The organism is Kribbella sandramycini (genome assembly GCF_013131805.1).
Classification (GTDB): Bacteria; Actinomycetota; Actinomycetes; order Propionibacteriales; family Kribbellaceae; genus Kribbella; species Kribbella sandramycini.
Window position 1 is genome coordinate 1 of sequence record NZ_JABJRC010000008.1, and the last position, 109,971, is coordinate 109,971.

Below are 109,971 nucleotides of genomic sequence, written 5' to 3' on the forward strand. Positions count from 1 at the left end.
TCGGTGCGGTAGCTCGGTGCGCTGGGGCGGAGGGGTCGATGCGGAGCATCGTCACCTTCGTACCAGTGCGGCGAGATGCTGTGCCGAGCACCTCCTCGCTACGGCGTGGAGTTCACCGACAGGCTCTTATCCTTGCCGATGATGTATCCGCCCGAACCAGCTGAGAGCAAGCAGCGTCTCCACTCTGTGACCCAAGCGCTCGAAGTTGCCTCGTTTCGCTCACGCTTCGTGTTCGGCTGCCTGCAGTTCCTGCGGTTCGGCCTGCTGGAACTGGTCTCCTGCCTGTTTCCGGCGTTCCTGTTCGCGGGCCTCGCGATCTCGAAGTACGTCGATCTCCCGATCGCCCGGTACGACGCCCTGCTGGTCTACTGCCTGGCGCTGACGCTGCTCTTCTGGGTGGTCCGCCTGGAGACCTGGCGCGAGGTCGCGGTGATCTTCGGATTCCACCTGGTCGGGCTCGCGCTGGAGCTGTTCAAGGTCCGGATCGGATCCTGGCAGTACCCCGGTGACGCGGTGACCAAGATCGGCGGGGTGCCGCTGTTCGCCGGTTTCATGTACGCCGCGGTCGGCAGCTACATCTGTCAGGCCTGGCGCCGATTCGACCTGCGGGTCAGCGGCTACCGGCCGATCGCGACGACGATCCTCGCCGCGCTGATCTACGCGAACTTCTTCACCCATCACTGGATCGCCGACCTGCGGATCCCGATCGCGATCGCGCTGCTCGTCGTGCTCCGCGGCACCTGGGTCTTCTACACCGTCGGCGTCCGCCGGTACCGGATGCCGCTCGCGTTGTCGTTCGTCCTGATCGGCTTCTTCCTCTGGGTCGCCGAGAACTTCGGCACCTTCCTGGACGCCTGGAACTACCCCGATCAGGTCGACGTGTGGCGGCTCGTGCACCCGGCCAAGTTCGGCGCGTGGGCGTTGCTGGTCAGCATGAGCTTCGTGCTGGTCGCGAGTGTGAAGGCCCTCGAAGGCAGGCTCTACCACCGCGGCACGCCGGCCACCGTGGCCACGCCGCGAGCGACGGAACCCACGATGCCTGACGCGGCAACATTGCCGCTGGACAACGACGCTGAGATCTCACCGCAACACGGGAATGCCAACCCCCACAGGGACTGAGGCGTCTTCAGTGGTGTGAGGCTCCTGAGGGGGAGCTGGGGAAAATCCGCCGCTAGTGAGGAGTTTTCGCATGTCCCGAAAGTTCGCCGCATTCATCGCGACCGGGGTGGCACTGGTCGTCGTCGCCGGCGCTCTGATCGCCTTGGCGCTGGGGCACGAGCGGCAACCACACCCGGCCGCGGCCAGCACCCAGACCTCCAGTACGCCGACGCCCACACCCACCGCGCCGACCGCGACGCCGACCAACAACGCACCGCCGTCGACCCCGCAGACCCCGGCCGGCGACCCGACCGCAAACCTTGTCAAAGGCAACAAAAAGGTGCTCTTCTTCAGCTTCGACGACGGGCCCGACCCGGTCTGGACGCCGAAGGTGCTGCAGACGCTGGCCAAGTACGACGCGAAGGCGACGTTCTTCCAAATGGGGAACCACCAGGCCGAGCACCCGGCGCTGAAGGACCAGATCCTGGCCGCGGGGCACACGATCGGCAACCACTCGATCTCGCACCCGCAGCTGACCGCGATCTCGAACGCCGAGCGCCGGCACCAGATCTACGACGGCCCGAAGTCGAAGTGCTTCCGGCCGCCGTACGGCGCGACGAACCCGAAGGTCCGCGCGGATATCAAGAACGCCGGCATGGTGCAGGTGCTCTGGGACGTCGACCCGCGCGACTGGGCCCGCCCGGGCGTGAACGCGATCGTGAACAACATCCTGCACAACGCGCACAACCACAACATCATCCTGATGCACGACGGCGGCGGCGACCGCACGCAGACCGTCGCGGCGCTGGACAAGGCGCTGCGGATCCTCAAGGGCCAGGGCTACACCTTCCTCGCGATGGACTGCTGACGCCGGCGAAAGACCCGCTCGGGGCCGGTTGATTCCTGGGGGATCAACCGGCCCCGGCGTACATCACACCGCTCTGCTGTCACCCGAAGGCCACCCCTCCCCCGTCGGCCAGTGCCGAACCGGCTCCGGCTCCTCGATCGCCAGGAACTCCGGCGCGGTGAGCGGCCGGACCGACGCCTCGATCGACTCCATCGCCGTCAGCTCGGCCTCGGTGACATGGAGGTCACGCAGCTTGCGGGCGGTGATGAAGACCCGTCTCTCGAACGATCCGACCGTCCCGTTGTAGGCCTCGACGGCGGATGTCAGCGACCGGCCGACCCGCCCGAGATGGTCGCCCATCACACTCAACCGGTCGTACAGCTCGCGCCCCAGCTCGAAAACCTGCTGGGCCGACTCGGTCAGCGCCGACTGGTTCCAGGCGTACGCCGCCGCCCGGAGCGTCGCGATCAGGGTCGTCGGCGTGGCCAGGATGACCCGGCGCTCGGCGGCGTACTCGAGCAGGGCCGGCTCGATGTCGAGCGCCGCCGACAGGAACGACTCCCCCGGCACGAACAGGATGACGAACTCCGGCGTCGGGGACAGGCGCGTCCAGTACGCCTTGGCGGCGAGCTGATCGACGTGCGTCCGCAGATGCCGCGCATGCGCCCGCAGGCGCTCCTCGCGAAAGTCGGCGTCGTCGGACTCGGCCGCCTCCAGGAACGCGGCCAGCGGCACCTTCGAGTCGACGACGAGGTTCTTTCCCTCGGCGAGCCTGACCACCAGGTCGGGCCGGAGCAGCCCGTCCTCACCGCTGGTCGTCGTCTGCTCGGTGAAATCGCAGTGCGCGACCATACCGGCCAGCTCGACCGTCCGCCGCAGGTGCAGCTCACCCCACCGGCCGCGGACCTGAGGTTTTCGGAGCGCGGTCGACAGCGAGGCCGTCTCGCGGCGTAACGCCTCGCCGCTCATCCGCACCTCGTTGACCTGTTGGTGCAGCTGGCTCTGCCAGGCCGCGCGGCCCTGCTCGAGCTGGTTCAGCTGGGCGTGGAGGCGATCCAGCGCCTCTTTCACGACCGCCTGACCGCCCATCTGCTGGCCGACCGTCGCGCGCTCCTGCGTCAGCTCGACCACGCGATCCTCGGCCGCATCCCGCTCGGCGGTGACCCGCGCGAGGGCCGCGCCGTCACGCCCACGGGACCAGAGCACGCCGAACACCGCGCCCAGCAGCAACCCCACCACCAGGAACAACAGCACCAGTAATACCGTCGCGCCACTCATGTCACAGATAGTGCCCGAGCCCGCCGACAGTTTCCGAAAGCCGCGCCCCCACCCCCCTGGTCAGGGGTGGGAGCGCCGACGATCAGCCGTTCTTGCGGGCGGCCCGTTCCAGGTCGTCGGCGATCGGCTGCAGGACGCGCGCGGCGGCCGCCAGGGCCTCCTTGAGCGACTTTCCGGCGTCGATGGCATCGTCGAAGGCCCGGTTGGCCTGAGCCCGCTCGTCCTCGGTCTGGACGCCGTACCGCAGCGCCCAGATCGCCTGCCGGCGAACCTCCTGACGCGTGGCCGCGCCCTCGTTCTTGATCTGCTGCATCAGGTTCTCGTACTGCCCCACGGTGAACAGCTCCTTCGGTGGTGCGCCGCTGGCGGCGAACAAGGCGGTGACGCTGATGGCGCCGGGATCCCCGTGATCGTTCCCGGGAATATGGCTGTGGCCGTAATGACCGCCGCGATTCAGCCAGATCGTCCGGCTGCGCGGGGACTCCGGCACGTTGTGCGGCGGGCTGGCGACGAACCGCGGCGGCGGCCCGGCCGGCCAGCTGTCCTTGATACCCCAGGACCGGATCGCGGTCATCATCGCCCGGAAGTTCTTACCGGGCTTCCAGTAGCCGGTGAACGGTTTGGCCGCGCGGCCGATCACCTCGACCTGGATACAGACCTTGCCGACCCGGTTCGTCATCGTCGAACCGTCGTTGCGCAAGGCGCGGCCGCCGACGTTCAGCGGCAGGAACTGACCCAGCCGATCGGTCAGCGGGTCGTAGAGGATCTGCGGTTCGGCGGATTTGTTGGTGAGTACCCGGATCATTGCGGCCCAGACCGAAGAAGTCCCGGGATCGGCTTCCGTGGTGTGCCAGACGACGCGCGGTGGTGCATTGGAGGTGATGGTGCCACCGGGGGCGGACGGTTTCAGCCGTTCGGCGCCCGGGATCCAGATCGTGCCTGCCATTGGTTCCTTCCTCACTTCGAGATCTGGTTCTCCCAAGTGCCCGATGATGCCCCGGACGGTGCGAGTTCGCATCAGTTGGGGCGCGTTCGGCGGGGGCCTGAGGAGAACGCAGTGTGTTCGGCGGATCACACACTGCTATTGGATCAAGTTGGCGGGAATCCGACAACAGTGAACCGTTGACAGCCTGGGGTGAGTCCACGGGAGGATGAGAGCGCTCTCAAGCCCCCACGGACGGCGCCCTCCCGTCCCCGCCGCCCGTGTGCCCTGCCTTCTCGCCTTGGGACGACTTGAGGAGGAACTGTGCGCATCAGACGTCTTCTGACCGCGACCGCCGTGGCTCTGGTGACCGCGGCCGGTCTGCTCACGGCCACCGGCGGAGGCGCCGCCGAAGCCGCCGTGCCGGCGACGATCCCGCTCACGATCACGAACAACTCCGGCCGCGGCGACGCGGTCTGGATCTACAACCTCGGCACCAACCTGGCCACTGGGCAACAGGGCTGGGCCGATGCCGCGGGCAACTTCCACGCCTGGCCGGCCGGCGGCAACCCGCCGACCCCGGCGCCGGACGCGTCGATCGCCGGGCCCGGTAACGGCGGCTCGATCACGATCCGGATGCCCAAGTTCTCGGGCCGGGTCTACTTCTCGTACGGGCAGAAACTCGTGTTCAAACTGACGACCGGCGGCTTGGTCCAGCCGGCCGTCCAGAACCCGTCGGACCCGAACCGGAACATCCTGTTCGCCTCGTCGGAGTACACGCTCAACGACTCCGGCCTGTGGATCAACAGCACCCAGGTCGACATGTTCGCGGTCCCGTACGCCGTCGGCGTCCGGCCGGCCAGCGGCGCGACCAAGACCACCGGTCACCTGAAGCCGGGTGGCTACAACGCCTTCTTCAACTCGCTGCGCAACCAGGGCGGCGGCTGGGGCAACCTGATCCACACCGCCCCGAACGGCACCATTCTGCGCGCGCTGTCGCCCTTGTACGGCGTCGAGACCGGCGCGATCCCGGCCAACATCATGGACGACTACATCAACCGCGTCTGGTCGAAGTACAGCTCGCAGACGCTCACCGTGACGCCGTTCACCGACCAGCCGGGGATCAAGTACTTCGGCCGCGTCTCGGGGAACACGATGAACTTCACCAACAGCTCGGGTCAGGTCGTCACGTCGTTCCAGAAGCCCGACTCGGCCAGCGTCTTCGGCTGTTTCAAGCTGCTCGACGCGCCGAACGACCTGGTCCGCGGCCCGATCTCGCGCACCCTCTGCGCCGGGTACAACCGCTCGACGCTGCTCACCAACCCCAACCAGCCCGACCCGAACAACTCCAACTTCTACAAGGACGCCGTCACCAACCAGTACTCGAAGAAGATCCACGAGCAGATGGCCGACGGCAAGGCCTACGGCTTCGCCTTCGACGACGTCGGCGCCCACGAGGCCCTCGTCCACGACGGGAACCCTCAGCAGGCGTACGTCACGCTCGACCCGTTCAACTGATCACCCCGCCCGCGGCACCCGGAGCTCAGACCCGGGTGCCGCGCAGGCGGTTCAGTAGCCGAGCGTGAAGCGCTTGCGGTTGTGCGCCGGCTTCTCGAACTCGTCGAGGGTGGCGACGGCGAAGTCCTCGGCGGAGATGTTCGTGCCGACCGGCTCGTCGAGGCCGAGGCGGAAGGTGCCGGTGCGCTCCCCCGGGGCGATCACGTACGCCGGGTGCTGCATGGTCCAGTTCACGCTCTCATCCGTCACCTGCAGCGCGTCGAGCGCCTGAGCGACGGTCAGGGACTCCTGCTTGTACTCCGCCGGGAAGTCCGGCCCGTCGACGACGCGCTGTCCGCCGATGCTGAGCCCGCCCGCGCCACCGACGACGAGCAGCCGGGTCGGAGTGCCCTGGACGGCGGCGATCAGGTTGTCGACGGCGTCCAGGTAGTCCTGGTGGTCGCCGCCGGTGCGGCTCGGGCCGAGCGCGACCGCGACGACGTCCGCGGCGCCGACGACCTCCTTGACCGAGGCGACGTCGTTCGCACTGCCCTGAACCGCCCGCACGCCGGCCGGGAGCTCGCCGCCGGAGCGGGTCACGCCGGTGACCTCATGACCGCGCCGGACCGCCTCGGCGGCGATTCGGCTGCCGACCATGCCACTTGCGCCGTAGACCGCGATCTTCATGGTGCCGTTCCCTTCAGAAAGATGAAAGCTCAACTTGTTCATCAATAGTATCCATTGGTAACCAGCTACTTCAACGTGCTATAAGTACCTTGTGGTTACTAATGGGACGTACGAGCGCGGCGACCTCTTCGACCCGAACTGCGGCACCCGCCTGATCCTCGACCGGATCGGCGACAAGTGGACGGCGCTCGCCGTGCTCCGGCTGCAACACGGGCCGCTCCGCTTCACCGAGCTCCGCGACGGTATCGGCAGCGTCGCGCCCAAGGTGCTCACCCAGACCCTGCGCCGCCTCGAGCGGGACGGCCTCCTCACCCGCGAGGTCTTCGCCGAGGTCCCACCCCGCGTCGTCTACGACCTGACCCCGATGGGCCGCTCCCTGATCGGCCCACTCACCGCCGTCAGCGACTGGGCCGAGGAGCACATCAACGCCATCACCACCGCCCAGGGCCAGTACGACGCCGGCTCCTGATCAGCCGTTGCCGCGCCGCGCCTACAGTCGAGCCATGAGCTTCGATTGGGGAGTCGGCGAGTATGAATGGGTCGCCGCGGACCTCGCACCGGCCGCACAGCTGCTGGTGACGAGCGCAGCGATCGCACCGGGCGAGCACGTGGTCGACGTCGGCGCCGGGACCGGCAGTGCGGCGCTGCTGGCGGCTGAGCTGGGCGCACGCGTCACAGCGGTCGAGCCGGCCGCCCGACTCCGAGAGGTCGCCGCCCAGGCGGCCGCTGCGCGCAGCCTGGCCGAGCTGAGCGTGCTGGACGGGACCGCCGCGGACATCCCGCTGCCGGATGGTTCTGCGGACGTAGTGCTCTCGAATTTCGGCGTGATCATGGCGCCGGCCCCGGTGGCCGCTGCCGACGAGTTTGCCCGCGTCACTGCGCCGTCCGGTCGGGTCCTGGTCACCGCTTGGATCCCTGGCGGCCCGATGGACCAGCTGGTCAGCATTCCGGCCGGTGCGGTCGCGAAGGTGACCGGTAGGTCGGCAGTCATGCCTAAGCCGGTCTGGCACGATGCGGACGCGGTCTCCCGGCTGCTCGAGCCACATGGGTTCGAGGTGACCACGACTGTGCATCAGCTGACCTTTGAGGTCGGCTCGCCGGCGGAGTACTGGGACACCCGCCTGTTGCGACACCCCATCGGCGCACAGACCACACCGAGGCTCGTACAGGCCGGCGTGTTCGACGAGGTGCAGGCGGCGGCGCTCGCACACCTTGAGCAGCTGATGCCCGAGTTCACCGTCGACTACGTGCTGGTCGAGGCCAGACGCTGAATTCCGCGTCTCAACCTTTCTGCGCCTCTGCGTCATCTCTAGCTCGGACGAGGGCTGAGAGGGGCTGGGGATGGACCCGGGACGGGACCAGGAGTTCGCCGAATTCGTGGATGGACGGTTCACGGCGTTGCAGCGGTTCGGCTATCTGCTGACCGGTGAGTGGCATCTGGCGGAGGATTTGGTGCAGACCTCGCTCACGAAGGTGTGGTTCCACCGGAACTCGCTGCGGAGCGGCAATGCCTTGGAGAGCTACACCCGGACCGTCATGGTCAACACGAGCACGCAGTGGTGGCGGCGGAAGTGGAAGGGTGAGACGCCGACCGAGGTGATGCCGGAGCCGGCGGTGGAGTCACAGTACGGCGTTGTCGACGACCGGGACCTGCTGCTGCGGGCGCTGGCGACGCTGCCGCGACGGGTGCGGGCGACGCTCGTCCTGCGGTACTTCGAAGACCTGCCCGAGGCGGAGATTGCCGAGACGATGGGGTGCTCGGTCGGTACCGTGAAGTCGAATATCTCCCGTGGCTTGGCCAAACTCCGCGAGCACCAGCTGGTCGTCGCCATCACCGCACCGGCCGGCAAGGAGGCCAGGTCATGACAGATGAGCTGAAGGAGCGCCTCGAGGCGCTGGTCGCCGATCCGCCGCCACCGAGCGGCGTACCGAGTCAGCTCGTGTTCACGCGCGTCCGGAAGGCTCGGCGTCGCCGGGCGGCCGGTGCGGGCGGGCTGCTCGCTGCGGCCGCGGTCGCGGTTGTTGCCGTGGCGGGCAATCTGAACGACTCGAAGAGCCAGCCACCGGTTCTGGGGCCGCCGCCGACCACGCAGGTCGCACCGGTCGAACCGCCGCTCGGCGTCCAGCTGAAACTGACGCCAACGATCAAGGGCCGGACGATGACGATGGCGGTCGAGGCCTCCGGCACTGTGCTGGTTCCGATCCTGGACGGCGCCTACGTGACGCCGAACAGCCAGGGCATCTGGTCGCTGTCGCCCGGCGCGGACTACTCCTTCGGGCATGGAGCCGCGAGCGGTGCGGACGGCGGTCCGCTCACCTGCGACGGCTCGAAGCGGCGGTTCACCGGGCGGTCCACCTTCCCGGCCGACCCGCATACCTATCCGAAGGCCGGAACGTACATGTTCACCTTCACCGTGCGGTTCTGCGGGCTGAACAAGCCCGTGACCGCCACTCAGCAGATCGTGATCAAGTAGATGGCCGGGATGGATCAGGAGTTCGCCGACTTCGTGGACGGACGGTTCACGGCCCTTCAGCGGTTCGGCTATCTGCTGACCGGTGAGTGGCATCTGGCCGAGGATCTGGTGCAGACGGCGCTGACCAAGGTGTGGTTCCACCGGAACTCGCTGCGCAGCCCGAACGCGCTGGAGAGCTACACGCGGACTGCGATGGTCAACACGAGTACCCAGTGGTGGCGGCGGAAATGGAAGGGTGAGACGCCGACCGAGGTGATGCCCGAGCCGGCGTCCGAGTCGCAGTACGGCGTTGTCGACGACCGTGACCTCTTGCTGCGCGCGCTGGCTACGCTGCCCAAGCGCGTCCGGGCGACGCTCGTCCTGCGGTACTTCGAAGACCTGCCCGAGGCCGAGATCGCGCAGATCATGGGCTGCTCGGTCGGCACGGTGAAATCCAATATTTCGCGCGGTCTGGCCAAACTGCGCGAGCACCGGCTGGTATCTGCCATCTCCGCACCTGCCGACAAGGAGGTCCGTCCGTGAGCGACTACTTGCGGGAGCGCCTCGGAGAGCTGGTCGCTGACCCGCCGCCTCCGACTACAGTGCCCAGCATGGCTGTCTTCGCCCGTGTCCGGACCGCACGCCGTCGCCGTGCGGCAGGTGCGGCCGTTGTAGCCGCGGCCGCTGCAGTCGCGGTTTTCGCCGTGTCCGGCAATCTGAACGACAGCAAGAGTGAGCCGCCCGTACTGGCGCCGCCGCCGACCCCAGTGCAGACGACACCGCCGCCGTACGACGTCACCGTCACGCTCAAGCCGGTGGTCAAGGGCCGGACGGTAACCATGAACATCTCAGCGACCGGCACCGTCCTGCTGCCGATTGCGGCGGGCGGGCTGGAGTTGCCTGCCCAGAACCTGATGGCGCTCGGTCAGGGCTCGGCGTACTCGTGGGGCGATGACAGCGAGCCGTTCAGTGCCTTCAGCAACGGAACTGAGTGCGTGAAGGCGAAAACGCCGTACAAGGGCACGGGGACGGTTCCGGCGGACACGCACACGTATGCGCGGCCCGGCATCTACATCTACACCTATCGGGCCAAGTTCTGCGGGATGAAGGAGTCAGCGACCGCTACCACGCAGATCCAGATCAAGTAGGTCAGAGCGTCCAGGCGTGGTCGGAGGTGCCGGTGGTCGGCCGGCCGGCCGCCTTCAGGTCGGCCCGCAGATCACGCGGGAGCGCGAACGTGAGGCTCTCCTCGGCGGTGGTGACCTCGTGGACGTCGGCGTACCCGCGCTCGGCCAGCCAGCGCAGGACGTCGCGGACCAGGATCTCCGGGACGCTCGCGCCACTGCTCAGACCGACCGACTCGACGCCGTCCAGCCAGGACTCGTCGATCTCGGCCGCGTAGTCGACCAGGTGACCGGTCTTGGCGCCGTACTCCAGGGCGACCTCGACCAGGCGGACCGAGTTCGACGAGTTGCGGGAGCCGACCACGAGCATCAGGTCGACCTCGGGGGCCATCTTCTTCACCGCGACCTGGCGGTTCTGGGTGGCGTAGCAGATGTCGTCGCTGGGCGGGTCCTGCAGCAGGGGGAACTTCTCGCGCAGCCGGCGGACCGTCTCCATCGTCTCGTCGACCGACAGCGTCGTCTGCGACAGCCAGACGACCTTCTCCGGGTCGCGGACGGTGACGTTGGGGACGTCGTCCGGACCGTCGACGATCGTGGTGTGCTCGGGGGCCTCACCGCTCGTCCCGACGACCTCTTCGTGGCCCTCGTGACCGATCAGCAGGATGTCGTAGTCCGTCGCGGCGAAGCGCTTGGCCTCGTGGTGCACCTTCGTGACCAGCGGGCAGGTCGCGTCGATCGTCTTCAGCTGCCGCGCGGCCGCCTCGGCGTGCACCACCGGCGACACCCCGTGCGCCGAGAAGATCACCGTCTCGCCCTCGGGCACTTCGTCGGTCTCGTCGACGAAGATCGCACCCCGGTTCGTCAGCGTCTCCACGACGTACTTGTTGTGCACGATCTCCTTGCGCACGTAGACCGGCGCGCCGTACAGGTCCAGCGCCTTCTCCACGGCCACCACCGCCCGGTCCACGCCGGCGCAGTACCCCCGCGGAGCCGCGAGCAGCACCCGCTTCGTCGCAACGGCGGTCGTCGTACCAGTGTCATCAGCGTGGGCAGTCACGCCACCCATGGTACGGGCCCCATTCCTGTGACCGGCATCACGCGTCGGGAGCCGTCCGCCCTGTCCGGACGGCTCCCAGGGAGGTGTTACCTGCCATTCAGCCTGCGCTCATCTCCCTTTCACCGCAACAGATTTTCCCGCTGCCACGCGCGGACGACAGCGAAATCACCCGGGGTCAGACCGGTCTGTGAATCGACTCTGTGGACGAGCTGACAGGGCCGCGCGAAGTAGGCGATGTCACGCTCGTCGACGCCGTCGTCCAGCCAGACGAACGGGCGTTCACCGACCCAGGCCGCGACATACGGCGTCTTCCAGGAGCTGGTCGGGATCGGCGTTCGATCCGGCCATTCGATCGTCGGCAGCTGCGGGAGTCCGAGGAGCGGGGCGAGGAGGCGGTTGGCTCCTTGCTCCCAACTGCTGGCCCAGACCAGGTCGAAGGTCGTCACCAGGTCGCGGAGCTCCGCGCCGTGGCTCGGATTGAGGTGCACCGTCCAACTGCGGTCGCCTTCGACGATCTCGTGGCGGACGAACTCCGCCGACGGTTCGCGAGGGTTGAGGGGGCCGTCGACGTCGAGGAGGAGAAAAGGGCGCACGGGGGAACGGTAGGTGGTGCGGGGAATTGTCGGTGGGGGGTCGTAGGGTCTGGGGGTGGCTTTGGAGACCTCGCCGGATGCGCCTGCGGCCGTTCGCACGATTGCGAACGGGATTGCGAGCTGGATCAACCAGCTGGGCGCGGTGTGGGTCGAGGGGCAGTTGACGGATGTGTCGATCGGGCGCGGGACGACGACCGTGTTCGGCACGTTGCGGGACACGGATGCCGATATCTCGTTGCGGTTCACATGTAATCGGCGGGTGTTCGAGGCGGTGGATCCGCCGGTGACGGACGGGTCGCGGGTGGTGGTGAACGCCAAGCCGAACTTCTTCGCCCGGCGCGGGACGCTGGCGCTGGCGGTCAGCGAGATCCGGCATGTGGGCATCGGCGAGCTGCTGGCGCGGATCGAGCGGTTGAAGCAGTTGCTGGCCGCGGAGGGGTTGTTCGCGGCGTACCGCAAGCAGAAGCTGCCGTTCCTGCCGCACACGATCGGGCTGATCTGCGGGCGGGATTCGGCGGCCGAGCGCGACGTGCTGGAGAACGCGAAGCGGCGGTGGCCGGCGGTCGCGTTCCGGGTCGAGTACGCGTCGGTGCAGGGGCCGGCGGCCGCGGGTGAAGTGATGCAGGCGTTGCGGAGGCTGGACGGCGACGACTCGGTCGAGGTGATCGTGATCGCGCGCGGCGGCGGCTCGCTGGAGGATCTGCTGCCGTTCTCGGACGAAGGGCTGATCCGGGCGGTCTCGCAGGCGAAGACGCCGATCGTCAGCGCGATCGGCCACGAGCCGGATTCGCCGTTGCTCGATCTGGTTGCCGATCTGCGCGCGTCGACGCCGACGGACGCCGCCAAGCGGATCGTGCCCGATGTGCGCGAGGAGCTGGACGGCGTCCGGCTGTTGCGGGAGCGCGGGGCCCGGGCGATCAACGGATGGCTCGAGCGCGAGCTGCATGCGTTGGCCGCGATTCGCAGCCGGCCCGCGCTCGCCGCGCCGGTCGCCGATCTGCAGCGTCGCTCCGATGAGATCAACGCGCTCGTCGATCGGAGCCGGCGGACGCTGACCCACCGGCTGGACCGGGCCGCTGACGACATCGCGCACCGATTGGCGTCCGTACGGGCGCTCTCCCCCAAGGCGACTCTGGAGCGCGGTTACTCCGTCCTCCAGCTCGCCGACGGGACCGCCGTCCGCGAAACCGCGCAGGTCGCGCCCGGCGAGCTTTTGCAGGCGCGCGTCAGCGACGGCCGCTTCACAGTCGAGGTCAAGACCGAGGAGAACCCCACATGACCGACACCCGGCCCGAGATCTCCTACGAACAGGCCCGCGAAGAACTCGTCGACGTCGTCCGCAAACTCGAAGCCGGCGGCACCACCCTCGAAGAATCCCTCGCCCTCTGGGAGCGCGGCGAAGAACTCGCCACCACCTGCCAGCGCTGGCTCGAAGGCGCCCGCGAACGCCTCACCAAAGCCCAGGAATCCCCCGAAAAACCCAACTGACCCCACCTCCCCCACAACCGGCGGACACCCCCGGCGGTACTCACCTCTGCCTGCGCCGGGATGGAGTGGCACGAGGTCTTCCCCGCTGGTGCAGGTGGCCGGGGTGTCACCCGTCCGGCAACTCACCGGGTGGAGGTTCGACTAGGTGGGGGTGGGGTTAGGAGGGTGGTGACTAGGGCGGTTAGGGCGGATTTCAGGTGGGGGAGGGAGTGGGTGGTTCGGAGGAAGGTGTGGAGGTCGGCGGCCAGGGGGGCCAGGAGGGTGTGGGCGGTGTAGTTGGGGTCGAGGGTGGGGTTGGCCTGTTCGGTGAGGTGGGCCAGGTGGCGGTGCCAGAGGTGGTAGGAGCCGATGCGGTAGCGGGCTCCGGGGGAGGCGTTCTCGCTGTCCAGGAAGAGTTCGGTGTGGCGGTCCAGGAGGTCTAGGTAGGCCTCGAGGAAGGCTGTGGCGCGCGTGGCGGGTGGGGCCCCGGGGCCGAGGGGTGGGGGGCCGGTGAGGATTTGGGCCTGGAGTTGTTGTTCACGTTCGTCGAGGAGGGCTACGGCGAGGCCGGCCCGGTCTCCGAAGCGGCGGAAGACGGTGCCTTTGCCGACGCCGGCTTCGGCGGCGATGGCGTCGAGGGAGACGTTGCGGACGCCGTGCGCGGTGAAGAGCCGGTCGGCGGCTTCGAGGACACGCAGACGGTTGCGGCGCGCGTCCGCCCGCTCCGGGCGCGGGGAGCCGACGACGGGCAGCTCCCGCCCACTGGGCGACGCCGCGGGCGCACCGGACGGCTGCGGAGTGGGCTCGCCTTGTGAAGCGGACTGTGGTCCGGTACGGTCTTTCATAAGAGGACTGTAGTCCGGTCATTAGGTGGGAGGAATAGCGATGACGGCTGTGCGGGTGGCGGTTGCGTTTCATTCGGGGTTCGGGCACACGGCGAGGCAAGCGGAGGCGGTGGCCGCCGGGGTGGGGTCGGTCGACGGCGCGACGGCGGAGTTGGTGCCGCTGGACGAGCTGACCGACGCAACGTGGGCCGCGCTGGCGGCGGCGGATGCGATCGTGTTCGGGGCGCCGACGTACATGGGGAGTCCGAGTGCGGTGTTCAAGGCGTTCGCGGAGGCGAGTTCGAAGGTGTGGGGGGCGGATCTGGGCTGGCGGGACAAGATCGCGGCCGGGTTCACGAATTCGAAGGCGATGTCGGGTGACAAGCTGAACAGCCTGGTCGACTTCGCGGTGTTCGCGGCCCAGCACGGGATGATCTGGGTCGGCCTGGACATCTACCCCGGCTGGTCGGAGAGCACCGCCAGTATCGAAGACCTGAATCGCCTCGGCAGCTGGCTCGGCGCGATGGCCCAGTCGGACGCCGATCTGTCGGCCGAGAAGGCGCCCCCGGCGACGGATCTGCGGACGGCGCACGCGCTCGGCGCCCGGGTCGCGACCATCACCCAGCGGCACCTGCGCGGAACGCTGGCGGCCTGATGGCGTGGGTGGTCCTGCTGGTCGCCGCCGTCTTCGAGGTCGCCTTCGCGATCAGCATGAAGCCGAGCGAGGGGTTCACCCGGCTCTGGCCGACGATCGCCGTCCTCGTGTTCGGCGTGACGTCGGTCGTCCTGCTCGGCAAGACGCTCGACCGGCTCCCCGTCGGTACGGCGTACGCGGTCTGGACCGGCCTCGGCTCGGTGGGCGTGGTGACGCTCGGCATCATCTGGTTCGACGAGGCGGTCACTCCGGCGCGACTGGCCTGTATCGGCTTGATCGTCGCCGGTGTGATCGGTCTTCGCCTGGCCGGCGCCGAGTAGGCCCGAACCGCCAGCGCTACACAATTGGCGCGGCCGGCCCGTCCCCCGCGGGCGCGCGGCGTCGACGGCGCATTGTGCCGACGTGGCGGTTCGCATCCGCGGCGCCGCGACCGAGCCGGGGCGGAATGTTGCCGATGGCATCGACTTGGGTGACCGGGTGCCGGCCGGCGAGTTGCCACAGGTCGTCGTCGGTGCGCAGGGTGCGGAGCTCGCCGAAGAGCTCGCGGGCGAACCAGACCGGATGGCCCGGGCCGTCGTCGTAGCGGCTGATCCCGAGCGGGGTGGCGACCTCGGCGACCAGCGACCAGACGGCCGCCGGGGTGACCCCGGGCTGGTCGCCGAGCAGGATGATGAGCCCATCGGTACGCCGATCCACCGCGTCCAGCGCGGGCACGATCGACGAGCTGCCGATATCGGCGTGCGGCGACTCGACGACGCGGACGCCGTCGAAGTCCACCCGGTCCCGGACCTGCGCCGCCGCGCTCCCCAGCGTGACGATCAGCTGATCGAACCCACATCCCCGCGCGGCCCCGACCGCCGACCCGAGCAGCGGCTCACCCTCGTGCGGCAGCAACTGCCACGGGACGCCGGCCTGCGGCGAACTCTCGGCGGCCAGCACCAACCCGGTGACGAACATCGGCGGATCAACTCCGCGACCGGGGAACGGCGGACACGACGGGGCTCCTTAGGGCTGTCCCCGAGTGGCTGGCCGAAGTATCGATCGAACCTCGCGCCCGGCGGCCCTGTCAACGAGCGTCCGAAAACTGGTCAGTACGGTGTCAGCGCAACACTCAGCGCAGGGATGCGGCGAAGGTCTCGAGGGCCGGGTAGCCGGCGTTCCCGGTGACGATCGTGGTCACCCCGGAGCCGATCAGCACCAGCGCCTGCTCGTCCTTGCGGTCCAGCAGGACCTTGCGCTGCCAGGTCACGCCGGCGACCGACGACGTCCCGTCGTCCGAAGTCCGGCCGAGCTCGTCGGACTGGAACTTCGCCCCGGTGACGTTGGACTGCTCGAGCCCGACGTACTTCTTCTCGTTCGTGACGACGCCCAGGTGCCAGGTGATCGGCGACTGCTCCGGTGTGCGGAACTGCACACTCGTCGCCGCCCAGCCGGCCGGCAGCGGCTCCGGGCCGCGCACCCAGGAGGCGGCCTTGCGGGCATCCTCGAGCTGCGCGCTGTACTCGATCGCGCGGACCTTCTCCTCCTTGGGCCGCCACGTCACGATCATCAGGAACGCGACCACGATGAAGCAGGCCAGCAACGCCCAGACCATGTTGGTCAGCGTCCGCGCCTTGGCGCGATCCTTGCTGTTCTGCTCCCGGTAGGCGATCGCCTCCGCGCGCGCCCGGGCCTTCTCCCGCGCCGCCGCCTCGTCCTGACCAGTCGTACCCATGACACGAGTGTCGCATCCTGGCTAAGACGTCCGATCACCGTGTTGGCTACGATCCGTTGACATGACCGACTCGACGATGCCGCCGGCCCATCTGGAAGTCGAGGCCGATGCGCCCGACCGCAACCTCGCTCTGGAGCTCGTGCGGGTCACCGAGGCCGCCGCGATGGCGGCCGGGCGGTGGGTCGGCCGGGGTGACAAGAACGGCGCGGACGGCGCCGCGGTGAACGCGATGCGGACGCTGATCGGCACCGTCGGGATGAACGGCGTGGTGGTGATCGGCGAGGGCGAGAAGGACAACGCCCCGATGCTCTACAACGGCGAGCGGGTCGGCGGCGGCGACGGGCCGGAGTGCGATGTCGCGGTCGATCCGGTCGACGGGACGACGCTGGTCGCGAAGGGGATGAACAACGGGATCGCCGTGATGGCGGTCGCGCCGCGCAACTCGATGTACGACCCGTCCGCGGTGTTCTACATGGAGAAACTCGTCGTCGGCCCGGAGGCGGCCGACGTGGTCGACATCCGGCTGCCGGTCGCGGAGAACATCCGCCGGGTCGCGAAGGCCAAGGGCTCCTCGGTGGACGACGTCACCGTCGTCCTGCTCGACCGGCCGCGGCACGACGATCTCGCGCAGCAGATCCGGGCCACCGGCGCGCGGATCAAGTTCATCAGCGACGGCGATGTGGCCGGCGCGCTCGAGGCCGCCCGCCCGGACACCGGTCTGGACCTGCTGCTCGGGATCGGCGGGACGCCCGAGGGCATCATCGCCGCCTGCGCGATGAAGTGCCTGGGCGGCAAGATCCAGGGCCGCCTGTGGCCGACGGACGACGAGGAGCGGCAGAAGGCGGTCGACGCCGGGCACGACCTCGATCGCGTCCTCGACACCGACGACCTGGTCAGCGGTGACGACTGCTTCTTCGTCGCGACCGGGATCACCGACGGCGAGCTGCTCCGCGGCGTCCGCTACGGCCGCTCGACCGCCCGCACGCACTCGCTCGTGATGCGCTCGCGCAGCGGCACCATCCGCAGTATCGAGAGCGTCCACCAGCTCGAGAAATTGCGCGCCTACTCCGCCATCGACTTCGAGCACGCCAGATGAGCGCACCTGTCCTGGTGATCGGCGAGGCGCTCGTCGACATCGTCAGCGCGGGCTCGAAGAAGAACGGCAACGGCAACGGCAAACCGAAGGCGACTCCCGGCGGCTCCCCCGCGAACGTCGCGGTCGGGCTGGCACGGCTCGGCGTACCGACGTCGCTCGTGACGCGGTTCGGCACCGACCCGTACGGCGATCAGCTCGGCGCGCACCTGTTCGGGAACGGCGTCCAGCTGGCGCCCGGCTCGGTCGACCCGGGCTTCCGGACCAGTACGGCGACGGCGAAGCTGGACGCGGCCGGGGTGGCGTCGTACCAGTTCGACATCACCTGGGAGCCGCCGGCGCTCTCGCTCAGCCGGGGCTGCCCGGCCGTGCACACCGGTTCGATCGCGACCCTGCTGGAGCCGGGCGCGACCGCCATCCGCGAGTTCCTCGGATCGCTCGCCGATCAGCCGGTCACCGTCACGCTCGACCCGAATGCCCGCCCGACCATCACGCCGGACCCGGTGTCCACCTGGGCTGCCGTCCGCGAGCTGGCCGCGCTGTCCGATCTGGTGAAGCTGAGCGACGAGGACTGTGAGTTCCTGCAGCCCGGGCAGTCGCCGGAGAGCATCGCGGTCGAGCTGCTGAGCGCGCCGCGGACGCAGTGCGTAGTGATCACCCGCGGTGGCGAGGGCGCGCTCGCGATCAGCCGCGAGGGCCGGATCGATGTCACCGCGCCGAAGATCGACGTCGTCGACACGGTCGGCGCGGGCGACTCGTTCATGGCGGCGCTGATCGCCGGGCTGAACAGCCACAGCCTGCTCAGCGCGGCCCGGCTGGCCGGGCTCACCTCCGACAGCCTGCGGGACGTCGTCGACTACGCGGTCAAGGCCGCGGCCATCACCTGCACGCGGCACGGCGCCGACCCGCCGACCGCCGCCGAGCACACTGCCACTTGGGGAGCCTGATGCCGGCAGCCGAGGTCTGGAACACCGAACTGGACAACGCGGGGAAGGTCACGTTCCTGCCCCGCACCAGCCGGCTCGTCACCCGCTTGATCGGCTTCGGCGTGTTCACCGTCGCGTCGATCTTCTCGAACGTCAGCCATCTGCGCAGCGAGAACATCACCGGTCTGGTCGACGTCCTGCGGCTGACCGCACTGGCCGCGTTCATCTACGGGACCGGCCTGACGACCTGGCAGCTGGTCACAAGGCGTCCGGTCATCACGGTCGACACAGAGGGCATCACGCGCGGCCGGACGCTCAAGTGGTCGGCGATCGACCGGATCGAGGACCCGATCGGGATCCCGGGCGCCCGTACGGTCTCGGTCCAGCCGACGGATCGGAAGATCCGGCCGCTGGGTGTCACCTTCGACAACGTCGAGGACCTGGACGCGTTCGCGGCCTGGCTCCGAACCGTACAGGCCCGCAACAGCTAACGAACGACGGCGAGAATCGCCGCGAGGTGCTCGCGACTGCGGGCGGCGGCGAGCTCGGCGTCGCTGTCGCGCACGGCGTCGGCGATCGCGACGTGCGCGGCCTGGTCCTGGCGGTGCAGGCGGTCGGTGTCGAGGCGCAGCAGGTCGATCATCGTCGTTCGGATCCGCGGGACGAAGGTGTCGAACAACTCCAGCAGGACGGCGTTGTGCGCGGCCGTCACCAATGCGCGGTGGAAGGCCAGGTCAGCCTCGACGTACCAGTCGTCGGGTGACTTCTCGGCGGCGTCCAGCCGGTCCTTGAGGGTGTGCCGGAAGCTCTTCAGATCGGCCTGCGTACGCCGGGACGCGGCCAGCCGGGCCGCCTCGGTCTCGATCGCCAGCCGCCCCTCCAGGACGTCGGTGATATCGGCGCGGCGGAGCACCTGGTCCCAGTCCTCGACGGCTTGGTGCGCGATCACGAACACCCCGGCGCCCTGCCGGCTCTCCAGCACCCGGCGACCGGCCAGCTCCCGGACGGCCTCGCGGATCGTGGACCGGCCGACGCCGAGCTGCGCGGCCAGCGTCGTCTCGCCGGGCAGCTTCTGGCCGAGGGCCCACTCGCCGCCGCCGATCCGGCGCAGCAGCTCCTCGGCGGCCTGCTCGGCCAGCGGGTGTCGGCGAATCATGCGGATCAGTGTAGGGGTCGGCCAGGTGCTTCTCAGGTTATCAGCTTGTCTGAGGAGTTGATTCGGATTACCGTCGATACCCATGGACTGGAACCGTCAGCAGCACTCCCCGATGCCGAGCCACCGCTACCGCGACGTCTTCGCCCGGGTGCCGGTCGAGCCGCTCGCGCGAACCTGGCCGGACCGGCGGCTGACCCGCGCCCCGCTCTGGGTGCCGGTCGACCTCCGGGACGGCAACCAGGCGCTGGCCGAGCCGATGGACCCCGAACGCAAACGCCGCTTCTTCGAGCTGATGGTTGCCATCGGCTACAAAGAGATCGAGGTCGGCTACCCGTCGGCGTCGCAGACCGACTTCGATTTCGTCCGGCTGCTGGCGACGTCCGAGCTGGTGCCGGACGAAGTCACGATCGTGGTCTTCACGCCGGCCCGGCCGGAGCTGATCGCGCGGACGCTGGAGTCGATCCAGGGCATCCGCGGGCAGGTCGTCGTCCACATGTACGCCGCCACGGCGCCGGTCTGGCGGGACGTCGTACTGCGGCGGACGCGGGACGAACTGGCCGAGCTGGTGCGGGCCGGGGCCGAGCAGGTGCTGCGGTCGGCCGGTGAGTCGGTGCGATTCCAGTTCTCGCCGGAGGTGTTCAACCTGACCGAGCCGGACTACATCCTGGAGCTGGCCGACCAGGTCACCAAGGTCTGGGACGCGCGACCGGAGCGGCCGGTGATCCTGAACCTGCCGGCCACCGTCGAGGTCGCGACGCCCAATGTGTACGCCGACCAGATCGAGTACATGGATCAGAACCTGCCACGGCGGGACGGCGTGATCCTGTCTGTGCACCCGCACAACGACCGCGGGACCGGGATCGCCTGCGCAGAGCTCGCCGTCCTGGCCGGGGCACAACGCGTCGAGGGCTGCATCTTCGGCAACGGCGAGCGGACCGGGAACGTCGACCTCGCCACCCTGGCGCTGAACCTGCACACCCAGGGCGTCGACCCGATGATCGACTTCTCCGATCTCGACCGGATTCGGGAGACCGTCGAGTACTGCACGCGGATGCCGATCCACCCGCGGCACCCGTACGTCGGGGAGCTCGTCCACACCGCGTTCTCGGGAACGCATCAGGACGCGATCCGGAAGGGGCTCGCCGCGCGCACCGGCGAGCGCTGGGAGGTGCCGTACCTGCCGATCGATCCGGCGGACGTCGGGCGTGGCTACGAGGCCGTCGTCCGGGTGAACAGCCAGTCGGGGAAGGGCGGGATCGCGCATGTGCTGGAGACGGCATACGGCGTCCAGATGTCGGCTGCCGAGCAGGTGAGCTTCGCCCGGCATGTACAACGGCATACGGACGCTACTGGGCGCGAGGCATCGGCGGCGGAGCTGAAGACGCTGTACGAGGAGGTCTACGGGTGCTCGAACTGAAGGACGTCGACTTCGTCCGGGACGGGAAGCTGTTGCTCGGCGGGGTGTCGCTGACGGTCGCCGGAGGTGAGCGCTGGGCGTTGCTCGGGCCGAACGGCGCGGGGAAGAGCACGCTGCTGAACCTGTGCGGTGCGATCACGCACCCGACGCGCGGGACGGTCGAGATCCTCGGCCGACGGCTCGGCACCGTCGACATCCGGACGCTGCGGGAGTCAATCGGGCATGTGAACCCGCGGCATCCGCTGCGCTCGCCGCTGTCGCTGACGGACGTCGTTCTGACCGGTCTGACCGGGACGATCGAGCGGATGCCGCGGTGGGAGCCTTCTGCTGAGCAGACTGCGCGGGCGGCTGAGCTGATCGCCCTGCTCGGGGTAGCCGACTTGGCCAGGGCCTCCTGGACGACGCTCTCCCAGGGCGAGCGCGGTCGCGCACTGATCGCTCGGGCGCTGATCCCCGGGCCGCAGCTGCTTCTGCTCGACGAGCCGACCACTGGTCTCGATCTGGCCGCTCGTGAGCAGCTGCTCGAAACGCTCGACCACATCCACAGCACGCATCCGAATCTCGCATCTGTGCTGGTGACTCATCACCTGGAGGAGCTCCCGAGGTCGACCACACATGCGGTCCTGCTGCACAACGGCCGGGTGCTGGCGGCAGGGCGGGCGGACGACGTCCTCACCACTCCCCTGGTCACCGAAACGTTCGCTCATCCCATCCAGATCCACCGGGCCGCGGGCCGCTGGTTGGCCACCACCCACCGGTAGACTCAGCCCTCCTGGGAGGGGGTGGGCATGGCGGTCATGGGTGAGTCGTCTCGGGCGGTCTGGGCGGGTACGTACGACCAGGTCAGCCGGGTGGAGTTCGGCGTCCGGGCGGCGCCGTACCGGCGGCAGACCACTGTGCTCAGCCTGGTGATGATCGCCCTGCTGGTGTGGATCTGGGTGCTGCCGGATAGCAGTGAGCTGTGGCTGCCGTTGATGGTGGCGGTGCTCGCGCTCGGCGGGTTGAGCTTCTGGTTCACCGCGCAGACGGTCAGCAAGCGGATCGTGCTGCTCGTGGACGCCGATGGGATCCGGGCCGGACGGAATCGCCTGTCCTGGCAGCAGATCGGTACGATCGGCGTCCCGCGGCGGAACCGGCTGACGGTCACCCCGAAGGACCCACAGCTTCGGCAGCTGACGATCACGCCGTCCGCCGTCGCCGACCTGACCGCCCTCGCCGGGTGGCTCGAAGACGTTCTCGCACAGCACCGGAGCAGGAGTGAGTCGGATGCCGAAACCCGATAAGGCCAAGCCGGAGACCAAACTCGTCGTCCGCCCGAACGCGGCCCGCCGCCTGGCTCCCCTCCTGCTCGCGCCGCTCCTCCTGCTGGCCGCCCTCTGCATCCCACAGATCCAGTCCTCCGAAGGCGCCCAGCGAACCTACTTCGCGATCGCCCTCGGCTTCGCCGTCGTCGCGGCCGCCTGCCTCGTCATCGCGCTCTGGCGCGGCCGCACCCAGGACTGACCCCCATGCCGACCATGGGCGACCAGTCCCCCGAGGCCTGGACCGCGGAACTCGAAGGCACCGGCCGCGTCGAGTTCCCCTTACGCCGCAAACCCTTCGGCCTCCGCGGCCTGGTCTTCCTCCTGATCCTGTCCCCGACCTTCATCTCGTCGAGCACCAGAATCAGCACCGAGACCGGCTTCGGTTTCGCCATCAATCTGGTCGCCTTCATCGCCTACCTGAGCGGCCTCTGCTTTGTCGCCGGATGCCTGATCCTCCGGCGTCCGCTCGTCGCAGTCGACACCGAAGGACTGCAGATCGGCCGCCAACGCCTCCCCTGGTCCGACTTCGGCACCACCGGCTTCCCCACCGGCCCCCTTCCCGTGCGCACCCTCCCCATCATCCCGGCCGACGCCTGGGCCAACCACCTCCACGTCGCCCAGGACAACGTCCGCGACCTGGCCGCCTTCGCCGGCTGGCTCGGCGTCCAGCACAAAACGCACACCGCTGCCCCTCCCGCCCACTAGCCTCGGACCCCAGCGCAGCACGAGGGGGACGAATGAGCACACCGCAGCGACTCGGCGAGGCCGGACCTGAGGTCTGGGACGCCGAATTCCGCCGTACCGGCCGCGTCGAGTTCCCGATCGGCAAGTGGGCCGCAGCCACCGGTGGCACCCTCATCGCCTGGACCACAGCCCTGGGGTTCTTCACCTGGCGCCTCACCCAGGTCTGGTCCGACGGCGGCTTCACCGTCGTCTACCGCAGCGCGCTCGTCCTCTTCGTCCTCACGATGGCCACCCGCGCCGCCCTCCGCGTCTTCCGCGGCGCCAACCGCCTGCTGGTCGACACCACCGGCATCACCCTTCAAGGCGACTCGGTCCCCTGGCACGACATCACCACCATCGAGCCACCCCGCCGCCCGTTCCTCGACGCCCAACGAGTCCGCGTCAAGTCCCCCGACACCGACCTCGACATCACCCGGGCCGCCGTCCGCAACCTCCCCGCCCTCACCCCCTGGCTCCAACAACTCCACGCCGAGCTGGGCCGGCAGCCCGAGGCCGAACCCGGCCTGGAAGGCCTGCGCGGCCCGCTCGAGTAGCGCGGGTCAGCTGAGGCCGAGGCGTTTGGAGAGGCGGGGGCCGCGTTTGATCTTGATGTCGCCGAGGATGGCGGTGCCGCGGATGTGGAAGGTTTTGGGGTGGGCGTTGGGGGCGGGGGCGGCGGCGAGGGGGGCGGATTGCTCGGAGACGTTGCCGAGGATGGGGTTGGAGTCGATCAGGACGACGGCGTCGGCGGGGACGCGGATCTTGACGTCGGCGAGGATCGACTTGACGTCGACGTAGATGTCGTCGAACGGGAGGGTCGCCTCGGTGTAGTCGAGGGTGATGTCGCCGAGGACGGCGTTCACCTCCTGGCGCTGCGGGGCCTGCCAGTTGCCCTGGCGTTTGGCGTCGCCGAGGAAGGCGTTGATGACGGGGCCGGTGAGCAGGACGACGTCCGCGCCGGGCTGCGGGGCCGGGTCGGGGGCGGCGAGGCCGTTGGGCAGGTCGGCGGTGAGGGTGATCAGCTCGCCGTAGGTCTTGGAGGCGTAGAGGGTCTCCAGCCGTTCGTCGAGCTCGTCGTAGGACAGGCGGCCTTCGCCCGCGGCCTCGCGCAGGACGTCGGCGACCTGCTCACGCTCGAGATCGGAGACCCGGCGGCGCAGCGCTGGATCCACCGGCTCGGGGGTCGCGTCCTGCGGGCGGTTCTCCTGGGGTACGTCGTCCTGGGCCACGTCCACGACCTTACGCGCGCCGCGGTCCGGCCGCTCTCCGATACCTCCCCTACCCACCCCTGATCGGACCCCTGAGATTGGTGCCCCGCGGGCGGGGTGGCTCGAGCGATAGCGGTGGTCAGGTGCGTGCCTGGGCGCCGGTAGCGCCGAGGCAGCCCGCCCGCGGGGCACTAAGCTGGATCAGTCCAGTCCACTGTCCATGGAGGTCTGCCGGTGTCCGCCGACTTCACGTACTCCGATCTGCTCCCGTTAGGTTCTGACGACACGGAGTACCGGCTGCTCACGACCGAGGGCGTCAGCACGGTCACGGCCGGCGGCCGCACGTTTCTGCAGGTCGAGCCCGACGTGCTGCGGATGCTGACCGCCGAGGCGATGCACGACATCTCGCACTATCTGCGGACGGCGCACCTCGCGCAGCTGCGCCGGATCATCGACGACCCCGAGGCGTCCGGGAACGACCGGTTCGTCGCGCTCGACCTGCTGAAGAACGCGAACATCTCGGCCGGCGGCGTGCTGCCGATGTGCCAGGACACCGGTACGGCGATCGTGATGGGCAAGAAGTCCGAGGGCGTGCTGACCGGCGCGGTCGACGAGGAGTGGATCAGCCGGGGCGTGTACGACGCCTACACCAAGCTGAACCTGCGCTACTCGCAGATGGCCCCGCTGACCATGTGGGACGAGAAGAACACCGGCTCCAACCTGCCCGCGCAGATCGAGCTGTACTCGACGCCGGGCGGCGGCGATCCGGCGTACAAGTTCTTGTTCATGGCCAAGGGCGGCGGCTCGGCGAACAAATCGTTCCTGTTCCAGGAGACCAAGGCCGTGCTGAACCCGGCCGGGATGATGAAGTTCCTGGACGAGAAGATCCGCTCGCTGGGGACGGCGGCCTGCCCGCCGTACCACCTGGCGATCGTGGTCGGCGGGACGTCGGCGGAGTTCGCGCTGAAGACCGCGAAGTACGCCTCGGCGCACTACCTGGACGCGCTGCCGACGACCGGATCGCCGGTCGGGCACGGGTTCCGGGACGTGGAGCTGGAGGAGGAGGTCTTCAAACTCACCCAGGACTTCGGGATCGGGGCGCAGTTCGGCGGGAAGTACTTCTGCCACGACGTCCGGGTGATCCGGCTGCCGCGGCACGGCGCGTCCTGCCCGGTCGCGATCGCGGTGTCCTGTTCGGCCGACCGGCAGGCACGCGCGAAGATCACCGCCGAGGGCGTGTTCCTCGAGCAGCTCGAACGCGACCCGGCGCGCTTCCTGCCCGACACGACCGACGAGCACCTGTCCGGCGAGAGCGACGTCGTCCGGATCGACCTGAACCGGCCGATGAGCGAGATCCGCGCGGAGCTGTCGAAGCTGCCGGTGAAGACGCGGCTGTCGCTGACCGGGCCGCTGGTGGTCGCCCGGGACATCGCGCACGCGAAGATCAAGGAGCGCCTGGACGCGGGTGAGCCGATGCCGCAGTACCTGCGCGACCACGCCGTGTACTACGCGGGCCCGGCCAAGACCCCCGAGGGGTACGCCTCCGGCTCCTTCGGCCCCACCACCGCGGGCCGGATGGACGCCTACGTCGACCAGTTCCAGGCGGCCGGCGGCTCCTTCATCATGCTTGCCAAGGGCAACCGTTCGGCCAAGGTCACCCAGGCCTGTCAGCAGCACGGCGGTTTCTACCTCGGCTCGATCGGCGGCCCGGCCGCCCGCCTCGCCCAGGACTGCATCAAATCCGTCGACGTGATCGAGTACGCCGAGCTCGGGATGGAAGCGGTCTGGAAGATCCAGGTCGAGGACTTCCCCGCGTTCGTGGTCGTCGACGACAAGGGCAACGACTTCTTCACCGACACCCGCAAACCCGTCCCGCTCACCACCCGCCCGCGCGGCTAGTCGCCGAGATTTTCCAGTAGCGGTCAGGAGTTGACCGCTACTGGCGGCAGACTGGGGGACATGACGACGACGCAGCAGTTTCCCGGTGGCAAGGCGGCAGTGACTCCGTACGTGGTGGTGAAGGGCGCGGCGCGGTTCCTGGAGTTCGTCGAGCAGACGTTCGAGGTCAAGCGCTCCTTCGACGTTCCGAACCAGGACGGCACCCTCGGGCACGCCGAGATCACCGTCGGCGGATCGGTCCTGATGGCCTTCGACGCCCAGCCGGACTGGCCCGACACCCCGGCCTTCCTCAGCGTCTTCGTCGCGGACGTCGACGCCGTCCTCGCCCGCGCGCTCGACGCCGGCGCCACCCTGCTCACCCCGATGGCGGAGTCGCGGGTCAGCGGCGACCGCGGCTGCCGGGTCACCGACCCTCTGGGCAACATCTGGTGGCTGCAGACCCACCTGTACGACGTCAACCCGGCCGACCTCCAGGAAGTCTTCAGCGACCCCGCAGAGCTCGCCAAGATGAAGGTCGCCATCGACACCTTCGCCGACGAAATGCGCAGCCGCGCCTGACCCCCAAAGGTCAGCTGGCGAACAGCTCCGGCTGGGGGTCGGCCGGGGCTGGGGGCAGCGGCCAGTCGGGCGGTGCCGTCCAGGTTTCCCAGTGGTCGCAGAACGGATGCGTCCAGGCTTGGATGTCGAGGACGGCGCGGTGGGCGGTGGCGGTGATCTGGTCGGCCTCGGCTTGGGTGAAGCGGCCGGCCAGGACGGCGCCTTCCAGTTCGTCCTCGTCCTTCCAGTGGATCTGCCGGTCGGGCGTGATCCAGAGGTCGAGAACGTGGTCCTGAGTGGTGGTACGACGGGCGGCCTGGTCCCGGACGTGTGGCGACTCGAGGTTCACGTACCAGCCGCGGAAGGCGCCGTCCTCGGACCAGAAATACCAGACGGACCAGGGTTTACCGGGCGGAACGACCTTGAGAATGCCGGTACCGCGCCAGGTGTCGAGTTTGAGCACGCGCTCCTGGCTGAACATCCCCGTCGGGCCGGCGTGGCGGAGCTCCCGGCCGTCGGTCAGGACGGGTTTGAGCAGCGGCGTACCGGGCGCGAGCCAGGCGACCAGGCCGTCCGCGTCATCGCGGACGACCGTCATCGGGCGGACGTTCGGCTTGTCGGCGAATCGCCCGCTCCCGGCGTACACCCACTCGATCGTGGTCCCGGGCTCCCAGTAGGTCACGAAACCGCCGGCCGCGTCATCGACAGGACGTCGAGGGCGGCGTCCAGCTGCTCCTCGGTCAGGTCGCCCTTCGCGACATGCCCGTTCTCGATCACGACCTCGCGGATCGTCTTCCCCTGTTTCAGCGCGCTCTTCGCGACGGCGGCCGCGTTCTCGTAGCCGATGTAGCGGTTCAGCGGGGTGACGATCGACGGCGACGACTCGGCCAGCGCCCGCGCGTGCTCGACATTCGCGGTGATGCCGTCGACGCAGCGGGTCGCGAGCACCCGCGAAGCGTTGCCGAGCAGGGTGATCGACTCGAGCAGGTTCCGCGCTATCACCGGCAGCATCACGTTCAGCTCGAAGTTGCCCCCGGCACCGGCCACGGTGATCGTGGTGTCGTTGCCGATCACCTGCGCGGCGACCATCAGCGTCGCCTCGCAGATCACCGGGTTCACCTTGCCGGGCATGATGCTCGACCCGGGCTGCAGATCCGGCAGAGCGATCTCGCCGAGCCCGGCGCGCGGCCCGGAGCCCATCCAGCGCAGGTCGTTGCAGATCTTGGTCAGGCTGACCGCGATCGTCTTCAGCGCACCCGAGAGCTCGACCAGCCCGTCCCGCGCGCCCTGCGCCTCGAAGTGGTCCTCAGCTTCGGTCAGCGACAGCCCGGTCCGCCGGTTCAGCTCCTCGATCACGGCCGCCGCGAACCCGGGCGGCGTGTTGATCCCGGTGCCGACCGCCGTCCCGCCCAAGGGCAGCTCGGAGACCCGCGGCAGCGCCGCCTGGACCCGCTCGGCCCCGCGCCGGATCTGCTGCGCGTACCCGTTGAACTCCTGCCCGAGCGTCACCGGCGTCGCGTCCATCAGGTGCGTCCGCCCCGACTTCACGACCTCCGCGAACTCCGAGCCCTTGGCCGCCAGCGAAGCCGCCAGTACGTCGAGGGCCGGCAACAGCTCCTGGACGACGCCGGCCGTCGCCGCGACATGGATCGCCGACGGGAAGGTGTCGTTACTGGACTGCGAAGCGTTCACATGGTCGTTCGGGTGGACGTCGGCCCCCAGCGAGCGGGTCGCCAGCGTCGCGAGCACCTCGTTGACGTTCATGTTGGTCGACGTCCCGGAGCCGGTCTGGAAGACGTCGATCGGGAACTCCGCGTCGTACGAGCCGGCGGCGACGATATCCGCGGCCGCGGCGATCGCGTCCGCACGCTCGCCGTCCAGGACGCCGAGGGAGGCGTTCACCACGGCGGCCGAGGCCTTGATGTGCGCCAGCGCGTGGATCAGCGCGGGCTCCAGCGGCCGGCCGGAGATCGGGAAGTTCTCCACCGCGCGCTGCGTCTGCGCCCGCCACAACGCGTCCCGAGGCACCTTGACCTCGCCCATCGTGTCGTGCTCGATCCGGTACTCGACGTCGTCTCCCATACCTGCCAGCCTACGTCGCGCCCTGGTAGACGTAGTAGCACTCGTCCCGGCCCTGCAAGCGCACCGGCACCGGCGTCACCACGCACTCCCCGAACGTCGCCCGCAGCGCCGACTCCAGCTCCGGCGAGGCCGACGCGGACCACACTGTCAGCACGCCGCCGGCCCGCAGCCGGGCCCGGCAGACCTCGAGGAAGTCCGGCCGGTAGATCGACGAATTCTCGTTGTAGACAAGGAAATCCGGCCCGTTGTCCACATCCAGCAGGATCGCGTCGTACGCCGCTTCCGCAGCCGCCGCGATCACCTCCCGGACGTCGCCGATCGCCACCGAGACCCGCGGATCGCCGAGCACCGACGGCACCAGGCCGGCCCGCATCCAGGCCACCAGCTCCGGCTCGATCTCCGCGACGACGACCGCGCCGAGACGAACATCACGCAGCAGCGCCCGCACGGTGTACCCGAGCCCCAGCCCGCCGACCAGCACCCGATCCGGCCGCCGCACGGTCGCCAGCGCGGCCGCCGCGAGCAGCTCCTCACTCGACGTCTCGACGTCGTCCATCACGAAGACGCCGTTCACCCGCAGCTCCAGCGCGCCGTCCGCGCGCTGCCGCAGCAACAGGTCGCCGCGCTCACTCTGCGCCCGCGCGATCTCCATCTCAGACCAGCCCCGCGTCGTGGGCCAGGATCGCGAGCTGGACCCGGTTGGTGACCTGCAGCTTCCCGAGCGCGTTGGTCAGATGCGTCTTCACGGTCGCGACGCCGAGATCGAGCGCCGTGGCGACCTCCGCGTTGCTCTTGCCTTCAGCCACCGCGAGGACGACGTCCAGCTCACGCTCGGTCAGCCCGTCGAGGGCGGCCCGGGCGGCGGTCCGCCGGAGCGTCGCATCGGACTCGCCGACGTAGTCCATCAGCTGGCGCGTCGATTGCGGTGACAGCACCGACTCCCCCGCCGCGACCTTCAGCACCGCGGCGACGATCTCGGCCGGCGCCGCGTCCTTGAGCAGATACCCGGCCGCGCCCGCCCGGAGCGCACGCAACAGATGCTCGTCCGAGCCGAAGGTGGTCAGGATCAGCACCTCGGCCTGCCCGCGCAGCTCGGCCGTCGCGGCGACGCCGTCCAGCACCGGCATCCCGATATCCATCAGGACGACGTCCGGCCGCAGCTCGCGGACGGCGTCGATCGCCTGCCGACCGTCGGCCGCCTGCCCGACCAGCTGGAGCTCGGGCGCACCGGCCAGCATGCTCGCCAGCCCGGCCCGGACGAGTGGGTCGTCGTCGACCAGAAGCAGCCGGACCGGATCACTCACGGCCTCATCGTAGGACACGCCAAGGCAACCAGGCCGCCAGCCGGAACTCGCCGTCCGCCGTCCCGTACTCGATCCGCCCACCGGCCGGCGACACCCGCTCGGCCAGCCCGACCAGCCCCACCCGCGACCCCGGGCCGCCCGACCCCGACTCGACCCGGTTGACCAGCTCGATCGCGAGCTCGGCGCCCGGCGTACCGCTCAACGTCAGCCGGACGGGCTGCCGTGGCGCGTGCTTGCGCGCGTTGGTCAGCCCCTCCTGCACGATCCGGTACGCCGTCAGGTCGGTCACCGCGGCCGGCTCGACCGAGGTCACCAGCTCGATCACCATCCCGGCCGCGCGCGACTCCGCGATCAGCTTGGCGATCCCCCGCCGCGGGCCGTCGTCGCCGGACCGCAGTACGCCGACGATCTCGCGCAGATCCTCGACGGACTCACGCGCGCTCACCCGGATCACCCCGGCCGCGCGGGCCAGCTCTTCGGGTGGCATGTCCGGCCGGAACTCGAGCGCGCCGGCATGCACGCTCAACAACGACAGCCGATGCCCGAGCGCGTCGTGCATGTCCCGCGCGATCCGCTCCCGCTCGGCCCGGACCGCTCGCTCGGACAGCGACACCATCAGCTGCCGCCGGGTCCGGACGACGATGCCCCAGGCAACCAATGCCAGACAGGCCAGCGCGGTCAGCGCGACCGCGATCGGGTAGGCGTTCGGCGCGTCGGCGATCGGATAGATCCAGAACTGGATCATGCACGAGGCCATCGCGACGGCCCCGATCGACAGACTGACCGCGGGCCGCCGGTGCACCGAGACACTGAACAACGCCAGCCCGCCCGCACCGCCGAGCGACGGCACCGCCGTCGACCCGACGATCATCACCAGCGCCAGCCCGGCCGGCCAGCGCCGCCGGAGCAACAGCGCGAGCGCGCCCGCGACACACAGCGGGAGGCTGAGCCAGAGCGGCAGCTGCCCGAACCGCGGCTCCGGCTGGCGATCCCCGACCACCGGCAGCCCGATCAGCAGCGCGAGCACGACGCAGGCCACGTCGACCACGCGATCGCGCGGCGTCCGGCGGCCGTACCCGGGCGCGGCGCTCGATCCCGGCTCGATCAGCGCGGCGAGAATCCCCGGCTTGCTCTCCACGGCTGTGACGGTACAAGACTTTGGGTTGAGGCCGGCGTCCACCGGACGGCGTGCGGAAGGATGCCCCGGGCGGATCCGCCGGCGGCGGTCCGGGCGGCAAGGTGGAGACATGATGCTTGCCGACAGCAAGAAGCCCAAGCGGCGCCGGGTGGCGCGATTCTTCCTCGGTCTGACCGCGTTCGCCGTCACGCTGGTCCTGGTCTTCGTGGGCGGGTCGAAGATCTGGATGTGGCAGGACGATCGCAAGGCCGAGCTGACGACGTCCGGCCCGTACACGGCCGATCTGGCGTCGCTGCAGCAGCATCAGCTGCCGAAGTGGTTCCAGGACGCCAAGTTCGGCGTGATGCTGCACTGGGGGCTGTACTCCGTGCCCGGGTTCGCGCGCAAGGGCGTGCCGTTCGCCGAGCTGCTGCAGAAGGAGTACGAGCACGCGATGACGCACAACCCGTACGCCGAGGACTACGCGAACGCGATGAAGGACCCGAAGTCGCCGACCGCGGCGTACCACCGCGAGCACTACGGGAACGCGCCGTACAGCGATTTCACCAAGCAGTTCGAGGCCGGGCTGGCGAAGTGGGATCCCGAGCGCTGGGCGGCGCAGTTCAAGGCCGCGGGCGCGTCGTACATCGTGGTGACGGCGAAGTACGCGGACGGGTACTCGCTCTGGCCGACCCAGGTCCGCAACCCGCACGCGCCCGGCTTCCACTCCAAGCGCGACCTGATGGGCGAGCTGGCGGCCGCCGTCCGCAAGCAGGGGCTGAAGTTCGGCGTGTACTACTCCGGCGGCGTCGACTGGACCTTCCAGAAGAAGACCGTGAAGACCTTCGGCGACTACATCTACCTGCACTACGGCGAGGACTACCGCGAGTACGCCGTCGCCCAGGTGCGCGAGCTGATCAAGCGGTACCAGCCGGACATCCTGTGGAACGACATCGCCTGGCCGACCGGCCCCAAGCGCCTGTACGCCCTGATGGCGGACTACTACAACACCGTCCCGGAGGGGGTCGTCGACGACCGCTGGAGTACGGCGACGTTCGGACGGCAGGTGATGGGGCTCAAGCCGCTGCGCTGGGGGTACGACCAACTGCTGAAGCAGGTGTTCAAGGACCCGTCCGTCTCCGAGCAACCGCCGAAGGACTCCGCGCACAGCGACTTCCGGACGCCGGAGTACGCCGACTTCGACACCATCCAGGACAAGTTCTGGCAGCAGGACCGCGGGATCGGCGGCTCGTTCGGCTACAACCGCACCGAGACCGAGGCGGATCACACCAAGTCGCCTGAGCTGATCGCCGAGCTCGCCCGGGCCGGCGCCAACAACGGCGCGCTACTGCTCAACGTCGGCCCCAGCGGCGGCGAGGGCGAGATCGTCCCCGAGCAGCTCAGCCGGCTCACCGACATCGGCGCCTGGCTCCGCATCAACCGCGAGGCCTACGACGGCACCCGCCCCTGGAGCCAGTCGTCGGCCAAAACCACCGCCGGCGACACCGTCACCTTCACCACCCGCGGCAACGACCTCTACGTCACCGTCCTCGGCCGCCCCACAGGCGACATCGTCATCAAGGACCTGGAACTGAGGGGTAAAGCCACCCGCCTCGGCGGCGGTTCCGTACCCCTCACTGCGACAGCTGGCGAGACCACCCTGAAGGCAGCCGCCGACGGGACCTACGCCCCGGTCTTCAAGATCAGCCAACCGTGAAGGTCAGTACCAGCCCTTGGCCTGGGAGTGGCCCCAGGCGGCGCAGGGGGAGCCGTAGCGGTCTTCGATGTAGTCGAGGCCCCACTTGATCTGGGTGACCGGGTTGGTGCGCCAGTCGGCGCCGTAGGAGGCCATGCGGTTGCCGGGGAGGGCTTGGGCGATGCCGTAGGCCGAGGAGGTGGGGTTGTCGGCGCGGGGGTTCCAGCGGGATTCCTTGTTCCAGAGCTTCTCGAGGCAGCTGAACTGGCCGTCGCCCCAGCCGTGGTCGGGGAGGAGGTTGCGGGCGATCTGCTTCGGCGTGCCCTCGTACTTCTTCCGCTCGGCGTCGCGGCTCTCTCGCTCGGCGCGCGAGCTGCGGTCGGTCTTGCGCAGCGCCTCGTAGCGCTTGCCGGCGGCGTTCTTGGCCTGGCGGAGGCGCTCGGCGGCGTCCTGGGAGGCTTTGATCTCCTGCGCGACGGCCTCCACCTGGGTGCGCATCCGGGCGGCGTCCTCGGCGGCGCTGATGCCGTCCGCGGGGTTCAGCGACGGGCCTTTCGCGCCGTGCGCCTTCTCGCTGTTCAGCACGGCCATCTCGGCGCGGCCCGACACGCTTTCGGACGCGGAGCTGCTCCCGGGGGAGCTGAAGAGGTCGACACCCGCGACTACGGTGACCACGGCGATCCCAGTGATGGAGAGGACCGCGACGGAGCGCTTCGCTTTCATCTTTCCTTCCGAGAAACCCGACCCCCGTCGGTTGCAACAGGAACATACTTTGGCCTAAACGGACCGTGATCACAAGCAGGTCACGGCGACGGCGCGGCCGCCGGAGTGGCGACCGCGCCGTCTGGGCCGAAGTCTTACGCGTGCTTTACAGATCGTGATGGGTCAAGGCCCGGATGACTGCTTACAGCTGCAGGTCGTCGAGCATCTCGGTGACGAGCGCCGCGATCGGCGACCGCTCGGAGCGGGTCAGCGTGACGTGGGCGAACAGCGGGTGTCCCTTGAGCTGCTCGACCACCGCGACGACGCCGTCATGCCGGCCGACCCGCAGGTTGTCGCGCTGGGCGACGTCGTGGGTCAGCACGACCCGCGAGTTGGCGCCGACCCGGGACAGCACCGTGAGCAGCACGTTGCGCTCCAGCGACTGGGCCTCGTCGACGATCACGAACGCGTCGTGCAGGGACCGGCCGCGGATGTGGGTCAGCGGCAGCACCTCGAGCATGCCACGGTCCATCACCTCTTCGATGACGTCGTTCCCGGCCAGCGCGCCGAGCGTGTCGAAGACGGCCTGCGCCCAGGGCTGCATCTTCTCCGACTCGCTGCCCGGCAGGTAGCCGAGCTCCTGCCCGCCGACCGCGAACAGCGGCCGGAAGACGACCACCTTCTTGTGCTGGCGGCGCTCCATCACCGCCTCCAGGCCCGCGCACAGCGCCAGCGCCGACTTACCGGTGCCGGCCCGGCCGCCGAGCGAGATGATCCCGACGTCCGGGTCCAGCAGCAGGTCGAGCGCGACCCGCTGTTCGGCCGAGCGGCCGCGGATCCCGAACGCCTCCCGGTCGCCGCGGACCAGCCGGATCCGCTTGTCCGGCATCACCCGGCCGAGCGCGCTGCCCCGGTCGGACAGCAGCACCAGCCCGGTGTGCGTCGGGAACTCACCGGCCTGCCGCAGTTCCAGGACGCCGTTCTCGTACAGGTCGTCCACATCGGCGACCTCGACCTCGAGCTCGGCCATCCCGGTCCAGCCGGACTCCAGCGTCAGCTCCGCGCGGTACTCCTCGGCCTGCAGCCCGCAGGCCGAGGCCTTGACCCGCATCGGCAGGTCCTTGGAGACCAGCGTGACGTCGCGGCCCTCGGCCTTGAAGTTACAGGCGACGGCCAGGATCCGGCTGTCGTTGTCGCCGAGCCGGAAACCGGCCGGCAGGCTCTCGGGGTCGGTGTGGTTCAGCTCGACCCGGAGGGTTCCACCCTTCTCACCCACTGGCAGGGGTGCGTCCAGACGTCCGTACTGGATCCGGAGCTCGTCGAGTAGGCGCAACGCGGTGCGTGCGAAGTAGCCGAGCTCCGGGTGATGCCGTTTGGCCTCCAATTCGGTGACGACGACCACCGGCACGATCACCTCGTGCTCGTCGAACCGCAGCAGCGCGTGCGGGTCCGACAGCAGCACCGAGGTGTCCAGCACGAAAGTGCGCTGGGCCGGTGTGGATGAGGTACTTGACGCATTGGCGTGGGTGGCAGCCATGTCGCACGTCCTCTCGGGCCGCGACGTGTACCACGCCCGGCCCACCAGTGTTAGGTGTTGGACCGGGATTCGGGGATCAGTAGTAGCACCGGGACAGAGCGTCTCCGGTACACCGGCTGGCGAACGATTCTCAAAACTGATCGCACCTCCCGTAACAGCCGGCTTCCCCTCCGACCGTCATTGTCAGAGTAGGAGGGTCCGGCAAACCCCGCAGCCCGACACGCCCGGCCCCGGGGTTAACAGGGTGTTACACCTTCCCCTCCCCCGGGGGAGACCGTTCACCCCGCCGGGTGATCCGGTCGCGGAGCGTGCCGACGACGCTCGGACCATGCGGAAGAACTGGCCGGTGCTGACCGGCTGCGCGACAGCCGTCTGGTCCTTCGCCTATGGGGCGCTCGGCAGCTATTGGGCGACGGGCGGCGCCCACTACCCCTTCGCGAGGGTGCGTGACGACCGCTCCACGCGGTCCCTGCTGGAGGGCGCTCCGGTGGACGTCGTCGGACCCGTGATGGTCGTCCTGGGCCTCGCAGGCGGCGTCCTGGCGCTGCTGATGACGTTTCGGCGGCACCCCCGCGGCCGGGTCCCGCCGGCGATCGGCGCCGTCCTCGCCATCGGGCTGATGGTCGCGGTCCAGGACTACACGCTGGTGGCGATGGTCGCGCTGTCCCCGGCGCTGGTGGTCTTCGCGTTCACCGGCGTCCCGGGCGCACAGGACGGCGTCGGCGACATCCTCTACTGGCACCGGGTGAATCTGATCATCCTGTTCATCGGCGGCCTGCTCTGGGCGGTCACCGCGCTCGCCTACCACCGCCGTACGCGCGCCGCCTGCGTTTCCTGCGGCCGCAGCGACCGTACGCCGCCGCCCTGGACGACGCCCGAGTCAGCGCTGCGCTGGGGCCGGGGCGCGGTCGCCGTGTCGGTCGTTGCGAACCTGCCGTACGAGGCGACCCGGATCGCCTGGTACTTCGGCTGGCCGGTCGGAATCAGCCGGGAATTCCACCAGATGATGGCCGACACGCCCGGCATGCTGGCGATGGGCCTGGGGCTGGCCGCGATGGGGATCGGCGGCGGCGTCCTCACCCACGGGCTCGTGCATCGCTGGGGCGAGATCTACCCGCGCTGGATCTGGTTCAAGGCCGGCCGCCGCGTGCCGCCGCTGCTCGCGATCATCCCGGCCGCGACCGTGGCCGTCGTCCTGATCCCCGCCGGGCTGATGAACGCCCAGCTACCGCTCGACGGCGACAACTGGGCGGTGAATGCGCCCGGCATCCTCTGGGTCGTCTGGGGCGCCGCGCTGGGCGTTGCGACGTACGCCTATTACCTGCGACGCCGGCCCGCCTGCCGCCGCTGCGGCCGGGGCGTCACGTCCCGAAGCGACGCTCCCGCTGCGCATAGCTCCGCACCGCGCGCAGGAAGTCGACATGCCGGAAATCCGGCCAGAGGGCTTCGCAGAAGTAGAACTCGCTCAACGCGCTCTGCCAGAGCAGGAACCCGCCCAGACGCTGCTCCCCCGACGTCCGGATGACGAGGTCCGGATCGGGCTGGCCCTTGGTGTAGAGGTGTCGCGCGATGTGCTCGACGTCGATGTGCTCGGCCAGCTCCTCGATCGAACTGCCCTTCGCCGCCTCCTCCAGCAACAGCGAGCGGACGGCGTCGGCGAGCTCGCGGCGGCCGCCGTACCCGACGGCGACGTTGACGAGCATGCCGCCGACGTCGTGGGTGGCGGTCTCGGCCCGCTTCAGGGTCTCGGCGGTGGCGCTCGGCAGCAGATCCAGCGCGCCGACCGGGTGGATCCGCCAGCGGCCGATCGCGGTCAGCTCGTCGACTGCCTGCTCGATGATCCGCAGCAGCGGCTCGAGCTCGTCGGCCGGGCGGGTCAGGTTGTCGGTGGAGAGCATCCAGACGGTGACCACCTTGACGCCGAGGTCGTCGCACCAGTGCAGGAACTCGGTGATCTTGCTCGCCCCGGCCTCGTGGCCGTGCGACACCGGGTTGCCGGCCGACCGGGCCCAGCGCCGGTTGCCGTCGATGATGACGCCGATATGCTTCGGGATCCGCTCCGGGTCCAGGTACCGCCGGATCCGGCCCTCGTAGATCACCGTCAGCACATCGCGCAGCTTCTGCTTGCCAGGTGTCTGCATGAGCAGCTACTCGCCTCCAAGTTCCTCACCTTGAGGCTAGCCCAGATCACGCTCCGAAAGTGACCCCGAACTTTTCACTTGGCCGCCGCATCGTAGACACGGGAGAAGGTGCGCCCGGCCGGTGACTTCGCCTACATTTCATCCTTATGAGGGATGAACCTACGGTTCCGTAGGTTACGCTTGAGTAGGTATCCACCGCCCAGCACCCCGAAAGGACGGCGATGACCGCTTCCAGTGCCCAGACCCACGAACTCGGCCATCGGCTGTCCGAGCGGCTCGGCCCGCTCAAACCCAAGCTCCGCGGCTGGCTGCACGCCGGCACCTTCCCGCTGGCGACCGCCGGCGGCATCGTGCTGATCTGCCTCGCCCCGCACGCGAACGCCCGCTGGGCGGCCGCCGTCTACACCATCGGCGCGATGCTGCTGTTCGGCATCTCCGCGCTCTACCACCGCTTCTACTGGGGCCCGACCGGCGAGGCGATCCTGCGCCGGTTCGACCACAGCAACATCTTCCTGCTGATCGCCGGCACCTACACGCCGCTCGGCGTGCTGCTGCTGAGCGGCAAGGACCGCGTGTTCATGCTCAGCCTGGTCTGGGGCGGCGCACTGCTGGGCATCCTGTTCCGGGTGCTCTGGGTCGGCGCTCCGCGCTGGCTGTACACGCCGCTCTACCTGATCATGGGCTGGGCGGCGGTGTTCTGGATGGGCGACATCTACCATCAGGGCGGCGCGGCGGTGGTCACGCTGATCGCGGTCGGCGGGCTGCTCTACTCGGTCGGCGCCGTCATCTACGGCACCAAGCGCCCGAATCCGTCGCCGCGCTGGTTCGGCTTCCACGAGATCTTCCACGCGTTCACGGTCGCCGCGTTCGTCTGTCACTACATCGCGGTCAGCATCGCGACGTACGCCGCGGGCTGATCTGAAGGCTGGCTGAAGGGTCCTGCGGGACCCTTCAGTCATGACCATCCTGCAGTCGCTGACCGCGGCCGAGCTGACCGAGCTCGGCCGGTCGGTCGCTGGCGTACCCACCGCGCGCATCGATGACGTGCGGGTCGAGGTCGTCGACTACCCGATCGGGACGCCCACGACCGAGGGCCTCTACCGCGTCCACGGGACGGCGGACGGCGCCGCCTGGTCCTGTTTCGTCAAATGCCTGCAGTCCGTCCGGCACTGGCCCTACCTGGCGATGGTTCCCGAGCAGTTCCGCGAGGATTTCGTCCGGAACCTCCCCTGGCAGCTGGAGATCGCCGTCCACCAGAGCGACCTCGCCACGCTCCTCCCGGCCGGCATGCGCTTACCGAAGGCGTACCGGATCGACCTGTACGACGACGATCGCGGCTCGCTCTGGATGGAGGACGTCGTCCAGGAGCCCGGTCCGTGGCCGTTGGAGCGGTTCGAGCGCGCGGCGTATCTGCTGGGGCAGCTGTCGGCCCGCCGTCGGCCGCATCTGGTCGAGCCGCTCATCCCCCGCAGCAACGTCACCACACCGGGCGTCGGCTTGCGCTACTACGTGAGCGGCCGGGTGCAACGCGCTGCGCTGCCGGCGATCAACGACGACCAGACCTGGAAACACCCGATGCTTGCCGCAGCGGTCTGCAACCTGGGCGACCACGCGCTGCGCGACGACCTGGTTGAGCTGGGTGCCAGGCTGCCGGCCGTCCTCGATGCGCTCGAAGCGCTGCCGCAGTCCTATCAGCACGGGGATGCGAGCCCGCAGAACCTGCTGGTCCCGCTGGGGGCGCCGGACGAGTTCGTAGTGATCGACTGGGGCTTCGACTGCCCGCAGGCGATCGGCTTCGACTTGGGGCAGTTGCTGGTCGGCTTGGCGCATGCCGGTGAGCTGGCGCCCGAGGCGCTGCCGGCAGTACACAAGGCGATCCTGGCGGCCTTTCTGGCTGGGCTGGCCGAGGAGGGCTGCGATGCGACCGAGGAGCAGGTGCTGTACGGCTACCTGGGGTCGCTGTGCGCCCGCGCCACCTTCACGGCGCTGCCGCTTGAGCAGATCACCCAGCCGGGCGCTCCGGCGCCGCTGGGCCTGTTCGAGCAGCGCCTGCGGCTGACGCGCACTTTGGTGAATTTGGTGTCGACCGTGGTGTAGCTGCAACGAATCGGGGTCGAACGGGTATCCATAGGGTGTGAAGAACCTCAAGAGGTACACAGCGCTCACCGCCCTCGCTGGACTGGTTCTGACCGGATGCGGTTCCGAGTCCAGCGGCAGCACGCCCACCCCGACGCCGAGCGGCACACCGACGGTCACCGAGTCGACCCCGGTCGGCGTCGGCCTGCCGATGACTGTCACGCGGACCGGCGGTTTCGCCGGTTTCGACGACCAGGTGCAGGTGGACGCCGACGGCGTCGCGACCGTGAGCTCGCGCGGCAAGGAGACCATCCGCTGCAAACTCGACCCGACCGTGCTGACTCCACTGGCCGCCGCCGCCCAGCAGGTCGACTGGGCGAGCCTCAAGGCCGTCAAGCCGAGTGTGCGCTATCCCGACGACATGATCATCGCGGTCACCGCCAACGGCAAGGTCGCCCGCCTCGAGGAGCCGGCCCTGAAACCGCTGACGGCCCCGGTGAGCAAACTGCTCACCGAAGCCGCCATTCCCCCGGGCAAACTCTGCGTCAAGCTTTAGGGCACGGTCAGCGCGGTGTCGTCGACGACGAAGCTGGTCTGCAGTGAGGAGTCCTCGGCGCCGAGGAACTTCACTGTGACCGTCTTCCCCTTGTAGGCCAGCACGTTGAACGTCTTCTCGACGTACGCCGAGCCCTTGTTCAGGTTCGAGTACGTCGCCAGCGTGGTGGTCGTACCGCCGTCGACGATCTGGACCTTGAGCGTGTCGTACACCACCGAGGACGTCGTCTCCGCCGAGTCGATCCGGATCCAGAACGACAGCGTCGCCGCCGTCGCCGCGGCCGGGATCGCCACCGACTGACCGGTGTTCTCGGTGCTGGTGCTGCCGTTGCCCTGCAGCCACGCCTTGTAGCTACCGGAGCGGGCCGGCTTCGACGAGCTGTTGGTGACGACGCCCGAGGTACCGGTCCAGTTCACCGCGCCGGACTCGAAGCCCGGGTTCAGCAGCAGGTTCGAGCCGCCGGGCGGCGGGCCGCTGCCGTAGTCCTTCTGCGCGTAGTTCCAGATCATGTGGCCGATGGCATCGATATTGCGATCCAGCGCGGTCAGGTTCAGGTTGTTGATGTTGTCGCAGGAGCGGTGGTAGCAGGGATCGTAGGCCTGCCCCGCCGTACCGCCCCACTTCGCCGCCTGGGCGGAGGTCTTGGTGCCCTCGGCGCCGGTGAAGGTGCCCGCGGTCGCGATGCCGAGCGAGCGGAACGCCGCGTGGTCCGAGCGACCCTGGACGTCGATGTACTCGGTCTGCACGCTCTTGCTGGTGAAGTACGCCGTCAGGTCGTCGCGGGCGCTGTTACCGGCCGGGTTGTCGTTGTAGACGAAGTACCCCGGGTTCGGCGAGCCGATCATGTCGAAGTTCAGGTACAGCTCGATCTTGTCCCGCTCGGCGGCCGGCAGGTTGTTCACGTAGTACTTGGACCCGAGCAGCCCGAGCTCCTCGGCACCCCAGAAACCGAAGCGCAGACGGTTCCTGGCGGTCTGACCACTGGCGGCGTAGGCGAGCGCGACCTCCAGGACGCCCGCGCTCCCGGTGCCGTTGTCGTTGATCCCCGGACCCGAGCTGACGCTGTCCAGGTGCGAGCCGGCCATCACGACGTGGTTCGCGTCGCCGTGCGGCCACTCGGCGATCACGTTGTACGACGTACCGGCGGAGGTGTTGAACTGCTGCAGCGTGGTGGTGTAGCCGGCTGCGTCGAGTTTGGACTTCACCCAGTCGGCGGATGCCTTGTAGCCGGGCCGTCCGGTGTACCGGTTACCCCCGTTGGCGGTGGCGATCGACTGGAACTGGTCGAGGTGGGCCTTGGCGTTGGTGACCGAGATGTCCGGCGACTCGACCGCGTGGGCGATGTTGCCAGGGACACCGAGCACGCCGGCGACGAGTGCGACGCCGAGCGCTCCTGCGGACAACGATCTACGCATGGGGACTTTCTCCTTGCTCACAAGGGGAAGATCCGGGGGCGAGCCGTGGGCGTCGGCCCACCCCCGGACCTCGGTGGCGTGCTAGCAGGTGGCGGTGCCGGCCGGGACGTTGATCCCCGCCATCGCCTTCTGGACCGCGATGCAGTTGGCCGACCCGGCGCCGTACAGCTCCTTGGCGGAGTTGATGACGCCGTTGCGGGCGGCCTGGTAGTTGGAGCCGGAGCTGAGCTTGGTGGTCAGCGTCCGGTACCAGATCTTGCCGACCACGTCCCGGCCCACACCGGTGAAGGTGGTGCCGTTACAGGACGCGGTGTTGTAGCTGACGCCGTTGATGGTCTTGGCGCCGGTGCCCTCGGAGGCCATGTAGAACCAGTGGTTCAGCGGGCCCGACGAGTAGTGCGGGTCCAGGTTCTTGGTTCCGGTGGTCCAGCAGTCCTGGCTGCGACCGTCCTTGTTCGGCTTGTCCATGTACCGCAACGGCGTGCCGTTGCCGTTGATGTTGATCTTCTCGCCGATCAGGTAGTCGCCCTTGTCGGAGGCGTTGTTCGCCGAGAACTCGACCAGCGTGCCGAAGATGTCCGACGTCGCCTCGTTCAGGCCGCCCGCGTCGCCGAAGTAGTTCAGGTTCGCGGTCGCCTCGGTGACGCCGTGGCTCATCTCGTGACCGGCGACGTCGATCGAGGTCAGCGGGCGCTGGTTGCCCTGACCGTCGCCGTACGTCATCTGGGTGCCGTCCCAGAACGCGTTCACATAGGCGTTGCCGTAGTGGACGCGGGAGCGGGCGCCGACGCCGTTGTTGCGGATGCCGTTGCGGCCGTGGGCGTTCTTGTAGTAGTCCCACGTCAGCTGCGAGCCGTAGTGCGCGTCGACACCGGCGGTCTGCCGGCTGGACGTCGTACCGTTGCCCCAGACATCGTCTGCGTCGGTGAACGTGGTGCCGGCGCCGGAGGTGCCGCCGTTCAGGTCGGTGGTCCAGTTGCCGCCGCGGCTGTTGTCCTTCAGCGTGAAGCCGGCCGACGTGCCGATCGAGACCTGGCCTGAGTACATCGAGTTACCGGTACCGGTCTTGATCTCGTCGTCCTGCGCCAGCACCTTGCCGGTCTTGGCGTCGATGAACGAGTGCAGCACCGACGGGGTCTGGTCCGGCTTGACGCCGTTCGTGACCACCTCGTACGCGAGTACAGGCTTGGACTCGGTCACGAAGACGACGAGCTGGCCCTTGTTCGTGGTGGCCTTGAAGCCGGCCGACTCGGCGCCCTTCGCCAGGGCGGCCGCCTGGGACAGCGTCGGCTTCGTGGACGCCAGGCCGACCTTGGCCGCGTCGCGGTTGTAGGTCACCTGGCTGATCGCGCCGGCGCCGTCCCGCTTCACGATCAGGTCGCCGCCGACGACCTTCAGGCCGTTGAACGTCCGGTCGTACCGGACGAACTCCGTGCCGTCGGCGTCCCGGACGACGTCCCGCACCTGCAGGACCTCACCCTTGGCCAGCCCGAGCGCGACCGCGGTCTTGGCGCTCAGCGCCTGCTCGGCCTGGACGGCGGACGGCTGGTTGAAACCGGAGTCGGGCAGCGGCGTCGTCCGCACGTCCGCGCCGGCCGGCACGACGGCCAGACCGGCAGCGGCGAGAACAGCGACGGCGCCAACTGATGTCAGTCGTTTCACTACAGCACTCCTCACGTGGTGGTCGCTGAATGGGCGCAGCGACTCAGGGCGGTTTCACGTGCGCAGAGGATGCGGTCCGGGAGCCCTGACGACTCCCGGACCGCGGGTGGTGCAGATCAGTTACCGGCGACCAGGGAGGTGTCGTCGACGACGAAGCTCGTCTGCAGGGAGGAGTCCTCCGCGCCGAGGAACCGCACCGTGACGGTCTTGCCCTTGTACTGCGTGACATTGAACGTCTTCTGCGTGTACGTCGTGTTCTTGTTCAGGTTCGAGTACGTCGCCAGCGTGGTGGTCGTGCTGCCGTCGACGATCTGGACCTTGAGCGTGTCGTACACCACCGAGGAGGTGGTCTCGGCGGAGTCGATCCGGACCCAGAACGAGAGCGACGCGGAGGTCGCGGTCGCCGGGATGGCGACCGACTGGGCGACGTTCTCGGTGCTCGAGCGGCCGTTGCCCTGCAGCCACGCCTTGTAGCTGCCGGTACGGGCCGGCTTCGAGGTGCTGTTGGTGATCACACCCGAGGTGCCGGTCCAGTTCGTGGCGCCGGACTCGAAGCCCGGGTTCTTCAGCAGGTTGTCACCGGTCGGCGGCTCGGTGGTGCCGCCACAGGTGGCCGAGCCGGCCGGAACGTTGATGGCGCTGAACGCCGCCGCGATGCCCTTGCACTCGGCGGAGTCGTTGCCGTACAGCTCCTTGGCGGACGTGATCGCACCCTCACGGGCGTCCGGGTAGGTGCTGCCCGAGCTGAGCTTGGTGCTCAGCGTGCGGTACCAGACCTTCGCGGCCACGTCGCGACCGACCGGGCTGGTGATGGTCGAGCCGTCGCAGGAGGCACTGGTGTGGGTGACGCCGCCGATGACCTTGGAGCCGGTGCCCTCGGAGGCCAGGTAGAACCAGTGGTTCAGCGGGCCCGAAGAGTAGTGCGGGTCGGCGCCGCCGACTGCCGAGCTGTAGCAGTCGTAGCTGCGGCCGTCCTTGTTCGGCTTGTCCATGTAGCGCAACGGGGTGTTGTTCCCGTTGATGTTGATCTTCTCGCCGATCAGGTAGTCACCCGGGTCCTGCGCGTTGTTGGCGGAGAACTCGACGGTGGTGCCGAAGATGTCCGACGTCGCCTCGTTCAGGCCGCCGGCGTCCCCGAAGTAGTTCAGGTTCGCGGTCGCCTCGGTGACGCCGTGGCTCATCTCGTGACCGGCCACGTCGATCGACGTCAGCGGACGCTGGTTGCCCGCGCCGTCGCCGTACGTCATCTGGGTGCCGTCCCAGAACGCGTTCACGTACGCGTTGCCGTAGTGGACCCGCGAGCGCGCGCCCTGGCCGTTGTTGAAGATGCCGTTCCGGCCGTGGACGTTCTTGTAGTAGTCCCAGGTCAGCTGGGCGCCGAAGTGGGCGTCGACGCCGGCGGTCTGGCGGTTCGCCGTCGTCCCGCTGCCCCAGGTGTCGTCGGGGTCGGTGAAGATGGTGCCGGCGCCGGAGGTGCCGCCGTTCAGGTCGGTGGTGTTGTTGCCACCACGGCTCGGGTCCGACATCGAGTAGCTGCCGGAGGTGCCGATCGAGACCTGGCCGGAGTACATCGAGTTACCGGTACCGGTCTTGATCTCGTCGTCCTGCGCCAGCACCGCGCCGGTCTTGGCGTCGACGAACGAGTGCAGCACCGACGGCGTCTGGTCCGGCTTCACGCCGGTGGTGACGACCTCGTAGGCGAGCACGGGCTTGGACGGTGTCACGAAGACGACCAGCGTCCCCTTGTTACCGGTGGCCTTGAACTTCGCGGCCTGGGCGCCCTTGGTCAGCGCGGCCGACTGGGACAGAGTCGGCTTGGTCGCGACGGCCACGGCCTTGGCGTTGTAGTTGTACTTGACCTGCCCGATCGTCTCGCCCTTGCGCTTGACGATCAGGTCACCGCCGACGACCGGCAGGCCGTTGTAGGTGCGGTCGTAGCGAACGAACTCGGTGCCGTCGGGGTCCTTGACCACGTCGCGCACCTTGAGCTGCTCACCACCGGAAAGTCCGAGTGCTGCGGCCGTCTGCGCGGTCAGCGCCTGCTCGGCCTGGACGGCGGCCGGCTGATCGAAGCCGGACGCCGGGAGCGGAGCGGTACGGTCGGCCGCACCGGCGGGCGAGCCGGTCAGCGCGCCGGCAAACCCTGCCGCCGCAACGATGGCCACCGCCCCTGCTGATGTCAGTCGTTTCAAGACAACATCTCCTCACGGTGTGGTCGCTGTTTGGGCGCAGCGACCAATTCAGTTGGGGACGCCGGATGCTCTGGCGCAACAGTGCCACTGCTCACTTGTGACAGTGTGTGTCAGGACATGCGAGTTCTGTTACATCCGACTGAGGGAGGACTCTCGTCTCCGGCAGCCCCCGAGTCAAGCGATTGCCGCGAAATGACAGGGAAAACCCGCATTGACGACGATGGTCAGCGCAATTGCTCGCGGAGCGCTTCCGGTTCCGGAACCGGAAGCCGACAGGTGAATTTCTGACACACATATGCCACCGGCTGGTCATCGACCAACGAGCGACCGGCCATCAGCGGGACGTCGAGCCCCGGTTCACCCTGAACGATCGCCGTCCCCCACGGCGCGTCGGTGAACGCGACCCGCAGGAGCTCGGGCGACCGGCCGGCGATCGCGATCTCCAGCGGCCCGGCAGCCTCCGCCTCAGCCACGGCAAGAGCCCGGCCGGCGAACCGCGGCGCCCGGTTCGCAATCGCCACCGAGGCACTCAGGGCCTGCTCGGCAGCACTCTCGTAGTGGACTGATCCGGTCAGGCCGGCGAGGGTCGTGAACGCCTCGGCAGCCAAGCTGACGCCGGACGGCGTCGCGTTGTCGGTCGGATCCTGCGGCCGCCAGACCAGCTCCTCGGCGTCCGCCGCGGTGTCGAAATAGGAGCCGTCAGCAACGAACTGCTCGATCGTCCGGTCCAGCAGGGCTTTCGCGGTCTCGAACCAGCTGAGGTTGCCGTTGACCCCGAACAGCGTGAGGCAGGCCTGCGCGAAGGCCGCGTAGTCCTCGAGGACGCCGTGCGCCGAGCCGACCACGCCGTCCCGGGACGTGCGGTGCAGACGGCCGGCCGCGTCGAGATGGACGCCGCGGACCAATTCGGCCGCCTGCTGCGCGGCTTCGACGTACTCGGGGTGTTCGAGGACGACGCCGGCCCGGGTCAGGGCGGTGATGGCCAGACCGTTCCAGGCGGCGACAACCTTGTCGTCGCGGCCGGGGTAGGTGCGGGCGCTGCGGGCCTCTTTGAGCTGGGCGCGGATGCGCTGCCAGCGAGCCGGGTCGTCGGGGTCCTTGCGGAGTTGGAGGACCGAGGCGCCGTGCTCGAACGTTCCGCTGACGTCGCAGAGGTCGATCACCCAGCTGGCGTCTTCGCTGGGCAGCGCGGCGTACAGCTCGGCCGGCGTCCAGACGTAGTACTTACCCTCTTCGCCTTCGGTGTCGGCGTCGAGAGCCGAGGCGAAGCCGCCCTCCGGCGTCCGGAGTTCCGTCAGCAGGAACTCGGCCGTCTCCTCGGCCACCCGCCGGGCGAGCGGCTCTCGGCTGACCGTCCACCAGTGCGCGTAGAGGTCGAGCAGCAGGGCGTTGTCGTAGAGCATCTTCTCGAAATGCGGCACGACCCATTGCCCATCGACGGAGTACCGCGCGAAACCACCGGCCAACTGGTCGTACATCCCGCCGCGCGCCATCCGGTGGCAAGTGTGCGCGACCATCGCGAGCGCATCCTCCGCCCCGGTCCGCCGATGGTGCCGCAACAGGAAGTCGAGTGCCATCGACGGCGGGAACTTCGGCGCCTTCCCGAACCCGGCGTCCACCGGATCGAAATCCACCTTCAGCAACCGCGCAGCCTTGTCGAGCTCGAACGTGCCACTTGCGGCCCGCTGCTGAGCCCCCAACTGCTCGACGACCCGCCGTCCGATCCCGTCGATCTGCTCCCGCTTCGTCTGCCACGCATCGACCAACGACCCCAGCACCTGCCGGAACGACGCCATCCCGCCCCGCGGCTCCTTCGGGAAATACGTCCCACAGAAGAACGGCTCGGCCTCCGGCGTCAAGAACACCGACATCGGCCACCCGCCCTGCCCAGTCATCGCAACCGTGGCCGCCATATAGATCGCATCGACATCCGGCCGCTCTTCCCGATCGACCTTCACACACACGAAATTCGCATTCAAATACTCCGCCGTCGCCGCATCCTCGAACGACTCATGAGCCATCACATGACACCAGTGACAGGCCGAGTACCCCACACTCAGGAAGACCGGCACGTCCCGCTCCCGCGCCTCCGCGAACGCCCCCTCCGACCACTCCCGCCAGGCCACCGGGTTGTCAGCATGCTGACGCAGATACGGACTGGTACTCCGGCCGAGCTCGTTGGGCATAGCCCCAACGTTAGGCGGTCTGCGAAAGGGCCACGGACAGGCCCACGGTGAGGGCCATGATGACCAGTTCGGTGGCGACTAGTTGCCAGAAGGGGGTGTTGCGGTCCAGGAGGTTGCCGGTGGCGCGGCGGCGGGCGGCGTTGGCGGCGAGGACGAGGGCGATGGTGGCGACGATCTTGACGATCAGGAGAGCGCCGTAGGGCTGGGAGGTGAGGGGGTCGAGGAGGTTGCCCCAGCCGCCGCCGAGGGCGGCGAGGCGGCCGGCGGCGCTGATCAGGCCGCTGATGATCAGGGCGATCGAGGAGATGGAGGCGGCCTGGGTGTAGCGCTCGAGGACGACGGGGAGGCCGCCGCGGCTGGCGCGGCCGTAGCGGATCAGGCCGGCCAGGCCGCCGATCCAGGTGGTGGCGGCGATGACGTGGATGACCAGGGCCGCGCCCGCGAGGACGACGTACGACTCGTTGCGCGGGTAGGCGGTGACCGCGGTCGGGATCAGCGCGGCGATCGCGACGACGACGCCGAGGACGGCGGCCTGGGAGGTCTCGACGCGGCGGATGCCGATCGCGAGCGCGACCACCAGGATCGTGGTGATCAGCAGCGCTTTGACCTCGGGGACGCCGAGGGCGTCGTCCAGGCGGAAGCGGACCAGGTTCGCCGGGGTGTCGAGGATGACGGCGGCGGTCATGATCGCGCCGAGGAAGGTGCAGACCGCCCAGATGATCGCCGAGTTGCTGGCGTCGCGGATCGCGCGCCGGCCCTGGGTGCCGAGCAGGCCGCCCTCCAGCCGGAGCAGGACGACGGCGGCCAGCAGGGCGCCGGCGCACCCGACGGTGGCCAGGATCGAGACCAGGCGCAGGAAGGGGACCATCCAGGCGACGAACGGGCTCGGCCCGCCGATTCCGCCGGTGTCCTGCGGCGCGCTCCCGGTGGCCAGGAGGGCGACGATCAGGGCCAGGGACGCGACCGCGATCGCGCTCAGACCGCCCGCGACCAGGCGCCCGGGCATGCGATGCCGCGCGGCGCGCTGGGCGCGGGACGCGCTCACGGCGCGTTCCCGCTCAGGGCATTCGTCGGCACGCGGCCACTATAGGGTCAGGGAAAGGTGGGCAGCCCAGCTCGACACCAATTCGTTTCCGCTGACACCATCTCGTGATCGCGGTGAGAAGAAATCAGTGCGCTGAGTGTTCCTTCGAGTCACTCTGCGTCGGGGCGCCCGGGGCCGTAGGGGTCGCTTCGGCAGCGTCCGGGGCCGCAGAACTGGCGCTCGTCGCTGGGCCGGAAGACGCTGCTCGGCCGCCCTCGGCGTCGTCGAAGTCGATCTTCTTCAGCTGTTTGCCCATGTTGCGCCACAGCAGGAACGTGGCGACACCGAGCCCGAGCACGATCAGCAGCGCGACCCAGCCGGGCTTCACCACGTTGGGGTCGATCTCGGCCGTCACAAGGTAGGTCGTCGCTGTCACGCCACCAGTCTCTCACTGTGCCACCGCCGCCTCTAGCGCAGCCCCGCGAAGAGATCGTTCTCGGGCGCTTCCGACTCGACCACGCTCCGGGCCAGCTCGTAGTCCTCGGTCGGCCAGGCGGCCTGATGGACGGCGAGCGGCACGTCGAACCAGGCGCCGTCCGGGTCGATCTGGGTCGCGTGCGCGAGCAGGGCCTGGTCGCGGACCCCGAAGTACTCGGCGCACTCGACGCGGGTGGTGATCCGGCGCTCGTTCTCCGGGTCCGGCTTCCAGTCCTTCAGACGCTCCTCGTACGGCGACTTGAGACCGCGGGCGATCATCTCGTCGTGCAGCGCCTTCATCCGCTCGCGGTGGAAGGTGTGGTGGTAGTACAGCTTCAGCGGCTGCCAGGGCGCGCCGAGCTCGGGGTACGCGTCGGCGTCACCGGCCGCCTCGAACGCGGCGACGGTGATCTGGTGGCACATCACGTGATCCGGGTGCGGGTAGCCGCCGTTCTCGTCGTACGTCGTGACCACCTGCGGACGGAACTCGCGGATCAGCTTGACCAGCGGGGCGGCGGCGTCCTCGACCTTGAGGGCGGCGAAACAGCCGTCCGGGAGCGGGGGCAGCGGGTCACCCTCGGGGTAGCCGGAGTCGACCCAGCCGAGCCACTCCTGCCGGATGCCGAGGATCTCGCGGGCGGCGTCCATCTCCTTACGCCGGATCTCGGTGATGTTCGCCAGCACCTCGGGGCGATCCATCTTCGGATTCAGGATCGATCCCCGCTCGCCGCCGGTACAGGTGGCGACCAGGACCTCGACGCCTTCGGCCACGTACCGGGCCGTCGAGGCGGCTCCTTTACTCGACTCGTCATCGGGGTGCGCGTGCACGTGCAACAACCGCAACTCTCCACTCACAGGCACAATGGTCCTCTACTCCCGCAACCACTTTCCTTTGGACCCCCCTTTGACCGAGTCACCCAGTACCGCGCCGGCCCCCGACCTCGACGCCCGCTACGGCCGCGACCACCGGTCCCGGCGGCCGCTGATCATCGGCGTCGTGGCCGTCGTGGCAGCGGTCGGGATCACCTGGCTGATCTGGGCCGCGCTGATCCGGTCGACGCCGGAGGTGACGTCGCGACTGGTCGGTTTCGAGGTGGTTTCGGCGACGCAGGCGAAGGCGACGATCGAGGTCGACCGGGGTCAGGCGGTCGAAGCGACGTGCCGGTTGCAGGCCAAGGCGGCCGACTTCTCGATCGTCGGCGAGCTGACCGTGACGGTGGCCGCGGAGTCCGCGTTGCAGCAGTCGGTGCCCGCGACGCTGACCACCCAGCGGACGGCGACGTCCGTCGTCCTGATCGGGTGTACGACGGCGTCGTCGCAGCGGCCGCACTGACCTTTCTTGACCGGGTAAACGCGCAGGTCAGCGCGCGATTCTGGTTGATCGGACAGCTGAATCGGCAACCGATTGCTGCTGGGCGGTCGTCAAGGGTTTGGAAAGCGCTTACTCGGTGTTTGAGAACGCGCAGATCAGTGGGGTTCTGGGCCGGATCTTGCTAGGCTGACTGGATTGGTCGCCGTCGACGACGGCGGCCAGCAGCATTTCCTGCCCACCTATCCAACCCTCAAGGAGCAGCCCATGACGCAAAGAATCGAAGAGGCGAGCGTTGTCTGGCTGACACAGGAGGGCTACGACCAGCTCAAGGCCGAGCTCGAGCAGCTCAAGGGCCCGGCCCGCGCCGAGATCACCCAGCGGATCAGCGACGCCCGCGACGAGGGCGACCTCAAGGAGAACGGCGGCTACCACGCCGCCAAGGACGAGCAGGGCAAGATCGAGGCCCGCATCCGTCAGCTCGAGGACATGCTCCGCCGCGCCCAGGTCGGCGAGACCCCGAAGGCCGGCGGCAAGGTCGAGCCAGGCATGAAGGTCTCCATCAAGTTCGCCGGCGACGACGACGTCGAGACCTTCCTCCTCGGCTCCCGCGAGCTCCTCGCCCTGGACGCCTCCGTCGACATCGACGTCTACTCCCCCCAGTCCCCCCTGGGCTCCGCCATCCTCGGCAAGAAAAAGGGCGACAAAGCCACCTACGAAGCCCCCAACGGCAAACCCGTCACCGTGGAAATCGTCGCCGCCGAACCCTTCACCGGCTGACCCACCCACTCCCCGCAGCGCCCCGGTGACCCGTTCACCGGGGCGCTGCGCATTTCCCGGGCCCCAGGCCATCACAATCGCCGGCCAAGCCGGAACTCACGCCGAGAGGCCGAGCCGGAACTCACACCGGGAGGCCGAGCCGGAACTCACACCGGGAGGCCGAGCCTGCGATCAGCGTGCCGCCGTACTCCACCCCGCTGGACTCAACTTCACCGAACCCGTTTGCTGGGTCGGCCAGGCAAATTACTGGGTCGGCCCAGCGGATAGTGGGTGGGCCTACGGCCTGCGGTTGGCCCACCCACCGGCGGGTGGGCCGACCCACCGAAGCTGATGGCCGAGGAATCCGGCGCGGTGGGTGAGAGGCCCCGGGGTCGCCGCGACCCGCTCGGCCGAGGCGCCCGGGGACAGCGTCGCATGCAGCGAGACGCCGCTTGCGGGGCGCTGGGCTCTGCGCATCAGGTCTTCGACCTGCCGGGCGGGCACTCTGGGCCCAGATCATGGGCGGGTTTGCCGCTTGCGGGGCGCTGGGCTCTGCGTATCAGGTCTTCGACCTGCCGGGCGGGCACTCTGGGCCCAGATCATGGGCGGGTTCGCCGCTGCCGGGTGTCATGATGCTCGGCTGCCGGCTGGGCTCGTGCCAGTTTTGGACGGCTGTCAGCGCTGCGATCGGCGACAGGTCCTCCAACCCTGGGCCTCAGGTCAGACAAAGTCTTGTGCCGCCGCCGCATGACGCGACGGCGGTCACAGTATTCAGCGGGTGGTGGCGTGGCGGTATTTGCGGACGGCCAGCGGAGCGAAGACCGCGATGATGACCAGGCACCAGAGGAGGGAGAGGAGGACTGGGTGCTGGGCGGGGAAGCCGGTGGGGCTGGCGAAGGGGGACGGGTTGCCGAAGAGGTGGCGGCAGGCGGCGACGATGGCCGAGATGGGATTCCACTCGGCGACGGGCTGGAGGCCGCTGGGGAGGTTGGGGGTGGGGACGAAGGCGTTGGACAAGAAGGTGAGCGGGAAGAGCCAGATCAGGCCGGCCGAGGCGGCGACCTCGGCGCTGCCGACGGACAGGCCGATCAGCGCGCCCACCCAGAGCATCGCGAAGGCGAACAGGAGCAGGATCGCGAAGGCGGCCAGCGCCTGGGCGAAGCCGTTGTGCCAGCGCCAGCCGACGATGAAACCGCAGATCACCATCACGACCATCACGAAGGCGTTGAAGACCAGGTCGCCGATCACCCGCCCGGCGATCACCCCGGACCTTGCCATCGGCAACGACCGGAACCGGTCGATCAGCCCCTTGGACATGTCGTCGGCCAGCCCGACACTCGCCGAGGCGACCGCGAACGCCATCGTCTGCGCGAAGATCCCGGACATCAGGAACTCCCGGTACGCGCGCGCCCCCGGGAACCCCGGGATCGGGATCGCGTTCCCGAAGACGTACGCGAACAACAGCACGAACATGATCGGCTGGATCGTCGCGTAGATCAGCATGTCCGGCGTCCGCGGGATCCGCTTCAAACTGCGCCACGCCAGGACGCCGGCATCGGACAGCGCCCGGCCGACCGGGTTCACGCGCGTCGTCGTACTCATGCCTGGTCCTTCTGTTCGGCCTCGTGCCCGGTCAGGGTGAGGAAGACGTCGTCGAGGGTGGGGCGGCGCAGGCCGATATCGGCGATCCGGATACCGGCGGCGTCGAGCGTCCGGATCACGTCGACCAGCGCCTCGGAACCGCCCGGCGCAGGCAGCGTCATCCGCCGGCTGTGCTGCTCCAGGGTGGTCGCCTCCGGATCGGTGACGCCGAGCGAGGCCGTCAGCAGCTCGAGCGCGCGATACGTCTCGTCAGGGTCGTGGACGACGACTTCGATCCGCTCCCCGCCGACCTTCGCCTTGAGCTCGTCCGCCGTCCCGCGCGCGATCACCGCGCCGTGGTCGACGACGACGATGCTGTCGGCCAGCTCGTCCGCCTCTTCCAGGTACTGCGTGGTCAACAGGATCGTCACGCCCTCGGCGACCCGATCCCGGATGATCTTCCACAGGTCGATCCGCGACCGCGGGTCGAGCCCCGTCGTCGGCTCGTCCAGGAACAGCACCTTCGGGTGCGCGATCAGCGAGCCGGCCAGGTCGAGCCGCCGGCGCATCCCGCCCGAATACGTCTTCAGCGTCCGGTCGGCCGCCTCGGTCAGGTCGAAGATCTCCAGCAACTCCTCGGCCCGCTGCTTCGCCTGCTTGCTGTCCAGCCGATACAACCGGCCGAACATCCACAAGTTCTCCCGCCCGGTCAGCAACTCGTCGACCGCCGCATACTGCCCCGACAGCCCCACCAGCGACCGAACCGTATCCGCCTCCTTCACCACGTCATGCCCCAACACCCGAGCCGACCCCGCATCCGGCTCCATCAGCGTCGTCAACACCCGAACCGACGTGGTCTTCCCCGCCCCGTTGGGCCCCAACAGCCCCAGCACGCTCCCCTCCGGAACCTCCAGATCGATCCCGTCCAGCGCCTTCACCACATTCTTGCGACTCCGAAAAGTCTTCACGAGGCCACTAGCCTCGATGGCAGCCATCCGCCCGTTCCCCTCTCGCCTGTGACGCAGACCACCATCCTGTCCGACCCCACCGACACTTTCACCACCTTTACCCCCGCCACGCCGCCCCCAGCCCCACTTCAGCGTTCTACCGAAGCAACCCCAACCGCCGCTGCAGCCTCTCAGCCAGCAGCAGGCAGTCCGAGGGCCGCCAGCTCCCCGTCACCGCCCGCCTCCGGCCCACACCACAGCCCGCGCCGAGGCGCCAATCGACAGACGCCGCGGGTGGTGTCCTTTCGACCACCAGTCGCCAGAGCCGATGCAACCTCAGCCGCCGCCTGCAGACAGCCTTTCGGTCAGCAGCAGGCAGGCTGAAGCCCACCGGCTTCCTGTCACCCGGCCGCCCCGCCACACCACCTCCGCGTGGACCACAACCCGCGGCCAACAAACAGCCGCCGCAGGCGATGTCGTTCCCACCAGCACCCACCAGAGCCGCGGCACCGCCAGCTCCCCGTCACCTGATCGGCTCCGCCACACCACCTCCGGCGTTCACCACGACCCGCGGCTGCGCCGGAGGCGCCAATAGACAGTCGCCGCCGGAGGCGGTGTCATTTCCGCCGTCAGCCGGTCGGCTCCGCCACACCAGGTTCGGCGTACACCACAGAACGCGGCCGCGCCGAAGGCGCCAATAGACAGTCGCCGCCGGAGGCGGTGTCCTTTGCAGGCGGGAGTGGTGTCCTTTGCGGGCGGCGGGTTGTCAGTCGGCGGAGATTTGGGCTGTGCCTACTAGGACTTCTACGTCGAGGGCGGCCCGGCCGCGGCCGATTTCTACGTCTTTGGATTGGCCGGAGACGGCGCCGGTCCAGTTGACGCGGCCGAGTTGGGACTCGGTGTGGACGTGGACGTCGGAGCCGCGGCGGAGGTTGACGGTGGCCATGCCGGATTCGACGCGGACTCGGGAGCGGCCTTTGGTGATCTGGGCGTCGAGGGTGGCGGAGCCGGCTTGGACGAGGACGTCGATGGGGCCGTCGACGTCGGTGACCTTGGCGGTGCCGGCGGTGACGCGGACTCGGGTGAGGCCGGGGACGCGTTCGGCGTTGACCGAGCCGCCGGTGACCTCGACCTCGACCTGGAGGTTGGGGTTGACGCGGATCTGCAGCTCCTTGGCCAGCCCGTTGACGTGCGCCTTCAGGTCGGTGGGGTTGCGGAGCATGCTGAAACCGTCGATCGAGACACCCATGTCGCCCTCGCTGTTGATCGCGAGGGTGTCGCCGTCCTTCTTGATGACGTGCGGGCCATCGACGGCGACCCCGTTCACGGCGGGCTCGCCGATCAGCCGAACACGGCGGCCGATCGCGCGGATGGTCACCCGCTGTACCCCGGAAGGGATCGGGACGGAGCTGTGCTCGACCTCCTCCTCCACCGCGTCGTCCACCACGGACGACGGCGCCGGCTCCGGTACGACGGCGATCGGCGGTACGGCGTCCGGCGCGTCGGTCGCATCGGCCCAGGCAGACTCCGACGGCGCCGAGTCCGCAGCCCCAGAATCCGCAGGCGTCGAAGCCGGCGGCGTGCTCGGCCGCAAAGCGGCGATCAAGGTGCTGGCCTCGTCCGGTGACAGATGCCCCTTGGCCACCCGGTCCAGGATGTCCTTGACGCGCCCGTCGTACCCGCTCTCATCGCTCATACACACAGTCCAGCACCCGGAAGGGCCGAAACCAATCCGGGATCACCCCGAACACGCGACCGCGGGCCCCGGGGAGTAGCCCGGGGCCCGCGGATTCACACGTCAGGCGACAGGCGCCAGCTCGTCCTGGACGGCGGCCAGCTCAGCCGCCTCCTGCTGCTCCAGAGCCCGGCGACGCCGCAGATCACGCAACCCGGTCAGAGCGATCACCAGACCGAGAACGGACACTCCGGTCACCACAGCCAGCCCCGGCTTGTACGCCGACAACATCCCGGCCGACGTCGTCACCCCGGCCGCCTGGCTGCTGATCACCGCCGTCACCACCGCGAGGACGACGGCGCCGCCCACCTGGTTGGCCGTGTTGAACAGACCGGACGCGAGCCCCTGCTCCTCGTCCTCCACCCCGGAGACGGCCTGGATGTTCAGCGCCGGGAACCCGATCGCGAACCCGGAGCCGATCAGCATGATGCTCGGGAACACCGTCGAGAAGTACGCCGACTCCGGGCCGATCCGCAGCGACAGCGCGTACCCGACGACGAACAGCACCATCGCGCCGATGATCATCTTGTCGGTGCCGATCCGGTCGGCGATCTTGCCCGCGTTCGGCGACAACCCGACCACCAGCAGACCGGCCGGCAGGAACGCCAGCGCCGTCTGCAGCGACGACCAGCCGAGCAGGTTCTGCAGGTAGAGCGTCCCGATGAACTGGAAGGCGATGTACGCGCCGAAGACCGTCAGACCGGCCAGGTTGGCGCGGCGCAGCGCGCCGTTGCGCAGGATGCCGAGCCGGACCAGCGGGTTCTTCGTCCGCAGCTCGATCACGACGAACGCCGTCAGCAGGACGGCGGCCAGCGCGAACATCCCGATCGTCTGGACCGAGACCCAGCCCGCGTGCTCAGCGCCGACTACCGCGTAGACCAGGGACAGCATGCCGCCGGTGACGGTGACCGCGCCCGGTACGTCGTACCCGCCGGTGACGTCCTCCCGCGGGCTGTTCGGGATCAGCTTGATCGCGAACAGCAGCACGATCAGCGCGACCGGGCCGGGCATCAGGAAGGTCCAGCGCCAGCCGACCTCGGTCAGCGCGCCGCCGAGGATCAGGCCCATCGAGAAGCCGGACGCGGCGCAGGTGGTGAAGATCGAGAGCGCGCGGTTGCGGTCCGGGCCCTCGTGGAAGGTGGTGGTGATGATGGACAGCGCGGCCGGCGCGGTGAACGCGGCGGCGACGCCCTTCACGAACCGCGCGGCGATGAGCAGTTCGGGGTTGGTGGCCAGCGAGCTCAGCATCGAGACCACGGCGAACACGGCCAGCGCGACCAGGAAGACGCGGCGGCGGCCGAGCAGATCGGCGGTCCGGCCGCCGAGGAGCAGCAGGCCGCCGTACCCGAGCACGTAGCCGGTCACGACCCACTGGAGCGAGGAGAGGGGAACGCCCAGATCGGCGCCGATGGACGGCAGGGACATGCCGACCATGGAGACGTCCAGACCGTCGAGGAAGATCACGCCGCAGACCACGAGGAGGGCGCCCCAGAGACGCGCATCCCAGGTCATGCGGGCTGGTGTGGTGTGCGTTTCAGTCACGAGCAGAGACTATTGCATGCACGCGCATCTAATGTCTAGGCATTAAATGCGTTTGCATACATTGCACGTGCATGATAAGGTCGCCGATATGGCCGCCACGAAGGTCAGCGTTGAGACCACCGCCGATGTCCGCGCCTGGCGCGAGCTGCTCGCCCGGCATGCCGACATCACCTGCGCGCTCGACCGCGCCCTGCAGACGCATCACGCGCTCGGCATGAGTGAGTACGAGGTGCTCGAGCGGCTCGCCGAGCTGCCGGATCACTCCGCCAAGATCGCCACCGTCGCCAAGTCGGTGCACCTGAGCCAGAGCGCGCTCTCCCGGGTGATCGCGCGCCTGGAGACCGACGGCCTGGTCACCCGCGACGTCTGCACGCAGGATCGCCGCGCGGTGATCGTCTGCCTCACCGCCGAGGGGCTGCGCCGGCAGGCCGAGGCCCAGCCGACACAGCGCGAAGTGCTCGCCGACCGGCTGCACGCGCCGCTGATCAAGAGCTGCGAGCCGATCGACTGATCATTCGCGAACGGCGCCCTCCAGCATGCCCGCGATGAAGTGCCGCTGCAGGAACGCGTAGACCAGCACGACCGGCGTCCCCACGATGACGGCCCCGGCCGCCAGCAGCGTGAACCCGGACGTGTACTGCCCGGAGAAGAACGCGAGCCCGAGCGGCGCCGTCCGCAACGACTCCGACGTCACCATCACCAGCGGGATCAGGAACTCGTTCCACGTCCACATGAAGACCAGCACGATCAGCGTCACCAGCGCGGGCCGCGCCGGCGGGACGAGGATCAGCCACAGCGTCCGCCAGTGCCCGGCGCCGTCCAGCCGCGCGGCCTCGACCAGCGAGCGTGACGAGGACCGGAAGTACGCCCGCAGCCAGAAGGTGCCGAAGGCAACGGACTGCGCGACCTGCGGTAACGCGACGGCGAGGAACGTGTCGGTCAGCCCGAGCGTGCGCAGATCGAAGTACAGCGGGACGACGATCGCCTCGGTCGGCATCATGATCCCGATCAGGAACAAGTAGAACAGGACGCCGGCGCCCCGGAACCGCATCGTCCCGAACGCGTAGCCGGACAGGATCGACAACAGCACGCTGACCACCACGACGGTGACCGACACCGCGACGCTCATCCGCAGATACGTCCCGAACTGCCCGATCTCCCAGGCCCGGCCGAAGTTCGCGAACCCGCTCGACCCGCCGCCCCCGTCGTCCGGCCCGAACGCCGCCGCGACGATCGTCACGATCGGCCCGAGCGCGAACAACCCGAACGCGATCAGCAGCACGTAGTTGCCGATCCGCTCCCCCGCCGACGCCCTCACGCCGTACTCCGATCCGCGAGCCGGTTGACGCCGAGCGTGATCGCGAAGATCAGCATCGTCAGGCAGACGCCGATCGCCGCCGCCGAGCCGACCTGCCCGAGCTCGAAGGCCCGGTGGTACACCTCGTACGACGGGACGCTCGTCGACGTCCCTGGACCGCCGCTCGTGGTCACGTAGACCAGATCGAACGTCCGCAGCGCCGCGATCACCGTCAGGGTCACCGCGACCGCGATCTCACCGCGGACCGCCGGCAGCACCACCGCGAAGAACTCCGCCACCGGCCCAGCCCCGTCGAGCCGCGCGGCTTCGTACCGCTCGGCCGGGATCCGCGCCATCCCGGCCAGCAGCAACACCGTCACCAGCCCGGTCTCGAACCACGTCCCGATCACGCCGACCGCGGGTAGCGCGAACGCATAGTCCCCGAGCCAGCCGCGGGCCAGCGAGTCGAGCCCGATCGCCCGCAGTACGTCGTTCAGCGGTCCGTCCGGAGCGTAGATGTGCCGCCAGGCCACGGCGACGACGACCATCGCGATCACCTGCGGCAGAAAGACGATCGTCCGGAAGAACCCCAGCCCGCGCACCCGAGCCCGCTGCAGCACAGTCGCCAGCACGAGCCCGATCAGCACCGGAAGCACCGCATAGAAGACGATCAGCACCAGCGCATGCCCGAACGCGGCCCGCAGACCCGCGTCCCGGACGACGTCCGCATAGTTGCTCAGGCCAACGAACTTGCCGAGCGTAATACCGTCCCATTCGAACAACGACAGGTGGACGGCGCGGCCCAGCGGATAGAGCAGGAACGCGCCGTACACCACCAGCGCGGGCAGGATGTAGAGGTATCCGATCCGGCGCGGCTCGCCGGGCGGGGAGCTCACTTGCCGGCGAACTTGCTGTAGTCGGCCTCCAGTTTGTCCAGGAACTGTTGCGGGGTGGCCTTCTTCGCGAGCAGATCCTGGAGCGCGGCGCCGATCGTGTCGTACATGGTCGGCGTCGCGTAGTCGAGATACGGGACGAGCAGCCCGGAGTCGACCGCCGTCCCGAAGCCCTTGAAGATGTCACCGGCGAGCCCGGCCGGCGCCTGCTGCGCGGCGATGTCGGCGATCGGCAGGTTCCCGGTGCTGGTCAGCGTCTTCATCGCGTCCGGGCTGGTGATGAAGTTGATGTACGCCGCGGCCGCGTCCGGGTTCTTCGACTTGTTGGTGATGCCGAACGGCAGCCCGGTGCCACCGGTCACGGACTTCGTCCCCGGCGGCAGCATGAAGCCGACCTTGTCGCCGAGCGCCTTCTGCAGATCGGCCTGCAGCCACGTGCCCGCGATCAGGAATGTGCCCTTGCCCTTGCCGAACTCCTGCCAGGCCGGGTCGTAGCCCTGCCCGTTGAACCCCTTGGGGAAGTACCCGTTGTCCGCCCAGGACACCAGCACCTCAGCGGCCTGCTGTTTCTCCGGCGTCGTCCAGGTCGCCCCCGGCCGGCCGAACGCCAGCTTGGTGATCTGATCCGGCAGCGCGTAGTTGTCCAGCACGGTGCCGAAGACGTGGATCGCGGGCCACTTGTCCAGGTTCCCGAACTGCAGCGGGACGTCGCCCGCCTGTTTCGCCTTGTCCAGCTCGGCTTCGAACTCGGCCCAGGACGCCGGCGGCTTCGCGACCTTCGTCTTGTTGTAGTAGATCCCGACGACCTCGCCGACCTGCGGCAGCCCGTAGAGGTTGCCCTCGCCGAAAGTCTTGCCATCGGCCGAGTACCGCGAGTACTGCAGGACCGAGTCGGGGTAACGCTCACCCCACTTGTACGCCGATGCCCACTTGTCCAGCGGCACCAGCTGACCGGCCTTCACGAACTCGCCCATGTCGGACCGGCCGTTGTTGGCCTGGACGACGTCCGGCGCGTCGTTCCCCGACAGCGCGAGCCGCAGCGTCGTCTTCAGATCGTCGAACGACCGGGAGACCCGCTTGATCTTGATATTCGGGTACTTCGCCTCGAAGGCCTTGATCTGCGCGGTCATCTGGGCCGCCTGACCGCCGCGGACCTCCTGGTCCCAGACGGTGAGCTCGACCTGGCCGAGCGCGGCCGCGTCGGTCCGCACGCTGCTCGGCGCGGACGCCGGCCCACTCGAGCTGCCCGATCCCGGCGTACAGGCGGTTGCGGTGAGGCTCAGCGCCAGCGCGGCGACGATCGTCTTCTTCACAGGGGACTCCCTCAGTTCAACGTGTAGCTGTAGCCGTTGCCGGTCAGTCCGGTCAGTACCCGCTCGCGGTGGTCTTCACCTCGGAGCTCCAGCTGGAGCGCGACCTCGACCTCGTCGAGGCTCAGCGACTCGGAGATCCGCTCGTGCAGGACCTCGATGATGTTGGCGTCCAGCTCGGCGAGCTGGGTGAGCAGCGTGGCCAGACCGCCGGGAGTGTCCGGGATGCGAACCCGCAGTGAGAGGTACCGGTTCGCGGCGGCCATACCGTGCCGGATCACCCGCATCAGCAGCAACGGGTCGATGTTGCCGCCGGACAGCACCACGACCACCGGCGGTTTGAAGGTCGTCGGCGCATCCAGGACGGCGGCCACCGCGGCCGCGCCGGCCGGTTCGACGACGAGTTTCGCGCGCTCCAGCACGAGCAGCAGGGCCTTCGACAACGAGTTCTCGTCGACCGTCCGGACGTCGCCGACGTACGCCTGGATCGCCTCGAACGGAACCTTCCCCGGCAGCCCGACCGCGATCCCGTCCGCCATCGTGGCCATCTTCGCGAGCTGGATCGGCTCCCCGGCCGCGAGCGAGGCCGGGTACGCCGCCGCCCCCGCGGCCTGGACGCCGACCACCTCGATCGGCATCCCGTCGCGCTGCATCGCGGACGCGATCCCGGCGACCAGACCGCCACCGCCCGTCGGTACGACGACCGTGCGTACCTGCGGGCATTGCTCGACGATCTCCAGGCCCGTGGTCGCCTGACCGGCCACGATGTCCGGGTGGTCGAAGGGATGGATCAGCACCGCGCCGGTCTCCGCCTCGAAGGCGAGCGCCGCGCGCAGGCAGTCGTCGATCGACGTCCCCTCGAACCGGATCTCCGCGCCGTACGCGCGGGTCGCCTTCTCCTTCGGGATCGGCGCGCCGTGCGGCATGAACACGGTCGCCTTGATCCCGAGCAACTGCGCGGCCAGCGCAACGCCTTGCGCGTGGTTGCCCGCGCTCGCCGCGACCACCCCGCGGGCCCGCTCGGCCTTCGACAGCCGGGCCATCCGCACGTAGGCGCCGCGCAGCTTGAAGGAGCCGGTGCGCTGCAGGTTCTCGCATTTCAGGAACACGTCGCCGCCGACCAGCTCACTCAGCCAGCGCGAGTACTCCAGCGGCGTCGGCGCGACCACGTCGTGCAGCAGGTCCGCGGCCCGGGCGATGTCCTTGGCATCGATCACAACCTCACACTACGAGGAAAAAGCTCATGCGTTCGGCATTCGTCCCCAACTACTCTGCATCGATGAAGATCACGGCGGTGCTGGCCGGGCCCGACAACAGCTTCAGTGTCCTGCCGTCGTGGGAAGTCGAAGGGGACGTCTGGTTCCCGGACGTCGAGCGCGTGTTCGCCGGCCGGGACGCCTACGTCCTCACGTGTTTACGCAACGAGCCGGACGAAATCACCTACCTCGTCACTGGTGAACTGCCGCCCGGCGAACCAGCGGATCCACCCGTGATCGACAGCGTCGTCCCCTGGGCCGAACCGGAGTGGTACGCCGAGGCGCTGCCCTGGATCGACAACCACCTGACCAGGACCGGGCGGCCGGTTCAGGTCCGGGTCTGGGGCCTGTCGAACGTGCTGCGCGTTCCAACCACCGACGGCGACGTCTACTTCAAAGCACACACCCACTCCAGCACGCTCCCACCGGCCGAGCTGCCGCTGCTGTTCGCGAACGAGCCGCGGCTCCTGACCTCGCTGACCGGCGACGTCCCCAGACCGCTGGCTGTCGACGAGAAGCGCGTCTGGATGCTGCTCCCCGACCTCGGCTCGCCACTAGCCGCTCAGACCGACATCGAAGTGTGGACCGAGGCGTTGCGGAGTCATGCGCAGCTGCAACGCAGTTTCGTGGGCCGAACGGATGAGCTGTTCGAGAGCAGCTGTGTGGACCGGCGGCTGAGCGTCCTGGAGTCCGCGCTGGACCGACTGCCGCTGGCGACCGAGTGGACCGAGGACCTCACTCCGCAGGAACGCGACCGGCTTCCCGAGCGTGCCGCGCAGCTGCGGGCTGCTATCAGCGAGCTGGCGGCGATCGGCGTACCGGAGACCCTCCTGCACGGCGATCTGCACCCACGGAACATCGCCGTCCGAGATGGTCAGGTGCTGGCGTTCGACTGGACGGATGCGGCCGTGTCACATCCCTTCCTCGACCTGGTGACGTTCACCGAGAAGCGCTCGCCGCTGTCGATGAACGAGCGCGTGCGTGATGCGTATCTGGCTGAATGGACGGAGTACGCGCCGATGGCCGACCTGCGGCGTGCCCTCGACCTGGCGACCCAGCTGGGCGCGCTGCACCAATGCGTGACTTCACTGCACCTGATGGCCAATGTGACCGGGCCGGACCGGGACTCCATGCAGCGAGGCGCCACCTGGTGGCTCAAGGCCGTCCTAGCGGTGTAGAACGGCGAGCTGGTTGCGCATGACTCGGCGTACAGGCGGGTCGAGGTGCTTGTCCCAGTCGGGACGGCGCTCGCCGCGGCGGAACGCGTAGTACGCAAGGGCTTCGGCGAGGGCGGTCTCGCGCAGGTAGCCGCGGGCGAGTGGCTGCTTGCCGCGGCCGCTCGGATGCGGACGCCGCTCGTATGCCGCGTTCGCCGTGAAGATGCCGAGCCCGTGGAAGACCGTGAGCAGATCGGTCAGCGGCTCGTGGTCAGGGCGGTGGGCGAAGGTGATACGGCCGCCGCCGAGCAGCAGCTCGTGGCCGACCTCGTGGGCGTAGATCGCGACCAGCGCGACCGGATCGGTCGCCAGCTCGGGCGCAAGGTGGATCTCGTTACCGGCCGAGCCGCGCACCCACCGGCCGTGCGACTCCAGCACTGTGCCCCTGGACGCCGCCCGCTGCGCACCGGCCAGGCCGAAGCCGAGCACACACTGCCCGGCCGCCAGCCCCATTCGCTCGGCAACCCGCGCACACAGCTCCTCAGCAGCCGGCAGTGAGCCGTCGTACCCAGCCGGGACGAACTGAGCCGGTACGACGATCGGACGCCGGAGCGCCTCCTGGCCGAACTCGCTGATCAGCCAGTCCATCGAGGCGCGAATCCAGCGTCGGCGTCCGCCTGGTAACCGCTGCGTCGGCGCCTTCAACCGAGCCCGCACCTGCTGCGCGCGCCGCAGCGCGCCGATCGGATTCCGCACCGGATGCATCATGCCGCCTCCGCGGCCGGCTCGCGCGCCCGCTCGGCGATCCTGGAAGCTGCCCATGCCCCTCAGACGTCGCTACGCACCGAAGTGTTCCCATCACGTGGCGGCGTCTTCTTGGCCAGTTCGCGCGCCCGCTCGGTGACCGTGAACCGCTGCTGCCAGTCGATCTCCGCATCCCAGCCTGGCTCGAACCGCTCGCCGATCAGGTGACGCCGGCGGGCCAGGTAGTTACTCATGGCCTCGGTCATGCCGCGCTCGCCGAGGTAGCCCAGGCGTCGGTGGCGCAGGCCCCCGGCCCGCTCCAGCGCCTGGTTGAGGGAGAAGATGCCGAACCCGTGGAACACCCCGAACAGGTCGACCAGGTGTTCGTTGTCCGGCCGGCTCCGCTTGACCAGGCCGCGGTTCAGCACCTCGTGCCCGAGCTCGTGCACCACCTGCGCGACCACGGCCGCCGGGTTCCCGAGCGTCCGAGCGTTCACCATGATCGCGGACGCGTCGTGCGCGCTGGTCCCGCCCTGCGGCAGCTGACGCAGGTCACGCCAACACGCGGCCACGGTCAGATCCAGATCGTCATCCCAGTAGGCCTGCGCCGCCCGCAGCGCCGCGTCCCGCTCCGCACCCTCGCGCGCGTGGATCTGTTCGCACAACTCGATCTCGCGGTATGCCTCGGCCAGCGACAGAATGTGCAGCTCGGGTTGGAACCCCGCCGCCTGGAGCGCCGCGAATTCGGCGTTCGAGACGTGCTCAGGCAGCCCGGTGATCGCGAGCAGCTCGCGTGCCCGCGTCATCCGCTCGGGATCGCCGGACTCGGCGTGCGACTGCCAGCTCTGCCGTACCAACCGGGCCGCATGCGAGCGCGCCGCCCTCCGCACCTCCACCATCCGGAAGCTGAACCGGATGTTGTCGGCAGGTACGCCAATCCGCTCGCAGACCCGCAAACACAACGCCCGCGCCGCCTCCTCCGACCCGTCCCACTCGGCCGGCAGAAACTCACTCGGGCGGACGACGTCCCGCCGCAACGGCTCGTCGCCGAACTGCCCGACGTACCACTCCAGCGACTCGTCGACCCAGGACTCCAACCCGCCGGGCAGCTCGATCAACGGGTCGAGCGCGGCGTGGTACGCCTTCTTGTACTTCCGAATCCACTCCCGAACGCTGCCCATGTCAGCTCAGACACCGCTAAGCGTCGAAGCGTTCCCACGACATGCCGCCAGCTCACGCGCCCGCTTGACGACTCGCTGCCGGGGCCCCCAGTCCATCTCCAGCTCCCACGGCGGGTTGAGCGGCTCGCCGACCAGGCGATGCCGCCGGGCCAGGTAGTTGGCCAACGCCGCGGTCATGCCGATCTCACCGAGGTAGCCGTTGCGCCGAGCTCGTGCACCACATGGGCCACCACGCTCGCCGGATTCTTGAGGCTGTTCTCGCTCAGCACGATCGCGGACGTCGTGTAGCCGGTGGGTTTGCCTCCGGGCCACCGGCGCAGATCGATCCAGATGGCTCCCGTCGACCGGACGAAGTCGGCATCCCACTCGGTGTGCGCCGCCCGGAGCGCCGCCGCGCGCTGCTCCCCCTCGGCCAACCGGATCTCCTGACAGCGGTAGAGCTCCCGGGCGGATTCGGTCCCCGACAAGACCGTCAGCTCCGGCTCGAAACCGTCCTTCTCGAGCACCTTGGTCTCGGCCACTGACATCAGCTCGGGCAGACCGGTGATCGCGAGTAGCGCCCGGGCGCGGGCCGCCCGCTCCGGATCCGCCGACTCGGCGTGCGGCTCGAGACCCCATCGCACCAGCCGGGCGGCGCGTGAGCGAGCCGCCGTGCGAAGCTCCTCCAGCCGAAAACTGAACCGGATGTCGTCCGCCGGCACACCGACCCGCTCGCACACCTGCACACACAGCTCGCGCGCAGCCTCTTCCGACCCGTCCCACCGGCTCGGCTGCAGATCACTAGGCCGAACCGCATCCCGCCGCAACGGCCCGTCACCGAACTGCTCGACATACCAATCCATCGACTCCCGCACCCAGCGCTCCAGCCCACCAGGCAACTCCTGCCATGGCTCCAGAGACCACGGCCGCCGCGACTTCTTGGCGCCCCGACGCCGCCCCCGCAGAAAGCTCATACCGCCTCGGACGTCGTCATCGGGTGCGGCGTTCCGTCATTTCAGCAGCAGTGCGCCGAGGCGGCGGGAGGCGATGTACATGCCGGTGGCGCCCATGGCTATCAAGTAGGCGGCGTTGAGGAGGAGGGACCAGCTGACGGTACCGGTGGTGAGGGCTCGCTCCAGGTGGACGCCTTGGTAGAGGGGGGTGATCTCGACCAGCCAGCGGATGCTGGTGGGGTAGGTCTCGATCGGGTAGAAGGTGGCCGAGAAGAGGAACATCGGGATGGTCGCGAGCTGGACGAACTCGAAGTCCTGCCAGCTGCGCATGAAGGTGGTCAGCGCCATGCCGGCGCCGGCGAAGGCGAAGCCGATCAGGACCGAGGCGGGGAGCGCGAGCAGCGCCCACCAGGATTCGATCAGGCCGAGCGCGAGCATCACCAGCACGAACATGGCCGAGTAGCAGGCGCCGCGCAGTAGCGCCCAGGTCACCTCGCCGGTGGCGATGTCCCACGGGCGCAGGGGTGTGGCGAGCATCGAGTCGTAGAGCTTGGCGTACTTCATCCGGAAGAAGATGTTGTACGTCGAGTCGAAGATCGCGCCGTTCATCGCGGAGCTCGCGAGCATCGCGGGGGCGACGAAGGCGGCGTACCCGATCTTGGTGCCGTCGGAGAGCGTGAAGTCGCCGACCAGCTGGGCGACGCCGATCCCGATCGAGAGCAGGTAGAAGACCGGCTCGGTGAAGCCGGACAGGAAGACGACCCAGGAGCGCCGGTAGAGCAGGAAGTTCCGCTCGATGATGTGCCGGCCGCCGAGCCGGATCGGGACCGGGACGACCCGGGCGGTCAACGTCGCCATCAGCCGATCAGCTTTCTCGTGAAGCCGCGGACGGCCAGCCACGTCCCGATCGCGAACCAGGCCAGCAGATACGCGAGGTTGAGCAGCACGAGCCACGGATGCAGCGTGCCGAGGCTGAGATCCCTCGACAGCTGGACGCCGTGCCACAGCGGGCTCAGGTAGGCCAGCCACTCGATCCAGTTCGGCAGTTGGGAGACCGGGAAGAACGCGCCGGAGAACAGGAACGCCGGGACGACGCCGAACCGGAACACCATCGCCAGGCCGGAGTCGTTCTGCAGGGTGCTGGCGAAGGCGACGACCGGCGCGGAGGCAGCCATCCCGACCAGGATCACGACGGGTAACGCGAGCAGGCCGAGCGGTGAGCGCAGGCCGCCGAACGCCGCGATCACGGCCAGGAAGACCACACAGGTGCTCGCGACGCGGAACGCGATGAACGCGAGCTGCCCGTAGACGACATCCGCCGGCCGCAGCGGCGTCGCAATCATCGAGTGGTAGAACTTCTGCCATTTCAGGCCGCTCAGCACCGGGTACGTCGACTCGCCGACCGCGATCTGCAACGCGGTGGCAGCCAGCAGACCGGGCGCGATGAACTGCAGATAGCTGACGCCGCCGAGCGCGCCCGTCCCGTTGCTGTCGACGAACGAGCCGAGGCCGATCCCCATCGCGGCCAGGTACAGCATCGGCAGCAGGAAGCTGCTGATCAGGCTGCCCTTCCACGTCCGTTTGTAGACCGTGAGCCAGTAGTCGAACTGGCGGCGGCCGTTCTCCAGAGCGACGGCCATCAGTCCACCAACGTTCGGCCGGTGAGCCGGAGGAACACGTCCTCCAGCGTCGAACGCCGGACCAGGACGGCGGCCGGCTGCAGCCCGCGCTCATGGACGGCGGCGACCGCGCGCTCACCGTCGTCGGTGTAGAGCAGGATCCGGTCGGGCAGCACCTCGATCCGCTGCGCGAGATCCTCGACCTTGCCGGCCAGCGCATCATGGTCGGAGAACATCACCTCCGGCCCGAAGCGCAGCTCGGTCACCTCCCGCGTCGAGTAGTCGCGGATCAGCTCGGCCGGTGAGCCCTCGGCCGCGATCAGGCCGCCGTCCATCACGACCAGCCGGTCGCAGAGCTGCTCGGCCTCGTCCATGTAGTGGGTGGTGATGATCAGCGTGACACCGGCTTGTTTGAGCCGGAAGAGTTTGTCCCACAACAGATGCCGGGCTTGCGGGTCGAGACCGGTGGTCGGCTCGTCGAGCAGCAGCAGGTCGGGTTTGCTGACCAGCGAGCGGGCGATCGTCAGCCGCCGCTTCATCCCGCCGGAGAGCTCGTCGACCTTGACCTTGGCCTTCTCGGTCAGCGCGACGAACTCGAGCAGCTCGTCGGCGCGCTCCTTGCACTCGGCGCGGCTGAGCCCGAAGTACCGGCCGTAGATGGTCAGGTTCTCCCGGACGCTCAGCTCGGTGTCGAGCGTGTCGTCCTGGGGGCAGACGCCGAGCCGGGCCCGGATCGCCGGGCCGTCGGCGGCCGGGTCGAGCCCGAGGATGCGCAGCGTGCCGCCGCTGGTCGGCGAGACGGCCCCGATCATCCGCATCGTCGACGACTTGCCGGCGCCGTTCGGCCCGAGGAAGCCGAAGGCCTCGCCGCGCCACACGTCCAGGTCGATACCGCGCACCGCCTCGAAGTCGCCGTACGACTTCCTCAGCTCGCGCGCATGGACCAAGGACTCCCGCTGCTCATCCACGCCACCGACCCTAGACCGGGCCGTCGACAGTTTTCTTGTCGATTCGGTACCCAAGCTTGCGAACCGCATAAGCCTGGACGGCGGCGGACAGCCAGGGCGGGAGTTCGGGGTCGACCGAGGCGATCATCGCGCGCTGCTCGGGGTTGTCGAGCAGGACGGCCCCGAGGTTGTAGTAGCCGGTCGCGTCGGCGGGCCACAGCTCCAGAACGCCCTGGTAGTGCAGCTCGGTCAGCTCGAGCGCCTCCGGCGAGTCCGGTACGACGCCGCGCGCCCGGGCGGCCGACATCCGCAGGAGGAGCCGGCGTCCCTCGTCCGCCATCCGCTCGTAGTCGTCCCGCGACCAGCCGTCGGTCGCGCGGACCGCCTCCTCGAACGCGGCGCCCACCTCGGGGCCGAACCGGTCGGTGAGGTCTGCCTCCAGCCGGTCGCGGGCCGCGGTCAGGCCGACGAAGAACTCCTCGTCGCCGATGGAGTCGTCGCCGGACAGGCCCTCGATGGTCCGGTCGACGACGCCGATCACGCCGTCCAGGCGGCGGCGTTCGCGCTCGAGTTGCTCGCGGTGACCGCGCAGGGCAGCCAGCTCGTCGGCGGGCTCGGCGAGGATCCGGGCGATCTCGGGGAGCGCGACGTCGAGCTCGCGGAGCAGCAGGATGCGCTGCAGGCGGAGGAGCTCGGGGCGGCCGTAGTAGCGGTAGCCGTTGGGGGCGACGTAGCCGGGCGGGAGCAGGCCGATCGCGTCGTAGTGCCGCAGCGTCCGGACGGACACTCCGGCGAGTTTCGCCACCTCGCTGACCGTGCGTTCCACGCTGCCGACTTTATCGGCTGGAGGGTGACGTTACGTCACCCCTTAGCGTCCGATTCATGGCAATCACCTTCCTGCGCACCCGGCTCATCGACCGCGGTCAGCTGCTCACCGACGACTGCCTCCGGGTGGCCGACGGCCGCATCGCCGCCATCGGCGGCCCCGAGATCGCCCGCCCCGGCGACCAGCTCTTCGACGGCGGCACGCTGCTCCCCGGCCTGATCGACGCCCACGTCCACCTGGTCCCCGGCGCGTCCCAGCTGTCCGCGACCTTCGGCGTCACCACTCTGATCGACCTGTTCAGCAAACCCGACCTGATCACCGCCGAGCGCGCCGCCGGCGCCGACTTCCGGACGTCGTCGATCGGCGCCACCGCCCCCGGCGGCCACCCGTCCCTGGCCTATGCTCCCTTCCCGTACGTCGAAGGGCCCGCGGACGCCGAGCAGTTCGTCGCCGACCGCATTGCCGAAGGCGCTGACCACCTGAAGCTCATCTACGACGACGGCTCCGGTCACGGTCTGCAGATGCCCTCACTCGACCTAGCCACCGTCGAGGCGCTGACCAACGCCGCCCACGCCCAGGGCTTGAAGGTGGTGGCGCACATCTCCACTGCCAGCGCGGCCGTGGCCGTGGCCGCCTGCGGGGTCGACGTCCTGGCCCATGCGCCCAACGACGAGCTATCTGCCGAGCAGGTGCAGGCGCTGGCCGACGCGGGCATCGCAGTCATCGCCACTCTCGACGTGATTGACGGCTTCGGCGTCCTTCCGCTGCGGGAGGAGGCCGAGCTGATCGCTCGCATGCCCGCGCGCTGGCGGCGCTTGCTGGACAGCCAGGCCCGTCGGTGGATGCCTCCGCAGGCACCTGACGGCGCTGCGGCGCTTGCCAACGTGTTGGCTCTGCACCAGGCCGGTGTGACCATTCTGGCCGGAACCGACGCTCCTAACCCCGGTCTGGTGTTCGGCGCGTCCCTCCACCGGGAGCTCCAGCACCTGGTGCACGCGGGGCTCACTCCGGCCGAGGCGCTGACTGCGGCTACCTCTGGGCCGGCTGAGGTGTTCGGGCTCGCCGACCGCGGCCGGATCGCCGTCGGCGCACGCGCGGACCTCCTATTGGTCGACGGTGACCCGCTGACCGACATCACGGCCACGCACCGCATCCGGCGTACCTGGCTGCAAGGCGTGGAGCCGACCGGGTACGCCGGCAGCGACATCGAGCTGGCCGGCCTCGCCTTCATCGGGGAGACGACCACGCGGATCGTGAATGCGATCAAGGAGATGTGGCCGAACTTCCCCGGGCCGGAGGACGTACTCCGCGAGGACGGCGAGCTGCTCGGGCACGTCATCCCGCTCACCGACGGCTGGGAGCCGATCACCACGTTCGGCGCCGCACTCGGCCCGGTCGGCGAGCACGACGACGCCGTGGCCACGGTCGAGCGCGACGGCCTCGCCAGCCTCGCCGAACCGTGGTGGGCGCGGACGGATGGCTGGGTGTGGGAGGAGGCGACGATCGTCGAGGCGCAGCCTGACCGGGTCCGGCTGCGCTGGAACGACCCGATGCGGGAGCAGCCGCCGTCCGGTCAGTGGTATCCGCTGACCGACGTCGACCTGTCGCGGACCAAGCCCTAGCCGCGCCCGGCGTACGGCATGCCGGCCGCCATCACCATCAGGTGCGGTACGGCGACCGACGTCGGCAGCTGGGCCACGTGGACGACGAAGTCGGCTACGACCCGCGGATCGAAGGTCGGCTCGACCGCGATCGACCCGTCCGGCTGGAGTGCACCCTGCTCCATCCGTTCGGTCATCGCGGTCGAGGCGTTCCCGATGTCGATCTGGCAAGCGGTGATGCCGTGCGGACGCCCGTCCAGCTCCAGCTGCTTGGTCAGGCCGGTCACGGCGTGCTTGCTGGCGGTGTAGGCGATGCTCTGCGGCCGTGGGACGTGCGCGGAGATCGAGCCGTTGTTGATGATCCGCCCACCCTTCGGCTCCTGCGTGAGCATCCGGCCGAACGCCGCCTGCGCGCACAGAAACGACCCGGTCAGGTTGGTGTCGATCACTCGGCGCCAGTCCGCCTCAGCGACGTCCGGCACGGCGGCCGCGGGTGCACCGGTCCCGGCGTTGTTGACCAGGACGTCGACCCGCGGCAGTCCGGCGAAGAACGCCCGTACGGCGTCTCCGTCCACGACATCGAGTACGGCGTACTCCAGGCCGCCGCTGCCCAGTGCGACTGTCTCCTGCAGTTTCGCCTCGGTCCGCCCAGTGATGTGGACGTGAAAGCCGGCCGCCTCTAGCGCCAGCGCCATCTCTCGACCGAGCCCCGAACCGCCGCCAGTAACCACCGCCACCTGTGTCATGCCCGCAAGGTACGCCGCCACCACCAGCCCGCGACAACCGCCACTGCGGTCACGGCCACCAGCTCCAACCAGACTGCGTCGCCCAGCGGCGGCACCAGCTCCGACGTCAGGTTCCAAGCCGCATGCATGAGGATGGCCGCCGGCACCCCGCCCCGCAGCCGTTCGGTGACGAACAGCATCAGAAACGTCAGCGGGAACAGCTCCAGCAGGAACACCAGACCCTGCTGGGTGAACAGTCCATCCTCGTGCTGCCCGGTGCCGGCCAGGAAGTACAGCGGCAGATGCCACAGCCACCACGCCGTACCGAGGACGGCGGTTGTCGCGAGCGGACCGTAGTACTGACGCAGCCGCGGCTGCACGTAGCCCCGCCATCCGAACTCCTCAGCCACCGGACCAGCCAGGAACGTGTAGACCGCCGCGCCGAGGACCCCTCCGGCCCCAGCGATGACGGAACTCGCATGCCCCGGCAGCTCGGCCAGATTGCCGATCAGCGCGGTTGCGAGCAGTTGCGCCGCCGCACCGAGTACGACGGCCGCGACGAACCAGACCGGCGTCCAGCTGACACCCTGACGACGCTCGCGGTGCCAGAACCACATCACTAGCGCGGCCAGCGACGGCCCGGAGGCAGCGAGCCCGAACACCAGCTGACCGGCCCCCTCGTCGACAGGCACCCCGAGGAGCTGCATCAGCAGCCACGGGCCCCAGCTCAGCGCCACGCAGATCACGCCGAACTCCGCCAACCGGCGTCTCGTCACCGTCTTGCTCGCCACCGCGCTCGTCGTCACCCGCTCAGCCTGCTCGCCACGCTCGGTAGCGACCAGGGCGCTGAACCACCCCCGACAGTGGTCCTAGACCTACCTTCGCCACTCTTTGTGGTCGCTAGTTCACTATCAGCAAATGAGTGGCCACTCAGTCGTTGGTAACGGAAACTATTTGCGTGCGTAAGACAACTATGTATATGCTTGCAGCATGCAAGTAAATGACGCGTACACCCCGCAGACCCCGATCGAGGGCGTCATGCACGCGTTCACCCGGGTCGGCCGCCGGCTGAAGGCCAAGCAGCCCGGCGACACGATGGACCACAGCGCCCACATCGCGCTGTTCGTCCTGCGCTGCAGCGGTGCGCTGCGCCTGTCCGAGCTGGCCGCCCGGATGGAGCTGGACGCGTCGACCACGAGCCGCCAGGTGCGGGCGCTGGAGCGGCTGGGCATGGTCCGCCGCTCCCCCGACCCCGATGACGGCCGGGCCTTTCGGGTCGAGCTGACCGAGCAGGGCATCGCCCAGTGGGAGGCGAACGCCCAGCGCCGGGTCGAGCTCCTCACCGCCGCCCTGGACGGCTGGTCCGAAGCGGATATCGAGACTTTCGAGCGGTTGATGACGCGGTTCGCCGACGCCGTCACCGCCAGCACCGAGGCCCCGCCGCATGCGGCCTGGGCCGATAAGGGCTGGGCCGCCATGCAGGCGGCCCGCCGATCCCAAGACTCCGCGCCCGACGCCCGCAGTACGAGCGCCGCCCGCGAGCACATCGAGCAGAAGCTGGAGAGCACCACATGAGCACCACCGAGCCCGCCACCGCAGGCGGCGCCGCCCCAGAGACGCAATACCTGTCCCACAAGCAGATCCTCGTCGTTCTCGGCGGCCTGATGGCCGGCATGTTCCTGGCCGCACTCGACCAGAGCATCGTCGGCACGGCGCTGCCGCAGATCGTCAGCGAGTTCAACAGCCTCGACAAGCTGTCCTGGGTGGTCACGGCGTACCTGCTGACCTCGACCGCCTCGACGCCGCTGTGGGGCAAGATCTCCGACCTCTACGGCCGTCGTCCGCTGTTCATCGCGGCGATCGTCACCTTCCTGGCCGGCTCCGTGCTGGCCGCGCTGTCGCAGAACATCGAGATGCTGATCGGCTTCCGGGCCGTCCAGGGCCTCGGCGCCGGCGGTCTGATGTCGCTGGCCTTCGCCACCATCGGCGATGTGATCCCGCCGCGCGAGCGCGGTAAGTACATGGGGTACTTCGGCGCCGTGTTCGGTCTGTCGTCGGTCGCCGGCCCGCTGCTCGGCGGTCTGCTCACCGACGGTCCCGGCTGGCGCTGGATCTTCTGGATCAACCTGCCGATCGGCCTGGTCGCGCTCGGCGTCGTCGCCGCCGTCCTGCGGCTGCCGCACGTGAAGCGCTCGCACAAGATCGACTACATCGGCGCATCCGTCGTCACCGCCGCCGTCACCGCGCTGCTGCTCGCCATCTCCTGGAGCGGCCCGGAGAACGGCTGGGGCAACGCCACCACGCTCGCGCTGCTGATCGGCTCCGTCGTCCTGGCCGTCGCCTTCGTCCTGGTCGAGCTGCGGGTCGCCGAGCCGATCATCCCGATGGACCTGTTCAAGGGCCGGATCTTCTCCGGGTACGCCGGGTTCGCGTTCCTGCTCGGCGTCGCGATGTTCGGCGCGCTGATCTTCCTGCCGCTCTACCTGCAGGCCGTCAAGGACATGTCCCCGACCCGCTCGGGCCTGGCGATGCTGCCGATGATCGTCGGTATCTTCTCCGCCTCGATCCCGAGCGGCCAGCTGATGAGCAAGACCGGCCGCTACAAGATCTACCCGATCATCTCCGCGGTCCTGGTCAGCGTCGCGATGCTCCTGCTGTCCACGCTGAGCATGTCCACGCCGTACTGGCACCTGGGCGTCTACATGTTCATCATGGGCGCCGGCCTCGGCCTCTCGATGCAGATCACCGTCACCGCCGCGCAGAACAGCGTCCCCCGCCAGCACATGGGCACGGCGACCTCGACGATGACCTTCTTCCGCTCGATGGGCGGCGCGATCGGCACCGCGGTCTTCGGCGCCGTCCTCACCAGCCGCCTGCACGACCACCTGGCCGACCTCGTCCCGAACGCCACCCCCGGCCTCCTCGACAAACTCACCCAGGCCGCCAACAGCGTCCCGATGCTGCACGCCCTCCAAGAGCCGATGAAGGGCTGGGCCCTGCACGGCCTGGTCGACGCCATGGGCGACGTCTTCCTCGTCTCCCTCCCCTTCCTCGCCATCGCCCTGGTCCTGGCCATCATCACCCCCGAACAACGCCTGGCCGGCCGCTCCGACACCAAGCCCGACGACGAAGCCTCCCTGGAAGCCTCCGCCGCCGCAGCCATCCACTGAACCCACCGAACCCGGCGACCGGCCCCGAACCTGCGGCGGCCGGTCGCCGCAGGTTCGGCACACTGTTCCGATGAACCCGCTGCAGACCCGGATGACGTACGTCGGCCTGCGCGCCATCGCGCCCGCGGGCTTCGTCCTGGCCGGTGGCTACGCGCTCCGCGCCCACGGCTTCGGGGACCGCGACTCCGACGACATCGACCTCTTCACCGACGTCCTCGATCCAGCCCCGTTCGCGACCGCGGTCAGCGACCTGGTCGCCGCCTGTCCGGCCGATGGTCTGCGCGCGGACGTCGTCCGGCAGGCGCCGACCTTCGCCCGGCTCCTGGTGACCGCACCCGATGGGGCGACCGGCAAAGCCGACCTCGGCGTCGACCACCGCGGTTTCCCACCGGTCGAGACCGGCCTGGGCCCGGTCCTCGCCGAACGCGACGCCGTCGGCAGCAAAGCCGGCGCCCTGTACTCGCGTCTGGAGCCCCGCGATCTGCTCGACCTCCAAGCCATCCGGGCCGGCGGCCGCTACCCCCGCGAGACCCTCCTCGAACTAGCTGACGCCCGCGAGTCCACTCCCCTCGACCGCCCGACGTTCGCCGGCCAACTGGCAGCCCTCAGCCGCCTGCCCGACACCGGTTTCGAGCGGTACGGCGCCGGGCCGGAGCTGATCGCCGTCGCCCGGGAGACCGCACGATCCTGGGCCGCGGACCGGCGTCCTCGAGCTGCCCAAACACCTCGACTGGGGCCCGGACCGTCGCTACGACCTGGACCAGCCGGACGACGCGACCACGCTCTACTCCAAGGTGCTCAGCGAAGCTTCGACCGAAGCCGACCTGAGCCAGTGGATCGACCGTGACCTCCTGATCGCCCTGTGGCCGACCCTCCGACTCCCCCGCCGCTGCGCCGAGCTCTGGACCCAAGCCTTCCCCCAGCTCGGCGCCAAGGGATGAACCCGAACCACCAGGAGCCGACCCGGATCGCGCTGTCTGCGCTCCGCGACCGCGGCTTCGCCCTGGCCGTTGGCAACGCGCTGACAGCGCACGGGATCGGCGCTCGGCCCTCGGACGACGTCGACCTGTTCACCAACCCGGATGAACGAGGACTTCGGCGCCGCCGCGGAGCAGCTGCGAACGGCGTTGCAGGAGCAGGGCTACGACACGCGGATCACCCGTCAGCACCCGACCCATGTGCGCCTGGAGATCGGCTGGCCGATGCGCGGGAGGCCGCCCCGATGGATCGGCCCACGTTCGTCGAATTGCTGGATTCGGCCCGGCAGATCCCGGATCGCGAGTACGCGAAGTACGGCCTCGGCCCCGAGGAGACGGCAGGCTTGAAGGATCGAATGACCGGCTGGGCCGACGAACTGCGCACCCGGGCGGAGAATCCGGACATCGACAAGTCCATGGGCCTGGTCCAGGGCGGCCAAGCACTACCCAACCAGGAGCGGTTCGGCGCGGCCGGCGGCGGGAGCCACCGGCAGTCGCCGTACCAGGCCCGGACAAGGGCGAGCGCGGAAGCTGAGCGGCGCTAAGGCGTGGGCTCCGGCTCGGTGGGCTGGGGTTTTCGTCTGGGGAGGGGGCGGCGGGGTGGTTCGGGGTCTACGTCGTTGCCGGCCAGGTGGTTGACGATGGTGTTGAGGACGGCGGCGGTGGGGACGGCGACCAGGGCGCCGACGATGCCGGCGACGACGACGCCGGTGGCGATGGCGAGGATGACGGCCAGCGGGTGGACGCTGACGGCGCGGCCGAGGAGGAAGGGCTGGAGGACGTGGGCCTCCAGCTGCTGAACGCCGATGACGACGGCGAGCATGATGATCGCGACGATCGGGCCCTTGGCGACGAGGGCGACCAGGACGGCGACGATACCGCTGACCAGGGCGCCGACGACCGGGATGAAGGCGCCGACGAAGACCAGGATGCCGATCGCGCTGACCAGGGGCAGGCCGAGGATGGCGGCGCCGAGGGAGATGCCGACGGCGTCGACGGCGGCCACGATGATCGTGGCGCGGACGAAGGCGGTCAGCGAGACCCAGGCCTTGCGGCCGGAGGAATCGGCCTTCTCGCGCGCCTGCCGCGGGAAGAGCCGGACCAGCCAGGCCCAGATCTGATCGCCCTGGTAGAGGAAGAAGAACAGGCAGAACAGCGCGATGAACAGGCCGGCGAAGACGTGGGTCGCGGTCGTGCCGACCTCGGCGGCCCGCTGGCCGAGCGCGCCCCCGGAGGTGATCGTGTCCTGGATCTGTTTGAAGAGATTGGTGATGTCGGTGTCGGTCAGGCCGAAGTTCAGCCGGGCCATCTCACGCAGTTGCTGGACACCTTCACCGACCTGGGTCGACAAGCTCTCGAACTGGCCGGCGATCTGCGTGCCGACGAGTGTGAGCAGGCCCGCCACGAGCACGAGCGTCGCGATCACCGTGATCCCGGCCGCCGGCCCGCGCGGCACGCGCAGCTTCTGCAAGCCGTTGGTGACCGGCACCAGCAGCGCCGTGAGCAGCACGCCGACGGTCACCGGGACGACGACCTCGGACAGATATCGCATGCCGTACGCGATCGCCAGCACGGCGGCCACGATCACCAGGAACCGCCACGACCACGCGCTCGCGATCTGCATCCCCGGCGTCACCCCGGTGTCGACGCGCCCCCGGCTCGACGTCACGAGCAAGTGGTCGTCCGGCGGCACCGAATCGGCCGTCTCCTCGACCACGTCGTTGTCCGCGACCGGACTCTTGTCGTCGCTCATCCAACCTCCCCAAGAACGTCTGCTCCCGAGCCTAGTGCCCGGCTCCGACGGTTCCATGAATGTGCGCGGCCAGCCCCTGTGCCGCGGCCGGATTCGCATCGGCGAGCAGACCGACGGCAGCGAGGACGTAGTCCTGATCGACGCAGATCTGCGCGTGCTCGGGGACGAGCCAGCCCTCGGCCTGGGCGTTGGTCGCGACCGAGCCGAGGATCCGGGCGGCGACGTCCGGGCCGTTGTGCCGCAGGACGCCGCCGGAGCCGACGAGCAGGTCGACCTCGCGCAGATCCTTCCCGGAGCGCTCGATCACCCGGCCGCCCGGGCCGAACACGATCCGCTGCCGGCCCGCGTGCCGCCGCAGGGCGACCGTGGCCGCCACGCTCGCGAGGGCTTCGTCGAACTGCGTCTCACGCGCTGAATCGGGGAGGTACGCCGGCTCCTGGTGCCGGCGAGCGGCTGCGACCCGGAGTACGTCGTCGTCCGGCAGCAAGCCGGATTCGATGCCGGCGGCAACCACTGGGGCGGCGCTCCAGCGCATCCCCAGATCGCCTTCGACCGTACGGGTGACGGGATGGGTGGCGACCACCTCGCGGCCCAGGTTGGCGTCCTCGGGATCGAGCTCGATCACCGAGTGGACGTCGGTGGTCGCACCGCCGATGTCGACCACGGCCACATCGCCGTGCAGCCCGGCGAGCACCTCGACCCCGCGCAGTACGACATCCGGCGTCGCGGCGCGCACCATCCGCGCGAACGCCGGATCCCGCGACAGACCTTTGCCGCCGATCACGTGCGCGAGGAACATCTCCCGGATGGCAGCCCGCGCGCCGCCCGGGGCGAACACCCCGATCTCGGGGACGACGTTCGCCGCAAGTACATGCGGGACGTCGCCGAGGATCGCCGCCACCTCCGGCTGGGCCTCGACGTTGCCCGCGACAACGACCGGCCGCCGCCATTTGTAGGTGGCCAGCGTCCGCGCGGCCTGCAGCAGAACGGCCGAGTTGCCGCCGTCCGTCCCTCCGACGAGCAGCAGGACGTCGGGCCGGTCCTTCCGCAACTCCTGGAGCGACGACCGGGTCAAGCCGCCGCTGACGACCGCGACCACCCGGCCGCCACTCGACAGCGCGACCCGCTTGCCCGCCTCGGCCGTCACCAGCTCTTCGTTGCCGACGACACCGATCCGCAGCCCGCCGCCCGCGCTCGAACAGGCGAGCACCTCGGCGGTCTCGACACCCCGGTCGACCTCGAGCAGAGCGGCCCGGCAAGCCCGCCAGCCGTCCATGACATCGGTTCCGACCGTCGTCGGGGACTCGGCCCGGGCCACCAACGCGCCCGACGCCGAGTCCACCGCGACCGCCTTGGTAAAGGTCGACCCGAAGTCGACCGCCACCACCAGGCTCATGGATCAGGACATGGCGCGGTCGAGGTCCTCCAGCAGGTCCTCGACGGTTTCGATGCCGACGCTCAGCCGGATCAGGTCCGCGGGCACCTCGAGCGGCGTCCCGGCGACCGAGGCGTGGGTCATCTTGCCCGGGTGCTCGATCAGCGACTCGACGCCGCCGAGGGACTCGCCGAGTGTGAAGACCTCGGCCCGGTTGCAGATGTCGATCGCCTGGGCCTCGCCGCCGCTGACGCGGAACGACACGATGCCGCCGTACCGCTTCATCTGCTTGGCGGCCGTCTCGTGGCCGGGGTGGCCGTCGACGCCCGGGTAGAGCACCTGGCTGACCGACTTGTGCCGCTGCAGGAACTCGACGACCTTCTCGGCGTTGTCGCTGTGCCGGTCCATCCGGACGCCGAGCGTCTTGATCCCGCGCAGCACCAGCCAGGAGTCGAACGGCCCGGCGACGGCGCCGATCGCGTTCTGGTGGAAGGCGATCTTCTCGGCCAGGCCGGCGTCCCGCACGATCAGCGCGCCGCCGACGACGTCGGAGTGGCCGCCCATGTACTTGGTCGTCGAGTGCACGACGACGTCGGCGCCGAGCTCCAGCGGCTGCTGCAGGTAGGGCGAGGCGAACGTGTTGTCGACGACGAGCAGCGCGCCGGCCGAGTGCGCGACCTGGGCAACGAGCGCGATGTCGGCGACGTTCAGCAGCGGGTTGGTCGGGGTCTCCAGCCAGACGACCTTCGTCTTGCCGGGGCGGATCGCGGCCCGGATCGCCTCCGGGTCGGTGACCGCGGCCGGCGTCATCTCGACGCCCCAGGCGCCGAGCACCTTGGAGAACAGCCGGAACGTGCCGCCGTACGCGTCGTCGGGGAAGACCACGTGGTCATCGGGGACGCACAGCGACCGGATCAGCGTGTCCTCGGCGGCGAGGCCACTGGCGAACGCGAAACCGCGACTGCCCGCCTCGATCGCGGCCAGACACTCCTCGAGCGCCGTCCGGGTCGGGTTCGCCGAGCGGGAGTACTCGTACCCGTTGCGGAGGCCGCCGACGCCGTCCTGCTTGTAGGTGCTGGTCGCGTAGATCGGCGGGACGACCGAGCCGGTCGTCGGGTCGGGCTCGTTCCCGGCGTGGATCGCGAGCGTCTCGAAGCCGTAGTGGTGTTCGGTGTTCACCGGACCAGCGTACGGCCTGGTCTGCCGCCCGCCGAACTCGCTCCTCGGCGCTGAGACGGTCACCCGAAGTGGTGGGATCCGAGTTGTCCACAGATCCGTCCAACCCCCTGGCGAGCGACCCCCGGGGCCGCCTAGGGTCGCTGTGGGTAGTGGATGGAGCGCAGGAGGGCGAACGGGATGAAGACGCAGGACAGGCCGCTCGATCAGGACGATCTGGCGCTGGCGGATCTCGCCGAGATCCAGGACTGGTCCGCCCTGGCCGGGCCGGACGGCGACGACTCCGGGCCCGAGGTCGTGCGGGCGCTCGTCCATCGGGTAATGGCGCAGTCGACCTGGCAGCCCTGGCCGCTGCAGGCGGGCGAGACGATCGATCCCGAGATGGTCTCCTGGGGGTTCGTGACCCCGCGCGGTACGACGATGATCGTGTTCGACGGGCTCGTGTTCGCCGACTGCCCGGACAGCGGCTGGTCGGCGTACGACATCGGCCCCGACGACCTGGAGGCTGCCGCGGCAGGCCTGGATGCGCACTGGCCCGATCACCTCGCCCTCACCACGCGGTACTTCGGCCCGCCCGACTACATCGGCGACGACAGCAGCCCCGGCTTCGCCGACGAGTGGGCGCCCGGCGCGGCGGCCGACTACCGGCAGCTGGCCGTCTGGGTCCGCCCGGGCGCCGAGCTGCGGCTGTACAGCATCAAACCCCAGAAGGACCCGCTGACGACGTCCGTCGGCGTCAGCTACGCGATGTACCTCGACTAGGAGACCCGATGAGCCAGACGACACCGGAAGGCCGCTTGAGCCGCCGTGAGGCCCGGGGCATCCGTCGCGAGTTCAAGCGCACTGTTCGGCAGGGCACGAAATCCATGAAGGCCGCCTACCAGCTGGCGCGCAAGGACGTCGACCGGATGAGTCCCCGCCTCCGCGAGGAGATCGGCGCCTCCGGACTGACATCCGCCCACCTGACGGCGATGGCGCAGCGGGCTCTCACCGGCGTCCACGACCAGAACGACCGGGCCGATCTCCGCACGCTCGCCTACACCGCTCAAGGTCAGTACCAGGGGCCGTCGCAGGAGCCGACCTCGCTCGTCGGCAGGCTCACGGAGGCCGCGTCGGGATGGCGGGACTACCGCCGCGGGACGAAGATGCTCAAGGCGGCGTACGCGCAGGCGGCCAAGGACGTGAAGACGATGGATCCCGTCGTCCGCTCCCAGATCGGGCACTCGCGGATGTCGCGCGGGGATCTGGCCTACCTGGCGAAGAACAACTTCATCGGGGCGGCCACCGGATCGGACCGTTTCGAGGTCAGCCCCGGGGTGTCGGCCGAGCAGGCGGATCGCTTCGCCGAAGCGGCCCCGGAGATCAGCCCACAGCAGGCGCCGCAGGTGGAGAGCCAGCAGCGGCTGGACGCGTTGCGGGCGGAGATTCAGCAGTTGCGGGCGCAGATCGGTCAGCTGGAGGCAGAGGTCGCCCGGCTGGAGGCAGCCGAGCAGCAGCAAGCGGTGCAGGGCCCGGAGCAGGCCGCTGCCGGCCCTGAGGCTCAACAGCCCACGGTCCAGCAGCCGGCGGTGCAGCAGCCCGCCGTTCAGCCGACCGTCCAGCAGCCTGCGGCTCAGCCGGCGGTGCAACAGCCTGCTGTTCAGCAGGCGGCGGTGCAGCAGCCGGCGGCCGCGGCTCCTGGGGTTCAGCAGCCTGAGGTGGCTGATCCGAACAAGACTGCCGAGTGGAACGCCGTACCGACCGGGCAGCAAGCCACCGCACAGCAGCAGCTCGGTGGGCAGCAGGAGTCGCCCGCGGCGCAGCCCGGCGCACAACAGCCGGAGGCGACACAGCCCGGCGTACAGGAGTCGGGGACGGCGCAGCCCGGCGTACCGCAGCCGGTTTTTCGGGCGGAGGGGCAGCAGCCTCAGCAGGAGGGTGGGCGGGTGCCGGCGGCGCAGCAGTCGCCGCGGGGGTCGCAGCAGGCGGTGTTCCAGTCGGCGGGCAATCAGCCGACTACGCAGCCGGGGCAGCCACAGCGTCCGGCGGCCGGGGCGCCGACGTTCCAGGCCGCGGGTGAGCAGCTGCCGCAGAGCCCGGGCCAGCACGGCGACAGTGCGCTCCACAGCTACGACTCGGCCCTGAGCGGTGTCGCGCCGCCCAAGGGCGCGACGACGGCCGAGGCGAAGAAGACCGCCCAGTCCGACCCGAACAAGAACCAGCACAGCACCGGACAGAGCGCCAACCGCAACACCAAGGGCCCCGACGGACGCAGCTGACCACCCCACGCTTGACGCAACCGTTCAGTTGCAATACATTTATTGCAACTGACCGGTTGCTATATATCTGGAGGTTGTCATGGGATTCCCCGATCGCATCGAGCGCACCGTCGAGCTCAACCAGCCGCCCGCGAAGGTCTGGGCCGCGCTGACCACCGCCGAGGGTCTCGGCACCTGGTTCGGCAACCAGGCCACCGTCGACCTGCGCACCGGCGGCACCGCCGAGCTCACCTGGACCAGCGGCGACAAGGCCGAGCTCCGGATCGAGCGCATCGAAGAGCCCAAGGTCTTCGGCTACACCTGGCACATCTACGGCCTGCCCGCCGACGACCCCCGGCGTACCTACGTCGAGTTCACCCTCGAACCGACCGCCGCCGGCACCCGCCTGACCGTCGTCGAGACCGGCTTCGCCCAGGTCACCGCCGACGACGCCTACACCAAGGCCTACGACGGAAACACCGAAGGCTGGCGCCTCGAACTCGGCGAACTGGTCGAATACCTCAATGCAGCCTGACCCCGCCGAGGCGATCGCCGAGCAGGTCTTCACCGCCCTCGCCGACCCCTCCCGACGCGCCATCCTCGCCGACCTCGCCACCGGCGGCCCCACCACCGCCACCGACCTCGCCGACCGCCTCCCCATCACGCGCCAAGCCATCGCCAAACACCTGACCCTCCTCACCGACGCCGGCCTCCTCACCCCCACCCCCGCCGAACGCCGCCGAATCCGCTACCACCTCAACCCCGCCCCCATCCAGCTAGCCCAACAATTCCTGGCCGCCCTGGCCCACGACTGGGACACCCGCCTAACAGCCCTCAAAACCCACCTGACCGACTGAAGTCGGCCGAGCGGGGTCAGTTGGTGGGTGGGGTGCGGCTGGCCAGGACGGCTAGGGCGGCTTCCAGGAGGGTGTTGCGGATTTCGGATTCGGGGACGTCGTCGTCGGGGGTGATGGAGAGGGCGGCGCCCAGGCACTCGATGGCGGCGGCGGCGCGGAGGCGGTCGGCGAGGGTGGGGTTGGGGCCGGCGAGCCAGAGCTGGAAGCGGCGGCTGGTGGCGATCAGGTCGCCGAGGTCCTCGTCGAGGGCGGCGATGACGGCGCCGATGTCGCGGGTGAGGGTGGGGCCGGTGGTGCGGTGCTTGATGATCACGTCGGCGTAGCCGCCGAGGAGCTCACGCTGGGATTCGGGTGACCATTCGAGCTCGTCGCTACCCGCCATCACCGAGCGGACGTCCTCGATGAAGGTGCCGATGATGGCGCGGAGCAGCTCCTGTTTCGAGGAGTAGTGGTAGTAGAGCGAGGCCTTGGTGATCCCGACCTGTTCGGCGATCTCCCGCAGGCTCGTCTTCTCGTAGCCCTGACCGGAGAAGAGCTCGAGCGCCGCGCGGTGGATGGCCGCCTTGGTGTCGCGGGGAGTGGTCTCGTGCTGCACGTCACCACCTTCTCATTGTTGTTCACCTACCGTGCGGCAGGTAGTCTACCAACCGACCGGCAGGTAGAAAGATCTCATGGAGGGGTTCCGAGGTGTTCACCAAGCTCGGGCGATACGTCGTCCACAACCCGTGGAAGGTGATTGCCGCGTGGGTGGTCGCGGCGATCGCCGTCCTGGCCTTCGCGCCGACCCTCGCCGATGTCACCAGCAAGGACCAAACGAGCCTGCTGCCGGACAAGTACGAGTCCGTCCAGGCGCAGAAACTCGCCGCCGACACGTTCGGCCAGACCAACGACGCGACCGCGAGCATCGTGGTCAAACGCGGCTCCGGCGGTGAGCTGACCGCCGCCGACCAGGCCAAGATCACCGACCTGGCCGCCAAGCTGACCGCGGCGAAGATCGACCGGGTCACCGCGGCCGTCACCGGCCCGCAGGCACTCTCGCCGAACAAGCAGGTCCAGATCGTCAGCGTCGGCCTCAAGGGCACCGCCGAGGACCAAGCCGTACTGGACGCCGTTCAGAAGGTCCGCGACGTCACCGGCCCGGCCCTCGACGGCACCGGCCTCGATCACGGCGTCACCGGCGACGCGGCCCTGATGCTCGACAACATGGACGCGTTCGACAACGCGCTCGTCGTCGTCGGCATCGCGACCATCGTGCTGATCATCGGTCTGCTGCTGCTGATCTACCGCAGTCCGGTCGCGGCGCTGCTCCCAGTCATCACCGTCGGCCTTGTCTCGGCGATCGCCCCCGGCCTGATCGCACTGGTCGCCAAGGCCTCCGGCCTGCAAGTCACCCAAGACCTGCAGACCATCCTGACCGTCGTCCTGTACGGCGTAGGCACCGACTACATCCTGTTCCTGCTGTTCCGCTACCGCGAGCTGCTACGCGCCGGCGAGGAGCCGAAGGCGGCACTGGCGAAGGCAACCGCCCGAGTCAGCGAGGTCATCGTCTCGGCCGCAGGAGCGATCGTCGTCGCCTTCAGCGCGCTCCTGCTCGCCGTCTTCGGCGGTTTCAAGAGCCTCGGCCCGGGCCTCGCGATCGCCGTCGTCGTGATGGCGTTCGCCGCGATCACCCTGATCCCGGCCGTCGTCTCGCTGCTCGGCCCGAAGGTCTTCTGGCCGTCGAAGTCCTGGCAGCAGACGCCGAAGGGGACGACGTTCAAGCGGCTCGGCCGGTTCACGGCCCGGCGTCCGGCGCTGGTCGCCCTCGCTTCCGGCGGCGTGATGGTCATCCTCGCCCTCGGCGCGACCGGCATGAAGGTGGACTACGACGCGTTCAGCCAGCTCCCGGCGGGCACCGAGTCGTCCCGGGCCGTCAAGGATCTGCAGGCCGGCTTCCCGGCCGGCGCGCTGAACCCGACCACGGTCTACGTCAAGAGCACGGACGGTACGCCGCTCGACCCGACCGAACTCACGTCGTACGCCGGGCAGCTCGCGAAGGTGGAGGGAGTCGGCGCGGTCCTCCCGGCGGACGCCAAGGGCGGCCTCGCCCTGCTCGGCCCGGACAAGACCGTTGCCCAGATCAACGTCGTACTGAACGGAGCGCCGTACGCCGCGGAGTCCCTCGATCTGGTCGACGGAAAGCTGCGCGACGTCTCGCACGCCGAGGCGCCGGCCGGGACGACGACGCTGCTCGGCGGGGTGACGTCGGCCTACACCGACATCCGCGATGCGAACGACCGCGACCTGAAGGTGATCTTCCCGGTCGCGGGCGGCCTGATCGCGATCATCCTCGCACTGCTGCTCCGGTCGCTGGTCGCGCCGGTGATCCTGATGCTGGCCGTCGTCCTGAGCTTCTTCAGCTCGATCGGCGCAACGGTCTTCGTCTTCCAGGGCGCGGTCGGGCATCCAGGTGTGTCGTTCTCGCTGCCGATCATGCTCTACCTGTTCGTCGTTGCCATCGGCACCGACTACAACATCCTGATGATCGCGCGGTTGCGGGAGGAGGCCGAGGTGGGCACCGATCCGCGGACGGCCGCCGATCTCGCGATCGAGCACGGCGGGCCGTCGGTGGCCGCGGCCGGGCTGATCCTGGCCGGGACGTTCTCCTCGCTGATGCTGGCCGGGATGGCGCTGCTCACCGAGATGGGCTTCTCGGTCGCGGCCGGGATCGTGATCTCGGCGTTCGTGATGTCGATCTTCCTGGTGCCGAGCGTGACCGCATTGCTCGGCAAGTGGGCCTGGTGGCCGCGCAAACTCAAGACCCGCGCGGCGCCGGCCGAGGAGCGTCAGTTGGAGGGGTCCTCAGCTGGACGGTGAACAGCGGTAACAAGAGGTGCAGGAGTGGGCCGATCGTCAAGGCGTAGACGGCCGTGCCCACTCCGACCACCCCGCCGAGCAGGAAACCGATCGCGACCACCGCGATCTCGATCGACGTCCGGACCAGCCGGACACTCAGACCGGTACGCCGAACCAGGCCGGTCATCAGCCCATCACGGGGGCCCGGGCCGAACTGGGCGCCGATGTAGAGGGCGCCGGCCAGCGCGTTGACCACGACTCCGGCGAGCATGAAGACGATCTTCAGCCAGAGCGCGTCCGGCCGGTCGACCGTCGCGAGGGTGAGGTCCGTGGCCAGGCCGATCACGACGGCGTTGCTGATCGTGCCCAGCCCGGGCCACTGGCGCAGCGGGATCCAGGCCAGCAGGACGACGAAGCTCATCACGATCACAACCGTGCCGAAGCTCAGCGGGACGTGCTTGATGATGCCGGAGTGCAAGACGTCCCACGGGTCGAGGCCGAGGTTGCCCTGGATCATCAGGCCCATCGAGGCGCCGTACAGGACCAGACCGACGTACAGCTGGACGAGGCGTCGCGGCAGGTGGCCTGCTTTGAGCTGCTGGATCGGGTTCAGGGCGGCGAGCTGGCGCGGCGGGGCTGGCGAAGTGGCGGTCACTTCTTCAGTTTGCGTGTCAACTGGCCTGGTGATCGATAGCCAATTGCGCAATAGTGGACTGCATGAACGCGCAGCAACTTCCCGCCCGCTCGGTCGTCGGCCTGCTCGGGAGCTGGTCCGGCGACTCCGGCCCGGCGTACCGGGCTCTGGCCGAGCGGCTCCGGCTGCTGATCGCGGACGGGCGGATCATGCCCGGCGCGCGGCTGCCGAGTGAGCGCGAACTGACGGACGCCCTCGGCGTCAGCCGGACGACCGTGGCATCGGCGTACCGGGAGTTGCGGGACAGCGGGTACCTGGTCAGCCGGCGCGGGTCGGGCAGTGTGACCGCACTGCCGACCAAGGTCGGGCCGGAGCTCGGGCGGCATCACGCGCCGGGGATCGACACCGAGGGGCTGTTCGACTTCACCTGCGCGGCGCCGGCCGCCGTCCCGGGGATCAGCACGGCGGTCGCGGCCGCTGCGGCTCAGCTGCCGGCGCACTTGGCCACACCGGGGTATCACCCGCAGGGGCTGCCGGAACTGCGGGCCGAGATCGCGGCGACGTACGCCGAACGCGGGCTGCCGACGTCCCCGGATCAGATCATCGTCACCGCGGGGGCGCTGGCGGCGACGTCGATCGCGATTCGGGCGTTCACGCAGATCGGCGACCGGGTGCTGACCGAGAGCCCGACGCACCCGAACTCGGTGGATGCGATCCGGCGCAGCGGGTGCCGCGTGGTCGCCGCGCCGATGAGCCCGGACGGCTGGGACCTCCCGTTGCTGGAGGCAACCATCCGGCAGACGGCGCCGCGGGCGGCCTGGATGGTGGTCGACTTCCAGAATCCAACCGGTTGGTTACTTACGGCGGCGGATCGGCAGCGGCTCGCGATCGCGTTCGCCCGCAGCCGCACGACGGCGATCATCGACGAGACGCTGGGCGAGCTGTGGCTCGACGGCCAGGAGATGCCGCCGCCGTTCGCGTCGTACCACCCGGACGGCGTCATCACGGTCGGCTCGGTGAGCAAGTCGTACTGGGGTGGGCTGCGGATCGGCTGGATGCGCGTCCCGTCGGCTCTGGTGGCGCGGGTGCTGGATGCGCGCGCCTCACTCGACCTGGGTGCCCCCGTCCTCGATCAGCTCGTCGTCGCCGACCTGCTCCGCTCCCGCGCCACTCTGCTCCCAGAACGCCGAGCCGAGCTCACACGCCGCCGGGACGCCCTGGCCGCCGCAGTCACCGCCGAACTGCCCACCTGGCGTTTCCGCCTCCCCTCCGGCGGTCTGTCGCTCTGGTGCGAGCTGCCCGAGCCCATCGGCTCCAGCCTCGTCGGCGTCGCCCAGCGCAACGGCGTCCTGCTGGTCGCCGGCTCCCGCTTCTCCCCCGACGGCGGCCTGGAGTCCTTCATCCGCCTCCCCTACACCCTCGACCCCGACACACTCCGCGACGGCGTCCACCGCCTAGCCGCCTCCTACAACTCCCTCACCACCACCCCCGGCACCCCCAGATTCACCCCCGCGATGATCGCCTGACGTCATCGCCCCGTAAGGATGCCGGGGAAGGTTCGCCTGTGGGCGGGTGTTGAGACACTATGTAAGCCGCACTGCGAAAGGCGTGAGAATGTCGTTCTTCAGCCGCAAGTCCACCCTCGTCGAGCCCGAGGCCGCACTGCCCGGCCGCCCGACCCCCGGCTACGCCGTACCCGCCGACAACATCGTCCTGGGCACCCCACAGACCGCTGCGGCGCCGGAGGGCTTCGAGGAGGTCTGGTTCGGCACCGGCTGCTTCTGGGGCACCGAGGAGATCTTCTGGCAGCAGCCCGGGGTCTACACCACCGCCGTCGGGTACGCCGGCGGCTACAGCCCGAACCCGTCGTACGAAGAGGTCTGCTCCGGCGGCACCGGCCACACCGAGGCGGTCCGCGTGGTCTACGACCCCACCAAGACCACCTTCACCAACCTCCTGAAGGTCTTCTGGGAGACCCACGACCCGACCCAGGGCATGCGCCAGGGCAACGACCTGGGCTCCCAGTACCGCTCCGCCATCTACTACACCACCGACGCCCAGCGCGCCGAGGCCGAACGCACCCGCGACCTCTACGCCCCCGTCATCAAACCCCGCGGCTACGGCGACATCACCACCGAAATCGCCCCCGCCACCACCTTCTACTACGCCGAGCCCTACCACCAGCAGTACCTCCACAAAAACCCCCACGGCTACCGCTGCCACAGCAACACCGGCGTCCCCTTCCCAGCCGGCGCCTGACTCTCCGGGCGGGCGCTCAGCGCCCGCCCGAACTCATACCCGCCGGGCGAGGTGGACGTGGATCTGGGCGTCGAGCTCGACTGTGTCGGGGAGGACGGCTCGTACGAGCCGGAAGGCTTCGTTGCGGTCGGCTTCGGTCAGTAGGACGTACGCCGAGACTGTGGACAGGTGGCCGATGTAGTCGTCGGAGCTCATTGTCAGGCGGTGTTCGACGATCTCTTGCCGGACGTCGGTGAACCACTCGGACTGTTCGAGCTCCGTGCCTGGCCACTGCATCGGTAGGTCGGCCGACGTCCCGTCCGGTGAGGGGACGCCGTCGTCCGCCAAGTACGGTGCGCGCGCTGCGCGGGCGGCCTCGCGGAGGGCCGGGTCGGCCAGCTGGATGGGCGCGCCGAACGACGCGAACACGCCGCCCGGGCGGACCAGCGCGGCCATCCGCTCCCAGCGGCCCTCCGGCTTCGTCCAGTGCAGCGCTGCCGCCGAATACACCAGGTCGTACGCCGTCTCCAACGGCAGCTCCTCGAACGCGGCCTGCACTGTCACGACGTCCGCCGGCAGATGCTTCCGCAGCTCGCCCAGCATCGCCGCATCCGGCTCGGACGCCGTCACCGCAACTCCAGCCCCCGCAAACACCCGGGTGGCCTTCCCCGTCCCGGCGCCCACCTCGAGCGCAGTCCCGATCGCTTCGCCCGCGTAAGACCGCACCACCTCGAACAGCCCCGCCGGATACCCCGGCCGAAAGCGCTCATAAGTCTCAGCCACAGTCCCAAAACTCAACGCCCGCTCAACCATGCCCAGCATCCTCACACCTCCCCCACCGCACCGCCTGCCATTTTCTGAGCTCAGGTGGGGAAGGTTCGGGCGATGGGCCAGGCGCCTGGGGAGGTGTTGGAGAGGACGGTGTGGGTGGTGGCGGTTTGCGGGTTGTGGAGGGTTTTGAAGGAGGCGCCGGCGTCGTAGCCGGTGAGGAGGATAGTGTCGGTGGTGGGGTGGAGCCAGAAGCCGAGGGCGTAGCGGAGGGACTCTTCGGGGACGTCGTGGCGCGGGCGGACGGCGTCTGCGACGGCGGTGATGATGTCGCCGGCGAAGAGGGCGCGCCAGAAGGCGGAGATGTCGGCGGCGGTGGTGTGGAGGCCGCCGTCGCCGGTGGCGAGGACGGGGAGGTGGAAGACGTTGGTGCGGTCGACGCCGTCCATGGGGAGGTAGCCGACGGCTGCGTCGGCGGGGAGCTCGTCTGAGCGGAGGAAGTCGGTGCGGGTCAGGCCGGCTGGGCGGAGGACGCGTTCGCGGACGAGCTCGTGATAGCCGGTGCCGGACGCTCGTTCGGCGAGTAGAGCGAGGACGACGAAGCCGCCGTTGCAGTAGGTGAACCGCTCGCCGGCGCGGAACTTGGTCGGGTGGCCGTCGAGCAGCGGCAGGAACGCCTCTGTGGTCGTCAGTTCATGGACGGCGCCGACGACGTAGTCGGTGATCTCACCATCGGCATCCTCGTCGAGGTAGTCGCCGATGCCGGACGTGTGGGTGAGCAGGTGTTCGACGGTGACGTCGTCCGCGATCAACGGGAGGTCCTTGCCGAGCAGCGAACGCGCAGTAGTACTCAGCTCCAGCAGCCCGTCCTGCACGAGAGACAGGACGGCGAGGGCGGTGAAACCCTTGCTGCCGCTGGCGATCCCGAACCTGGTGTCCACCGTGTTCGGCACCTGGTACGCCCGGTTGGCCAGCCCGTACGCCCGCGCGAACTCGACCTCCCCAGCCCGGTCGATCGACACCACACCCGAGAATCCGGTCTCCGCCGCGACCGTCTCGATCTCCTCGTACCCCATCGCCGCACAGTAGCCCGCGCCCGCGCGCCGCAGTACTCAATTCCGCCAACACTGTCCGATCGCGCAGCCCACTCGGGACAGGGGTTCCCGAGTGGGCTGCGGCCAGGGGGTTACGAGCGGAGGACGGACTGGGGGAAGTCGAAGGCGTTGTTGGGGTCGAAGGAGCGGACGGTCGACTTGAGGCGGGAGAGGTTGCCACCCCAGAAGGCGGTGCCCCAGTTGGTTTGCTGGGGGTGGATGTAGTTCACGTAGGAGCCGGAGCCGGCTACGGAGCTGAGTGAGTTCTGGACGGAGGTGACGCCAGAACTGTTGCCGCCGTTCCAGGTGTAGATCTGGACGGAGGCGACGGCGGAACGGTGCGGGTACGCCGTGTCGGTGGTGCTGAGCGTTTTGACCTTGCCGCCGAGCGCGTCGAAGAGGAGGACCATGTCGCGCTGTCCGCGCATGATCTCGACGATCTGGTCGGCCTTGGACTTGCTGAGCGTGGCGGCCAGCATGCGCGAGCCGGCGCGGAAGGTCTCGCGGGGGATCGTGCCGCCGGGCTCTGTGTTCAGGTAGCAGGCGTTGATGGGTTTGCCTGCGCAGCCGGCGAAGTGCTGCATGGTGTCCAGGTAGGTGCGCTTCTTCGTCGTCCGCTTGGAGGGCGACGCGCCGACTGCGGACACCAGCGCGTTGAGGTGGCTATCGAGCTCGCTGCTCGAACCGAGCCACGTACCGGTGATGTCGTTACTGGGCGACGATCCGGCGCCGACGGACAGTGTCGTGGTCAGACCGTCCGGGGCCGAGTTCTGCCACGACGTCCAGGCCGACAGGACGTTCGCCGTCCGGCTGGCCGAGAACGCGATTTCGAACGTCGTCGGGCTCGGTGCGGGGACGGTGCTGAACACGAACTCGGTCACGATGCCCGCATGCCCACCGCCGCCGCCACGGAGCGCCCAGTACAGGTCGGCGTCCCGCTGTGCATCGACGGTGTGGACGACGCCGTCCGCCGTCACGATCGTTGCAGACTTGAGCAGGTCACACGTCAGCCCGTACGGCCGCGTCAGTACGCCGATGCCGCCGCCGAGCGTCAGACCGGCGATGCCCACGGTCGAACAGGTGCCGCCCGGTAGCGCGCGGTTGCTCGCGGCCAGACCGGCGTACACGTCGATCAGCTTCGCACCGGCTCCGATCGCGACGGTGTTGTCGGAACGGACGGAAACGTGTTTCAGCGCAGCCACGTCCACTACGACACCGGAGTCCGGAGTCGAGTAGCCGGCGTAGCTGTGCCCACCCGACCGTGCAGCGAACGGAACACCGCGGCCAGCGGCCCGCTGGATGCACTGGATGACATCTGCTTGGTTGGCGACCTGCGCGATCGCTGCGGGCTGTCGCGACGGCAGCGCGAGGTTCCACGTCCGGGCGGCCTCGCTGTACCCGGAGTCCCCCGGGCGGAGCAGTTTGCCGGCCATTGCGGCCTTCAACCCCGCATAGTCGATTTCCGCGGCACTACGCGCAATCGCGCGCGGCACCAGCGTCCCACCGAGCGCTGTCGCACCCGCGACAGCCGCACCAGCGGCAAGGAACCTACGTCTGCTGAACCCAGCGTGAGCGGTCATGACGATCCTCCAGAGTCGTACTCGGGGCGGGGAGTGCGGCTACCCAGAGGCTACTGTCCGAATTCACCCCAACGCGACCAGTCCCGGGAAGCGCTTACCAACCCACCCCGGCATTCCGCTATTTCCCCCCACCCCCTGAGACACAAGTCACACAGCAAGCTCTCGCCCTCACGCTCAGTCGTCCAGGTGCTGGGTGTTGTTGTGGAGGAGGAGGTTGGTGGTGGTTGAGGTGTAGTGGATGAGGGTGAGGGCTTGGGTGGCTAGGTGGGGGCCTTGGGTGTGCTCTTCGGGGGTGAACTGGGCCAGGAAGTCGGCCAGGTGGGGTGGGATGTCGGTGGGGACATAGGGGAGGTAGTCGCCGGCCTCGGGGGCGGGGTGCGGGACGACGGGGTGCGTCAGCTGCTCGGCGACGAGGTGGGCGGTTTCGGTGGCTCTGGGGAGCGGGCCGTGGTGGATGGCGGTGAAGGGGATGTCGCGGAGGCGGCGGCCGAGGGCTGTTGCCTGGGCGCGGCCGCGGGGTGTGAGGCGGGTTTCGTCGGGGGTGGCTTCGGCGTGGCGGGCGACGTAGAGGTAGCGGTCTGCAGGCATGTGGGGTGGACGCCGATGGGTGGGGGTTGGTCGGGGCGTGATTGGGTTGGGAGGTTTGTTCTCGAGGGAAATTGTGAGGTTCGTGATGGGTCGGAAAGTGCGGGCGGCGTTGGGGATTCCGGCGGCGGTGGTGTTGATCTCGGTGGGGTCGACGACGATGTCGTGGGCGGCGGAGGGGAAGCCGAGTGGGGCGCCGCCGGAGGGGTCGATCGGGGTCTGGTGTGTTTCGGTGACCGGGGCCAAGGCTTGTTTCGGGGAGTACGGGGACAAGGTGTGGGTGAAAGACACGAAGGCCAACGGGGAGCCGGCGGCGGGGACGATCTATGAGCGGCCGGCGCCGTCGAGCTGGTCGCGGGAGTGCTTCAACCGGCGCGGCGCGGACGGCGGCTGGGTGATGTGCAACTTCGACGTGCCGGAGCACTCGGAGGGGCTCTTGTGGGCGGTGAACAATCCGTTCGTCGGCGCGCAAGGGAGCGTGAAGATCTACACGACGATCATCTGAGCTGTCACAGGCGGCGGGGGCGGCCTGTCTTGCGGGTATGGGAATCAACGACGTCGATGACCTTCGCGAGCACCTGCAGTGGGCCGTTGAGCTGGAGCACGCGACACTCCCGCCGTACTTGTGTGCGTTGTACTCGCTGGATCCGGCGCGGAACGCAGATGCCGTCGAGCTGGTCGGCAGTGTGTTCGTGGAGGAGATGATCCACCTGTCGCTGGCGGCGAATATCTTGAACGCGGTCGGCGGGGCGCCGCGGTTGGATGCGCCGGAGCTGTTGCCTGGGTTCCCTCGGCAGCTTCCGCATGGGTCGGTTGAGCTGGAGTTGTTGCCGTTCGGCCCGGCGGCGCTGGAGATGTTCCTGAAGCTGGAGCAGCCCGAGGCCGCGGGCGCGCCGCCGGAGGACGACCACTACGAGACGATAGGCCAGTTCTACCAGGCGATCGAGCTCGGACTGCGGGAGCTGTGCGAGCGGCTCGGCGAGGAGAAGGTGTTCACCGGTGACCCGAAGCGTCAGGTGACAGTCGGCACTTTCCAGCACACCAACGGGAAACTGGACGCCGTCACCGACCTCGCCTCGGCGCTGGCCGCGCTGGAGGAGATCGTCGAGCAGGGCGAGGGCGCCGGCGGGATCTGGGACGGCGATCGCGACTTCTTCCACCCCGATCGGGACGAGGTCGCCCACTACTACCGCTTCGAAGAGCTCGAACTCGGACGCCGATACCAGCGCGGCGACACCCCGGCGTCCGGCCCGACCGGCGAGCCCATCACGCTCGACCCGGCCGGCATCGCACCCATGCCGCCGAACCCGCAGCCCAGCGCGGACCCCGCCGTCCGCGCGGCCCAGCTGGAGTTCGACAACACGTACTGCATGGTTCTCTACCTGCTCGAACAGGCCTTCAACGGCGAGCCCACGATGATCCGCGATTCCATCCGCGCGATGTACGGTCTCAAAGCCGGCATGCTCAAGCTCCTGAACCTCGGCTCCGGCCCGACGTTCACCTACATCGAGCCGGACGACCGCACCTAACCCATCGTCTTCTGGCCGTCGATCGCCTCGCGGATGATGTCCGCGTGGCCGGCGTGCTGCGCCGTCTCCGCGGTGATGTGCAGGAAGACCCGGCGGACGGACCAGAAGACACCCGGCGGCTGCCAAGGCGCGGCCGGCAGCTCGTACGTCGCGTTCAGGTCGAGTGTGCGAACGAGTTCGTCGGTCGCGGCCGCCGTCTTCTCGTACTCCGCGAGGACGTCGGCCAGCGTCTCCCCCGCGACGAGCCGGAAGTTGTCCTCCCAGGCGGCGACCATCTCCGGCGTGTACTCCGTCGCGCTCTCGGCCGCGTAGTCGATCTCGGGCGCACCCGTCTGCACGAAGGTCGCCCAGTTCTTCTCGACCGCGGTCACGTGTTTGATCAGCCCGCCGATCGTGAGCGCGCTGACGGTACTGGCGGTGTTCGCCTGCTCGTCGGTCAGGCCTTCGGCCGTGTAGCGCAGGAAGCCCCGGTGCTTGCCGAGAAAGTCCAGGAGGTCGGCCTGCTCGCTCTGTGCGTTCGTCATACCCAGAACTCTACGAGCAGAAGCGGACAGATCACGTCCGCTACTCGACCGGAAATTCGGAAGCCCGCACCGGCCCGACCCGCCTACGCTCCGAACATGAACCTGGTGATCCGCGCCCTCCAGCCCGAAGATCCGCCGGTGATCGCGGCCGCGTTCGCGCAACTCGGCTGGCCCAAGCCGCAGTCGCAGTACGAGCGCTACCTCGAGGAGCAGCAGGCCGGCGCCCGCGACATCCTCGTCGCCTTCCTCGACGACCGGTACGTCGGCTACGTGACCATCCGCTGGGAGTCGCCGTACGAGCCGTTCGCCGGCATCCCCGAGATCCAGGACTTCAACGTCCTCCCCGAAGTACGCCGCCGCGGTATCGGCACCGCCCTGATGGACGCCGCCGAGGCCCGCGTCGCCACCCGCTCCCCGCTCGTCGGCATCGGCGTCGGCCTCTACCCCGACTACGGCGCCGCCCAGCGCATGTACGTCCGCCGCGGCTACCTCCCCGACGGCCGCGGCCTCATCTACGACGGCCACCAGGTCCCCCCGATGCAAACCGTCCCCAACGACGACAACCTCACCCTGATGTTCACCAAGCAGCTCTGATCCATCCGGACGAAAATTGTCCGGAACCAGCGTTAGCGTGCGGGGTATGGGTGCGAACTTCGTCGGTCGTGATTTGCGTGGCTCTGTCGTGGAGGACGTGGACTTTCGGGACAGCCGGTTCGAGCGGGTGGGGTTCGGGGGGTCGGTGTTTCGGAGTGTGTTGTTCGAGGGGGTGCGGATCGAGGGGGAGATCGAGGGGCTGCGGGTGAACGGGGTGGAGGTGGCGCCGTTGGTCGAGGCCGAGCTGGATCGGCGGTATCCGGAGCGGCTCGAGTTGCGGCCGACGGATGCCGAGGGCTTCCGGGTGGCGTGGGATGTCGTCGAGCGGATCTGGGCGACGACGATCGAGCGGGTGCGGGAGCTACCGGCGGAGCGGTTGCACGTGCGGGTGGACGGCGAGTGGTCGTTCATCCAGACGCTGCGGCACCTGGTCTATGCGACCGACACCTGGATGAGCCGCGCGATCCTCGGCGATCCCGAGCCGTGGGATGCGCTCGACCTCCCCTTCGACGGTTGCCCACCGCACCCGAGCCTGCCCTGGGACCTCGACGTCCAGCCCTCTCTCGACGAGGTGCTTGCCCTGCGCGCTGACCGGATGGGCCGCGTCCGCCGGTACGTCGATGCCCTGACGGACGACGGACTCAACTCCGAGACCACTCCCGTCGACGGCCCGAGCTGGCCGCCGGCGGCGGCGTACCCGATCCGCGAATGCCTGGAGACGATCCTGAACGAGGAGTGGTGGCACCGCCGGTACGCCGAGCGCGACCTAGAGCTGGGCTAGCCGCTGCGCCAGCGCCGCCGCGCAGCGGCACTCCGGGTCGTCGGAGCAGAGCAACGCGCCCGGGTCGTCGAGCACGAGCCGCGTCGTCACCGCCAGCACCGTGGCGATCGGGACCAGCCGCGCCCGGCACTCCCCGATCCGCACCTCTTTTGTTGCCGATCGCAACGACGGCTCGATCGCGTCGAACCGATGACTCTCCCCCGGCAGGTTCGGGAACTCCGACCAGACGCCGTCCCCCGTCTTCGCGTACCGGTAGAACCTCGACATCCCGAGCCGCTGCTCGGCCAGATGGATCGTCGTGTTCGACGTGTGCCCGACGCCGAGCAGCAGCACCTCGCCGTCGAGCGCCTCGATCGGCCCGAGCGGCCAGTCGATCCGCTGCGCGGCCAGCACCTCCTCGGCACGCTCCCCGACCGCCTGATAGCCGAACAGCGGGTGCGTCGTCCGCGGCGGCGCGAACACCGCGCGCATCACGTCCGGCACCCGCCCCAGCCAACGATCGACCGGCAGCTCCGGCCGGTACGCCGATGCACGGCGTACCGATTCGTCGAACGTCGCCCAGTCCGCGGCCGGGCGGAACGCGTTGTTCGGCCGAACCGTCCCCGGCGGCGCGGCGACGACGGTCGAATCCCAGGTGCCACCCGGCATCAGGACCGTCCCGCAGGTGTCGATGAGCGCCTGACAGACCGCCTCGGCGCCGCCGTCGACCTGCCCGAACGACCGCAGCGACGTATGCACGATCACCCGCGCCGATCGATCCAACCCCAACTGCCGCAACCCGTCGGCGATCTCGGCTCTGGTGACCATCGGAAAATCATCGCAGCCGAAACCCCAACGGGCACTAGGATTTCCGGCATGGGGTACGGCGGGCTCATCCGTGTCGCACTCGACGACACAGCGTCGCCGGGCCGTCGCTACTGCTCGCTGCGCCAGGCCGTCGGCTACTACTGCCCGCTCGGCTACCACGCGACCTGGGCCTATGTCACCGCCGAGGCGCGGCCGGACGGCCAGTTCGGGTACGACGTCGCCGCGATGACGCGGGCCGTCACGATCATGCAGCGCAGCCGGGCGTTCTGGCTGGCCGAGCTCCGGCTGTTCGACGAACGGCGTACGGCCGAGAAGCGGGTCGGACGGCGTCGCCCGCGCGCCGCCGAGACGCGAGCCCTGCGAGCGATCCGCTGGCCGGGTGGGCCGAACCGGTTGGGGTTGCTGGCGGCCGTGTCCGCCGTCCATCGGGAGTTCAGCCGGCAGTACGTGCCGGATGAGCTGGCCGAGCCCCACGCCCGGCTGGAGGCGTGCGCGGCGACGTACATCCGGCGGTTGGGCTACCTCGCGCCCGCCGAACGGCACGACCTGCTGCGGGCCCTGGAGAGCCTGCCGACGCCGCCCGGCCGATGGCGGCAGTTCGCGGAGTTGTTGCGGTACGCCGCAGTGAACGATGGAGATGTGAATGCGTGAACGCGTCCTGAAAGCAGCGGCCGAGTGGGTCTTCGTGCCGCCGGACGCCGAGGACATCGTGACGGCCGAGTATCGGCTGATCCTGTATCCGGACCGGGCGTCGGTCCAGTGGTCGCGGGCGGAGCGGCCGTTCGCGGAGCTGCTCGCGGAGGTGCGCGAGCGGAGTACGGCGTACGACAAGTTGCGCTGGTGGGTCGACGCGCGGACGGCGCCGTCCGACACCGCGGAAGCCCTGCTCCGCAACGGGTTTCGGCAGATCGAGGAGCTGGAGATCCTGGCGTGTGACGTGACGGATGTCGAGGCGCTGGCCGAGCGGCTGGAGGTGCCGAGCGACGTCCAGGTACGGGCTGCGGCCGATCTGGAGACCATTCAGCGCGCGGCCGCGGTCGACACCGAGATCTTCGGATGGTCCGGCCCGACGCAACGTGCGCTCGAGCTGGAGTTCGCGGCCGTCACCCGCGGCGAGCGCTCATCGCCCCGCTTCGTCGCCGAGATCGACGGCGAGCTCGTCGCCTCCTCCGGGTACACGCTGATGGGCGACATCGTCGGGCTCTGGGGCGCCGGCGTCCTCGAGAAAGCCCGCGGCCGCGGCGTCTACCGGGCTCTCATTGCCGCCCGCTGCCGCGCCGCCCGTGCCGACGGCGCCGAGCTGGCCCTCGTCACCGCCCGCACCACCACCAGCGCCCCGACGCTTCGCCGAGCGGGCTTTGCCGTCCACGGCACCAAGCGCTGCTACGAGCTCTGGAACACCCCTGACGCCCGATAGGCCGCATACAAACTCAGTACGACGCTCGTCGGCGGATGCAGCTCGCCCGGCGGCTCCGCGAAGAACCCGACCTCCAGCACCTCACCCGCCTCGGCTCGCAGCTCCCCGCTCCACCGCCGAGCCTCGAAGCAGAGCGCGAAGCACTGCAGGACGTCGCCGTTCGGGTAAGTGAGCGTGTGGACGTCGGATCGCGACAGACTCGCGAACGGCACCAGCTCGTCCGGCTCGACGATGAGCCCGGTCTCTTCGAAGAGCTCCCGGGCGGCCGTCGTCCGGAAGCTATCGCCGGGTTCGGCGGCGCCGGCTGGCAGCTCCCACAGCCCGGTGTCGCGGCTGCGCTGGAACAGGATCCGCTCCGCGTCGTCGACGACGAGCACCTGAGCGCCGGGCATCAGGAGCAGCTGCGAACCGACCTGTTGGCGGAGTGACCACAGGTACGAGCCTTCGTAGGTCATGGTGAGAGGGTAGGTGGATGGAGTGGTTGCGGCGGTGGGCGTTGGGGGCCGGGCTGGTCGGCGGGCTGGGGTGGGCGGCTGCGGTCTCGATGTCGATGCCGGACTGGCTGGATCCGGCGGACGCGTGCGCGCGGATGGCCGGGGCGGAGAGCAGCGGCGGCGTGCGGGTGCGGACGGGCTGGTTGCCGCCGTCCGCGCAGTGTGATTTCGGCGGCGGCGACATCCGCGCGTACATCTCGACCGAGCGATCGATCCTGTTGTCGGTGATCGGGCTCGCCGTCCTCGCGCTGCTCGGTTACGGAGCGGCGGCAACCATCCAGCGCCTGACCGGCCCAGCCGGGATGATCCGGACCGCCGACGAGATCGACCTCCGTCGCCGGCACCGGAACCACCTCTTCTTCGGGGCGCTCGACGTCCTGATCGCCACCGCCCTGATCGTCTTCCTCAACACGGTCGCGATCGTCTTCGGTCAGCTCGCCGGCGGCCTGCTCTTCGCACTGACCGCGATCACCGCCCTCGGCACCCTGGCCGCCCTCCTCGACCGCCACGTCGGCCCCCTCCCCAGCACCAACCTCGCCGGCCGCCGCCGCGGCGCCCTGGCCGGCGCACTCACCTTCGCAGCCATCTTCGTCGCAACCGCCCTCACCGGCGACCTCCCCTTCTTCCCGATCTGGACCGCCCCACTGGCCGCCATCACCTACGCCACCGTCGTCCACCTCCAGTGGACTAGAGCTGCGAACCACCCGTCGCATCAACCGTCTGACCGGTGACCCACCGCGCGTCGTCCGACGCGACGAACGCGACCACGTCGGCCACCTCGGCCGGCTGCCCGATCTGATCGAAGACCGAGTACGCCGCCGCGGCGCGCGCCGCCTCGGGATCGGCCAGCCAGTCGTTCATCTCGGTGTCGATGATGCCGGGGGCAACGGTGTTGACGGTGATCCGGCGCGGGCCGAGCTCCTTGGCCAGCGCCAGTGTGAGGGTCTGCAGCGCGCCCTTGGTCATCGAGTAGGCCGTGTCCTGTGGGAACGCGATCCGGGTCACCCCGGAGCCGATGTTGATGATCCGCCCGCCGTCCCGGAGCCGCGGGACCGCCTGCTGGACCAGGAAGAACGGCGCCTTCGCGTTCACCGCGAACAACCGGTCGAACCACTCCGGCGTCACCTCGGCCAGCGGCTGGTGTTTCCCGATCGCGGCGTTGTTCACCAGGATGTCGAGCCCGTCCGCGACCTCGTCGTACGCCGCCCACAACGCCTCGACCGGATCGCCGAGATCCGCCTTCAGCGCGAACGCCTGGCCGCCCGCCGCCTCGATCTCCCCGACCGTCCGCCGCGCGGCGGCATCGTTACGGCCGTAGTGCACCCCGACCCGGATGCCGTCTCGCGCCAGCCGGAGCGCGATCGCCCGCCCGATGCCCCGGCTCGCACCGGTCACCAACGCAGTCCGCATAGTCCTCACCTTTTCTCTATCGATCACTACAGAAAGGGACCGTAACACAATTTCTAGCGATCGCTATAGAATGGCTTGGTGACCGAGACCCGCCGCGGCCGACCGCGGTCCTTCGACCGCGACGCCGCGCTCGAGCAGGCCCTGCTCACCTTCTGGGAGCGCGGCTACGACGCGACCTCGGTCGCCGACCTGACCGCCGCGCTCGGCATCGGCGCCCCCAGCCTGTACGCCGCCTTCGGTGACAAGCAGAAGCTGTTCGAAGAGGTGGTCGTCCGCTACCAGGAGACTCGTGGCGCCTGGACGGCCCGGGCGCTGGCGGAGGAGCCGACCGCGCGCGCGGCGATCACCCGCATCCTCCGCGAGGCCGCGGTCGAGTACACCGCGACCGATCACGCACAGGGCTGCCTGATCATCAGCGCCGCCCAGAACACAATCCCCGCCTCGGCCGAGGTCGCGGACCACCTGCGCCGTCTCCGGCAGGCCAACGTGATCGCCTTCCGCGACCGCATCCAGGCCGACGTCGACGCCGGCGTCCTGCCCAAGACCACCGATGCGGACGGCCTGGCCACCTACTTCGCCGCCACCATCCAAGGCATGTCCCAGCAGGCCCGCGACGGCGCCACCCAGGCCCAACTGACCCGGGTGGCCGAGCTCGCCGCGGCTGTGTGGCGCTAACGACAGGAGGTAGTCGCCTCCAAACCCCGGGAGGGGGCGGTTGGCAGGCTCAGGTGTCCACGCGAGGTGGCACTACGTCCTGTCCTTACCGACGACAACGTAGGGTCAGGCCGGTGAGCACACTGATTGGCGGTGCGGGCCAGGTCCTGAGCGAGGACGAGGTGGTGGCGTTCGTCGGCGACGCGCTGGCGGGGGCGGGGCTCGAGGGACGCAGTGTTTGTGTGATCGTTCCGGATGCCACGCGCAGTTGTCCGCTGCCGCTGCTGATCCGTGCGGTGCATCAGGCGCTCAGCGGGCGGGTCGGCAAGCTCACGATCTTGATTGCCCTTGGCACCCATGCCGAGATGACGCCGGACGAGCTGCGCAAACACCTCGGCGGCGAGTACGACGGCGTCCTCAACCATGAATGGTGGAAGCCGGAGACCTTCGCCGACCTGGGCACGATCAGCGCCGACCGGGTGGCCGAGATCTCCGGTGGGTTGCTCCGCGACGAGGTGCCGGTGCGGCTCAACCGGGCGGTCGTCGAGCACGATGTCGCGCTGGTCGTCGGCCCGGTCTTCCCGCACGAGGTGGTCGGTTTCTCGGGTGGCAACAAGTACTTCTTCCCCGGTGTCGCCGGTCAGGAAGTCATCGACATGTCGCACTGGCTCGGCGCGCTGATCACCAGCGCCGACATCATCGGCACCCGCGGCATCACGCCGGTCCGGGCGCTGATCAACGAGGCCGCAGCGCTGATCCCGGCGCAGAAGCTGGCGCTCTCGGTCGTCGCCCAGTCCGGCACCGACGCTCTGCACGCGATCGCGTTCGGCGACACCGAGTCCTCCTGGCAGGCCGCGGCCGGGGTCTCCGCGCAGACGCATGTCCGCTATCTCGATCGCCCGGTCCGCCGGGTCGTCTCGATCATGCCGGAGAAGTACGCCGACATCTGGACGGCGGCCAAGGGCTTCTACAAACTCGAGCCCGTCGTCGCGGACGGCGGCGAGGTGATCCTCTACGCGCCGCACGTGAAAGAGATCGCCGCGATGCACCCCGAGATCGAGGAGATCGGCTACCACTGCCGCGACTACTTCCTCGGCCAGTGGGAGCGGTTCCGCGACGTGCACTGGGGCGTCCTCGCCCACTCGACCCACCTCCGCGGCGCCGGCAGCTGGGACGCCGAGACCGGTGAGCGCCTCCGCGTCGAGGTCACCCTCGCGACCGGCATCCCGGAGAACATCGTCCGGCGCGCGAACCTCAACTACCTCGACCCCTCGACGGTCGACCTGGCCGCCTACGAAGCCGACCCGGACACCCTGGTCGTCCCGAACGCCGGCGAGGTTCTGCACCGGCTGAAGTAGCCGGTTCCCATCCAGTTGACCCGCCGGTAACCTCGGGCCCTATGACAGAGGTCGTGATCATCGGGTCCGGGTTCGCGGGGTTGTGCATGGGCATCAAACTGCGCCAGGCCGGCTGCGACGACTTCGTCATCCTGGAGAAGGCCGATCGCCTCGGCGGCACCTGGCGGGACAACACCTACCCCGGCTGCGCCTGCGACATCCCGTCGTACCTCTACTCGTTCTCGTTCGAGCAGAACCCGCACTGGACCAGGATGTTCGCCCCCTGGGACGAGATCCTCGCCTACCTCGAGCGCTGCGCCGAGAAGTACGGCGTCGCCGGCAAGATCCGGTACGGCGCCGAGGCCACCGAGGCGGCCTTCGACGAGCGCACCGGCCGCTGGACGGTCACCGTCAACGGCTCCGAAACCATCGAAACCGACGCGCTGGTGACCGGAGTCGGCAGCCTGCAACTGCCCAAACTGCCCGAGATCCAGGGCCTCGATTCCTTCACCGGTACGGCGTTCCACTCGGCCCAATGGGATCACTCCCAAGACCTCACCGGACGCCGGGTCGCCGTGGTCGGCACCGGGGCGTCGGCGGTCCAGTTCATCCCGAAGCTTGCCGAACAGGTCGGGCAGCTCGACGTCTACCAGCGCAACGCCCCCTGGATCACCGCGAAACCCGACCGCGCGATCGGTCCGCTGGAGCGCCGGTTGCACGAGCGGTTCCCGGCCGGTCAGCGCGCGATCCGGAACGCGATCTACTGGGGGCTGGAGATCCGCGGCGCCGGTTTCGCGGGGAACCCGAAACTGATGAAAGGCCTTGCGCTGCAGGCCAAACAGCATCTGCGCAAGCAGGTCCCGGATCCCGATCTGCGAGCCCGGCTGACCCCGCGGTACGACATCGGCTGCAAGCGGCTACTGGTCTCCAACGACTACTACCCGACCTTCTCGAGGCCCAATGTCGACCTGGTGACGACGCCGATCAGCCGGATCACCGCGGCCGGTGTCCAGACCGCGGACGGCATCGAGCGGCCGGCCGACACGATCGTCTTCGGCACCGGCTTCGACGTCGGCGCCAACCTGACCCGGATGCCGATCCTCGGCAAGGACGGCGTCGACCTGGCCGACCACTGGAAGCGCGAAGGGGTCAGCGCCCATCTCGGGATGACGGCGGCCGGCTACCCGAACCTGTTCTTCCTGGTCGGCCCGAACACCATCCTCGGCCACTCCTCGATGGTGTTCATGATCGAGGCCCAGGTCCGGTACGTGCTGCAGGCGCTCGAGCTGCGCCGGCGCCGCGGCGCGACGTACGTCGAGGTCCGGGCCGATGCCCAGCGGAAATTCGCCGGCGACGTCCAGGACGAGCTCCGCGGAAGCGTCTGGGAGTCGGGCTGTACGAGCTGGTACCACGACGCGGCCGGGCGGAACTCGGTCGTCTGGCCCGAGTTCACCGTCTCCTACTGGCGGAAGACCCGGCGGCTCGATCCGAGCGACTTCGTCCTCGTCCGGTAGTACGCCCCCTAGGGGGAGCCCGCACTCCTGAAGGATGAGCGGACAGTAGCCGGCGTACGACCTTGGGATGAAGCCAAGACCGTGCCGCAGACCGATGTCCCGGCGGCCGCTCCGGAGGAACCTTGAGGTATGGAAATCCTTCAGATCGCGGGAGCAGCCGCCGTAGTCATCGGCATCGTGGTGATGGCCCTGCTCGCCATCGTGCCTTCGGTCGTAGACCGCTAAGTCTTCCCCGCGGCAACGGGGAAGTCAGTCGACGGCGAGATGGACCAGCAGGTCCTGCCGGGTCAGCACGCCCACCGGCTTGCCGTCGTCCAGCACCATCAGGGCGTCCCTTCCCGCGAGCAGCTCGACTGCTTTGGTGACGGCTTCGCCGGCGCCGAGCGACGGGAGCGACGGATCCATGTGCTGCTCGACCATGTCAGCCAGCCGCGCCTTGCCGGAGTACAACGCGTCCATCAGCGTGCGCTCCGACACCGCGCCGGCCACCTCGGCCGCCATCACCGGTGGTTCCGCGCGGACCACCGGCATCTGGGAGACGCCGTACTCGCGCAGGATCGCGACCGCCTCGGCGATCGTCTCGTGCGGGTGGGTGTGCACCAGCGGCGGCAGGCTGCCGTCCTTACCGGCCAGGACGTCGCCGAGCGTCGTGCCCTGTTTGGTGTGCGCGAGGAAGCCGTACTGCGCCAGCCAGTCGTCGTTGAAGACCTTCGTCAGGTAGCCGCGGCCGCCGTCCGGCAGGAGGACCACGATGACGGCGTCCGGGTCGTCGAGCTCGTGGGCCAGCCGGATCGCCGCCGCGGCCGCCATCCCGGCGGAACCGCCGACGAGCATCGCCTCTTCGCGGGCCAGCCGCCGGGTCAGGGCGAACGAGTCGGCGTCCGAGACCTCGATGATGCGGTCGCAGATGTCGCGGTCGTACGTCTCGGGCCAGAAGTCCTCGCCGACGCCCTCGACCAGGTACGGGCGGCCGGTGCCGCCGGAGTACACCGAGCCCTCCGGGTCGGCGCCGACGATCTGGACGCGGCCGCCGGACACCTCCTTGAGGTACTTACCGGTGCCGCTGATCGTGCCGCCGGTACCGACGCCGGCCACGAAGTGGGTGATCTTGCCCTCGGTCTGCTCCCAGAGCTCGGGACCGGTGGTCTCGTAGTGCGAACGCGGGTTGTTCTGGTTGGCGTACTGGTTCGGCTTCCAGGCGCCCTCGATCTCGCGGACCAGCCGGTCGGAGACGTTGTAGTACGAGTCCGGGTGCTCGGGGGCGACCGCGGTCGGGCAGACCACGACCTCGGCGCCGTACGCCTTGAGCACGTTGCGCTTGTCCTCGCTGACCTTGTCAGGGCAGACGAAGACGCACTTGTAGCCCTTCTGCTGGGCCACCATCGCCAGGCCGACGCCGGTGTTTCCCGAGGTCGGCTCGACGATCGTCCCGCCGGGCTTGAGCTCGCCGGAGGCCTCCGCGGCCTCGATCATCCGGACCGCGATCCGGTCCTTCACCGAGCCGCCGGGGTTGAAGTACTCGACCTTGGCCAGGACGAGTGGTTTCGCCCCGTCCGTCGTCTTGGTCAGCCTGACCAGCGGGGTGTTGCCGACCAGGTCCAGGAGAGATTCTGCGTAGCGCACAACTTCACACTAGCGATGGTCGTGTCGTTTCCCCTATTTCACTTGCTTGTACGTGACAGCGTGTAATCCTTGTACTCATGAGTAAAGGTAAGGCCCGGGCCGCCAAGCGACTGGCCCAGGCCGCTGCCTTCGGGGGCGGGGGGCTCGGTCTCATCGGCGCCACCTTGTACGGCGTGCTGACGGCAGAGGCCGAGTACGCCAAGCGGGTGATCGGCCCGATGCGGTACTACCCGACTCCGGGGAGCGGTCTGTTCGGCCGGTATCCAGGACATCCGATCACGTTCGCCATGCTCGGCGACTCCAGCGCGGCCGGCTACGGCACGGACTCGCCCGACGAGACGCCGGGGGTGATGCTCGCCTCCGGGCTGACCGATCTGGCCGAGCGTCCGGTCCGGCTCGTCGACGTCTCCAAGACCGGCGCCAAGTCGACCGACCTGGCCCAGCAGGTGGACGCCGCGCTGCAGGCCGGGCCGCATGTCGCCGTCATCCTGATCGGGGCGAACGACGTCAAGGCGCAGATGTCGCCGTCGGTCTCGGTCCGGCTGCTGTCGGCCGCCGTCCGCCGGTTGCGCGCCGCGAACTGCGAGGTCGTCGTCGGCACCTGCCCCGACCTCGGCGCCGTCCGCTCGATCATGCCGCCGCTGCGGCAGGTCGCCCGCGCCTGGAGCCACCGGCTCGCCGCCGCCCAGACGATCGCCGTCGTCGACGCCGGCGGCCGCACGGTCTCCCTCGGCTCACTGCTCGGCCCCGCCTTCCGCGCCGACCCCTCGATGTGGGGCCGGGACAACTTCCATCCCTCCGCGATCGGGTACGCCGCGGCCTCGGCCGCCCTGCTGCCCTCGGTGGCGGCCGCGATGGGAGTCGGTCCCGAGTCCTTCGTCCACCCGGAGTCGTTCCGCGGCGAGGCGATCCTGCCGATCGCCGAGGCCGCCGTCCAGGCCGTCCGCACCGCGGGTACGGAGGTCTCGGCCACCGAGGTCGCCGGTCGCGAGCGCGGCCCGCGTGGCCGCTGGGCCGAGCTTCGGCACCGCCGCCGGCACCCCAAGGCGCCGGTCGACCGGGTCGAGGACACGTCCGAGCCGGACGCCGTACCGGTCTAGAAGTTCTTGCTCCGTTGGAACGTGACGGTTCGGTGCTTGAGTTGAGCACGGACTTTCATGTCGAACCCCTTGCCTGTAGGCGTCTTCGTGGTGCACAGTCGATAACAGACGCGATACCCCGATGACGGGAGGCGACGATGGGCTTGAACCACTCCGAGGAAACGCACCAGCGTTTGGTGGAGAAAGTGCCCAAGTGCACCGGACGCGAGATGACCGAGTGGTTCCAGCTGATGAACGACGGACCGTCGTTCCTGCGCTTCGACGACAGAGTGCGGTGGCTCTCCGGCGAGTACGAACTCGCGCACGGGCACGCAACTGCCATCGTCCACGAGTACGACCTCGTCAAAGCGCATCGGCGAATGGGCTGACAACCCGAACAGGAGAAGAGGTTTTTCCGCGGCGGCCGACCCCTACAGGTGGAGGGATCGGCCGCTGTCGTTTCCTAGGTATTACTGGGGAAACGCAGGACTGAAGACCAACTCGTTGCCCTCGGGGTCGATGACCGTGCGGCGATCCGCTGACAGCTGCCCACCGGCGGCCACAGCCTGCTCGACGCGTGCCGCGAGCTGGTCGTGCGGGATGCCGAGCTCGATCCGGATGCGGTTGCGCTGCGCCCGCCGGTCGACGTCGTTCGCCTGCATTTGCTGGAAGATCAGGCCGGGCCCGGCACCGCGCGGGTCGAAACTGTCCCCGGCTTCCCACCGCGGATCGGGGGTGTAGCCGAGCGCCGTCGTCCAGAATGCGTGGATTGCCGGGACGTCGACGGCGTCGATACCGATCTGCACGAACCGCGGCCGGGCCGGGTCTGCGGCCAGGCCTAACGCGTGGGCCGCGTTCTGGATCTGGACGGCGAGCTCGACGAACTGCCGACCGGCCTGCTCCCAGGCGTCTTTGCCGTGGTGGATGAGGACGCCGTCCGGACGGAGGTCGATCATCAGCGGGAGGTCGGCCAGGTCGGCGACGGTTGTCGCCAGCTCGACAGCTTGCGTCGTCGGGTAGAAGACCATGGCGGCGAACAAGGTGTGCCAGTCGGCGGCTTCGGGCGCCAGCGGGTCGCCGGGGACCAGATCGAGCTCGTTGCCTTCGTCGTCGGCGAGCATGACGCCCCAGGGTCCGGTCGGCGTCCGGTCGCCGCGGGCTGCCTCGACGATCGAGGCCGGACGGACGACGTCCACGTGGAAGCGATTTCGCAGCGGGCGGATGTCGGTCGTCGGCCGGATGGCGAGCCGAGGGTCGTCGTCGAGCGCCATCGCCCAGAACTCCTGAATGCGAGCGGGATGGACGGCGTCGATGACGATGCGTAGTTCTTGGAGGCCGGTCGGGTCGCCCTCGGCGCCCGCGACTGCCGAGACCCGGCGGGCCGCCTCGGCGTCCGCTACTCGCACTCGGACGCCGGTTGGGCGGAGGTCGAGTTCGGCCGGTACGCCGGCCGCGGCGACTCGCTGGGCCAGCTCAGCGCCTGCGCTCAGCGAGGGCCGCTCGAACCACGTCATCGGACCGCGCCCGATTACTCGCCATCCCGGCATCCCGTCGTCCATGCCGTCAGCGTAGGACCGGACGTTCGGCGGCAGAACGGCCGGAGGGCCGGACCCTGGTGTGGGCCGGCCCTCCGGATTGTTCGGTGTTACGGGGTGATCAGTCGCCGCCGCGCAGGATGGCGAGGATGCGCAGGATGTTCCAGTACAGCCAGACCAGCGTGACGGTCAGGCCGAAGGCCGCGCGCCAGGCCTCGTTCTGCGGGGCGCCCGCGCGGATGCCCTGCTCGACCATGTCGAAGTCGAGGATCAGGTTGAACACGGCCAGACCGGCGCCGAGGAAGGCGAACAGCAGGCCCAGCGGGCCCATCCCGCTGATCCCGGTGGTGAGACCGAACAGCCCCAGCACGAAGTTGATCAGCAGCACCCCCGCGAAGCCCATCGTGGCCAGGATGACCATCTTCTGGAATCGCGGCGTCACCTTGATCGCGAAGTACTTGTACGTCGCCAGCGTCAGCGCGAAGGTCACCAGCGTCGCCAGCACCGCCTGCACGACGATCGCCGAACTGCCGACGTACACCGCGAAGAACTTGGAGCCGATCCCGAGGAACGCGCCCTCGGCGACGGCGTACGCCATCAGCACCGCGGGGTTGATCCGCCGCGAGAACGACAGCACCATCGCGATCGCGAACGCGACCAGCGCGCCGCCGATCAGCGTCGGCGTGACGAGCGCCTGCGGCACGAACCACCACGCGAGGGCCGCCGCGGCCACCACGACACCGAGCGTCGCCGCCGTCTTCACGATCACGTCGTCCAGCGTCATCGGCCGGCTGTCGGCGCCCTGGTACTGCTGGGGCGGCATGCCCGGTCCGCCGTACTGGCCGGGCTGCTGACCGTAAGGACCCGGCTGACCGTACGGAGCGGCCCCCGGATAAGCCTGGCCATGGCCAGGCGCGAATGCACTCGACCGGTTCAGGACCGGGTTACTGCTCTGCATGTCTTCCTCCTGATGACCCACATCCGGGGCCGTGTCGAAATACTACGTTCCCACCCTTAACAACATCTGAGAATCACCCCCTCGTTCCCCAACCGAAACCCCAACCCCAGATTTTCAATCGGTTCCCGATGTTTTTCCGCGGTTTGCAGGCACGGCGGGGCGTCGTACCTGGTGAGGCAGGTACGACGCTTGCCGGCGGCCACCCGGGACGTGGTGCTCCCGCAGGCCGGTCAGTGGGGTTGCGGCGCCAGGGCGTGGGCGAGCTGGCCGGCCAGGGCGGCGGCTACTTGGCGTTGCTGGAGGTCGGGGTAGCTGATGTGGGTGGCGGCGGTGAGGAGGAAGCGGCCGCGGGTGCGGCCGGCGTGCTGGACGGGGAGCTCGATCTCGGCGTTCGTGGGCAGGCCGTCGCGTTCGACCTTGAGGACGCGACCGCCGCGGGTGACCGTGCCGTCCGGGTTCAGCCGGGGCGCCGTCGTCCGGTTGTCGCCGGCAACGAAACGTGCGCCGTCGAGGCGTAGTACGACGGTCAGTTGCGCGCTCACCTGATCGATCAGCTCCTGCGTCGAGCCGCCGGCCGCGACCGCCTGCGAGGTGGCCAGAACGCCGTCCAGGTAGCCGCGATGCCTTGATGCGCGAGCTTGTTGCCGACGGCCCCAGATCGCGAGCTCGCTGACCGCGACCCCGATCAGCACCAGCAGAATCGTGGTCTCGACGTCGTCCCTGCTGTTGATCGTCAACCGGTGGTAGGGAACCGTCAGGAAGAAGTCGAACCAGACCGCGCTCGACGCCGCCGCGAGCAGCCCGGCCGGGCGATACCCGAACGCCGCCACCCCGACGATCACCACGGCCAGCACGAGCGCCGCGTTCGCATTGTCGAAGCTCGCCCGCGCCAGGGCCAGCGCCGCACATGCGGCGGGCGGGACAACCAACGCGGCGGCAACCAACCCCTTGCGGTTCACACTTCCATTGACCCTCCGCACCCCACCTCCTTTCAATCCCTCTCACAAACGTCTATCAGCCGTAATCCATTGGCCACCTTCCATCGCGGGCCCTAGCGTCGGGGCATGGACGAGCTCTGGACGCGCGAAGTGGCCGCGGCGTACGACACACCTGGGGTCGGGATGTTCGCCGACGAGGTGCTGGAGCCGACGACCGAGCGGCTGGCGGAGCTGGCGGCCGGCGGGCGGGCGCTCGAGTTCGCGATCGGGACCGGCCGGGTCGCGCTGCCGCTGGCGGCGCGTGGCGTGCCGGTCAGCGGGATCGAGCTGTCCGAGCCGATGGTCGAGCAGTTGCGGACGAAGGCCGGCGAGACGGGGATCCCGGTCGTGATCGGCGATATGGCCGGCACCCGCGTCGACGGGGAGTTCGCGCTGGTCTACCTGGTCTTCAACACGATCTCGAACCTGCTCACCCAGGAAGAACAGGTCGC

At 69.3% G+C, this 109,971-nt stretch carries 117 protein-coding genes (1 of these 117 only partly in view); 57 read left to right on the plus strand and 60 right to left on the minus strand.

The features are described from left to right. Positions 1-228: 228 nt before the first annotated feature. Entirely contained in the window at positions 229-1,119 is an 891-nt protein-coding gene (locus HPO96_RS27935; RefSeq protein ID WP_337796844.1) for a DUF817 domain-containing protein, read from the plus strand. A gap of 70 nt (positions 1,120-1,189) precedes the next feature. Next, positions 1,190-1,966, plus strand: a complete 777-nt coding sequence (locus tag HPO96_RS27940; protein ID WP_171677351.1) for a polysaccharide deacetylase family protein — start codon at positions 1,190-1,192, stop codon at positions 1,964-1,966. 63 nt (positions 1,967-2,029) lie between these two features. Here HPO96_RS27940 and HPO96_RS27945 read toward each other — a convergent pair whose 3' ends face one another. Together HPO96_RS27945 and HPO96_RS27950 are read right to left on the minus strand one after the other, a co-directional pair. Further along, positions 2,030-3,223: a DNA recombination protein RmuC gene (locus HPO96_RS27945; RefSeq protein WP_238355615.1), complete on the minus strand. Its 1,194-nt coding sequence runs from the start codon at positions 3,221-3,223 to the stop codon at positions 2,030-2,032. 82 nt (positions 3,224-3,305) lie between these two features. After that, entirely contained in the window at positions 3,306-4,169 is an 864-nt protein-coding gene (locus HPO96_RS27950; RefSeq protein ID WP_171677352.1) for a hypothetical protein, read from the minus strand. 300 nt (positions 4,170-4,469) lie between these two features. On the opposite strand from HPO96_RS27950, the gene HPO96_RS27955 reads away from it, so the two are divergent. Next, positions 4,470-5,663: a beta-1,3-glucanase family protein gene (locus tag HPO96_RS27955; RefSeq protein WP_171677353.1), complete on the plus strand. Its 1,194-nt coding sequence runs from the start codon at positions 4,470-4,472 to the stop codon at positions 5,661-5,663. Between the two features lie 51 nt (positions 5,664-5,714). Here HPO96_RS27955 and HPO96_RS27960 read toward each other — a convergent pair whose 3' ends face one another. Further along, a complete protein-coding gene (locus tag HPO96_RS27960; RefSeq protein WP_171677354.1) occupies positions 5,715-6,329 on the minus strand; it encodes an NAD(P)-dependent oxidoreductase in 615 nt (204 codons plus the stop codon). A 91-nt stretch (positions 6,330-6,420) separates the two neighbouring features. On the opposite strand from HPO96_RS27960, the gene HPO96_RS27965 reads away from it, so the two are divergent. The 6 genes from HPO96_RS27965 (at position 6,421) to HPO96_RS27990 (ending at position 9,930) form a co-directional block, all read left to right on the plus strand. Then, a complete protein-coding gene (locus HPO96_RS27965; protein ID WP_171677355.1) occupies positions 6,421-6,798 on the plus strand; it encodes a winged helix-turn-helix transcriptional regulator in 378 nt (125 codons plus the stop codon). Between the two features lie 34 nt (positions 6,799-6,832). Continuing rightward, positions 6,833-7,600 carry a class I SAM-dependent methyltransferase gene (locus HPO96_RS27970; protein ID WP_171677356.1) on the plus strand — a complete coding sequence of 256 codons (768 nt, stop codon included), beginning with the start codon at positions 6,833-6,835 and terminating at the stop codon, positions 7,598-7,600. A gap of 70 nt (positions 7,601-7,670) precedes the next feature. Then, entirely contained in the window at positions 7,671-8,195 is a 525-nt protein-coding gene (locus HPO96_RS27975; RefSeq protein ID WP_171677357.1) for a SigE family RNA polymerase sigma factor, read from the plus strand. Further along, on the plus strand, positions 8,192-8,803 hold the full coding sequence (locus tag HPO96_RS27980) for a hypothetical protein (protein WP_171677358.1): 612 nt from the start codon (positions 8,192-8,194) through the stop codon (positions 8,801-8,803). Before HPO96_RS27975 ends, HPO96_RS27980 begins: the two co-directional genes overlap by 4 nt. 9 nt (positions 8,804-8,812) lie before the next feature. After that, positions 8,813-9,325 (plus strand): SigE family RNA polymerase sigma factor, encoded by a 513-nt coding sequence (locus tag HPO96_RS27985; RefSeq protein WP_171677359.1) that lies wholly within the window; start codon positions 8,813-8,815, stop codon positions 9,323-9,325. A gap of 68 nt (positions 9,326-9,393) precedes the next feature. Then, complete coding sequence (locus HPO96_RS27990; protein ID WP_171677360.1) at positions 9,394-9,930, plus strand: hypothetical protein; 537 nt, start codon at positions 9,394-9,396, stop codon at positions 9,928-9,930. A gap of 1 nt (position 9,931) precedes the next feature. Here the strand turns inward: HPO96_RS27990 and HPO96_RS27995 are convergent, their stop codons facing one another. Next, complete coding sequence (locus tag HPO96_RS27995) at positions 9,932-10,972, minus strand: 4-hydroxy-3-methylbut-2-enyl diphosphate reductase (RefSeq protein WP_171677361.1); 1,041 nt, start codon at positions 10,970-10,972, stop codon at positions 9,932-9,934. A 110-nt stretch (positions 10,973-11,082) separates the two neighbouring features. Then, positions 11,083-11,556 carry an HAD domain-containing protein gene (locus HPO96_RS28000; protein ID WP_171677362.1) on the minus strand — a complete coding sequence of 158 codons (474 nt, stop codon included), beginning with the start codon at positions 11,554-11,556 and terminating at the stop codon, positions 11,083-11,085. 55 nt (positions 11,557-11,611) lie between these two features. Between HPO96_RS28000 and xseA the strand changes: the two genes are divergently transcribed. Both xseA and HPO96_RS28010 read left to right on the plus strand, forming a co-directional pair. Further along, positions 11,612-12,835 carry an exodeoxyribonuclease VII large subunit gene (xseA, locus tag HPO96_RS28005; RefSeq protein WP_171677363.1) on the plus strand — a complete coding sequence of 408 codons (1,224 nt, stop codon included), beginning with the start codon at positions 11,612-11,614 and terminating at the stop codon, positions 12,833-12,835. Next, complete coding sequence (locus HPO96_RS28010; RefSeq protein WP_171677364.1) at positions 12,832-13,044, plus strand: exodeoxyribonuclease VII small subunit; 213 nt, start codon at positions 12,832-12,834, stop codon at positions 13,042-13,044. The genes xseA and HPO96_RS28010 overlap by 4 nt, the downstream gene beginning before the upstream one ends. 122 nt (positions 13,045-13,166) lie before the next feature. Here the strand turns inward: HPO96_RS28010 and HPO96_RS28015 are convergent, their stop codons facing one another. Next, a complete protein-coding gene (locus HPO96_RS28015; RefSeq protein ID WP_171677365.1) occupies positions 13,167-13,868 on the minus strand; it encodes a TetR/AcrR family transcriptional regulator in 702 nt (233 codons plus the stop codon). A gap of 40 nt (positions 13,869-13,908) precedes the next feature. On the opposite strand from HPO96_RS28015, the gene HPO96_RS28020 reads away from it, so the two are divergent. Together HPO96_RS28020 and HPO96_RS28025 are read left to right on the plus strand one after the other, a co-directional pair. Beyond that, positions 13,909-14,502: a flavodoxin family protein gene (locus HPO96_RS28020; protein ID WP_171677366.1), complete on the plus strand. Its 594-nt coding sequence runs from the start codon at positions 13,909-13,911 to the stop codon at positions 14,500-14,502. Further along, positions 14,502-14,822, plus strand: a complete 321-nt coding sequence (locus HPO96_RS28025) for a DMT family transporter (RefSeq protein WP_171677367.1) — start codon at positions 14,502-14,504, stop codon at positions 14,820-14,822. Before HPO96_RS28020 ends, HPO96_RS28025 begins: the two co-directional genes overlap by 1 nt. A gap of 16 nt (positions 14,823-14,838) precedes the next feature. On the opposite strand, the gene HPO96_RS28030 is transcribed toward HPO96_RS28025, so the two are convergent. Beyond that, positions 14,839-15,459 (minus strand): nucleotidyltransferase family protein, encoded by a 621-nt coding sequence (locus HPO96_RS28030; protein WP_171677368.1) that lies wholly within the window; start codon positions 15,457-15,459, stop codon positions 14,839-14,841. Between the two features lie 154 nt (positions 15,460-15,613). Continuing rightward, positions 15,614-16,216, minus strand: coding sequence for a DUF4245 domain-containing protein (locus HPO96_RS28035; RefSeq protein WP_171677369.1), 603 nt, complete (start codon positions 16,214-16,216; stop codon positions 15,614-15,616). A 61-nt stretch (positions 16,217-16,277) separates the two neighbouring features. On the opposite strand from HPO96_RS28035, the gene glpX reads away from it, so the two are divergent. The 3 genes from glpX to HPO96_RS28050 are packed head-to-tail and all read left to right on the plus strand — an operon-like array spanning position 16,278 to position 18,726. Beyond that, complete coding sequence (gene glpX / locus HPO96_RS28040; protein WP_171677370.1) at positions 16,278-17,312, plus strand: class II fructose-bisphosphatase; 1,035 nt, start codon at positions 16,278-16,280, stop codon at positions 17,310-17,312. Beyond that, on the plus strand, positions 17,309-18,256 hold the full coding sequence (locus HPO96_RS28045) for a carbohydrate kinase family protein (RefSeq protein ID WP_171677371.1): 948 nt from the start codon (positions 17,309-17,311) through the stop codon (positions 18,254-18,256). Before glpX ends, HPO96_RS28045 begins: the two co-directional genes overlap by 4 nt. Then, positions 18,256-18,726 (plus strand): hypothetical protein, encoded by a 471-nt coding sequence (locus HPO96_RS28050; protein ID WP_171677372.1) that lies wholly within the window; start codon positions 18,256-18,258, stop codon positions 18,724-18,726. The genes HPO96_RS28045 and HPO96_RS28050 overlap by 1 nt, the downstream gene beginning before the upstream one ends. Here the strand turns inward: HPO96_RS28050 and HPO96_RS28055 are convergent. Further along, positions 18,723-19,391, minus strand: a complete 669-nt coding sequence (locus HPO96_RS28055) for a FadR/GntR family transcriptional regulator (RefSeq protein ID WP_238355617.1) — start codon at positions 19,389-19,391, stop codon at positions 18,723-18,725. The two genes, HPO96_RS28050 and HPO96_RS28055, sit on opposite strands and share 4 nt — an antisense overlap. A gap of 82 nt (positions 19,392-19,473) precedes the next feature. Here HPO96_RS28055 and HPO96_RS28060 point away from each other — a divergent pair, with 82 nt between their 5' ends. Genes HPO96_RS28060 through HPO96_RS28085 form a run of 6 tightly spaced genes read left to right on the plus strand, consistent with a single transcriptional unit; the run spans position 19,474 to position 23,389 of the window. After that, on the plus strand, positions 19,474-20,808 hold the full coding sequence (locus HPO96_RS28060) for a 2-isopropylmalate synthase (protein ID WP_238355618.1): 1,335 nt from the start codon (positions 19,474-19,476) through the stop codon (positions 20,806-20,808). Further along, the gene (locus HPO96_RS28065; RefSeq protein WP_337796845.1) at positions 20,796-21,569 is read left to right on the plus strand and encodes an ABC transporter ATP-binding protein; all 774 of its coding nucleotides are present in this window, start codon (positions 20,796-20,798) and stop codon (positions 21,567-21,569) included. The genes HPO96_RS28060 and HPO96_RS28065 overlap by 13 nt, the downstream gene beginning before the upstream one ends. Positions 21,570-21,605: 36 nt before the next feature. Continuing rightward, positions 21,606-22,091, plus strand: a complete 486-nt coding sequence (locus HPO96_RS28070) for a hypothetical protein (RefSeq protein ID WP_171677373.1) — start codon at positions 21,606-21,608, stop codon at positions 22,089-22,091. Next, complete coding sequence (locus HPO96_RS28075; RefSeq protein WP_171677374.1) at positions 22,075-22,311, plus strand: hypothetical protein; 237 nt, start codon at positions 22,075-22,077, stop codon at positions 22,309-22,311. Before HPO96_RS28070 ends, HPO96_RS28075 begins: the two co-directional genes overlap by 17 nt. A gap of 5 nt (positions 22,312-22,316) precedes the next feature. Continuing rightward, positions 22,317-22,817, plus strand: a complete 501-nt coding sequence (locus tag HPO96_RS28080; RefSeq protein ID WP_171677375.1) for a hypothetical protein — start codon at positions 22,317-22,319, stop codon at positions 22,815-22,817. 32 nt (positions 22,818-22,849) lie between these two features. Continuing rightward, entirely contained in the window at positions 22,850-23,389 is a 540-nt protein-coding gene (locus HPO96_RS28085) for a hypothetical protein (RefSeq protein ID WP_171677376.1), read from the plus strand. Positions 23,390-23,395: 6 nt separating this feature from the next. On the opposite strand, the gene HPO96_RS28090 is transcribed toward HPO96_RS28085, so the two are convergent. After that, on the minus strand, positions 23,396-24,070 hold the full coding sequence (locus HPO96_RS28090; RefSeq protein WP_337796846.1) for a DUF1707 SHOCT-like domain-containing protein: 675 nt from the start codon (positions 24,068-24,070) through the stop codon (positions 23,396-23,398). A gap of 207 nt (positions 24,071-24,277) precedes the next feature. Here HPO96_RS28090 and HPO96_RS28095 point away from each other — a divergent pair, with 207 nt between their 5' ends. Together HPO96_RS28095 and HPO96_RS28100 are read left to right on the plus strand one after the other, a co-directional pair. Further along, positions 24,278-25,942 (plus strand): fumarate hydratase, encoded by a 1,665-nt coding sequence (locus HPO96_RS28095; protein ID WP_171677377.1) that lies wholly within the window; start codon positions 24,278-24,280, stop codon positions 25,940-25,942. Between the two features lie 60 nt (positions 25,943-26,002). After that, the gene (locus tag HPO96_RS28100) at positions 26,003-26,500 is read left to right on the plus strand and encodes a VOC family protein (RefSeq protein ID WP_171677378.1); all 498 of its coding nucleotides are present in this window, start codon (positions 26,003-26,005) and stop codon (positions 26,498-26,500) included. A gap of 10 nt (positions 26,501-26,510) precedes the next feature. On the opposite strand, the gene HPO96_RS28105 is transcribed toward HPO96_RS28100, so the two are convergent. From HPO96_RS28105 to HPO96_RS39740, 5 genes are read right to left on the minus strand one after another with little or no spacing between them, the layout of a single operon-like run. Beyond that, a complete protein-coding gene (locus HPO96_RS28105; RefSeq protein ID WP_337796847.1) occupies positions 26,511-27,161 on the minus strand; it encodes a DUF402 domain-containing protein in 651 nt (216 codons plus the stop codon). Then, on the minus strand, positions 27,158-28,561 hold the full coding sequence (locus HPO96_RS28110) for a class II fumarate hydratase (RefSeq protein ID WP_171677379.1): 1,404 nt from the start codon (positions 28,559-28,561) through the stop codon (positions 27,158-27,160). The genes HPO96_RS28105 and HPO96_RS28110 overlap by 4 nt, the downstream gene beginning before the upstream one ends. A 10-nt stretch (positions 28,562-28,571) precedes the next feature. Next, positions 28,572-29,213 (minus strand): spermidine synthase, encoded by a 642-nt coding sequence (locus tag HPO96_RS28115; RefSeq protein WP_171677380.1) that lies wholly within the window; start codon positions 29,211-29,213, stop codon positions 28,572-28,574. A gap of 1 nt (position 29,214) precedes the next feature. Next, positions 29,215-29,865, minus strand: a complete 651-nt coding sequence (locus tag HPO96_RS28120; protein WP_337796848.1) for a response regulator transcription factor — start codon at positions 29,863-29,865, stop codon at positions 29,215-29,217. 4 nt (positions 29,866-29,869) lie between these two features. Continuing rightward, on the minus strand, positions 29,870-31,003 hold the full coding sequence (locus HPO96_RS39740) for a histidine kinase (RefSeq protein ID WP_202886542.1): 1,134 nt from the start codon (positions 31,001-31,003) through the stop codon (positions 29,870-29,872). 109 nt (positions 31,004-31,112) lie between these two features. Here HPO96_RS39740 and HPO96_RS28130 point away from each other — a divergent pair, with 109 nt between their 5' ends. Further along, on the plus strand, positions 31,113-32,699 hold the full coding sequence (locus tag HPO96_RS28130) for an alpha-L-fucosidase (RefSeq protein ID WP_171677383.1): 1,587 nt from the start codon (positions 31,113-31,115) through the stop codon (positions 32,697-32,699). Between the two features lie 3 nt (positions 32,700-32,702). On the opposite strand, the gene HPO96_RS28135 is transcribed toward HPO96_RS28130, so the two are convergent. The 3 genes from HPO96_RS28135 to HPO96_RS28150 all read right to left on the minus strand — a co-directional run bounded on the left by HPO96_RS28135 (position 32,703) and on the right by HPO96_RS28150 (position 37,058). Beyond that, positions 32,703-33,401, minus strand: coding sequence for an aggregation-promoting factor C-terminal-like domain-containing protein (locus tag HPO96_RS28135; RefSeq protein WP_171677384.1), 699 nt, complete (start codon positions 33,399-33,401; stop codon positions 32,703-32,705). A 181-nt stretch (positions 33,402-33,582) separates the two neighbouring features. Next, the gene (locus tag HPO96_RS28140) at positions 33,583-34,917 is read right to left on the minus strand and encodes a PhoH family protein (RefSeq protein WP_171677385.1); all 1,335 of its coding nucleotides are present in this window, start codon (positions 34,915-34,917) and stop codon (positions 33,583-33,585) included. A gap of 1,361 nt (positions 34,918-36,278) precedes the next feature. Further along, the gene (locus tag HPO96_RS28150) at positions 36,279-37,058 is read right to left on the minus strand and encodes an isoprenyl transferase (RefSeq protein WP_171677386.1); all 780 of its coding nucleotides are present in this window, start codon (positions 37,056-37,058) and stop codon (positions 36,279-36,281) included. Positions 37,059-37,279: 221 nt separating this feature from the next. Between HPO96_RS28150 and trhA the strand changes: the two genes are divergently transcribed. The 3 genes from trhA to HPO96_RS28165 are packed head-to-tail and all read left to right on the plus strand — an operon-like array spanning position 37,280 to position 39,690. Continuing rightward, complete coding sequence (gene trhA, locus HPO96_RS28155) at positions 37,280-37,975, plus strand: PAQR family membrane homeostasis protein TrhA (RefSeq protein WP_171677387.1); 696 nt, start codon at positions 37,280-37,282, stop codon at positions 37,973-37,975. 40 nt (positions 37,976-38,015) lie between these two features. After that, on the plus strand, positions 38,016-39,155 hold the full coding sequence (locus HPO96_RS28160; RefSeq protein WP_171677388.1) for a phosphotransferase: 1,140 nt from the start codon (positions 38,016-38,018) through the stop codon (positions 39,153-39,155). 37 nt (positions 39,156-39,192) lie between these two features. Further along, complete coding sequence (locus HPO96_RS28165) at positions 39,193-39,690, plus strand: hypothetical protein (protein WP_337796849.1); 498 nt, start codon at positions 39,193-39,195, stop codon at positions 39,688-39,690. On the opposite strand, the gene HPO96_RS28170 is transcribed toward HPO96_RS28165, so the two are convergent. The 7 genes from HPO96_RS28170 to mca all read right to left on the minus strand — a co-directional run bounded on the left by HPO96_RS28170 (position 39,687) and on the right by mca (position 49,501). Then, positions 39,687-41,105 (minus strand): M28 family metallopeptidase, encoded by a 1,419-nt coding sequence (locus tag HPO96_RS28170; RefSeq protein WP_171677389.1) that lies wholly within the window; start codon positions 41,103-41,105, stop codon positions 39,687-39,689. The two genes, HPO96_RS28165 and HPO96_RS28170, sit on opposite strands and share 4 nt — an antisense overlap. A gap of 81 nt (positions 41,106-41,186) precedes the next feature. Beyond that, on the minus strand, positions 41,187-42,767 hold the full coding sequence (locus tag HPO96_RS28175) for a M4 family metallopeptidase (RefSeq protein ID WP_337796850.1): 1,581 nt from the start codon (positions 42,765-42,767) through the stop codon (positions 41,187-41,189). Positions 42,768-42,883: 116 nt separating this feature from the next. Further along, positions 42,884-44,959, minus strand: coding sequence for a M4 family metallopeptidase (locus HPO96_RS28180; RefSeq protein WP_238355619.1), 2,076 nt, complete (start codon positions 44,957-44,959; stop codon positions 42,884-42,886). A 224-nt stretch (positions 44,960-45,183) separates the two neighbouring features. Beyond that, on the minus strand, positions 45,184-47,145 hold the full coding sequence (locus tag HPO96_RS28185) for a thioredoxin domain-containing protein (protein ID WP_171677390.1): 1,962 nt from the start codon (positions 47,143-47,145) through the stop codon (positions 45,184-45,186). A gap of 10 nt (positions 47,146-47,155) precedes the next feature. Then, positions 47,156-48,190 carry a CopD family protein gene (locus HPO96_RS28190; protein ID WP_337796851.1) on the minus strand — a complete coding sequence of 345 codons (1,035 nt, stop codon included), beginning with the start codon at positions 48,188-48,190 and terminating at the stop codon, positions 47,156-47,158. A gap of 124 nt (positions 48,191-48,314) precedes the next feature. Continuing rightward, positions 48,315-48,605, minus strand: a complete 291-nt coding sequence (locus HPO96_RS28195) for a hypothetical protein (protein WP_171677391.1) — start codon at positions 48,603-48,605, stop codon at positions 48,315-48,317. Positions 48,606-48,637: 32 nt separating this feature from the next. Next, positions 48,638-49,501, minus strand: a complete 864-nt coding sequence (gene mca / locus HPO96_RS28200) for a mycothiol conjugate amidase Mca (RefSeq protein WP_171677392.1) — start codon at positions 49,499-49,501, stop codon at positions 48,638-48,640. 49 nt (positions 49,502-49,550) lie between these two features. On the opposite strand from mca, the gene HPO96_RS28205 reads away from it, so the two are divergent. Further along, on the plus strand, positions 49,551-49,979 hold the full coding sequence (locus tag HPO96_RS28205; RefSeq protein ID WP_238355620.1) for a DUF4307 domain-containing protein: 429 nt from the start codon (positions 49,551-49,553) through the stop codon (positions 49,977-49,979). 243 nt (positions 49,980-50,222) lie between these two features. Further along, positions 50,223-50,735, plus strand: coding sequence for a transcription elongation factor GreA (gene greA, locus HPO96_RS28210; RefSeq protein ID WP_171677394.1), 513 nt, complete (start codon positions 50,223-50,225; stop codon positions 50,733-50,735). Between the two features lie 750 nt (positions 50,736-51,485). Here the strand turns inward: greA and HPO96_RS28215 are convergent. From HPO96_RS28215 to HPO96_RS28230, 4 genes are all read right to left on the minus strand, one after another. Further along, positions 51,486-52,316: an ABC transporter permease gene (locus HPO96_RS28215; protein WP_171677395.1), complete on the minus strand. Its 831-nt coding sequence runs from the start codon at positions 52,314-52,316 to the stop codon at positions 51,486-51,488. Further along, positions 52,313-53,290, minus strand: a complete 978-nt coding sequence (locus tag HPO96_RS28220) for an ATP-binding cassette domain-containing protein (protein ID WP_171677396.1) — start codon at positions 53,288-53,290, stop codon at positions 52,313-52,315. The genes HPO96_RS28215 and HPO96_RS28220 overlap by 4 nt, the downstream gene beginning before the upstream one ends. Before the next feature lie 718 nt (positions 53,291-54,008). Beyond that, the gene (locus HPO96_RS28225) at positions 54,009-54,938 is read right to left on the minus strand and encodes a hypothetical protein (protein WP_171677397.1); all 930 of its coding nucleotides are present in this window, start codon (positions 54,936-54,938) and stop codon (positions 54,009-54,011) included. A 102-nt stretch (positions 54,939-55,040) separates the two neighbouring features. After that, entirely contained in the window at positions 55,041-56,519 is a 1,479-nt protein-coding gene (locus HPO96_RS28230; protein ID WP_337796852.1) for an MFS transporter, read from the minus strand. An 88-nt stretch (positions 56,520-56,607) separates the two neighbouring features. Between HPO96_RS28230 and HPO96_RS28235 the strand changes: the two genes are divergently transcribed. Continuing rightward, the gene (locus HPO96_RS28235) at positions 56,608-57,030 is read left to right on the plus strand and encodes a MarR family winged helix-turn-helix transcriptional regulator (protein ID WP_171677398.1); all 423 of its coding nucleotides are present in this window, start codon (positions 56,608-56,610) and stop codon (positions 57,028-57,030) included. Here the strand turns inward: HPO96_RS28235 and HPO96_RS28240 are convergent, their stop codons facing one another. Genes HPO96_RS28240 through ilvA form a run of 4 tightly spaced genes read right to left on the minus strand, consistent with a single transcriptional unit; the run spans position 57,031 to position 61,236 of the window. Continuing rightward, positions 57,031-57,837 (minus strand): ABC transporter permease subunit, encoded by an 807-nt coding sequence (locus tag HPO96_RS28240; RefSeq protein ID WP_171677399.1) that lies wholly within the window; start codon positions 57,835-57,837, stop codon positions 57,031-57,033. Further along, positions 57,834-58,712 carry an ABC transporter permease subunit gene (locus tag HPO96_RS28245; RefSeq protein ID WP_171677400.1) on the minus strand — a complete coding sequence of 293 codons (879 nt, stop codon included), beginning with the start codon at positions 58,710-58,712 and terminating at the stop codon, positions 57,834-57,836. Before HPO96_RS28245 ends, HPO96_RS28240 begins: the two co-directional genes overlap by 4 nt. Continuing rightward, positions 58,709-60,022 carry an extracellular solute-binding protein gene (locus HPO96_RS28250; RefSeq protein WP_171677401.1) on the minus strand — a complete coding sequence of 438 codons (1,314 nt, stop codon included), beginning with the start codon at positions 60,020-60,022 and terminating at the stop codon, positions 58,709-58,711. Before HPO96_RS28250 ends, HPO96_RS28245 begins: the two co-directional genes overlap by 4 nt. A gap of 11 nt (positions 60,023-60,033) precedes the next feature. Continuing rightward, positions 60,034-61,236 carry a threonine ammonia-lyase gene (gene ilvA, locus HPO96_RS28255; RefSeq protein WP_171677402.1) on the minus strand — a complete coding sequence of 401 codons (1,203 nt, stop codon included), beginning with the start codon at positions 61,234-61,236 and terminating at the stop codon, positions 60,034-60,036. 62 nt (positions 61,237-61,298) lie between these two features. Between ilvA and HPO96_RS28260 the strand changes: the two genes are divergently transcribed. Continuing rightward, positions 61,299-62,453, plus strand: a complete 1,155-nt coding sequence (locus HPO96_RS28260; protein WP_171677403.1) for an aminoglycoside phosphotransferase family protein — start codon at positions 61,299-61,301, stop codon at positions 62,451-62,453. Here the strand turns inward: HPO96_RS28260 and HPO96_RS28265 are convergent. Genes HPO96_RS28265 through HPO96_RS39745 form a run of 8 tightly spaced genes read right to left on the minus strand, consistent with a single transcriptional unit; the run spans position 62,442 to position 68,681 of the window. After that, complete coding sequence (locus HPO96_RS28265) at positions 62,442-63,200, minus strand: hypothetical protein (protein WP_171677404.1); 759 nt, start codon at positions 63,198-63,200, stop codon at positions 62,442-62,444. The two genes, HPO96_RS28260 and HPO96_RS28265, sit on opposite strands and share 12 nt — an antisense overlap. A 59-nt stretch (positions 63,201-63,259) precedes the next feature. Beyond that, positions 63,260-64,357, minus strand: a complete 1,098-nt coding sequence (locus tag HPO96_RS28270) for a hypothetical protein (protein WP_171677405.1) — start codon at positions 64,355-64,357, stop codon at positions 63,260-63,262. A gap of 6 nt (positions 64,358-64,363) precedes the next feature. Continuing rightward, complete coding sequence (locus HPO96_RS28275) at positions 64,364-64,534, minus strand: hypothetical protein (protein WP_171677406.1); 171 nt, start codon at positions 64,532-64,534, stop codon at positions 64,364-64,366. Further along, the gene (locus tag HPO96_RS28280) at positions 64,531-65,310 is read right to left on the minus strand and encodes a hypothetical protein (protein ID WP_171677407.1); all 780 of its coding nucleotides are present in this window, start codon (positions 65,308-65,310) and stop codon (positions 64,531-64,533) included. Before HPO96_RS28280 ends, HPO96_RS28275 begins: the two co-directional genes overlap by 4 nt. A 36-nt stretch (positions 65,311-65,346) precedes the next feature. Further along, a complete protein-coding gene (locus tag HPO96_RS28285) occupies positions 65,347-66,147 on the minus strand; it encodes an ABC transporter permease (protein WP_171677408.1) in 801 nt (266 codons plus the stop codon). Beyond that, positions 66,147-66,929 (minus strand): ABC transporter permease, encoded by a 783-nt coding sequence (locus HPO96_RS28290; protein WP_171677409.1) that lies wholly within the window; start codon positions 66,927-66,929, stop codon positions 66,147-66,149. Before HPO96_RS28290 ends, HPO96_RS28285 begins: the two co-directional genes overlap by 1 nt. After that, on the minus strand, positions 66,929-67,876 hold the full coding sequence (locus HPO96_RS28295; RefSeq protein ID WP_171677410.1) for an ATP-binding cassette domain-containing protein: 948 nt from the start codon (positions 67,874-67,876) through the stop codon (positions 66,929-66,931). The genes HPO96_RS28290 and HPO96_RS28295 overlap by 1 nt, the downstream gene beginning before the upstream one ends. A gap of 10 nt (positions 67,877-67,886) precedes the next feature. Further along, complete coding sequence (locus tag HPO96_RS39745; protein WP_171677411.1) at positions 67,887-68,681, minus strand: MerR family transcriptional regulator; 795 nt, start codon at positions 68,679-68,681, stop codon at positions 67,887-67,889. 56 nt (positions 68,682-68,737) lie between these two features. Here HPO96_RS39745 and HPO96_RS28305 point away from each other — a divergent pair, with 56 nt between their 5' ends. After that, the gene (locus tag HPO96_RS28305; protein ID WP_171677412.1) at positions 68,738-70,303 is read left to right on the plus strand and encodes an amidohydrolase family protein; all 1,566 of its coding nucleotides are present in this window, start codon (positions 68,738-68,740) and stop codon (positions 70,301-70,303) included. On the opposite strand, the gene HPO96_RS28310 is transcribed toward HPO96_RS28305, so the two are convergent. After that, entirely contained in the window at positions 70,300-71,028 is a 729-nt protein-coding gene (locus tag HPO96_RS28310; RefSeq protein WP_171677413.1) for an SDR family oxidoreductase, read from the minus strand. The two genes, HPO96_RS28305 and HPO96_RS28310, sit on opposite strands and share 4 nt — an antisense overlap. Further along, positions 71,025-71,813: a CPBP family glutamic-type intramembrane protease gene (locus HPO96_RS28315; RefSeq protein WP_171677414.1), complete on the minus strand. Its 789-nt coding sequence runs from the start codon at positions 71,811-71,813 to the stop codon at positions 71,025-71,027. The genes HPO96_RS28310 and HPO96_RS28315 overlap by 4 nt, the downstream gene beginning before the upstream one ends. A gap of 184 nt (positions 71,814-71,997) precedes the next feature. Here HPO96_RS28315 and HPO96_RS28320 point away from each other — a divergent pair, with 184 nt between their 5' ends. The 4 genes from HPO96_RS28320 (at position 71,998) to HPO96_RS28335 (ending at position 75,699) form a co-directional block, all read left to right on the plus strand. Beyond that, positions 71,998-72,582, plus strand: a complete 585-nt coding sequence (locus HPO96_RS28320; RefSeq protein WP_171677415.1) for a MarR family winged helix-turn-helix transcriptional regulator — start codon at positions 71,998-72,000, stop codon at positions 72,580-72,582. Further along, entirely contained in the window at positions 72,579-74,177 is a 1,599-nt protein-coding gene (locus HPO96_RS28325) for an MDR family MFS transporter (RefSeq protein ID WP_171677416.1), read from the plus strand. Before HPO96_RS28320 ends, HPO96_RS28325 begins: the two co-directional genes overlap by 4 nt. A gap of 70 nt (positions 74,178-74,247) precedes the next feature. Beyond that, positions 74,248-75,024 (plus strand): nucleotidyl transferase AbiEii/AbiGii toxin family protein, encoded by a 777-nt coding sequence (locus tag HPO96_RS28330; protein WP_171677417.1) that lies wholly within the window; start codon positions 74,248-74,250, stop codon positions 75,022-75,024. Between the two features lie 90 nt (positions 75,025-75,114). Further along, the gene (locus tag HPO96_RS28335; RefSeq protein ID WP_171677418.1) at positions 75,115-75,699 is read left to right on the plus strand and encodes a hypothetical protein; all 585 of its coding nucleotides are present in this window, start codon (positions 75,115-75,117) and stop codon (positions 75,697-75,699) included. Here the strand turns inward: HPO96_RS28335 and HPO96_RS28340 are convergent. Genes HPO96_RS28340 through HPO96_RS28350 form a run of 3 tightly spaced genes read right to left on the minus strand, consistent with a single transcriptional unit; the run spans position 75,696 to position 79,461 of the window. Continuing rightward, complete coding sequence (locus HPO96_RS28340; RefSeq protein ID WP_238355621.1) at positions 75,696-76,907, minus strand: AI-2E family transporter; 1,212 nt, start codon at positions 76,905-76,907, stop codon at positions 75,696-75,698. The genes HPO96_RS28335 and HPO96_RS28340 overlap by 4 nt on opposite strands. 31 nt (positions 76,908-76,938) lie before the next feature. Beyond that, on the minus strand, positions 76,939-78,303 hold the full coding sequence (locus HPO96_RS28345; protein ID WP_171677420.1) for a glutamate mutase L: 1,365 nt from the start codon (positions 78,301-78,303) through the stop codon (positions 76,939-76,941). Positions 78,304-78,306: 3 nt separating this feature from the next. After that, a complete protein-coding gene (locus HPO96_RS28350; RefSeq protein WP_171677421.1) occupies positions 78,307-79,461 on the minus strand; it encodes a cystathionine gamma-synthase in 1,155 nt (384 codons plus the stop codon). Positions 79,462-79,638: 177 nt separating this feature from the next. Between HPO96_RS28350 and HPO96_RS28355 the strand changes: the two genes are divergently transcribed. From HPO96_RS28355 to HPO96_RS28370, 4 genes are all read left to right on the plus strand, one after another. Beyond that, positions 79,639-80,220, plus strand: a complete 582-nt coding sequence (locus tag HPO96_RS28355) for a hypothetical protein (RefSeq protein WP_171677422.1) — start codon at positions 79,639-79,641, stop codon at positions 80,218-80,220. Positions 80,221-80,228: 8 nt separating this feature from the next. Beyond that, positions 80,229-81,716 (plus strand): hypothetical protein, encoded by a 1,488-nt coding sequence (locus HPO96_RS28360; protein ID WP_171677423.1) that lies wholly within the window; start codon positions 80,229-80,231, stop codon positions 81,714-81,716. Between the two features lie 79 nt (positions 81,717-81,795). Next, positions 81,796-82,230 carry an SRPBCC domain-containing protein gene (locus HPO96_RS28365; protein ID WP_171677424.1) on the plus strand — a complete coding sequence of 145 codons (435 nt, stop codon included), beginning with the start codon at positions 81,796-81,798 and terminating at the stop codon, positions 82,228-82,230. Further along, positions 82,220-82,552 (plus strand): ArsR/SmtB family transcription factor, encoded by a 333-nt coding sequence (locus HPO96_RS28370; RefSeq protein WP_171677425.1) that lies wholly within the window; start codon positions 82,220-82,222, stop codon positions 82,550-82,552. The genes HPO96_RS28365 and HPO96_RS28370 overlap by 11 nt, the downstream gene beginning before the upstream one ends. A 16-nt stretch (positions 82,553-82,568) precedes the next feature. Here HPO96_RS28370 and HPO96_RS28375 read toward each other — a convergent pair whose 3' ends face one another. Beyond that, complete coding sequence (locus tag HPO96_RS28375; protein ID WP_171677426.1) at positions 82,569-83,147, minus strand: TetR family transcriptional regulator; 579 nt, start codon at positions 83,145-83,147, stop codon at positions 82,569-82,571. 92 nt (positions 83,148-83,239) lie between these two features. Here HPO96_RS28375 and HPO96_RS28380 point away from each other — a divergent pair, with 92 nt between their 5' ends. After that, positions 83,240-85,408: an MMPL family transporter gene (locus HPO96_RS28380; RefSeq protein WP_171677427.1), complete on the plus strand. Its 2,169-nt coding sequence runs from the start codon at positions 83,240-83,242 to the stop codon at positions 85,406-85,408. Here HPO96_RS28380 and yczE read toward each other — a convergent pair. Next, complete coding sequence (yczE, locus tag HPO96_RS28385) at positions 85,347-86,042, minus strand: membrane protein YczE (RefSeq protein WP_171677428.1); 696 nt, start codon at positions 86,040-86,042, stop codon at positions 85,347-85,349. The two genes, HPO96_RS28380 and yczE, sit on opposite strands and share 62 nt — an antisense overlap. Before the next feature lie 62 nt (positions 86,043-86,104). Between yczE and yczR the strand changes: the two genes are divergently transcribed. Together yczR and msrA are read left to right on the plus strand one after the other, a co-directional pair. Then, positions 86,105-87,547: a MocR-like transcription factor YczR gene (gene yczR / locus HPO96_RS28390; protein WP_171677429.1), complete on the plus strand. Its 1,443-nt coding sequence runs from the start codon at positions 86,105-86,107 to the stop codon at positions 87,545-87,547. An 88-nt stretch (positions 87,548-87,635) separates the two neighbouring features. After that, positions 87,636-88,280 (plus strand): peptide-methionine (S)-S-oxide reductase MsrA, encoded by a 645-nt coding sequence (gene msrA / locus HPO96_RS28395; RefSeq protein ID WP_171677430.1) that lies wholly within the window; start codon positions 87,636-87,638, stop codon positions 88,278-88,280. Between the two features lie 33 nt (positions 88,281-88,313). On the opposite strand, the gene HPO96_RS28400 is transcribed toward msrA, so the two are convergent. From HPO96_RS28400 to HPO96_RS28415, 4 genes are all read right to left on the minus strand, one after another. Next, entirely contained in the window at positions 88,314-89,042 is a 729-nt protein-coding gene (locus tag HPO96_RS28400) for a class I SAM-dependent methyltransferase (protein WP_337796853.1), read from the minus strand. A gap of 80 nt (positions 89,043-89,122) precedes the next feature. Next, entirely contained in the window at positions 89,123-90,103 is a 981-nt protein-coding gene (locus tag HPO96_RS28405) for a serine hydrolase domain-containing protein (protein WP_171677431.1), read from the minus strand. A gap of 110 nt (positions 90,104-90,213) precedes the next feature. Further along, positions 90,214-91,701 carry an FAD-binding oxidoreductase gene (locus HPO96_RS28410; RefSeq protein WP_171677432.1) on the minus strand — a complete coding sequence of 496 codons (1,488 nt, stop codon included), beginning with the start codon at positions 91,699-91,701 and terminating at the stop codon, positions 90,214-90,216. Between the two features lie 174 nt (positions 91,702-91,875). Further along, positions 91,876-92,289, minus strand: coding sequence for a histidine phosphatase family protein (locus HPO96_RS28415; protein WP_171677433.1), 414 nt, complete (start codon positions 92,287-92,289; stop codon positions 91,876-91,878). Between the two features lie 85 nt (positions 92,290-92,374). Between HPO96_RS28415 and HPO96_RS28420 the strand changes: the two genes are divergently transcribed. Both HPO96_RS28420 and HPO96_RS28425 read left to right on the plus strand, forming a co-directional pair. Beyond that, the gene (locus HPO96_RS28420) at positions 92,375-92,791 is read left to right on the plus strand and encodes a hypothetical protein (protein WP_171677434.1); all 417 of its coding nucleotides are present in this window, start codon (positions 92,375-92,377) and stop codon (positions 92,789-92,791) included. Positions 92,792-92,828: 37 nt separating this feature from the next. Next, entirely contained in the window at positions 92,829-93,815 is a 987-nt protein-coding gene (locus HPO96_RS28425; RefSeq protein ID WP_171677435.1) for a ferritin-like domain-containing protein, read from the plus strand. Here the strand turns inward: HPO96_RS28425 and HPO96_RS28430 are convergent. Beyond that, positions 93,812-94,339, minus strand: coding sequence for a DinB family protein (locus HPO96_RS28430; RefSeq protein ID WP_171677436.1), 528 nt, complete (start codon positions 94,337-94,339; stop codon positions 93,812-93,814). The two genes, HPO96_RS28425 and HPO96_RS28430, sit on opposite strands and share 4 nt — an antisense overlap. Positions 94,340-94,435: 96 nt before the next feature. On the opposite strand from HPO96_RS28430, the gene HPO96_RS28435 reads away from it, so the two are divergent. Further along, positions 94,436-94,933 carry a GNAT family N-acetyltransferase gene (locus HPO96_RS28435; RefSeq protein WP_171677437.1) on the plus strand — a complete coding sequence of 166 codons (498 nt, stop codon included), beginning with the start codon at positions 94,436-94,438 and terminating at the stop codon, positions 94,931-94,933. Positions 94,934-94,979: 46 nt separating this feature from the next. After that, positions 94,980-95,714, plus strand: a complete 735-nt coding sequence (locus HPO96_RS28440; RefSeq protein WP_171677438.1) for a DinB family protein — start codon at positions 94,980-94,982, stop codon at positions 95,712-95,714. Here HPO96_RS28440 and HPO96_RS28445 read toward each other — a convergent pair. Next, on the minus strand, positions 95,700-96,521 hold the full coding sequence (locus HPO96_RS28445) for an AAC(3) family N-acetyltransferase (RefSeq protein ID WP_171677439.1): 822 nt from the start codon (positions 96,519-96,521) through the stop codon (positions 95,700-95,702). The two genes, HPO96_RS28440 and HPO96_RS28445, sit on opposite strands and share 15 nt — an antisense overlap. Before the next feature lie 48 nt (positions 96,522-96,569). Between HPO96_RS28445 and HPO96_RS28450 the strand changes: the two genes are divergently transcribed. After that, positions 96,570-97,172, plus strand: a complete 603-nt coding sequence (locus HPO96_RS28450) for a hypothetical protein (protein ID WP_171677440.1) — start codon at positions 96,570-96,572, stop codon at positions 97,170-97,172. Next, positions 97,165-97,938, plus strand: a complete 774-nt coding sequence (locus HPO96_RS28455; protein ID WP_171677441.1) for a GNAT family N-acetyltransferase — start codon at positions 97,165-97,167, stop codon at positions 97,936-97,938. Before HPO96_RS28450 ends, HPO96_RS28455 begins: the two co-directional genes overlap by 8 nt. On the opposite strand, the gene HPO96_RS28460 is transcribed toward HPO96_RS28455, so the two are convergent. After that, positions 97,905-98,393, minus strand: a complete 489-nt coding sequence (locus HPO96_RS28460) for an NUDIX domain-containing protein (RefSeq protein ID WP_171677442.1) — start codon at positions 98,391-98,393, stop codon at positions 97,905-97,907. The genes HPO96_RS28455 and HPO96_RS28460 overlap by 34 nt on opposite strands. Before the next feature lie 17 nt (positions 98,394-98,410). Between HPO96_RS28460 and HPO96_RS28465 the strand changes: the two genes are divergently transcribed. Next, on the plus strand, positions 98,411-99,163 hold the full coding sequence (locus HPO96_RS28465) for a hypothetical protein (protein WP_171677443.1): 753 nt from the start codon (positions 98,411-98,413) through the stop codon (positions 99,161-99,163). Here HPO96_RS28465 and HPO96_RS28470 read toward each other — a convergent pair. After that, positions 99,120-99,842: an SDR family oxidoreductase gene (locus tag HPO96_RS28470; protein ID WP_171677444.1), complete on the minus strand. Its 723-nt coding sequence runs from the start codon at positions 99,840-99,842 to the stop codon at positions 99,120-99,122. The two genes, HPO96_RS28465 and HPO96_RS28470, sit on opposite strands and share 44 nt — an antisense overlap. 78 nt (positions 99,843-99,920) lie before the next feature. On the opposite strand from HPO96_RS28470, the gene HPO96_RS28475 reads away from it, so the two are divergent. The 3 genes from HPO96_RS28475 (at position 99,921) to HPO96_RS28485 (ending at position 103,347) form a co-directional block, all read left to right on the plus strand. Next, positions 99,921-100,517, plus strand: a complete 597-nt coding sequence (locus HPO96_RS28475) for a TetR family transcriptional regulator (RefSeq protein ID WP_171677445.1) — start codon at positions 99,921-99,923, stop codon at positions 100,515-100,517. Positions 100,518-100,630: 113 nt separating this feature from the next. Continuing rightward, the gene (locus tag HPO96_RS28480; RefSeq protein ID WP_171677446.1) at positions 100,631-101,854 is read left to right on the plus strand and encodes a lactate racemase domain-containing protein; all 1,224 of its coding nucleotides are present in this window, start codon (positions 100,631-100,633) and stop codon (positions 101,852-101,854) included. A 41-nt stretch (positions 101,855-101,895) separates the two neighbouring features. Further along, a complete protein-coding gene (locus tag HPO96_RS28485) occupies positions 101,896-103,347 on the plus strand; it encodes a flavin-containing monooxygenase (protein ID WP_171677447.1) in 1,452 nt (483 codons plus the stop codon). 249 nt (positions 103,348-103,596) lie between these two features. Here the strand turns inward: HPO96_RS28485 and HPO96_RS28490 are convergent, their stop codons facing one another. Then, a complete protein-coding gene (locus tag HPO96_RS28490) occupies positions 103,597-104,970 on the minus strand; it encodes a cystathionine beta-synthase (RefSeq protein ID WP_171677448.1) in 1,374 nt (457 codons plus the stop codon). A 77-nt stretch (positions 104,971-105,047) separates the two neighbouring features. Here HPO96_RS28490 and HPO96_RS28495 point away from each other — a divergent pair, with 77 nt between their 5' ends. Beyond that, complete coding sequence (locus HPO96_RS28495) at positions 105,048-106,070, plus strand: SGNH/GDSL hydrolase family protein (protein WP_171677449.1); 1,023 nt, start codon at positions 105,048-105,050, stop codon at positions 106,068-106,070. A gap of 137 nt (positions 106,071-106,207) precedes the next feature. Next, positions 106,208-106,438: a DUF4287 domain-containing protein gene (locus HPO96_RS28500; RefSeq protein ID WP_171677450.1), complete on the plus strand. Its 231-nt coding sequence runs from the start codon at positions 106,208-106,210 to the stop codon at positions 106,436-106,438. Between the two features lie 81 nt (positions 106,439-106,519). On the opposite strand, the gene HPO96_RS28505 is transcribed toward HPO96_RS28500, so the two are convergent. From HPO96_RS28505 to HPO96_RS28515, 3 genes are all read right to left on the minus strand, one after another. Further along, positions 106,520-107,608 (minus strand): VOC family protein, encoded by a 1,089-nt coding sequence (locus tag HPO96_RS28505; protein ID WP_238355624.1) that lies wholly within the window; start codon positions 107,606-107,608, stop codon positions 106,520-106,522. A 97-nt stretch (positions 107,609-107,705) separates the two neighbouring features. Next, a complete protein-coding gene (locus tag HPO96_RS28510) occupies positions 107,706-108,542 on the minus strand; it encodes a Bax inhibitor-1/YccA family protein (RefSeq protein ID WP_171677451.1) in 837 nt (278 codons plus the stop codon). Between the two features lie 230 nt (positions 108,543-108,772). Continuing rightward, positions 108,773-109,522, minus strand: a complete 750-nt coding sequence (locus tag HPO96_RS28515; protein WP_337796854.1) for a DUF4118 domain-containing protein — start codon at positions 109,520-109,522, stop codon at positions 108,773-108,775. Positions 109,523-109,606: 84 nt separating this feature from the next. Here HPO96_RS28515 and HPO96_RS28520 point away from each other — a divergent pair, with 84 nt between their 5' ends. After that, positions 109,607-109,971, plus strand: the start of a protein-coding gene (locus HPO96_RS28520) for a class I SAM-dependent methyltransferase (protein WP_171677452.1). It continues 373 nt past the right edge of the window; 365 of the gene's 738 nt are visible here — the first part of the coding sequence; it begins with the start codon at positions 109,607-109,609; the stop codon falls past the right edge of the window.

Coding starts and splice junctions, on each gene's coding strand:
- HPO96_RS27940 (WP_171677351.1), top strand. CDS start 1,190: ATGTCCCGAAAGTTCGCCGCATTCATCGCGACCGGGGTGGCACTGGTC.
- HPO96_RS27945 (WP_238355615.1), bottom strand. CDS start 3,223: ATGAGTGGCGCGACGGTATTACTGGTGCTGTTGTTCCTGGTGGTGGGG.
- HPO96_RS27950 (WP_171677352.1), bottom strand. CDS start 4,169: ATGGCAGGCACGATCTGGATCCCGGGCGCCGAACGGCTGAAACCGTCC.
- HPO96_RS27960 (WP_171677354.1), bottom strand. CDS start 6,329: ATGAAGATCGCGGTCTACGGCGCAAGTGGCATGGTCGGCAGCCGAATC.
- HPO96_RS27970 (WP_171677356.1), top strand. CDS start 6,833: ATGAGCTTCGATTGGGGAGTCGGCGAGTATGAATGGGTCGCCGCGGAC.
- HPO96_RS27975 (WP_171677357.1), top strand. CDS start 7,671: ATGGACCCGGGACGGGACCAGGAGTTCGCCGAATTCGTGGATGGACGG.
- HPO96_RS27980 (WP_171677358.1), top strand. CDS start 8,192: ATGACAGATGAGCTGAAGGAGCGCCTCGAGGCGCTGGTCGCCGATCCG.
- HPO96_RS27985 (WP_171677359.1), top strand. CDS start 8,813: ATGGATCAGGAGTTCGCCGACTTCGTGGACGGACGGTTCACGGCCCTT.
- HPO96_RS27990 (WP_171677360.1), top strand. CDS start 9,394: ATGGCTGTCTTCGCCCGTGTCCGGACCGCACGCCGTCGCCGTGCGGCA.
- HPO96_RS27995 (WP_171677361.1), bottom strand. CDS start 10,972: ATGGGTGGCGTGACTGCCCACGCTGATGACACTGGTACGACGACCGCC.
- HPO96_RS28010 (WP_171677364.1), top strand. CDS start 12,832: ATGACCGACACCCGGCCCGAGATCTCCTACGAACAGGCCCGCGAAGAA.
- HPO96_RS28015 (WP_171677365.1), bottom strand. CDS start 13,868: ATGAAAGACCGTACCGGACCACAGTCCGCTTCACAAGGCGAGCCCACT.
- HPO96_RS28020 (WP_171677366.1), top strand. CDS start 13,909: ATGACGGCTGTGCGGGTGGCGGTTGCGTTTCATTCGGGGTTCGGGCAC.
- HPO96_RS28025 (WP_171677367.1), top strand. CDS start 14,502: ATGGCGTGGGTGGTCCTGCTGGTCGCCGCCGTCTTCGAGGTCGCCTTC.
- HPO96_RS28030 (WP_171677368.1), bottom strand. CDS start 15,459: ATGTTCGTCACCGGGTTGGTGCTGGCCGCCGAGAGTTCGCCGCAGGCC.
- HPO96_RS28035 (WP_171677369.1), bottom strand. CDS start 16,216: ATGGGTACGACTGGTCAGGACGAGGCGGCGGCGCGGGAGAAGGCCCGG.
- glpX (WP_171677370.1), top strand. CDS start 16,278: ATGACCGACTCGACGATGCCGCCGGCCCATCTGGAAGTCGAGGCCGAT.
- HPO96_RS28045 (WP_171677371.1), top strand. CDS start 17,309: ATGAGCGCACCTGTCCTGGTGATCGGCGAGGCGCTCGTCGACATCGTC.
- HPO96_RS28050 (WP_171677372.1), top strand. CDS start 18,256: ATGCCGGCAGCCGAGGTCTGGAACACCGAACTGGACAACGCGGGGAAG.
- HPO96_RS28055 (WP_238355617.1), bottom strand. CDS start 19,391: ATGATTCGCCGACACCCGCTGGCCGAGCAGGCCGCCGAGGAGCTGCTG.
- HPO96_RS28060 (WP_238355618.1), top strand. CDS start 19,474: ATGGACTGGAACCGTCAGCAGCACTCCCCGATGCCGAGCCACCGCTAC.
- HPO96_RS28070 (WP_171677373.1), top strand. CDS start 21,606: ATGGGTGAGTCGTCTCGGGCGGTCTGGGCGGGTACGTACGACCAGGTC.
- HPO96_RS28075 (WP_171677374.1), top strand. CDS start 22,075: ATGCCGAAACCCGATAAGGCCAAGCCGGAGACCAAACTCGTCGTCCGC.
- HPO96_RS28080 (WP_171677375.1), top strand. CDS start 22,317: ATGCCGACCATGGGCGACCAGTCCCCCGAGGCCTGGACCGCGGAACTC.
- HPO96_RS28085 (WP_171677376.1), top strand. CDS start 22,850: ATGAGCACACCGCAGCGACTCGGCGAGGCCGGACCTGAGGTCTGGGAC.
- HPO96_RS28100 (WP_171677378.1), top strand. CDS start 26,003: ATGACGACGACGCAGCAGTTTCCCGGTGGCAAGGCGGCAGTGACTCCG.
- HPO96_RS28110 (WP_171677379.1), bottom strand. CDS start 28,561: ATGGGAGACGACGTCGAGTACCGGATCGAGCACGACACGATGGGCGAG.
- HPO96_RS28115 (WP_171677380.1), bottom strand. CDS start 29,213: ATGGAGATCGCGCGGGCGCAGAGTGAGCGCGGCGACCTGTTGCTGCGG.
- HPO96_RS28130 (WP_171677383.1), top strand. CDS start 31,113: ATGATGCTTGCCGACAGCAAGAAGCCCAAGCGGCGCCGGGTGGCGCGA.
- HPO96_RS28135 (WP_171677384.1), bottom strand. CDS start 33,401: ATGAAAGCGAAGCGCTCCGTCGCGGTCCTCTCCATCACTGGGATCGCC.
- HPO96_RS28140 (WP_171677385.1), bottom strand. CDS start 34,917: ATGGCTGCCACCCACGCCAATGCGTCAAGTACCTCATCCACACCGGCC.
- HPO96_RS28150 (WP_171677386.1), bottom strand. CDS start 37,058: ATGCAGACACCTGGCAAGCAGAAGCTGCGCGATGTGCTGACGGTGATC.
- trhA (WP_171677387.1), top strand. CDS start 37,280: ATGACCGCTTCCAGTGCCCAGACCCACGAACTCGGCCATCGGCTGTCC.
- HPO96_RS28160 (WP_171677388.1), top strand. CDS start 38,016: ATGACCATCCTGCAGTCGCTGACCGCGGCCGAGCTGACCGAGCTCGGC.
- HPO96_RS28170 (WP_171677389.1), bottom strand. CDS start 41,105: ATGCGTAGATCGTTGTCCGCAGGAGCGCTCGGCGTCGCACTCGTCGCC.
- HPO96_RS28185 (WP_171677390.1), bottom strand. CDS start 47,145: ATGCCCAACGAGCTCGGCCGGAGTACCAGTCCGTATCTGCGTCAGCAT.
- greA (WP_171677394.1), top strand. CDS start 50,223: ATGACGCAAAGAATCGAAGAGGCGAGCGTTGTCTGGCTGACACAGGAG.
- HPO96_RS28215 (WP_171677395.1), bottom strand. CDS start 52,316: ATGAGTACGACGACGCGCGTGAACCCGGTCGGCCGGGCGCTGTCCGAT.
- HPO96_RS28220 (WP_171677396.1), bottom strand. CDS start 53,290: ATGGCTGCCATCGAGGCTAGTGGCCTCGTGAAGACTTTTCGGAGTCGC.
- HPO96_RS28225 (WP_171677397.1), bottom strand. CDS start 54,938: ATGAGCGATGAGAGCGGGTACGACGGGCGCGTCAAGGACATCCTGGAC.
- HPO96_RS28235 (WP_171677398.1), top strand. CDS start 56,608: ATGGCCGCCACGAAGGTCAGCGTTGAGACCACCGCCGATGTCCGCGCC.
- HPO96_RS28260 (WP_171677403.1), top strand. CDS start 61,299: ATGAAGATCACGGCGGTGCTGGCCGGGCCCGACAACAGCTTCAGTGTC.
- HPO96_RS28265 (WP_171677404.1), bottom strand. CDS start 63,200: ATGATGCATCCGGTGCGGAATCCGATCGGCGCGCTGCGGCGCGCGCAG.
- HPO96_RS28270 (WP_171677405.1), bottom strand. CDS start 64,357: ATGGGCAGCGTTCGGGAGTGGATTCGGAAGTACAAGAAGGCGTACCAC.
- HPO96_RS28275 (WP_171677406.1), bottom strand. CDS start 64,534: ATGACCGCGGCGTTGGCCAACTACCTGGCCCGGCGGCATCGCCTGGTC.
- HPO96_RS28280 (WP_171677407.1), bottom strand. CDS start 65,310: ATGAGCTTTCTGCGGGGGCGGCGTCGGGGCGCCAAGAAGTCGCGGCGG.
- HPO96_RS28285 (WP_171677408.1), bottom strand. CDS start 66,147: ATGGCGACGTTGACCGCCCGGGTCGTCCCGGTCCCGATCCGGCTCGGC.
- HPO96_RS28290 (WP_171677409.1), bottom strand. CDS start 66,929: ATGGCCGTCGCTCTGGAGAACGGCCGCCGCCAGTTCGACTACTGGCTC.
- HPO96_RS28305 (WP_171677412.1), top strand. CDS start 68,738: ATGGCAATCACCTTCCTGCGCACCCGGCTCATCGACCGCGGTCAGCTG.
- HPO96_RS28310 (WP_171677413.1), bottom strand. CDS start 71,028: ATGACACAGGTGGCGGTGGTTACTGGCGGCGGTTCGGGGCTCGGTCGA.
- HPO96_RS28320 (WP_171677415.1), top strand. CDS start 71,998: ATGCAAGTAAATGACGCGTACACCCCGCAGACCCCGATCGAGGGCGTC.
- HPO96_RS28325 (WP_171677416.1), top strand. CDS start 72,579: ATGAGCACCACCGAGCCCGCCACCGCAGGCGGCGCCGCCCCAGAGACG.
- HPO96_RS28330 (WP_171677417.1), top strand. CDS start 74,248: ATGAACCCGCTGCAGACCCGGATGACGTACGTCGGCCTGCGCGCCATC.
- HPO96_RS28335 (WP_171677418.1), top strand. CDS start 75,115: ATGAACCCGAACCACCAGGAGCCGACCCGGATCGCGCTGTCTGCGCTC.
- HPO96_RS28340 (WP_238355621.1), bottom strand. CDS start 76,907: ATGAGCGACGACAAGAGTCCGGTCGCGGACAACGACGTGGTCGAGGAG.
- HPO96_RS28345 (WP_171677420.1), bottom strand. CDS start 78,303: ATGAGCCTGGTGGTGGCGGTCGACTTCGGGTCGACCTTTACCAAGGCG.
- HPO96_RS28355 (WP_171677422.1), top strand. CDS start 79,639: ATGAAGACGCAGGACAGGCCGCTCGATCAGGACGATCTGGCGCTGGCG.
- HPO96_RS28360 (WP_171677423.1), top strand. CDS start 80,229: ATGAGCCAGACGACACCGGAAGGCCGCTTGAGCCGCCGTGAGGCCCGG.
- HPO96_RS28365 (WP_171677424.1), top strand. CDS start 81,796: ATGGGATTCCCCGATCGCATCGAGCGCACCGTCGAGCTCAACCAGCCG.
- HPO96_RS28370 (WP_171677425.1), top strand. CDS start 82,220: ATGCAGCCTGACCCCGCCGAGGCGATCGCCGAGCAGGTCTTCACCGCC.
- yczR (WP_171677429.1), top strand. CDS start 86,105: ATGAACGCGCAGCAACTTCCCGCCCGCTCGGTCGTCGGCCTGCTCGGG.
- msrA (WP_171677430.1), top strand. CDS start 87,636: ATGTCGTTCTTCAGCCGCAAGTCCACCCTCGTCGAGCCCGAGGCCGCA.
- HPO96_RS28405 (WP_171677431.1), bottom strand. CDS start 90,103: ATGGGGTACGAGGAGATCGAGACGGTCGCGGCGGAGACCGGATTCTCG.
- HPO96_RS28410 (WP_171677432.1), bottom strand. CDS start 91,701: ATGACCGCTCACGCTGGGTTCAGCAGACGTAGGTTCCTTGCCGCTGGT.
- HPO96_RS28415 (WP_171677433.1), bottom strand. CDS start 92,289: ATGCCTGCAGACCGCTACCTCTACGTCGCCCGCCACGCCGAAGCCACC.
- HPO96_RS28420 (WP_171677434.1), top strand. CDS start 92,375: ATGGGTCGGAAAGTGCGGGCGGCGTTGGGGATTCCGGCGGCGGTGGTG.
- HPO96_RS28425 (WP_171677435.1), top strand. CDS start 92,829: ATGGGAATCAACGACGTCGATGACCTTCGCGAGCACCTGCAGTGGGCC.
- HPO96_RS28430 (WP_171677436.1), bottom strand. CDS start 94,339: ATGACGAACGCACAGAGCGAGCAGGCCGACCTCCTGGACTTTCTCGGC.
- HPO96_RS28435 (WP_171677437.1), top strand. CDS start 94,436: ATGAACCTGGTGATCCGCGCCCTCCAGCCCGAAGATCCGCCGGTGATC.
- HPO96_RS28440 (WP_171677438.1), top strand. CDS start 94,980: ATGGGTGCGAACTTCGTCGGTCGTGATTTGCGTGGCTCTGTCGTGGAG.
- HPO96_RS28445 (WP_171677439.1), bottom strand. CDS start 96,521: ATGGTCACCAGAGCCGAGATCGCCGACGGGTTGCGGCAGTTGGGGTTG.
- HPO96_RS28450 (WP_171677440.1), top strand. CDS start 96,570: ATGGGGTACGGCGGGCTCATCCGTGTCGCACTCGACGACACAGCGTCG.
- HPO96_RS28455 (WP_171677441.1), top strand. CDS start 97,165: ATGCGTGAACGCGTCCTGAAAGCAGCGGCCGAGTGGGTCTTCGTGCCG.
- HPO96_RS28460 (WP_171677442.1), bottom strand. CDS start 98,393: ATGACCTACGAAGGCTCGTACCTGTGGTCACTCCGCCAACAGGTCGGT.
- HPO96_RS28465 (WP_171677443.1), top strand. CDS start 98,411: ATGGAGTGGTTGCGGCGGTGGGCGTTGGGGGCCGGGCTGGTCGGCGGG.
- HPO96_RS28470 (WP_171677444.1), bottom strand. CDS start 99,842: ATGCGGACTGCGTTGGTGACCGGTGCGAGCCGGGGCATCGGGCGGGCG.
- HPO96_RS28485 (WP_171677447.1), top strand. CDS start 101,896: ATGACAGAGGTCGTGATCATCGGGTCCGGGTTCGCGGGGTTGTGCATG.
- HPO96_RS28495 (WP_171677449.1), top strand. CDS start 105,048: ATGAGTAAAGGTAAGGCCCGGGCCGCCAAGCGACTGGCCCAGGCCGCT.
- HPO96_RS28500 (WP_171677450.1), top strand. CDS start 106,208: ATGGGCTTGAACCACTCCGAGGAAACGCACCAGCGTTTGGTGGAGAAA.
- HPO96_RS28505 (WP_238355624.1), bottom strand. CDS start 107,608: ATGGACGACGGGATGCCGGGATGGCGAGTAATCGGGCGCGGTCCGATG.
- HPO96_RS28510 (WP_171677451.1), bottom strand. CDS start 108,542: ATGCAGAGCAGTAACCCGGTCCTGAACCGGTCGAGTGCATTCGCGCCT.